93 protein-coding genes, 1 tRNA gene and 1 riboswitch are annotated in these 92,670 nt (G+C 33.6%); of the genes, 10 read left to right on the top strand and 84 right to left on the bottom strand.

Annotated features, from left to right (window positions below; all coding sequences use genetic code 11):
* Positions 1-202 precede the first annotated feature (202 nt).
* From CUL_RS16780 to CUL_RS0106005, 8 genes are all read right to left on the bottom strand, one after another.
* On the bottom strand, positions 203-511 hold the full coding sequence (locus tag CUL_RS16780) for a transposase (RefSeq protein ID WP_236616414.1): 309 nt from the start codon (positions 509-511) through the stop codon (positions 203-205).
* A 60-nt stretch (positions 512-571) separates the two neighbouring features.
* The gene (locus tag CUL_RS0106035; protein WP_025640819.1) at positions 572-1,345 is read right to left on the bottom strand and encodes a DUF2920 family protein; all 774 of its coding nucleotides are present in this window, start codon (positions 1,343-1,345) and stop codon (positions 572-574) included.
* Between the two features lie 210 nt (positions 1,346-1,555).
* Positions 1,556-1,759 (bottom strand): hypothetical protein, encoded by a 204-nt coding sequence (locus CUL_RS0106030; protein ID WP_025640818.1) that lies wholly within the window; start codon positions 1,757-1,759, stop codon positions 1,556-1,558.
* 320 nt (positions 1,760-2,079) lie between these two features.
* Positions 2,080-3,063, bottom strand: a complete 984-nt coding sequence (locus tag CUL_RS0106025) for a PseG/SpsG family protein (protein ID WP_025640817.1) — start codon at positions 3,061-3,063, stop codon at positions 2,080-2,082.
* Entirely contained in the window at positions 3,060-4,088 is a 1,029-nt protein-coding gene (gene pseI / locus CUL_RS0106020; RefSeq protein WP_025640816.1) for a pseudaminic acid synthase, read from the bottom strand. The genes CUL_RS0106025 and pseI overlap by 4 nt, the downstream gene beginning before the upstream one ends.
* A gap of 178 nt (positions 4,089-4,266) precedes the next feature.
* Entirely contained in the window at positions 4,267-4,785 is a 519-nt protein-coding gene (locus CUL_RS0106015; RefSeq protein WP_025640815.1) for a GNAT family N-acetyltransferase, read from the bottom strand.
* 99 nt (positions 4,786-4,884) lie between these two features.
* Positions 4,885-5,634, bottom strand: a complete 750-nt coding sequence (locus tag CUL_RS0106010) for a cytidylyltransferase domain-containing protein (protein ID WP_025640814.1) — start codon at positions 5,632-5,634, stop codon at positions 4,885-4,887.
* An 87-nt stretch (positions 5,635-5,721) separates the two neighbouring features.
* Positions 5,722-6,756 carry a GNAT family N-acetyltransferase gene (locus tag CUL_RS0106005; protein WP_025640813.1) on the bottom strand — a complete coding sequence of 345 codons (1,035 nt, stop codon included), beginning with the start codon at positions 6,754-6,756 and terminating at the stop codon, positions 5,722-5,724.
* 122 nt (positions 6,757-6,878) lie between these two features.
* Here CUL_RS0106005 and CUL_RS0106000 point away from each other — a divergent pair, with 122 nt between their 5' ends.
* Entirely contained in the window at positions 6,879-7,910 is a 1,032-nt protein-coding gene (locus CUL_RS0106000; RefSeq protein ID WP_025640812.1) for an IS6 family transposase, read from the top strand.
* 216 nt (positions 7,911-8,126) lie between these two features.
* On the opposite strand, the gene pseC is transcribed toward CUL_RS0106000, so the two are convergent.
* Genes pseC through CUL_RS0105980 form a run of 4 tightly spaced genes read right to left on the bottom strand, consistent with a single transcriptional unit; the run spans position 8,127 to position 12,868 of the window.
* The gene (pseC, locus tag CUL_RS0105995; RefSeq protein ID WP_025640811.1) at positions 8,127-9,320 is read right to left on the bottom strand and encodes a UDP-4-amino-4,6-dideoxy-N-acetyl-beta-L-altrosamine transaminase; all 1,194 of its coding nucleotides are present in this window, start codon (positions 9,318-9,320) and stop codon (positions 8,127-8,129) included.
* A gap of 14 nt (positions 9,321-9,334) precedes the next feature.
* On the bottom strand, positions 9,335-10,375 hold the full coding sequence (gene pseB, locus CUL_RS0105990; protein ID WP_025640810.1) for a UDP-N-acetylglucosamine 4,6-dehydratase (inverting): 1,041 nt from the start codon (positions 10,373-10,375) through the stop codon (positions 9,335-9,337).
* Complete coding sequence (locus CUL_RS0105985) at positions 10,375-12,255, bottom strand: motility associated factor glycosyltransferase family protein (RefSeq protein WP_025640809.1); 1,881 nt, start codon at positions 12,253-12,255, stop codon at positions 10,375-10,377. The genes pseB and CUL_RS0105985 overlap by 1 nt, the downstream gene beginning before the upstream one ends.
* Complete coding sequence (locus CUL_RS0105980) at positions 12,242-12,868, bottom strand: DUF8042 domain-containing protein (protein WP_025640808.1); 627 nt, start codon at positions 12,866-12,868, stop codon at positions 12,242-12,244. Before CUL_RS0105980 ends, CUL_RS0105985 begins: the two co-directional genes overlap by 14 nt.
* Before the next feature lie 152 nt (positions 12,869-13,020).
* Between CUL_RS0105980 and CUL_RS0105975 the strand changes: the two genes are divergently transcribed.
* Positions 13,021-14,070 (top strand): hypothetical protein, encoded by a 1,050-nt coding sequence (locus CUL_RS0105975; RefSeq protein WP_025640807.1) that lies wholly within the window; start codon positions 13,021-13,023, stop codon positions 14,068-14,070.
* 661 nt (positions 14,071-14,731) lie between these two features.
* On the opposite strand, the gene hag is transcribed toward CUL_RS0105975, so the two are convergent.
* The 19 genes from hag to CUL_RS0105880 all read right to left on the bottom strand — a co-directional run bounded on the left by hag (position 14,732) and on the right by CUL_RS0105880 (position 30,432).
* The gene (hag, locus tag CUL_RS0105970) at positions 14,732-15,598 is read right to left on the bottom strand and encodes a flagellin Hag (RefSeq protein ID WP_025640806.1); all 867 of its coding nucleotides are present in this window, start codon (positions 15,596-15,598) and stop codon (positions 14,732-14,734) included.
* 117 nt (positions 15,599-15,715) lie between these two features.
* Complete coding sequence (locus tag CUL_RS0105965; RefSeq protein ID WP_025640805.1) at positions 15,716-17,293, bottom strand: response regulator; 1,578 nt, start codon at positions 17,291-17,293, stop codon at positions 15,716-15,718.
* Between the two features lie 16 nt (positions 17,294-17,309).
* The gene (gene csrA / locus CUL_RS0105960) at positions 17,310-17,540 is read right to left on the bottom strand and encodes a carbon storage regulator CsrA (RefSeq protein ID WP_025640804.1); all 231 of its coding nucleotides are present in this window, start codon (positions 17,538-17,540) and stop codon (positions 17,310-17,312) included.
* A gap of 2 nt (positions 17,541-17,542) precedes the next feature.
* Positions 17,543-17,992, bottom strand: coding sequence for a flagellar assembly protein FliW (gene fliW / locus CUL_RS0105955; protein ID WP_025640803.1), 450 nt, complete (start codon positions 17,990-17,992; stop codon positions 17,543-17,545).
* Between the two features lie 90 nt (positions 17,993-18,082).
* A complete protein-coding gene (flgL, locus tag CUL_RS0105950) occupies positions 18,083-19,051 on the bottom strand; it encodes a flagellar hook-associated protein FlgL (RefSeq protein ID WP_025640802.1) in 969 nt (322 codons plus the stop codon).
* Positions 19,052-19,109: 58 nt separating this feature from the next.
* The gene (gene flgK, locus CUL_RS0105945) at positions 19,110-20,567 is read right to left on the bottom strand and encodes a flagellar hook-associated protein FlgK (protein ID WP_005584547.1); all 1,458 of its coding nucleotides are present in this window, start codon (positions 20,565-20,567) and stop codon (positions 19,110-19,112) included.
* Between the two features lie 26 nt (positions 20,568-20,593).
* A complete protein-coding gene (flgK, locus tag CUL_RS0105940; RefSeq protein WP_025640801.1) occupies positions 20,594-22,024 on the bottom strand; it encodes a flagellar hook-associated protein FlgK in 1,431 nt (476 codons plus the stop codon).
* Between the two features lie 2 nt (positions 22,025-22,026).
* Positions 22,027-22,497: a flagellar protein FlgN gene (locus CUL_RS0105935; RefSeq protein ID WP_025640800.1), complete on the bottom strand. Its 471-nt coding sequence runs from the start codon at positions 22,495-22,497 to the stop codon at positions 22,027-22,029.
* A 12-nt stretch (positions 22,498-22,509) separates the two neighbouring features.
* Positions 22,510-22,791, bottom strand: a complete 282-nt coding sequence (gene flgM, locus CUL_RS0105930) for a flagellar biosynthesis anti-sigma factor FlgM (RefSeq protein ID WP_025640799.1) — start codon at positions 22,789-22,791, stop codon at positions 22,510-22,512.
* 77 nt (positions 22,792-22,868) lie between these two features.
* Positions 22,869-23,282: a TIGR03826 family flagellar region protein gene (locus CUL_RS0105925; RefSeq protein ID WP_005584551.1), complete on the bottom strand. Its 414-nt coding sequence runs from the start codon at positions 23,280-23,282 to the stop codon at positions 22,869-22,871.
* 9 nt (positions 23,283-23,291) lie between these two features.
* Entirely contained in the window at positions 23,292-23,957 is a 666-nt protein-coding gene (locus CUL_RS17940; RefSeq protein WP_005584552.1) for a ComF family protein, read from the bottom strand.
* 10 nt (positions 23,958-23,967) lie between these two features.
* Positions 23,968-26,181 (bottom strand): SF1B family DNA helicase RecD2, encoded by a 2,214-nt coding sequence (gene recD2, locus CUL_RS0105915; protein ID WP_025640798.1) that lies wholly within the window; start codon positions 26,179-26,181, stop codon positions 23,968-23,970.
* A gap of 88 nt (positions 26,182-26,269) precedes the next feature.
* Entirely contained in the window at positions 26,270-26,905 is a 636-nt protein-coding gene (locus CUL_RS16770; RefSeq protein WP_025640797.1) for a hypothetical protein, read from the bottom strand.
* 62 nt (positions 26,906-26,967) lie between these two features.
* Entirely contained in the window at positions 26,968-27,111 is a 144-nt protein-coding gene (locus tag CUL_RS18345) for a YvrJ family protein (protein WP_005584555.1), read from the bottom strand.
* Positions 27,112-27,246: 135 nt separating this feature from the next.
* Complete coding sequence (locus tag CUL_RS0105900; protein WP_005584556.1) at positions 27,247-27,465, bottom strand: DUF2922 domain-containing protein; 219 nt, start codon at positions 27,463-27,465, stop codon at positions 27,247-27,249.
* A gap of 34 nt (positions 27,466-27,499) precedes the next feature.
* Positions 27,500-27,721, bottom strand: a complete 222-nt coding sequence (locus CUL_RS0105895) for a DUF1659 domain-containing protein (protein WP_005584557.1) — start codon at positions 27,719-27,721, stop codon at positions 27,500-27,502.
* Positions 27,722-27,761: 40 nt separating this feature from the next.
* Entirely contained in the window at positions 27,762-28,316 is a 555-nt protein-coding gene (locus CUL_RS0105890) for a sigma-70 family RNA polymerase sigma factor (protein WP_025640796.1), read from the bottom strand.
* A 194-nt stretch (positions 28,317-28,510) separates the two neighbouring features.
* A complete protein-coding gene (gene metK, locus CUL_RS0105885) occupies positions 28,511-29,704 on the bottom strand; it encodes a methionine adenosyltransferase (RefSeq protein ID WP_025640795.1) in 1,194 nt (397 codons plus the stop codon).
* Between the two features lie 88 nt (positions 29,705-29,792).
* A riboswitch (SAM riboswitch) is annotated at positions 29,793-29,895 on the bottom strand.
* A 69-nt stretch (positions 29,896-29,964) separates the two neighbouring features.
* Positions 29,965-30,432 carry a COG2426 family protein gene (locus CUL_RS0105880; protein ID WP_005584560.1) on the bottom strand — a complete coding sequence of 156 codons (468 nt, stop codon included), beginning with the start codon at positions 30,430-30,432 and terminating at the stop codon, positions 29,965-29,967.
* Between the two features lie 360 nt (positions 30,433-30,792).
* Here CUL_RS0105880 and CUL_RS0105875 point away from each other — a divergent pair, with 360 nt between their 5' ends.
* From CUL_RS0105875 to CUL_RS0105865, 3 genes are all read left to right on the top strand, one after another.
* A complete protein-coding gene (locus CUL_RS0105875) occupies positions 30,793-32,268 on the top strand; it encodes a methyl-accepting chemotaxis protein (RefSeq protein WP_025640793.1) in 1,476 nt (491 codons plus the stop codon).
* Positions 32,269-32,392: 124 nt separating this feature from the next.
* Positions 32,393-32,469, top strand: a tRNA-Pro gene (locus CUL_RS0105870).
* A gap of 240 nt (positions 32,470-32,709) precedes the next feature.
* Positions 32,710-35,550 carry a phosphodiester glycosidase family protein gene (locus CUL_RS0105865; RefSeq protein ID WP_157752623.1) on the top strand — a complete coding sequence of 947 codons (2,841 nt, stop codon included), beginning with the start codon at positions 32,710-32,712 and terminating at the stop codon, positions 35,548-35,550.
* 208 nt (positions 35,551-35,758) lie between these two features.
* Here the strand turns inward: CUL_RS0105865 and CUL_RS0105860 are convergent, their stop codons facing one another.
* From CUL_RS0105860 to CUL_RS0105680, 37 genes are all read right to left on the bottom strand, one after another.
* Positions 35,759-36,628 carry a transglycosylase SLT domain-containing protein gene (locus CUL_RS0105860; protein ID WP_005584566.1) on the bottom strand — a complete coding sequence of 290 codons (870 nt, stop codon included), beginning with the start codon at positions 36,626-36,628 and terminating at the stop codon, positions 35,759-35,761.
* Positions 36,629-36,640: 12 nt separating this feature from the next.
* Positions 36,641-36,949, bottom strand: a complete 309-nt coding sequence (locus CUL_RS0105855) for a rod-binding protein (RefSeq protein WP_035142942.1) — start codon at positions 36,947-36,949, stop codon at positions 36,641-36,643.
* Between the two features lie 19 nt (positions 36,950-36,968).
* Positions 36,969-37,763, bottom strand: a complete 795-nt coding sequence (gene flgG / locus CUL_RS0105850) for a flagellar basal-body rod protein FlgG (protein ID WP_025640790.1) — start codon at positions 37,761-37,763, stop codon at positions 36,969-36,971.
* Between the two features lie 11 nt (positions 37,764-37,774).
* Entirely contained in the window at positions 37,775-38,824 is a 1,050-nt protein-coding gene (locus CUL_RS0105845) for a flagellar hook-basal body protein (RefSeq protein WP_025640789.1), read from the bottom strand.
* A gap of 67 nt (positions 38,825-38,891) precedes the next feature.
* The gene (mreB, locus tag CUL_RS0105840) at positions 38,892-39,920 is read right to left on the bottom strand and encodes a rod shape-determining protein (RefSeq protein ID WP_025640788.1); all 1,029 of its coding nucleotides are present in this window, start codon (positions 39,918-39,920) and stop codon (positions 38,892-38,894) included.
* A gap of 153 nt (positions 39,921-40,073) precedes the next feature.
* Positions 40,074-40,328 carry a sporulation transcriptional regulator SpoIIID gene (spoIIID, locus tag CUL_RS0105835; protein WP_005584568.1) on the bottom strand — a complete coding sequence of 85 codons (255 nt, stop codon included), beginning with the start codon at positions 40,326-40,328 and terminating at the stop codon, positions 40,074-40,076.
* Positions 40,329-40,422: 94 nt separating this feature from the next.
* Positions 40,423-41,208 carry a M23 family metallopeptidase gene (locus CUL_RS17935; protein ID WP_005584569.1) on the bottom strand — a complete coding sequence of 262 codons (786 nt, stop codon included), beginning with the start codon at positions 41,206-41,208 and terminating at the stop codon, positions 40,423-40,425.
* 183 nt (positions 41,209-41,391) lie between these two features.
* Positions 41,392-42,429 (bottom strand): stage II sporulation protein D, encoded by a 1,038-nt coding sequence (gene spoIID / locus CUL_RS0105825; RefSeq protein WP_025640787.1) that lies wholly within the window; start codon positions 42,427-42,429, stop codon positions 41,392-41,394.
* A gap of 280 nt (positions 42,430-42,709) precedes the next feature.
* The gene (murA, locus tag CUL_RS0105820; protein WP_005584571.1) at positions 42,710-43,960 is read right to left on the bottom strand and encodes a UDP-N-acetylglucosamine 1-carboxyvinyltransferase; all 1,251 of its coding nucleotides are present in this window, start codon (positions 43,958-43,960) and stop codon (positions 42,710-42,712) included.
* 18 nt (positions 43,961-43,978) lie between these two features.
* Complete coding sequence (locus tag CUL_RS0105815; RefSeq protein WP_005584574.1) at positions 43,979-44,776, bottom strand: YwmB family TATA-box binding protein; 798 nt, start codon at positions 44,774-44,776, stop codon at positions 43,979-43,981.
* Positions 44,777-44,910: 134 nt separating this feature from the next.
* Positions 44,911-45,336 (bottom strand): F0F1 ATP synthase subunit epsilon, encoded by a 426-nt coding sequence (locus CUL_RS0105810; protein WP_005584575.1) that lies wholly within the window; start codon positions 45,334-45,336, stop codon positions 44,911-44,913.
* Between the two features lie 2 nt (positions 45,337-45,338).
* A complete protein-coding gene (gene atpD, locus CUL_RS0105805; protein ID WP_005584576.1) occupies positions 45,339-46,736 on the bottom strand; it encodes a F0F1 ATP synthase subunit beta in 1,398 nt (465 codons plus the stop codon).
* A 19-nt stretch (positions 46,737-46,755) separates the two neighbouring features.
* Positions 46,756-47,613 (bottom strand): ATP synthase F1 subunit gamma, encoded by an 858-nt coding sequence (atpG, locus tag CUL_RS0105800; protein WP_005584577.1) that lies wholly within the window; start codon positions 47,611-47,613, stop codon positions 46,756-46,758.
* A 30-nt stretch (positions 47,614-47,643) separates the two neighbouring features.
* Complete coding sequence (gene atpA, locus CUL_RS0105795) at positions 47,644-49,146, bottom strand: F0F1 ATP synthase subunit alpha (RefSeq protein ID WP_005584578.1); 1,503 nt, start codon at positions 49,144-49,146, stop codon at positions 47,644-47,646.
* A gap of 18 nt (positions 49,147-49,164) precedes the next feature.
* A complete protein-coding gene (locus CUL_RS0105790) occupies positions 49,165-49,707 on the bottom strand; it encodes a F0F1 ATP synthase subunit delta (RefSeq protein WP_005584579.1) in 543 nt (180 codons plus the stop codon).
* Positions 49,695-50,204 (bottom strand): F0F1 ATP synthase subunit B, encoded by a 510-nt coding sequence (gene atpF, locus CUL_RS0105785; protein ID WP_005584580.1) that lies wholly within the window; start codon positions 50,202-50,204, stop codon positions 49,695-49,697. Before atpF ends, CUL_RS0105790 begins: the two co-directional genes overlap by 13 nt.
* 66 nt (positions 50,205-50,270) lie before the next feature.
* Entirely contained in the window at positions 50,271-50,555 is a 285-nt protein-coding gene (atpE, locus tag CUL_RS0105780; RefSeq protein ID WP_005584581.1) for an ATP synthase F0 subunit C, read from the bottom strand.
* A gap of 33 nt (positions 50,556-50,588) precedes the next feature.
* Positions 50,589-51,260 carry a F0F1 ATP synthase subunit A gene (gene atpB / locus CUL_RS0105775; RefSeq protein ID WP_005584582.1) on the bottom strand — a complete coding sequence of 224 codons (672 nt, stop codon included), beginning with the start codon at positions 51,258-51,260 and terminating at the stop codon, positions 50,589-50,591.
* Between the two features lie 61 nt (positions 51,261-51,321).
* Positions 51,322-51,708, bottom strand: coding sequence for an ATP synthase subunit I (locus tag CUL_RS0105770; RefSeq protein ID WP_025640785.1), 387 nt, complete (start codon positions 51,706-51,708; stop codon positions 51,322-51,324).
* A 4-nt stretch (positions 51,709-51,712) separates the two neighbouring features.
* Entirely contained in the window at positions 51,713-51,949 is a 237-nt protein-coding gene (locus tag CUL_RS0105765) for an AtpZ/AtpI family protein (protein WP_408065616.1), read from the bottom strand.
* Between the two features lie 130 nt (positions 51,950-52,079).
* Positions 52,080-52,739, bottom strand: a complete 660-nt coding sequence (locus CUL_RS0105760; protein WP_005584587.1) for a 3-oxoacid CoA-transferase subunit B — start codon at positions 52,737-52,739, stop codon at positions 52,080-52,082.
* Positions 52,739-53,395: an acetate CoA-transferase subunit alpha gene (atoD, locus tag CUL_RS0105755; protein ID WP_005584589.1), complete on the bottom strand. Its 657-nt coding sequence runs from the start codon at positions 53,393-53,395 to the stop codon at positions 52,739-52,741. The genes CUL_RS0105760 and atoD overlap by 1 nt, the downstream gene beginning before the upstream one ends.
* A gap of 209 nt (positions 53,396-53,604) precedes the next feature.
* The gene (locus CUL_RS0105750; RefSeq protein WP_005584590.1) at positions 53,605-54,786 is read right to left on the bottom strand and encodes an acetyl-CoA C-acetyltransferase; all 1,182 of its coding nucleotides are present in this window, start codon (positions 54,784-54,786) and stop codon (positions 53,605-53,607) included.
* Between the two features lie 342 nt (positions 54,787-55,128).
* Positions 55,129-56,847: a sigma-54-dependent Fis family transcriptional regulator gene (locus CUL_RS0105745; protein WP_025640784.1), complete on the bottom strand. Its 1,719-nt coding sequence runs from the start codon at positions 56,845-56,847 to the stop codon at positions 55,129-55,131.
* A 4-nt stretch (positions 56,848-56,851) separates the two neighbouring features.
* Positions 56,852-57,985, bottom strand: coding sequence for a non-hydrolyzing UDP-N-acetylglucosamine 2-epimerase (gene wecB / locus CUL_RS0105740; protein ID WP_005584592.1), 1,134 nt, complete (start codon positions 57,983-57,985; stop codon positions 56,852-56,854).
* On the bottom strand, positions 57,972-59,018 hold the full coding sequence (locus tag CUL_RS0105735) for a glycosyltransferase family 4 protein (RefSeq protein WP_005584593.1): 1,047 nt from the start codon (positions 59,016-59,018) through the stop codon (positions 57,972-57,974). Before CUL_RS0105735 ends, wecB begins: the two co-directional genes overlap by 14 nt.
* A gap of 203 nt (positions 59,019-59,221) precedes the next feature.
* Positions 59,222-60,379 (bottom strand): M20 family metallopeptidase, encoded by a 1,158-nt coding sequence (locus CUL_RS16760; RefSeq protein ID WP_035142822.1) that lies wholly within the window; start codon positions 60,377-60,379, stop codon positions 59,222-59,224.
* A 12-nt stretch (positions 60,380-60,391) separates the two neighbouring features.
* On the bottom strand, positions 60,392-61,762 hold the full coding sequence (locus tag CUL_RS0105725) for an N-acyl-D-amino-acid deacylase family protein (protein ID WP_025640782.1): 1,371 nt from the start codon (positions 61,760-61,762) through the stop codon (positions 60,392-60,394).
* Positions 61,763-61,781: 19 nt separating this feature from the next.
* A complete protein-coding gene (gene orr / locus CUL_RS0105720; protein WP_005584596.1) occupies positions 61,782-62,852 on the bottom strand; it encodes an ornithine racemase Orr in 1,071 nt (356 codons plus the stop codon).
* A complete protein-coding gene (locus CUL_RS0105715) occupies positions 62,833-64,362 on the bottom strand; it encodes a succinyl-CoA:acetate CoA-transferase ScpC (RefSeq protein WP_025640781.1) in 1,530 nt (509 codons plus the stop codon). Before CUL_RS0105715 ends, orr begins: the two co-directional genes overlap by 20 nt.
* 52 nt (positions 64,363-64,414) lie before the next feature.
* Positions 64,415-65,605 (bottom strand): M20 family metallopeptidase, encoded by a 1,191-nt coding sequence (locus CUL_RS0105710; protein ID WP_005584599.1) that lies wholly within the window; start codon positions 65,603-65,605, stop codon positions 64,415-64,417.
* A gap of 35 nt (positions 65,606-65,640) precedes the next feature.
* Positions 65,641-67,062 (bottom strand): YfcC family protein, encoded by a 1,422-nt coding sequence (locus CUL_RS0105705; protein ID WP_025640780.1) that lies wholly within the window; start codon positions 67,060-67,062, stop codon positions 65,641-65,643.
* A 147-nt stretch (positions 67,063-67,209) separates the two neighbouring features.
* The gene (locus CUL_RS0105700; RefSeq protein WP_005584601.1) at positions 67,210-67,965 is read right to left on the bottom strand and encodes an IclR family transcriptional regulator; all 756 of its coding nucleotides are present in this window, start codon (positions 67,963-67,965) and stop codon (positions 67,210-67,212) included.
* 182 nt (positions 67,966-68,147) lie between these two features.
* A complete protein-coding gene (upp, locus tag CUL_RS0105695) occupies positions 68,148-68,777 on the bottom strand; it encodes a uracil phosphoribosyltransferase (protein ID WP_005584602.1) in 630 nt (209 codons plus the stop codon).
* A gap of 45 nt (positions 68,778-68,822) precedes the next feature.
* Positions 68,823-69,266 (bottom strand): ribose 5-phosphate isomerase B, encoded by a 444-nt coding sequence (gene rpiB / locus CUL_RS0105690; RefSeq protein ID WP_025640779.1) that lies wholly within the window; start codon positions 69,264-69,266, stop codon positions 68,823-68,825.
* A 2-nt stretch (positions 69,267-69,268) separates the two neighbouring features.
* Complete coding sequence (locus CUL_RS0105685) at positions 69,269-69,724, bottom strand: low molecular weight protein arginine phosphatase (RefSeq protein WP_025640778.1); 456 nt, start codon at positions 69,722-69,724, stop codon at positions 69,269-69,271.
* Positions 69,725-69,736: 12 nt separating this feature from the next.
* Positions 69,737-70,795 (bottom strand): L-threonylcarbamoyladenylate synthase, encoded by a 1,059-nt coding sequence (locus CUL_RS0105680; protein WP_005584605.1) that lies wholly within the window; start codon positions 70,793-70,795, stop codon positions 69,737-69,739.
* 206 nt (positions 70,796-71,001) lie between these two features.
* Between CUL_RS0105680 and CUL_RS0105675 the strand changes: the two genes are divergently transcribed.
* Together CUL_RS0105675 and CUL_RS0105670 are read left to right on the top strand one after the other, a co-directional pair.
* Positions 71,002-72,162 carry a double-cubane-cluster-containing anaerobic reductase gene (locus tag CUL_RS0105675; protein WP_005584606.1) on the top strand — a complete coding sequence of 387 codons (1,161 nt, stop codon included), beginning with the start codon at positions 71,002-71,004 and terminating at the stop codon, positions 72,160-72,162.
* A 26-nt stretch (positions 72,163-72,188) separates the two neighbouring features.
* On the top strand, positions 72,189-72,947 hold the full coding sequence (locus CUL_RS0105670) for an acyl-CoA dehydratase activase (RefSeq protein WP_025640776.1): 759 nt from the start codon (positions 72,189-72,191) through the stop codon (positions 72,945-72,947).
* 130 nt (positions 72,948-73,077) lie between these two features.
* Here the strand turns inward: CUL_RS0105670 and CUL_RS0105665 are convergent, their stop codons facing one another.
* The 4 genes from CUL_RS0105665 to CUL_RS0105650 form a co-directional block, all read right to left on the bottom strand.
* The gene (locus tag CUL_RS0105665) at positions 73,078-73,392 is read right to left on the bottom strand and encodes a hypothetical protein (protein WP_005584867.1); all 315 of its coding nucleotides are present in this window, start codon (positions 73,390-73,392) and stop codon (positions 73,078-73,080) included.
* Between the two features lie 182 nt (positions 73,393-73,574).
* Positions 73,575-73,730, bottom strand: coding sequence for a zinc ribbon domain-containing protein (locus tag CUL_RS20140; RefSeq protein ID WP_081722795.1), 156 nt, complete (start codon positions 73,728-73,730; stop codon positions 73,575-73,577).
* A 643-nt stretch (positions 73,731-74,373) separates the two neighbouring features.
* Positions 74,374-75,417 (bottom strand): TdeIII family type II restriction endonuclease, encoded by a 1,044-nt coding sequence (locus CUL_RS0105655; protein WP_025640775.1) that lies wholly within the window; start codon positions 75,415-75,417, stop codon positions 74,374-74,376.
* A 5-nt stretch (positions 75,418-75,422) separates the two neighbouring features.
* Complete coding sequence (locus CUL_RS0105650; protein WP_025640774.1) at positions 75,423-77,012, bottom strand: DNA methyltransferase; 1,590 nt, start codon at positions 77,010-77,012, stop codon at positions 75,423-75,425.
* Positions 77,013-77,165: 153 nt separating this feature from the next.
* Between CUL_RS0105650 and CUL_RS0105645 the strand changes: the two genes are divergently transcribed.
* Entirely contained in the window at positions 77,166-77,876 is a 711-nt protein-coding gene (locus tag CUL_RS0105645) for a ZIP family metal transporter (protein WP_025640773.1), read from the top strand.
* 1 nt (position 77,877) lies between these two features.
* On the opposite strand, the gene CUL_RS0105640 is transcribed toward CUL_RS0105645, so the two are convergent.
* The 7 genes from CUL_RS0105640 to rpmE form a co-directional block, all read right to left on the bottom strand.
* Positions 77,878-79,497 carry a gamma-glutamyltransferase family protein gene (locus CUL_RS0105640; RefSeq protein ID WP_005583131.1) on the bottom strand — a complete coding sequence of 540 codons (1,620 nt, stop codon included), beginning with the start codon at positions 79,495-79,497 and terminating at the stop codon, positions 77,878-77,880.
* Between the two features lie 88 nt (positions 79,498-79,585).
* Complete coding sequence (gene prfA, locus CUL_RS0105635; protein ID WP_005583130.1) at positions 79,586-80,653, bottom strand: peptide chain release factor 1; 1,068 nt, start codon at positions 80,651-80,653, stop codon at positions 79,586-79,588.
* A gap of 146 nt (positions 80,654-80,799) precedes the next feature.
* On the bottom strand, positions 80,800-81,339 hold the full coding sequence (locus tag CUL_RS0105630) for a chromate transporter (RefSeq protein ID WP_005583129.1): 540 nt from the start codon (positions 81,337-81,339) through the stop codon (positions 80,800-80,802).
* Between the two features lie 14 nt (positions 81,340-81,353).
* Positions 81,354-81,875, bottom strand: a complete 522-nt coding sequence (locus tag CUL_RS0105625) for a chromate transporter (protein ID WP_025640772.1) — start codon at positions 81,873-81,875, stop codon at positions 81,354-81,356.
* Positions 81,872-82,747: a peptide chain release factor N(5)-glutamine methyltransferase gene (gene prmC, locus CUL_RS0105620; RefSeq protein WP_025640771.1), complete on the bottom strand. Its 876-nt coding sequence runs from the start codon at positions 82,745-82,747 to the stop codon at positions 81,872-81,874. The genes CUL_RS0105625 and prmC overlap by 4 nt, the downstream gene beginning before the upstream one ends.
* Complete coding sequence (locus CUL_RS0105615; protein WP_005583127.1) at positions 82,738-83,691, bottom strand: DUF1385 domain-containing protein; 954 nt, start codon at positions 83,689-83,691, stop codon at positions 82,738-82,740. The genes prmC and CUL_RS0105615 overlap by 10 nt, the downstream gene beginning before the upstream one ends.
* A 231-nt stretch (positions 83,692-83,922) precedes the next feature.
* On the bottom strand, positions 83,923-84,123 hold the full coding sequence (gene rpmE, locus CUL_RS0105610) for a 50S ribosomal protein L31 (RefSeq protein ID WP_005583126.1): 201 nt from the start codon (positions 84,121-84,123) through the stop codon (positions 83,923-83,925).
* 195 nt (positions 84,124-84,318) lie between these two features.
* Between rpmE and CUL_RS0105605 the strand changes: the two genes are divergently transcribed.
* Entirely contained in the window at positions 84,319-85,641 is a 1,323-nt protein-coding gene (locus CUL_RS0105605; RefSeq protein ID WP_025640770.1) for an ISNCY family transposase, read from the top strand.
* 217 nt (positions 85,642-85,858) lie between these two features.
* Here the strand turns inward: CUL_RS0105605 and rho are convergent, their stop codons facing one another.
* The 5 genes from rho to CUL_RS0105580 all read right to left on the bottom strand — a co-directional run bounded on the left by rho (position 85,859) and on the right by CUL_RS0105580 (position 92,121).
* Positions 85,859-87,214 carry a transcription termination factor Rho gene (gene rho / locus CUL_RS0105600; RefSeq protein ID WP_025640769.1) on the bottom strand — a complete coding sequence of 452 codons (1,356 nt, stop codon included), beginning with the start codon at positions 87,212-87,214 and terminating at the stop codon, positions 85,859-85,861.
* Positions 87,215-87,403: 189 nt separating this feature from the next.
* Positions 87,404-88,375 (bottom strand): class II fructose-bisphosphatase, encoded by a 972-nt coding sequence (glpX, locus tag CUL_RS0105595; RefSeq protein ID WP_025640768.1) that lies wholly within the window; start codon positions 88,373-88,375, stop codon positions 87,404-87,406.
* An 84-nt stretch (positions 88,376-88,459) separates the two neighbouring features.
* Entirely contained in the window at positions 88,460-89,449 is a 990-nt protein-coding gene (gene glpX, locus CUL_RS0105590) for a class II fructose-bisphosphatase (RefSeq protein WP_005583120.1), read from the bottom strand.
* 246 nt (positions 89,450-89,695) lie between these two features.
* The gene (locus CUL_RS0105585) at positions 89,696-91,723 is read right to left on the bottom strand and encodes a methyl-accepting chemotaxis protein (RefSeq protein ID WP_025640767.1); all 2,028 of its coding nucleotides are present in this window, start codon (positions 91,721-91,723) and stop codon (positions 89,696-89,698) included.
* A 32-nt stretch (positions 91,724-91,755) separates the two neighbouring features.
* Complete coding sequence (locus CUL_RS0105580; RefSeq protein WP_025640766.1) at positions 91,756-92,121, bottom strand: hypothetical protein; 366 nt, start codon at positions 92,119-92,121, stop codon at positions 91,756-91,758.
* Positions 92,122-92,315: 194 nt separating this feature from the next.
* On the opposite strand from CUL_RS0105580, the gene CUL_RS16755 reads away from it, so the two are divergent.
* On the top strand, positions 92,316-92,670 hold a 355-nt coding region (locus tag CUL_RS16755), incomplete at its 3' end, for a tyrosine-type recombinase/integrase (protein WP_035142817.1).

Below are 92,670 nucleotides of genomic sequence, written 5' to 3'. Positions count from 1 at the left end.
TGATTGCCATCTTTATCAAAAGAGTAACCAGGAATTGGTCTACCGCCTTTATTTATTTTTGTATCTTCATTCATATCTTCAGTTTTAGTTCTTTTTTTAATATTGTAATAATAGGTAGACCTACTTAATCCAAGAATTTTAAGGACAGTAACTGCAGTATATCCTAAATCAATCCATTTCTTCGCAATATTAACTTTATCTTCTATTGTGGGTTCGTTTTTTTTAAAAGGTCTTTAAGAATGGCAATTTCTAAATCTTTTTCGCCTAATAATTTTTTTAATTGCTCATTTTCTTCTTCTAGGGATTTAGCATTAATATTATTGGAATAATTATAATTTGGAATTAGTCCATTTTCTTTCTTTGACTCCCTAACCCAGCGGGTAACAGTTCCAGGGACTAAATCGTGTCTTCTGGCAACTAATGTAGCATTACCAGTTTCTTCTACTTCCTTAATAATTTGACGTTTAAATTCTTCTGGATATCTTTTACCTTTACCTCTCAATTTAGACAACCTCCCATTAATTTTTATTTTACTAAATTAGTGTGCGATTGTCCAAATAGGTTAGGGGGCTTAATAGTTCTGATATAGAAACTCTAGATTTAATATTTCTTCATCATAATCAATGTCCTTAGCCAAATAACTGTATTTTGTGGTTATTAGAACATTATTATAATATGTATTCACATACCTATCACTTTTTAAATACGCTGGAAAAAGCCAAGCAGAGTTGTCTATGATAAGTGTAAATAAATCCTTAGTAAATGCATTGCACAAATAGGCCAAATATGCTCCATGAGAATGGCCATATGCTATTATTTTACCTTCATCAAACTTGTAATTATTATCTTTTATAATCTCTATAACTGTAATTACAGCAGTAATATTATCGATCGCTTGCATAAGTCCCATATCGTTAAAATTTGATAAATCTTCATTTAACTTTTCATCACAAGTAATCGAAAAACCATACTTCCCGCATATCTCAATTAATCTTTCAAAATAATTATTGTCCTTGAAGATATAATTTACTTCTTTAGCTGTGAAAATTTGTAATAAACTATCTTTTGAGATATTTAGTGTAATATTATTAGGCTTTTGCATAAACTCCCATCCAAAACAATCACATTGCACAACAACTAGATTATGCTTGTCTGCAAAAACGTTTCTCATCTTTTTGTATACGTTTGATTGAGAATTACCGCCAAATCCAGGTATTAATAAAAGGATTCCAGTATTTTCATTGATTCCTCGCTCTGGTTCAGTAAAATAAACATGTAATTTTCTTTCCATGTTTTTATATATGCTTGGATACCCATACATAGAAAAATCATATTCTTTTGCCATAATACTATCCTCCGATAAACTTTCTAGGTCTATAATTAAAGATTAGATAAATGACTTTAATAATTATGGTCCACCAATGGTATAATACTATATTTTTATAAGGCATTATTCATCTCTAAACGAGTTAATTACGAATCAAGTTGCCGTATCAAATTTAACAAAATACAACAAAAATATCAAGTATAACATAAAATTTAGCAACTCTTAATCTTATTTTGATATTATACTCTCTAAAAAAGATATAAATTCATCCTTTAAATCCTCTCTTTTCAATGCAAACTCCACTGTTGCTTCTAAAAAACCTAATTTATTGCCTATATCATACCTTCTACCTTCAAAAATATAGGCATAAATATTCTGCTTAGTAGATAATTCTTGCTCTTTCCTTTCTTCTAATGCTAATTCTAATTCCATTGATCGGTTTGACCCTCTATTTTGGACAAAAGCTTACTATTACTTTCAATATCATAGTATTTCATTTTGCCCTAAGTTTATTATACATTTTGTGTAGAAATGACCCCAAGCTAAATAGTAAAGGAGTTATTTCATATTAAATATCACTTTTTCATTATATGCCTTTTTCAATCCATTAGCTTGATTCTCACTATATATATAATTAACAGTAATATTTCAAACACCTTTACCACTAATTATCTCACAAACCTTCTCAATTTCAACTTTCTTTAGCCCTACTGAGCTAGGTAAATTTAGTCCTTTTTTTGCTAATTCCTCTGTTATTGATAAATCTCCTCTACTATCCTACCAGCAACCAACTTTGCCCCTTTTCCATCTACTAAATCATATATTTTATTGTTTTCATTTACTCCTTTATCCAGTAGCTCTTTAATTATGCCTTCCAATAATAAATAATTAATATCTGGATATTTCCCCAAATATTTAACTCCCATATTGCTTAACTCGTTACAAATTAAGTCTTGATTATCTGCTAGACTAAAGATAATCGGTATGCTTTTTTGTGATAATACTTCATAAATAGTGCTACCTCCTGCAGTTATCACTATTTTTGAAGATAATATATGGTCTTTTAAGCTATTAGGCTTATAAATCAATTTAATATTATCGGTTACAGAGTCCTCAAATTTTTTGATATAATCATCTTTGTACCCAGGCCCTATAATTACTTTTATCTTAGAACCTAGATTTTTAAGCTGCTTTAATATCCTTAGCGAAATCCCGTATTCATCTGTACCACCTGTAGTGATTAAAATACCATTTTTGCTAATATTTCTATTTGTACCTCTATTCCAATATTCTTCTTTCATTATTAAAAATTTTGGCCCTAGTAATTGTAATTGGTTTCCATCACTAGAATAACCTAATTTTTCTGCATGTATATTTCCATTGTAAATAATGTCTGGTATAGATGTATCATATATATCATTGTTATCATCTATTAGCATTAGTTTGGTTTTTTCCTTTACCGTTTTTAGATACCTATCATCACCCAAATATGCATCAAAGATAAATAGATTGACACCAAATCTATTTATCTTCTCACTATCCTCTTTTAAATTATTTGATACTATAAAATTAAAGCCTATATTATCTAACAAACCTTTCAAGTCCTGATTTATTAAAAAAATAATATCTATATCTTTATCTATTAATTTAACCGCTTTAGCTAAAGACAAGCATCTATAAAAATGACCATACCCTATTCCTTTACCACCAAAAGTCCTAATTAATATACTCTTCATTCAATCAAGCTCCAATCCACAGGTGTCCCTTTTTCTACATCCTTCTTTACTTTTTTTCCTAATATCTCATAGTAATGTCTTGGATGTAAACCATATCCTGGTCTAATTGATCTCATATTCCTTTCAGTTATTATACCTCCTACTTTTATATCTTCTGTAAAAAATAAAGATCTTGAAAACACCCTATTTTTCACTGTTTTTTCATCTAGGTCATAATTGACTTTGCCTAATGCCTTTTCTAAATTTCTAATTTCTTTTATCATAGATTTAAATTCATCTATTTCCATTGAAAATTCTGCATCAGGTCCCCCTATACTTCTATCTAATATTATATGTTTTTCTATCATTTTAGCACCTAAGGCTACAGCTCCAAGTGCCACGGTACTCCCTATAGAATGATCTGACAAACCTATATCTACTCCAAATGTATTCTTCATATTTGGTATTGTTAGTAAGTTCATATCTTCATATGGTGCTGGATATGAGCTCGTACATTTTAAAAGAATTATATTATGATTTCCTACTTTCTTACATGTATTTATTGCTTCTTTTATTTCACCTATCGTAGCAATCCCTGTTGATATAATTACTGGTTTTCCTTTTGAGGCTATGTATTCAATTAAAGGTATATCGGTTATCTCAAATGAAGCTATTTTGTATGCAGGTGTGTTAAGATTTTCAAGCAAATCCACTGCCGTTTTATCAAACGGGGATGAGAATATTGTTATTCCTATATCCCTTGCATAATTAAAAAGTTCTTCGTGCCATTCCCAGGGGGTATAGGCTTCTTGATATAACTTATATAGAGTGGTACCGTCCCACAATGTCCCTTGTTTTATCTGAAAATACTCATTATCACAGTCCATAGTAATTGTATCTGCAGTATATGTTTGAATTTTTACTGCATCTGCTCCTGCTTCTTTAGCAGCTTTTATTGTATTTTTAGCTACTCCAATGTCATGTCCATGATTGGCTGAGATTTCGGCCACGATATAGACCTTACTATTATCTTCAAATATATCCATAATTTAAATTCACTCCATCCTATTCAATAAATATTTATTTTGAAAATTTAAGATATAGGGTAAAACTTTCTACTTTTCAAGTATAATACGAATATTTATAGTTTAATGGTGCTAATACTTCTATATAATCCTATTTCTACAACCTTAGAATTAACATTAATTCTTTCCTATATTAATATCATTCATTAAAAAACTTGCATACTGAAATTATGGTGTGGTATTTCCCGCACCTATAAACCTCCTCAATCTTCCTACCCTGTTCCTTATAGCCTAGCGAATTAAACAAATTCAAGCTTGCAACATTCTCTTCAAATATTTCAGCACTTAATTTTCTTATATTATATTCATCCTTTAAATATTTTTCTAATTTTAATATTGCCTTCTGTCCAATTCCTAATCTTCTAAACTTTTTATTACCAATTATAATTGATAGCATGGCCGTTCTGTTCCTTAAATCTAAAGATGAATATGAAATAAGGCCAGCAGGTTGATTTTTGTATTCAATTATGAAAAATCGAGAATTACTATCAGCCATCTTCCTCTGATACCACACTTCCTCTTCCTCATCGTTTCTTTGGACATATGCATAAGGACTTGTATATCTAGTGTTTTCGTAATCATTATACCATGATTTTATATGTGGTAAATCTCTCTTATCCATTACCCTTAATAATATATCTATATCATTAATTATCATTAACATTTATCTCCTTCTTTTGTTTTACTCAATATTTAAGTAAAAATTCCTAATTATATTACACTTTTAACCATCTAAATTTTCGTATTTGCCATACCATTATTCTTCTAGGCTCTTTTGCACAACATTTTCATTAATTTTTACTGCCTGGGGATTTCTATTTACAAATTCAATAATATCATTAATACCGAATACATGGTTGCCCTCATAGAGATTATCATAAATTATTTTTATTAATTGTAAATCTTCTCTAGTGTCTAACGTAAATCTATATTTTGACAAATCTACATTGTTAGAATATCCCAATAAATTAAATTTATCTGGATTATTATATATATATGGCGTAACATGTTCCCTTTCATAGTGTTCTTTTGCCTTTTGATATGTCTTTTCTAATGCATTTGCTTTGATTATTTCAACATCCATTCCTCTTGGAAAGGTATTTTCTATCACATCGAAATTACTCATGTAATCAACGTTATTGTGAATATCTTTCTCTAAAAATTTTTCTATCATATTATCTATAATTGTATAATCTATTAATGGACAATCTGCAGTTATTCTAATTACTAAATCTGCATTGTTTTTTCTAGCTGCATGATAGTATCTTGATAGCACATCTTGTTCACTTCCCCTAAAATGATTAACTCCTATACTAACGCACTCTTTTACTATCAAATCATCATTTTTGTTTAAACTCGTCGCAACTACAATATCGTCTATATTTTTACAATATTTAACTCTTTCAACTACATGGGTCAATACTGTCTTTCCTTTTATTTCAAGCATAACTTTACCAGGTAATCTTGTTGAACCCATTCTAGCCTGTATTATAACTACCTTTTTCATAATTTCGCCTCCAAAACTATCCATATATAAGCTTATAAACATATTAATGTTTTTTCGATTTATTTCTATAACGTTCAAAACATTTTATTATATAAATTCTTCATAAGGCATTACATATACACCGTGATATTCTTTTTTTATTATACTTAAGGGTGTATTTTTTAATTTTTCTATATCTCCAACTATCTTTGTTAAGTAGTAATGATAACCTAATTTAGAGCCCCAGCTCTCCTTATAATTATAGATACTAGAGCCAATTTCATCAGAAGATTGCCAGTTATAATATTTAATTCCTAATTCCATAGCATATTTAATGCTATAATAATCTAAACATGTTCCTGCCTGTGTATAAAAGTACTCAGAATCTATAACTCTCATAAAATTATCTATCGATATCCCTTGATTTAAATATAGTCCTCCACCTATGATCTTGTCTTCTAATACCGCATATATCATTTTTAACCTATCTTCGCTATAATATTTAATAAAAGTTTCAAATACTGAAAAAGGATATATTACACTGTGAGTTTCATTTAATCTTTTTATATAGATATTATCATACCAATATCTTAAATATTCTAATGAATTATTCTCTACTATCTCTACTCCATACTGTTTACACTTTCTTAAATTTCTTCTTAAATTACCCCTAGGCTTAGACTTCATATTTTTGAATACATCCTCATCTAAATCTAAATACTGATAAAAATTTTTCCTTTGAAAATCAGGCTTAAATACCTGCTTATACAATTCATAATAATCATTTTTAAAAGGTGGTGTACATATGGTAATTAGTTTAACACTGTTTTCTTTAGAAAATTGTTCTAGAAATTTTTCAATACATTCAAATACTTCATATTTGTTGTCTTCGGTAGCTGCTATTCCTCCATAACCTATGAAGGGCATAGAGTGAATAATATTACCTAATTCGTTTATATATAAAACAAAGGGCATAACACCTTTGATTGCTTCATTTTCTTTACAAATTACATAGTAATAATTAAAATTATCTATACCTTCATAGATAAATCTATTAAAAAAATTTTGTTGGTTTATTGCATTACTATCCAAAAAAAACTGGACTTCATTATTATATCTAAAATCATACAAAAAACATTTCATCTTAATTACTCCCTTATAAACTATTCGCTCTGTAAACTTAAATGAAAATTGAGGACTTCAATCCTCTGTGGTACAATGTTTTTGCCAGAAAACAAATACCTCCCAGAAAGGATGAAGTCCTCATGCAAAAAATTGTACCAATAAAATGCCCAAAATGCAATAATAAAGATTCTTTTTATCGCTATGGCAAAGATAGAGATGGTTATCAAAAATACCTTTGCCGTAAATGTAATCACCAATTTGCTCCTGATAGACCAACGTCTAAAAAGGTGCCTAAATACCCCCGTTGCCCTGTTTGCGGTAAAGCAACATTTCTTCATCACGATTATGAATACTACTCTAATTACCGTTGTTGTGATAAAAAGTGCAATCATTCTGTGTTTGTTCCTAAACCTAACAATATACTGCCTGCATCTATGTCTAAGCTTGTTGGGAAGAATGATTTTAAGCGTATGCGTTATCCTGTGCATATAATTGTTACTGCTCTTTCTATGTTTTACCTTGGCAAAAATTCTTTTAGAAATATTGCCCTAATACTTAGAGTAGCCCATAATGTTAAGGTTTCTCATACTACCATTAGCAATTGGTGTAAGAAATTTGCTCCATTTTTCAATAATCTCTCTTTGGAACTTATGCCAATGTTAGATTTTAATTCAGATGAATGGCATGCTGACGAAACTGTTGTAAAAATCAATGGTCAAAAATATTATATTTGGTTTATCATAGATTCAGAAACCCGCTTTGTCTTAGGTTTTCATTTATCGCCTTATAGAGATTCTAGCCAAGCTTTTGCTTTGCTTAATTCTGTTAAAGATTTAGGTACTGTTAATGCCATAGTTAGCGATCGATATAGTGCTTATAAAGTACCAGTTAAATCTGTGCTAGGTAGTTCTGTTAAACATATTCGCGTTGAAAGCTTTAAAGATGATGTTTCTAATAATTTAATAGAGTCTTTCCATCATCAATTTAAAGCTTGGTATAAGACTAAGCAAGGTTTTAATTCTTTTGAATCAGCCAACAACCTAATCAGCATGTTCATATTTTTCTATAATTTTGTTAGGCCTCATTCATCTCTTAATGGCTTAACGCCAGCTCAAGTTGCTGGATTAAATCTAACTGAAAGAGAGAAGAAAAAGTATCTTCTTGTAGCATAAATTTTGCTTTAATTTCGCCAAAATATTTTTCAAATGTACGTCCTTGAGATTGTCAAGGGCGCGCGTTAGCGCGTTCATTTTACCCTTGACAATCTCAAGGCGGACTTTTATAATCGTCAAGGCGAAATTGAAAGTAATTTAAAGCAATTCTATAAAACATTGTGCTATTTTTTCATGTTTAGTTTACAAAGCCAAACTATTTACATAAATTCATTACTACCTTCTATAATATTTTATTACCTTATCTATAGCGCCTACAACATCTTCAACATCCTTATCTATCATCCCAGGATATAACGGTATAGTTATAATTCTATCATACAATTTTTCAGCATTAGGACACATTCCCTTTTCATATCCTATTTTTTTATAATATGGATGATAGTAGACTGGAATATAGTGCACATTTACTCCAATATTTTCTGCTTGTAAAGCTTGGTAGATTTGTTTTCTTCCTACTCTTAGCTTTTCTGATTCTAATTGAATTATATACAAATGCCAAGAAGATTTTGTGTATTCTTCTTGATAAGGTAATATAATTCCATCTATATCTTTAAGATATTCATTATATTTATTGGCTACTTCCCGTCTTCTTTCTAAAAACTTATCTATTTTATTAAGTTGGCTAATGCCAAGGGCTGCTTGAATATCTGTCATTCTATAGTTATAACCTAATTCTAATTGTTCATAGTACCATGGCCCTTCATCTTTATTATGTAATATTTCTTCATCCCTTGTTATACCATGGGTTCTAAACAATTTTAGTTTATTATAAAGTTCATCATCATTGGTAGTAATCATACCACCTTCTCCAGTAGTAATATGCTTTACCGGATGGAAACTAAAAGTAGTCATATCTACTAACGAGCCAATTTTCTTATCCTTATACTCTGCCCCAAAAGAATGTGCTGCATCTTCAATCACTATTAAACCATATTTTTTTGCAATATCATTTACTGCATCTATATCGACAGGTTGACCAGTAAAATCTACGGGAATAATTGCCTTTGTTTTCTTAGTAATCTTTCTTTCAACATCTTCAATATCTATATTATAGGTTTTAGGATCAATGTCTGCAAATACAGGTTTTCCACCTTGATATAATATGCAGTTAGCAGAAGCTGCAAAAGTTATAGGAGTGGTTATTACTTCATCTCCTTCTTTTATACCTGCTGCAAAACAAGCAGCATGTAAAGCAGCTGTCCCGTTGGATATTGCTACTGCATATTTAGCTCCTATATAATTTGCAAATTTTTTTTCAAATTCTTCTATTTTAGGACCTGTGGTAAGAAAATCTGACTTTAGAACCTTTACTACTTCCTCAATATCCTCATCATCTATCCATTGTTGTCCATAAGGTAAGTAGGTATCTCTTACAGGCTTTCCACCATTTATTGCTAATGTATTCATATCAATCATCCATTCTAATATTCTCTAGCTATCTCCACTTCTTCAATATTCTCAACAAGAGGCATCATATTTAACTCAATCAGTAATTTTCTCAAACATTCAACGTTTAGCCATTCTCTATTGGTTCCTGAATTGTATTCAAATCCATCTTCTATTAGTCTTCCACCATTGGTAAAATGTCTTTCTGAACTCCACCAGTCAAAATGTGGATATACAATATAGTGTTTATCATATTCATAGGTCATCCTTGAATCATCTTTTGTAATCATTACTTCATGGAGTTTTTCTCCTTCTCTGATACCTACCTCTTCTAATATTGCATTTGGATTCATAGCTTTGGCTAAATCGGTAATTTTAAATGAAGGTATTTTTGAAATATATGTTTCTCCACCTTTTGCTTCATCTAATGCCTTAAATACTAATTCTACACCTTCTTCCAATGTTATCCAAAATCTTGTCATGCGAAAATCTGTTATAGGTAGTTTTCTTTCTCCCGCTTCTATAAGCTGTTTAAAAAAAGGTATTACTGAGCCACGACTTCCTGCTACATTCCCATATCTAACTACTGCAAATCTTGTACCCTTTCCACCAGAATAGGCATTAGCAGATATAAATAGCTTGTCCGATACTAGCTTAGATCCACCGTATAAATTTATAGGATTTACAGCTTTATCAGTTGATAAGGCAATAACCTTCTTAACTCCTCTATCTAACGCTGCATCTATAACATTTTGAGCACCATGTATATTGGTCTTTATAGCCTCAAATGGGTTATACTCACAAGCAGGAACTTGTTTCATCGCAGCTGCATGTATTACATAGTCTACCCCATCAAAAGCTCTATATAATCTGTCTTTATCCCTTACATCTCCTATAAAAAACCTTAAATCTTTACTATGTTCCTTAAATTTCTTTCTCATCATATCCTGTTTAAATTCATCTCTTGAATATATTATTATCTTCTTCGGTTTATATTTTTTTAAAACCATTTCTACAAACTTATGTCCAAAAGAACCTGTACCGCCTGTTACAAGTATTGTTTTACCATTTAGCATTATAATCCCTCGCTATCTGACTCACTTTTTAAAAATTCTTCTATGCTAATTTTAATTTCGCTATAAATCTCATCTATTTTGCCTATATCTTCCTTACATAAATCCATAAATTTTTTAAAACTTTCCACTATCCTCCTACCCTTTTCTATAGGATTCCTTTCTTCATTTAAGCTATCTATACTATTAGCTAAAAGCTCATATTGTACTCTATTCATTGGTAAAATAAAAGTCATAAAATAATCATTTCTCTCTATTTTCCTCAGAGCTTTATCCAATTTTAAATAAGTTTTTTCCGCTTGATTAAAGTTTTGATTCTTAATCAGCCTTTCAATGGTATTTAATATATCGTAATACTCGTCCATAAGTTTTAAAGCTCTTCTATAAGCCCTGTCCATTTTTTCTGATTGGTTCTTTAGATATTCTTTATCGTACTGAGTTTTATTTCCTTCTATCCAATCATCTTCAACAACCTTTTCCTTTAAGAGTTCTTCCATAACTGCTGATAGCTCTTTAAAATCTGCCCCCTCTATATGAGCCCCACCTTTAGTAGTATTTATCACTTCTATATTTGGTAGGGTTTTTATATAATACTCCATCTGCATCCTCATGTTATTATAGCCTTCATTGGTCAAAACTTCATTGCCATATACATCCTTAACCCAAATACCTTTTTCTATTTCTTTATCTGTAACATCCTTACTATAGGATATCCCTTCTGAGTGACGTTTTTTCCCCTTATAAGCTAAATTCTGTCCTACCAATATTATAGGATTAAAACCAAGTTCATACAATAGCTGCACCGTTACCACTGCAATAGATGGAGCATCGTGAACTATGCATATGGAATCTTCGTCCTTATTCTTTAAATAGTAATTAGAAACCGTATCTTGGCTCGTTATCATATGATATTTCTTCCCAGGATAATCAATTAAGGTTTCATATCCAACGCTTGAACCAAATATCATGGGAATATCCTTTATCCCTTTTTCCTTGACTCTTTTAAATACATTATGATTAAATTTACCGGGATCATAAGTAGTGGCTGCATCTGGATATATATTGTTATGGATCAATGTATTAATAGCTGAACCAACACTAAATATATAGGCTAGGCCCTTCTCTTTTATCTGTTTTAAGTTCTCTATCTCTTCATTTAACGAAGGCCCTGCTGCTACCAGTATGGCAGGTTTGCTTTTAAATGCGCCTTTCTTTTCTAATAGGATATTGGGAGTATTTAATACTTCTTTAAAGTTTTTCATACTGTTTAATATCCATCTTTCCTGGAAGGCTAGATTGGTACCGATACTTATTTTTTTATCCTTTATGGTTTCTTTGAATAATTCTAAGAACTCATTGTATTCTTTAGTAAATATATTTCTATGGCTATTTAAAACAATATGTATAAATTTGTCATTTGTTTTGTCAACTAATTGATTAAAAAATTTTTTAATATCTAACTCATTATCAGCTAAAATTATATCTTTCAATTTTAATGAAGGTAATCTCCTTAAAGAATTATTGGATAAATAAATATATAATAGTTCTGGTATTGGTTCATATATATAGTAGTTTACATCTGGATGTTTTTGTAAAAACAGATCTATATGGTATCCTAATCCTGTGCCATAGAAGATTACCGTTGTATCTGGTTCCATTCCCTCATATTCTTCTATAATAGCTTCTGCTTCTCTAATAGGATTATATTTACTATGAAGATAAAGTTTTTTATCACCTTTTTCTATAGATATAGTTTTATCTCCTCTTCTTGTTTCTTCTACTTGGAGTAGGGAATTATTCATAGTATCTTCTAAAGGTTTTAGCCTATTCCATATACTAGGATAGGCGGATTTTAAGATGTTTATATTATCAATCAATATCATTTATTTCCACCTCTTCTGAAATTAGCTTTAATAATTTCTCCTTCATATTATTAAATAAAGGAATTATTTCATATGATAGTATATCTGCAGTGGAAACAAAGTCACTGTTTTCTAGAATTTCTTCAAATTCTATTATTAGTTCATTAAGTTCATATATATCTTTTGCATAGATATTCCATTCTTCATAGCTATTGACGATATTTTTCAATTGCTCATTGGAATCAATGGCTGCAAAAGTATCCATTATCCATTTGATGCCTTCTATTAAATCCATCAATTTCTTCCAAGATTCTCTTGATGGAGTTTTATAGAATTCATTTGATAGTATTTCAATTTCTGGAATTGCTCTTTCTAAATAGTCTACGGTAGATAGTAAAATTTCTTCTGACATTTTCTTTATAGTTTTAGTTACTACTATTACTTCTTCTATATTTTTGATATTGTCCAGGAAATAATCATAGAAATCATCATATACTTCTAAATCATCTATTACCAGATGGCTAAAAATAAGGTTTGTACCACTTACTATGTCATTGATTTCTTTAAACATAGTGTCAAGGATATCTTTTTTGTTTTCATATTCTAAAGTTTTATCTAATATATGTATTATCATTAAACTACCTCCAAAAATAGTCTATATATATTATCGGCAAAGTTCGAGGTTTTTTTATGTTTAAAATTAATTATACGATTATTTTTTATCTTTCACACTAAACTAAAATATGTTATAATGTTATCGAATGTATGTTTTATGGAGGTGGAGTCTTGACTACCTTTTATACTAATAAGATGATTCAAATTATCAAAGATGAATATCCAGATTCTGATAATGATATATTATCTAAAAAATTAGGTATATCCGAACCTGCTCTTAAAACTAAAGCCTCACGGCTTGGTATTAAAAAAAGTGAAGAATATATGGATAAAATTTATAAAAACATGCAAAAACATAGGAAAATACAACAGGCAAATAGCTATAAAGTTTATGAAATGTCAAATATTGAAAGAAATATTATAATTGGCAGTTTGATAGGTGATGGGACACTATCTATTTATGGTAGAAGTAAAAATGCTTCTTATAGAGAAAGTACTGGTCCTAGTCAAAGAGAATATAGGCAATGGAAAGTAAGGATGCTAAAAAACTTAGATTTTAAAATTAAAAGGGATGGGTCTATATATTCCCCTTCACATCCAATATACACAGATTTATATAACTTATTTTATCCAAATGGCAAAAAGATTCTTCCTAAAGAAGGTTTAAATCTTTTAAATCATCCTATAGGATTAGCTTGTTTATATATGGATGACGGAAGTCTTGTTATTAATAATTATAAATATAATAAAAATATCACCTTATTCCCCCAAATAGCTTTATATAGTCAAAGCTTTACAAAAGAGGAAAACCTACTATTAAAAAAACATATACAAAATACCTTTAATATAAAATTTAAATTATCTAAAAGAAAAGATGGTAGCAATTATATTTTAAAAATTAATAAAATTAATGAGGTATATTCCTTCATTAATATAGTAAAACCTTATGTAGAACAAATTCCTTGCATGGGATATAAAATAGATGTAGATAAAAAACTAACGGAAACTAAAAAGAGATATTCAAAAAAATATAAGTATAGGAATATAAAATTGGCTAATAAGATTGCAAAAGATATAAGTTATTCCAGTTATGAAGAAGATAAAATTATTGAATTACATAGGAAAGGATATAACTATACAGAAATTGCTTCTTGTTTGAATAGACCATACTATGGCCTTTATGATAAAGTAAAAAGAATGAAAGAGGAAGGAAAGATTTAATTAACTTATATAAATAAAGAAGTCAGAGGAAAAATCCCCTGACTTTTTTTGTTTCTATTTATCTTCTCAAGACCTAAAGGTAACTCGACTCCCTTTGGTCGTTGAGTAAGCAACTCGCTCAATTTTATAAAAACGCTAAAATTGGTTCACTGCTTATCTTAATAATTGTAATACTGTTTGAGGTACTTGGTTTGATTGCGGACCATCAATTATCTTTCAATAATTGCCAGACTATATCTTCAACCGTTATCAATGATATATTATATTTATATATTATATTGAATCAAAACGGTTGTTGGGCACTTCGGGATACCTCTTCCCTATGGATCTCATCACCATACAATTTTTAATTATAAATTGCTTAGGTGGTACATCCTAGTCGTTGAACCTTCTCCATCCTTTCGGAACAGGAGCTTGGCTGCTGATTGTCCATTGTTCTATCTTTGCTTTTTTTGGCCTTTCACATATACCTTTTCAGGTTCTGTTGTAGGAAGCAAAGCTTTAGGAGTTCCCAGCAATTCACCCAATTTTCTCTCAAAGGTTGCCCTTTGAGGGACCCTTTATAACCTTCCTCTTATCTTCTTAAAACTTAAAGGTAACTCAGCTTCTTTCAGCTGCTGAGTAAGCGACTAGCACAAAATTAAAAATTTTGGCTATCTGCTTATCTTAATAACTGCAATACCGTCTGAGGAACGCTATTTGATTGAGCCAACATTGCAGTAGCTGCTTGTTGTAATATTGTTTGTTTTGTAAACTCCATCATTTCTTTAGCCATGTCTACGTCTCTGATTCTAGACTCTGCAGCTTGTAGATTTTCAGCAGCATTGTCTAAGTTTTTAACTGTATGCTCTAGACGATTTTGGATAGCACCTAATGCTGATCTTTGTGTAGAAACTTGGTTTATAGCATCGTTGATTGTTGTGATTGCTGCATCTGCTGAATTTTGTGATAATAAAGCTCCTTTTCCTGACAATTGGCTACCACTCAAAGTTTCCAAATCTTCTACATACAAACCATTTAATCCTAGACCACTAACAGTCATCTTATCAATCGTAACCGTCATGCTTTGACCACTATTTGCACCTATGTGGAATTTCTTCCCTGTAAAAGTACCATCTAATAGTTTCTGAGTATTAAATTCAGTTCTACCAGCTATACCACTAATTTCTTCTAACAGTTGATTTACTTCGGCTTGCATAGCTTGTCTATCTACTTCAGTCATATTAGTATCATTTGCTGATTGTACTGCTAGTTCTCTCATTCTTTGAAGAATTGAGTGAACTTCGTCTAATGCACCTTCAGCTGTTTGAATTAGTGAAATACCATCTTGAGCATTTTTTGAGGCCATATTTAGTCCTCTGATTTGTGCTCTCATTTTTTCTGAGATGGATAGTCCTGCTGCGTCGTCTCCAGCTCTGTTTACTCTAAATCCTGAGGATAGTTTCTCTAGGGATTTAGCAGTTCCTGAGTTATTGATTCCTAATTGTCTGTTGGCGTTCATAGCCATAATGTTGTTGTTAATTCTCATTATAAATTCCTCCTTGAATTTTTTGTATTTGGCATCCATGCCAGCTGTCAACTTTGTTGACGGAATTGTGAATTAATACCACGTGGTTTTATTTTTAATTCACAAATTTGAGAAGTTTTACTTCTCAATATTATTATCGGATGTTTGTCCAATAACTTTAGCATTTTTATCAGAAAATTTTTCTTTTATTTGAATAAATTCGTCTAAATTGTCGAATAGAATATCTACCAAGTCTGGATCAAAGTGTTTACCTTTTTCTTCTTTAAAATATTTTAGGATATCGTTCATTACCCAAGCTTTTTTGTATACTCTTGGGGAACCTAGGGCGTCGAACACGTCGGCTACTCCTACTATGCGCCCAAATATATGGATTTCATCTTCTTTAAGACCTCTTGGATAGCCTTTGCCATCGTATCGTTCATGGTGTTCGTGGGCTATGATGGCTGCAGATTTTAGTATTTCTCTATTAGAGCCTTTCAGCAAATTATATCCTATGATGGTATGGGTTTTTACTATTTCAAATTCTTCGGAAGTTAGTTTACCTGGTTTCATGAGTATACTATCGGAAATTCCTACCTTTCCTACATCATGGATAGGAGCTGCCATGGTTATAAGCATGATTTCCCTTTTGGATAGGCCATATTTTTCTGCTAGTATTCGGCTATATTTGGAGACTCTTTTTACATGATTGCCTGTTTCTTCTGAACGGGCTTCTGTTAACTCTCCTAGGATATATAATATTTCTCTTTGGGTTTCTTCTATTTCCTTATTTACGCATAGACTTTCAAAGGCAGCAACTATATTTTTATGAAATATATCTAGGACTTCTAAATCTATATAGGCCATATTCCCTTTTGTCTCCATAAATATTATTCCTTCTATGCCATTAGAGCTATCATAATATGAAATATAACTATCCTTAGTTATTAAATGTTCTTTCATACTATAGGTTTTTTTAATCATAGTATAATCTTTTTTAGGCAGGGTTTCCCATAAAGTTCTTCCTATATAGTTCTGGTATTTACCAAAGCCTGATATTATTGTAAATTCTTTTGCACCAAAAGATCTGATAGCTGCCACGCCGTCTACTAGACATTCTCCATCTTCTATACAAGAATTAACTATGGTACTTAAATAGCAAAAAGTTGAGGTTATGAAATTATTTATAGAATCCTTTTCAAATAGTTTGCTAGAAGAAGCAGCTATTTGCTCCATGGCTTTTTTATTATTATTGATATGGATTATGTCCCTATAGGATCGAAGGGAAGAAATTACTATGGTGTACAACTTTTTGGATAATAGGTCGGTTTTTTCTTCATAACCATTGATATCGTAATTTAATACAGCATCTTTTTGCAATCTATTATTTTCTGAGCTAGTCATAAGTACTATTCTTACTGCTGAATTTTCGATTGCTTCTCTTATGTATTTTGTTAGTTTAAGGCCTATAGTCTTTTCTCCAATATATACATCTAGTATTACTAATGCAATATCTTTATTATTCGAAAGAATCTTTAATGCTTCTGAGCTAGAATAGGCATTTAATATAGTTAAAGATTTATTCTCAAATTTAAAATCTTTTAAAATCTCTTTTACCATTACATGAACAAAATTATCATCATCAACTATAAGTATTTTCCAACAATCTTTTCCTTGTCCTTTATATTCTGAGTTGCTGCATCCGTCTCCTGCCAAATCTATTCCTCCTATCCTACTTTTTCTTCTTTAAAAACTGATTTATTTTATTTATATCTAATTTCACATTTGCCGCCTCAATATTCTCTTCTTGTATACATTTATACAATTCTTTCCGAAAAATGTCAATGTTTTTAGGGGCATCGATACCTATTTGCACTTTCCCATCTTCAATGGCTAGAATTTTTACTTCAATATTTCCATCTATAATTATGGATTCATCTTTTTTTCTTGAAAGTATTAGCATAGTTATACACCCCTATCTTCTAAACTTTGCTTGAATATATAATGTCTTGTAGTATATCTATCATCATCAAGGATTACCTGTTTCCCTATTTTTTTATTTGCATTAATTATTATTGGTCCTAAAAGGTTAGCTGTCATTTTTTCCATATCCTCCGGAACCACTACGATGGAATATACTATCACATCTTTCTCATCTTCAATTTTTAATTTTTCCTGAGCTGTTTCAGGGATTATTATATCGTAGTTAGGGTACGCAAAGAAAGGATTTATTATTACAAAGGCCAGATCAGGATTAGATATAGATTGAAACCAGTGAAATGGATTTTCTTCGTCTTCATTATTTATGATTATAAATTGTTTCTCTTCTTCAAATCCCAGTATTCCTTCTGGGAAATGGATTATCTTATCTTCATCTATTTCTATTTCTCCAAAGTTCTTGGTATCTAGTATCATTCAATCTTCCCCTCTTTCTATAAATAAGTTTTGGGCGACCAAAGATCGCCCTAAAGTTTACTTTACCCATTATCAATTGCTCATTATAAATTATCTAAGAAATTCTACTAAAGTGGGTTGTATTATTTTTGCTCCAGTCATTAAGCTAGATACATATACATTCTGGGCAGTATTTATATGCATGAATACTTCTGCCATGTCCACATCTTCGTTATAGGATAGGAGTTCCTTTACACTGTCGACTTGGACTGCCAGTTTCTTTTCAGTTAATTCAAGTCTATTCATCTTAGCTCCCACTTCTGCTCGGACTGCTAGGACTTGTTCATGGCTTTTTTCTATATTACCTATGGCTTCTTGGATGGCATCAGGATCATTGTTTTCTAATGCTTCGGATAAATCTTCGAATACTTTGATTAAAGTAGATTGATTTCCATCATTAGCTGTTAGCTCCCCGTTAAAACTACTTTTAAAATCATCAGGATCAATATCCCCAACACCAAAAATTTTAATTCCTACAGTATTAACTTGAACTTGTTCAGATACTCCTACATTGTAGGTAAATATTTCGTCACTATTTAGTACTAAGTCTCCAGTAAATTCATCATTATATGTTCCATCTTCATTCAATAATGGCATATCCGTCTTATATCCACTAAATATATGTCTACCTGCATAAGTGGTATTGGCGATTTGGACTAAATGTTCTTTTAACTGATCTATTTCTTCTTTTATTTTCTTTAAATCTTCTCCTTCTTTAGTACCATTAGCAGCATCTATTGTTAATTCACTTGCTCTTTTTAGTACTTCTCCTATTTCTCCTAAAGCTGCTTCTGTATCAGTCATCCAGGACATAGCATCCTTGGCATTTCTCTTATATTGTTCTAGTTTAGATATATCCGTATTAAATTTTAAGGATTTACTTGCTCCTATTGGATCATCTGAGGGCACTCTAAATTTCTTTCCTGTTGATTGTTGGTATTGGAGTTTTTCCAAAGTTCTTAGGTTTTGATTTAAATTGTAAACCATATTATTTACTAGCATGTTATTTGTTACACGCATTTTATCACCATCCTAATTAATACTGGTAAAAGTCCTTTGTCAATTATCAATTGACATGCTAACGTCCAACTAATCCTAATCTATTTATAGTCACATCCATAATGGTATCCATGGTGGTTATCATTCTGGCTGAGGCTACATAGGTATGTTGGAATCTTATCATATCAGCCATTTCTTCATCATAGGACACTCCTGATATGGAATCTCTTTTTGATTCTATATTTTTAAGGATTAAATTCTGGGTGTCATACATTCTTTGACCTTGCATACTATCTACTGCTAGATTGGAAATTATAGATTTTAGGAAATCGTCCGGAGTTCCTTTGGGTAAAGGGTTGCCGTCTGTACCTATAATTTCATCACCATTACTATATTTAAAAAATTCTCCATTATCCCTTAGAGATATTAATTTCAATAAATTTCTATTGTCCTCTGCATTGCCAGGAGAATCTTCTGCTGCTGCAATATTTCTTAGGTCAGTCAGTATACTCTCATGTAAAGTTATAGTTGCTGCAGCTTTTGATGGGTCGAAATCAAAGAAATTCTCTCCCCTTTGATCCGAATCTAGTTTATAACCTTCCCTATGCTGCTCATTAAAAGCCTCTGCAAATCCTAAAGCAAAATCGTTTAGCTTCCTCTGATAATAGGGTATTCCCCTATAACTATTATCTTTTCCATCTCCATTATATAAATCTAATAATCCTTTTAGTTCACCAGACCTTAGGTTTACAGTACTACCATTGTTCCATTTTACTCCTATATTATCCTTATCATCTGTATACGATTCTATAACATTTACATCTGTATGGTCTACTAAGGACACGCCGCTTATATTTACTCTAAATTTACCATCCTTGGATTCATCTACTTTTACATTTATTATTTGGGATAATTCATCTACTAACAAATCCCTTCTATCCCTCAGATCATTGGCTTGTCTACCGTCTAATTCGTTGGAGTAGATCTGCCTGTTTAAAGAGGAAATTTGAGATGCTATACTATTTATCTTTCTTATTTTAGTATCTATGGAAACTTCCGTCTCTTTCTTTAATTCTTCCAGTCTCACTGCCGATTCATTTATATGTTTAGTAAAGGCTAGAGCATTTTCCCTTACTGGTTCTCTGTAGGAAAAATCGGAAGGGTTTTTGCTCATATTATCTAATGCAGTATAAAAATCGTCTAAGTACTGTCTAAAGCTACTTTTAGAAGGCTCTCCAAATAGCTTTTCTATTTCAGATAGGGTATCTCTCTTAATTAGCCATTCACCTTTTGGAGCGTTTTCATTCCAATATTTAAAGTCTACATAGGAATCCCTTACTCTAGCTATATCATATATTTCAGTCCCTGTACCTAGATAGCCTATCCCTGGTAAATTGTAAGGGCTTGTAGCTCTTTGAGCCCCTTGTTGTCTTGAATAGCCTTCTGTATTCATATTGCTTATATTATGATTGGTTATATATAAAGACCTTTGGCTTGCTAACAGAGCTTGTACAGCAGTATTAAAACCAAAATGCATATTTACTCAGTCCCTTCGTAAAAATTTTATCTTCCAACTATCCCCAATCTATTAACAATAGTCTCTATCATTTCATCTATAGCATTTATCACCCTGGAGTTAGCTATATAAGAGTGTTGATATTTTAGCATGTTTGCCATTTCTTCGTCTAGAGATACGGAGGATATTTCCTGTCGTCTTCCGTCTATTTGGTTTATTAGCATAACTTGGTTTAAGACCATATCCCTTGCTTGTTCCCTTTCTAGACTTAGGTTTAGAATTAAGTCTCGGTAGAAACTGTCTATAGTCATAGTGCCATCTTCACCTGGTTCTACATATTTTCCAAATTCGTAATTATTAAATAAAAGCTCTTCTCTTAAACCTAATATTTCTTTTGCAATATCCCCATCCCCTTTTGCACCTGTTTTACCAGCTGCAATTTTATTGAAATCCTCCAAATCCTTATTTACTTTTATTGTGGCTGCAGGGTCATCATCTTCAAAATCAAAAAACTTTACACCTATACTGCCATCTAAGCCAGTACCTTGTTGGTGTACATCGTTAATGGCCTTAGCTATAGTTCCCACTAAAATATTCAGCCTTTCTCTATATTCCACTACTACCTTATCCCTGGCATCTATATAGCCTCCTAGTTCACCTAGTCCTTTTAGATCTATAGGCTCTCCTGTATCTGACCAATGAATTTCACCATGGCCTTTTGGGTTTAGTTGCACATCTATAGGATTGAAATAATCCCCATTAATTAAGTCTCTCCCATTTAAGGTTACTGTGACTTCACCATATTTGTTTTCATAATAGTTAATAGGGATTAGCTCTGATAGTCTATCTAAGGCTGCATTACGCTCATCTCTATAATCGTTGGCAGAAATGTGGGGACCATAGCCTTCGGCTAGTTTGATCTTGTTATTTAATCCCGCTATTTCCTTAAGTAAGGAATTTACTTCCTCCGTCTTAATCAACATTTCCTTATTCAAATTGAATTGCAGATTGTCCAATTGGACTGATATATGGTTTACTGTAGTGGTAAAAGCTACTGCCTTTTCATGAAGAAGTCCTCTTATGGTTAAACTATCTGGTTCCTTATATAGTTCTGACCAGCCATCCCAAAAATCATCCATTACCTCCTGTAGGCCACTATTGGTTATTTCATTAAATATTACTTCAATCTCATTGAGTATTTCCGATTTAGTCTTATAGTATCCAAAGGTTGCCATTTCCCTCCGTAGTTTGGCATCTAAAAACTCATCTCGTATCTGTCTAATCTGTTGTACATCCACCCCTGACCCCATTTGATATCTTGTAATGGTATTGGTAGAATAACGGCTTTCTGCATGGATCGCTCCCTGCCGCACATAGTTTGGGTTATTAACATTGGCAATATTATGAGATACTGTGTCTAAAGCCTTTTTATTTGCATTAATTCCCGATATGGAAATATATAGTCCTCCAAAACTCATGTTTACACCTTCCTATCAAATAAGCTGTTTTTGGCTTCTTTTCCCTTTTTCCCCTTACCATAGGTAGTAGGAGTATAAGCGTTGGTAAGTAGATTCATATTGAAATCTAGCCATTGTAAATTTTCGTTAATAAGTTGACTGTTAATATTATTTCTACTTTGAATTTCTTCCAAGGATTTAGATAATTCCTCTCCTATATAAGCGAGATCTTCCCTTCCTTCTGGAATCTTTTGAATTACTTCCGATAATGGGGTGTTTATATCCACTCCCCAAATATCCATAAGGTTAATCCTTTCTTCTTCAGTATTTGCCATTATATTTATCAGTTCCTCTTCCTTTTTAATTATCTCTTCCAGCTCTTCCACCTGGTCATTTATGATTATATCGGTCTTATTAAAGGTTAGCTCCTTTAATCTTAGAAGGATGTCCAATTCCCTTTTCAATATCTCCATTAACTCTTCCGAAAAACTCATCTTTTCACCTCATTATACTTTCCTATCAAAGTTGGCACTTTCATATATTTTTTCCGCAATCTTTTTTCCTTCTACATTATAGGTACCTGATCTTATTTCCTCTTTAATCCTTCCCACCTTATCCATCCTTATATCTGGTACTTCTTTTAATTTATTGATTGCAAACTGATAGTCAATGGCCCTTTCAGAAACTTCTAATTCGTCTTTCCCAAAGGTATTCCTATTTGGTTTTATCTTATTATTCCCCATATCCTTATAGATTTGTAATACCTTATCGGTTTTATTTATTTTCATAAAATACACCCCATTTTCCCTTATTCAATATTATTATCGGTAAAATGGGGTGATACTTTAACTATAATTTTATTTGATTATCTTTCTCTACGCCTATCTGTAATTCTAATCTTTTCTCTTGCTCTTCCATTTTTAATACTCTTGGGGTCCATACCTCCGCCAATAGATTGTCTAAATTCCTTTTGCATCTCTGCAGTACATTTTTCACAGAAACGTCCAGTCTTTATCGATGCTCCACATCTTTCACAGCTAAGGAGTAGATTATGTTCATCTTTAATTTCTAGTCTTCCTTCCCTTAAAAACTCTATTATCTTTTTAGTATCTACCCCTGTTTCTTCTGACACTTCTGATATATTGGCTCCAGGATTTCCATCTATATATTCCTTTATGGTCTTAAAATCCTTTTCATCTTCCCTTCTACAATGGAGACATATTTTAAATCCATCATAGGCATATATCTTACCGCAACGGCTGCAGTTTCTAACATCCATATTCTCACCTCACAGTTTCATACTAGAAGTAAGGGCCAATCCATATATTCTTTTGGCTCCACTTTCTATAAGGGATTTACTACACTCTTCCAATGTAGTCCCTGTAGTAATTATATCGTCAATTAAAAGGATTTCTTTACCTTTAAACTCCATTATATTATTGGTTTTAAAAGAACCCTTTAGGTTTTTTTGCCTTTCAATCCTGCCTAATTTGTTCTGGTCCTTAGTCCATTTAACTTTAAAAAGATGTTTTTTTAAAATAGGGATATTCAATTCTTTAGATACATATTCTCCTAATAATTGAGATTGGTTATAACCTCTAAAGGCCTCTTTTCTTCTATGGATAGGTACGTATATAATGGCATCTATTCTCTTGTCCAATCCTTTATCCATAATGGTGGATAGGAGGATTTCGCCAAAGGGTTTATATAGATAGCTTTTACCCTCAAATTTAAAGGAATGGATTTTTTCCCTAATAAATCTATTGTATAAAACCGAATAATAGACCTTCTCTAAATTGGGTAGATTCAAATCAATCTCCCTATTGGCAAATTCAACTAATCCTCTACAACTTGCACAGATATAATCATTATCAATGGCTATATTGTCTTTACAAAATAGGCAAATATATTTCTGAGGAAATAGAAATTCCTTTATACTTTTGACAAATTCCATAGCTTCCCCCTTAAAAACTAGTTAATATATTCCTAATTTTACAGTCTAGACCGGAATATCTTTTAGCAATCCTATTATTAGCTATCATAGTCCTTAGATACCTTTCCTCCCCTACTAGTACTACTAAGTTTTTAGCCCTAGTTATAGCCGTATATAATAAATTTCTTGTAAGTAGCATAGGTGGTCCCCAGTATATGGGCATTACCACTACTGGAAATTCACTGCCTTGACTTTTGTGGACTGTGGTAGCATAGGATAATTTTAGTTCATCTAATTGGTTGAATTTATATTCTACTTCCTTTTCATCATCAAATAACACTTTTAAAATCCTATCTTCATCATCAATATCCATTATTATTCCAAAATCTCCATTAAAGACCCCTTCTCCTTTTTCTACTACTATCCCTTCTTTTATTATCTCCCATTCTGTAGTATAATTGTTCTTAATCTGCATTACCTTATCTCCTACCCGGAATAATTCATCTCCTAATAATTTTTCCTTCTTTCCATAGGCTTTTGGATTCAATACATTTTGTAAATACTTATTTAATGCATTTATACCCACATCACCTTTCTTCATAGGAGTTAATACCTGAATATCTTTAAGGGGATCTACTCCATAGTAGTTAGGCAGTCTTTCTTCACAAAGGGATAGGATTATATTCACTATATTATTAGGGTCATTTTCCCTTATGAAATAAAAATCCTTATCCTTCTCATTTAACAAAGGCATTTCTCCTTTGTTAATCCTATGGGCATTTACAACTATTAAACTCTCTTCTGCTTGGCGAAATATTTCATCTAGTTTAACTACCTTTACTACACCACTGCCTATTATGTCCTTAAGTACATTTCCTGGTCCTACTGATGGTAGTTGATCTACATCTCCCACTAGTATAAGCCTAGTCCCTGGAATTAAAGCCTTTAATAGGCTATTCATCAATAAAATATCCACCATAGATGCTTCATCTATAATGAGTAAATCCGTATCTAAAGGACTGTCTTCATCAAGACCAAAGGCCATTTCCTCTTCCATATAGGAGTATTCCAATAATCTATGGATAGTTTTAGCTTCTATTCCCGTAGTTTCCGTCATCCTTTTGGCTGCTCTTCCTGTAGGAGCAGCCAAATTTATCGTTAAACCTTGCTCTTCAAATATTTTAATTATAGCATTAATTATGGTAGTCTTTCCCGTACCAGGCCCTCCTGTAATTACTACTATTCCATTCTTTATAGATTCTTTAATTGCTTCTATCTGTTTATCTGCAAAATCTATCCCTTCTTCTCCTTCTATTTCTTTAATTGTTTTATCTATATCCACATTAAAATCCTTTAGCTCTACTCGGGATAGTTCTACTATTTTCCTACTTACATTGTTTTCTGCTATATGGAAAGGAGTATAATAGACCTTCATTTCATCAGCTATATTCAATATATGTATTATGCCCTTTATGGCTAAATCCCTTAGGGTTTCTTCTATTAAATTGTATTCTACCCCTAACAATTCGGAAGTGGCAGGTATTAATTTTTCTTTTGGTACATAGGTATGGCCACTTCCAGCATATCTATTTATTACATACCTAATACCCCCTTCTATTCTATAGGGAGATTCTAGGCTAATACCCATATTATGTGCAATCTTATCCGCTGTTTTAAAACCAATTCCAAATATGTCCTCTGAAAGCTTATAGGGGTTTTGAGAAATTATATTAATGGTATCCTTTCCATATTTCTTATATATTCTAATTCCATAGTTAGCTGTTATACCATATTGCTGGAGAAAGACCATAATCTCCCTTAATTCTCCTTGTTCTTCGAAGGCCTCTACTATACGTTTCAGTTTCTTATCCCCAATTCCTTCTATTTCCTTCAATCTTTCAGGATTATATTGGATAATATCTAAGGCATCCTTTCCAAATTTATCTACAATTCTCTTTGCAGTCTTTGGTCCTATATGGGGAATAAGGCCAGAAGACAAATATTTTTCAATACCATTTATGGTAGAAGGAACTACTATGGAGACGTTAGATATTTCCAGCTGTTCTCCATAGGTTGGGTGGTAGATCCATTCCCCTTCTACCTTTATGGTTTCCCCTATATTTATAAACGGTATATAACCTACAACAGTAGCCTTACCGTCTGTAGTATTAATACTTGCCACTGTATAAGCATTTATTTCATTCCTAAATATTATATCTTCTACAGTACCTTCTAATGTTAGCAATCTAATTCCCCTCTATCCATATTGTTAGATATTATTATATCATATTGAAAACCTAAATAGTCAATTGACAATGGACAATTTTGTAGATCTAGCTTTTGGACCTGGGATTCTCCCTATACAAATCATAATCCGAATTTTTGTCCTGTAAAAAATCATTTTTAATCTTTAATATTTCATTTATCAATAAAGCGATGTCCTTTTTGGTGGCAGGTTTGTCGTAGTCTTCATATAGGTCCCTTTCATTAATGGTAGTAATATTTTGCTTTTCGTTAAATATCCTTCTGACTATATGTCCATTTTTAATATGCTTATTTACCGTGTCTATAGAGGATAGAGATTCTATGGCCTTGCCCCGGGTTAATTGGATTATGGTCTTATCTTCCTTTTTAAAAGTTTTTTTAATATATCTTAGATTTACATATCCAAAGGAACCATCATTTTTATATAAGGGTTTTCTAACCTTTATTGGTATAAAAACATTCTCCCTATTAAAAGGAATTGGAGTCAAATTTCTAATATTTAATATATCCCCATAATATTTTTTTGTAGCTTTTAAATCTATTAAGTAGAATTTGCTTATTTGGTCTAATAGGGTTCTAACCGTTTTTTCAATTTCATATTCTCCTCCACAGCCGGTTAATAATAATGTGCAATTCCCCCTCATAGCTAAATAGACTGGAAGGAAAGCTACTAGTTCTTCAGAGATTATCTTCTCTATATCCATAAAAATCCCCTCCTTGACATATTTTATCAGAACATGTGTTCTGTGTCAAGAAGGGGATTTTCCTATTTAATCCCTGCTATCGCTTTGGAAAGCTCATTTATACTTTCCGTTAGCATATTTAGCTTTCCCTCTATTCGAACCAATAAATAGATGGAAATTACAATAGGGAATCCTAAATTTGCTATATGGGTATAAATTTCTTCCATATTAGCCTCTCCTTTCTTTATAATAAGTTCCTTTTCTGGTGCCTGGCACCATAAATGGTGGCACCATAAATGGAACTTATTTATCGGATATGATAATACCTAGGGGCAGACCAATATGTCTGCCCCTACAATTGACTAAATTGCTAGTTCTTCTATTGTTGTAGTGATAAATCTAGCACCTTCTGCGGCTACTATTTCTCCAGTTGCAGTGAAGAATATATTTCTATTGACTATTTCATCCATTGCAGCCCTTACTTCTACTTCTGTAAGGTCTTCTCTAGGGTCATCTATAGATATGGTGAACTTCTTCCCCGTTTCGTCTTTAAACTCCATTTCTAATTTAGATTTCTCCATCTAATCACCTCCTTATGAATTTTTTGGGTTTAGATTATTCCTCCTTTAGTTCAATTTCCTCTAGCCTCTTAACTTTGAACAAAGGCAAAGTTTGAAGGCTTGCAAGAGATTGGGCTACGGAATATAGGTCTTCGTTTTCTACTGTTGGCTTTACCTTGGAAAGGATTTTAGATTTTATTATCTGTCTATTCCCATCCATACCGCCGTCTAGCTCCAATTTTAGCCTAACATTTTCTTTAATATCAACGACTGCCATCTTCTCACCTCCCTCTAATCCTTATATAGAAGAAGGTGGATTATTTTACTATCCATTTCCTTAATTTATTCAATCCTTGGGTTTTGGTATTGACTACAGTCCTATAGGATATTCCTAATTTATCAGCTATTTCATCTATGGACAGCCTATTTATATAATACTCTACTACCACCTGTCTTTGTCTTTCCGTAAGGCAGTTTAGACTTTTTAGTAATATTTTGATCTCTTCTCTTTTTATTATAATATCTGTTGGTTCCTCTTCATTCCCTTCTAATAGGTCTATAAATTCTCCTTCATCTAATGGTTCATTCAAGGAAAGGAATTGCTTCTCCCTATGTTTTTCAAGGTATCCATACCTTAACATGGCCTTGACATATCCTAAAAACTTGACTCCCCTATTTGGGTCATAATTTTCAATGGCCTGAAGGATTGTTTCATAGCCTTCTTGGATCAAATCGTCGTACTGGTCTATCCTATTGTAATATCTTCTAATAGAGCTAATTATTAAAGGATTAAGTTTCAATAATAGGGTTTCTTTTGCTTCCTTATTGCCTCTTTTACTCAGTAATAGTAGCCTTTCTATCTCATTATACATATTTCTTCCTCCATAGAGGAAGGCGCCTTCCATATTTCCTAGGTAAGTTTATATTAGCTTGAAAATAGAGAATTAGTAAAAGGAAGAGTTTGTATAATACATAGTGTACAATTGAAAAAAGGGCCAAGGAAATAATCCTTGACCCTTTAAATTGTTGAAGAGTTCTTTAAAGTCTTCTTGAGAATAATTTAAAGTCATTGTTTTATTAAAAAGGCTTCTTTTCTTAATATTTCTGCTTTATCTGTTTTCTCCCATGGTAGGTCTAAATCCTTCCTGCCAAAATGTCCATAGGCTGCTAGTTGTCTGTAGATAGGTCTTTTTAGGTCTAAATCCCTTATAATAGCTGCTGGTCTTAAATCAAAATATTTTTCTACTAATTTTTCTATTTCTTTATCGGAAATTTTCCCAGTACCAAAGGTTTCTACATATATGGATAAAGGCCTGGCTACTCCTATGGCATAGGCTAAACCTATTTCACATTTATCTGCCAATCCAGCAGCTACAATATTTTTAGCTACATATCTGGCTGCATAGCTGGCTGAACGGTCTACTTTAGTAGGGTCTTTTCCTGAAAAGGCTCCTCCTCCATGTCTGCCATATCCGCCATAGGTATCTACAATTATCTTTCTACCTGTAAGGCCCGCATCTCCCATAGGTCCACCTACAACAAATCTTCCCGTTGGATTTACATAGTATTTAGTACCACTATCTAGCATATTGTGGGGAACTATTTTCATGATTACATGTTCCATAATATCTTTTTTTATAATATCTAAATCTACATTGGGACTATGTTGGGTCGATACTACAATGCTTTCTAATCTAATAGGCTTACCATCATGGTATTCTACAGTGACTTGAGTTTTCCCATCAGGTCTTAAATATTCCAAGGTGCCATTTTTCCTCACATCTGCCAATCGCCTTGCCAATTCATGGGCTAGAGAAATTGGTAAAGGCATCAATTCTTCCGTTTCATTACAGGCATATCCAAACATCATGCCCTGGTCTCCTGCACCTATCTGATCTAGTTCATCTTCTCCATTTGTCTTATGTTCTAATGCTTTATCTACTCCAAGGGCTATATCTGGAGATTGTTCATTTATAGATGTAAGGACAGCGCAGGTATCTGCATCGAAGCCGTATTTAGCCCTAGTATATCCTATTTCTTCCACAGTATGTCTTACTACTTTTTGTATATCTACATAGCAATTGGTTGTAATTTCTCCCGTTACAAGTACTAACCCTGTTGTCACCGTGGTTTCACAAGCTACTCTCGCCTCTGGATCCTTAGCTAATATCTCATCTAATATAGCATCGGAGATAGCATCACATACTTTATCTGGATGGCCCTCAGTTACGGATTCAGAAGTGAATAACCATTTTTTCATAAAAAAGACCTCCTTAAGTTTGTATAAAAATTTTCTTTAGTTACAAACTAAAAAACCTCTTCCAAAAGGAAAAGGTAATTTAATAGTAACCTCATCTTTCAGAATCCAAATTCTGTGGGATTTAGCACCTTTGTATAATACAGGTTGCCGGGTTTCATAGGGCCCATTCCCTCCACCTCTCTTGATAAGGCATCAAGATTTCTATTAATTTATGAACATATTCTAACATAATAATAAGGTTAAGTCAAACTTTATCCCCATTATCCAAAAACTTGATAACTTATGGTAGAAACTATTATTCCAGCGGTAAATACTCCAGATAGTATTACCATTAATGCATTTTTATAATCTAGTTTGAGTAAAGTTGCAGCTATACATCCAGTCCAAGCCCCTGTAGTAGGCACTGGAATGGCTACCAAAATGAATAGGCCTAATAAGCTATATTTTTTTATAGCAGCCCTAGTTCTTTTCAAAGTTCTTCTTTTAATCCAGCCAATAAATTTAGAAAAGAGAAAAGTTTTTTCTAAATAGTTCATAACTGGATTTAATACCTTTAATAAAATGGGAACTATTGCCATATTACCTATAATGCTGATTATGGTGCTATGAATTGGGCTTAATCCCAAAGATATACCTAGAGGAATAGCTCCTCTAAGTTCAGATATAGGCATAGCAGCCATTAGTACAACCAGTATTTCCCTTTTTAATTCTTCTATTAGTTCAAACATAAGCATGACTCCTTTTAAATTAATATTATATCCAATTTATATTGTATTCTATAAAGATAAGCAAAATCCTTTATTCTTTTTTATTTTTAATAAATATTTGTATGAATATAGTCCTATTTCCCTTTTTATGAAATTGGATGGTTTTTGAATTCTTGTATTTTGCAGTGTTCAATAGACTTACCTTTTCCCCTACTATGACCCCTTACAATAATTGCATTTTTTTGTCAAAATTTTAACTTTTATATGCTATAATGTATAGGGGATACTAGGCAACCACAAAGAGCTTGGGAAGCCATTACCTCAGCCAATGAAATTGGAAGGTTTATCTCGAAATTATTCCAATAAACAGGAGGGTTTTCTATGACACAAAAAGATTTTGTATTTGAAAAGAATAAAATTGTAACTAGATTAATGCTATTTTCCCTGGTTTTAGGGTTAGTCGTTGATTTAATAAATAAGGTACCAATAAAAACGATTCTAACTTTAGCAATTGTCGGTCTAATAGCCCTTATTCCATGCTGGGCACTGACCTATAAAAGGAAATTAGAAAATCTTGTTAAATATATTGTTGTCTTAGGTATGGCTTCATTAAGCTTTCTATTAATTAAGTCTCATCCCCATACAGCCAACTATATTTTATTATATTATTCTATTGCTGTCGTATCTATGTTTCAAGATTTTAAGCCTATACTTATAATGGGAGCCATTAATTTTATATTAACCAATTATTTTTATTTCCAGTATCAGGATATTATGTTCCCAGGATTAGATAGTCAAAAACTTATTTCTTTAAATCTATACTTAGTATTAATAACATCAGTATTGGCATTTCAAAGTAGGATTGGTAAGAAAATGACTGCTGAATTGGAAGAAAAAAATACAGAACTGGCTAAGGATAAGGAAAGGATAGATATCCTATTGTCCCAATTAGGAGAAACTTTAGCAACCATAAACGAGTTTAGCATGAATTTGATGGACAATTTAGAAACCATTAAAAATATTTCCGGAGAAATTACAAACACTTCTCTTGAAATAGCCAATAGTATAGAAGCCCAATCCCATAGTATTACCGATATAAATCAATCCATGATAGAAAGCAATGATGAGATCCAACTAGTTACTAAAGCAGCCGCAAAAATGGCCCAACTATCCCAAAACACCTTTAATATTACAGAAAAGGGAAGTAAACAGGTTGCCGTCTTAACGGAAGAAATTAAACAAGTAAGTGCAAATATGGATGAAACTGCTATTATCCTAGAGGAGTTAAACCAGCAGTCAGAACAAATTAATTCCATACTTAAATCCATTGATGAAATTGCAGAACAAACTAATTTGCTAGCCTTAAATGCAGCCATAGAAGCTGCAAGAGCAGGTGAACATGGCAGAGGCTTTGCCGTAGTAGCTGAAGAGATCAGAAACCTTGCCGAAAATTCTAGTAAATTCACGGAGGAAATATCTCATATATTAGGAGAAGTTCAATTCAAAACAATAGAGGTAACCAATAAAGTTCATAAAGACCAAGAATTATTTAATTCTAGTAGAATTGCTACCGATAATGTTTACAATTTGTTTAAGGAAATAAACCAAAATACAAGTAATGTATTAATTCAAGCTGATGATGTGGAACAAAAAATATCAAATATACTGAAAAATTCTGAATCCATCTTAAATGAAATAATGTCTATAACCGGTGTAACGGAAGAAAATTCTGCAGCTGTAGAAGAAGTAGCTGCTAGTATAACTGAAGAAGATGGAAAAGTAGATGAAATTATTCATAATTTCAAAGAATTAGAGATTTTAATGGCTAAACTGAAGGATTTAATGGAAAATAGTTAAATTTCATGAGAATAATAAAGATATTCTTATCTATTTAATCTTAATAGTGAATAAGGGTTGTTTTTGGTCGGTTTCTATATCTTGCATTTAAGACGCTTATCCCTTATACTATAATAGTGGTCAGCGGGGTGTGGCGCAGTTTGGTAGCGCACGTGGTTTGGGACCATGGGGCCGGGGGTTCGAATCCTCTCACCCCGACCATTATTCAAAAGAAGGATTGGAATTCCAATCCTTCTTTTTTTATATAAAACCACTTGTTAGATCTTTGTAATACTATTGTAACCATATTGATATATTTCCATTATATAATAGTCTTATGAGTCCTAAGGATAAGCTACTATGATGTGGAAAGGAGGTCTTTTGGGGCAGGAGGTAAGTTCTTAAATTAATCAGAAGGGAAATATGTTTACTTATTTGTTTAACCAAGGAGAGGTGATATTTTTGAAGAAATCAATTAGAAAGATATTTATATTATTACTTATTGCAACTGCCATTATTACTTCAACAGCCCCATCCTTAACTGCTAATGCAGTTAATATGCCCTATGTAATCTATGAAACCAAGAGTTCAGACTATCTTGGTTCTGGTATTCTATATGAAAATATAAAGAAGTTTACCTCTAAAGGTTGGTGGCATATCAATGTGGTAAGGGTAGATTTAACTGATGAGTATGCTGAAATAGGTGGGCTATTTAGTAATAAAGGGTTATCCCATAGGGATAGTGTAAGTAATTTGGTAAAGGAGAAGAATGCCGTTGCAGGTATTAACGGAGATTTTTTTGAATACAATCCCTATTCTTATTCTATGGGAACCTTTATTGAAAAAGGTGAAGTACTATCATCTCCTATAGAAAGAGCCTATGCCCTTCCTACATTCTATCTAGATGTGGAAAATAATCCGGATATTACTTTTTTCGATAGAAGTATGACCCTCACCTCATTAAACTCAGGCCAATCTATACGTATTAGTTTAATAAATAAAGCTGCCGACATGAATATGGTAACCTTGCTAAATAAACACTGGGGACCAAAATCTTTCGGTAACAAATTTAATGATGAAGCTAATGGTGAAATGGTGGAATTGGTAGTAGTTGACAATGTAGTCCAAGATATTAGAATTGGTAAAGAAGCAGTATCCATTCCGGAAAATGGCTATGTAATAGCCGTTAGAGGAAGTAGAAAAGAACCCTTATTAACCAATTTTAATGTAGGAGATGAGGTAAAACTATCTGTAGGCACTACCCCAAATTTGGAAAATATCAAGTTTGCCATTGGCGGTGGTAGTATAATTCTTAAAGATGGGAAAATAATTAATTCTAATATTAATATTAAAGGTGACCATCCAAGGACAGGAATTGGCATTACCCAGGACAAGAAGGAATTAATAATAGTAACTATTGATGGTAGAGACAATTCCTATAAAGGTGTTAGTCAGGAAGTATTTGCGGCCATCCTTAAAGATTTAGGTGCCTATAATGCAATAAATCTCGATGGGGGCGGTTCTACTACCATGGCAGTAAAGCCTGTAGATGAACAGGTTGTAAAGGTTGTTAACAAGCCTTCTGATGGAGGACAGCGAAAGGTTGTTAATGGTGTAGGGATCTTTTCCAATGCTCCTAAGGGTGAGCTTTCCTATATAAAGATAGACACAGATGAAACAAATATGTTTCCCAATACCTCTAGAAGGTTTATCGTTAAAGGGTACGACCAATATCATAATCCTGTAGAAATAGATCAAAACCAAGTAAAATATACTTTTGAAGGTGTTGGAGGGGAAATAGAAGGAAATAGATTCAAAGCTAAATCTTCTGGTAATGTTACTGTAAAGGCCGATTACCTAGGTATATCCTCTACTATAGATCTTAGAATATTAGATGAAATTAAAAGTCTTATTTTCCCAGTAGATAGGTTCACTTTACAGCCTAATGAGCAGAAAAATATTGGTACCTTATATGGGATAGATAAAAATGGATTTAAAGCTAAAATATATGCAGAAGATCTAGATTGGACAGTTTCCGGCGATATAGGTTATGTGGAGAATGGAATATTCTATAGTAAAGAAAAGATTGGCGCTGGCGCCATAACTGGGCGTATAGGTGATAGTATAAATAACATTCTAGTATCTGTAGGAAGTGGAAAAGCAATACAGATAGAAGGATTTGAAGATATTAATAACTTTAATATAACTACTTATCCTAATTACGTAAAAGGTGAAATTAATCTAAGTTCAACTGCCAAAGAAGGTAAAAATAGTTTGTCCCTTAAATATGATTTCACCCAAGGTGAAGAAACTAGGGCTTCTTATTTAATGTTTACACCAGATGGAAAAAGTGGACTAGCCTTAAATGGAACACCTAATAAACTATCCCTTTGGATAAAAGGGGATAATAATGGAGCTTGGCTAAGGGGCACTATTAAGGATAAAAATGGCGATAGCCATACTTTAGATTTCACAAAATCCTTAAACTCTACTGATTGGCAATATGTTGAAGCAAATATTCCTTCTAATGTGGTCTATCCTATTACTTTAGATAGGATCTATATAGTAGAAACTGATGGAGCTAAAAAATATTCTGGGGAAATTTTGCTGGATAGTTTAATGGCAGCCTACCCACCATCCTATGATAAGATAGAAGTTCCAACGCCAAGTAGCTTTAAGGATGGAAAAAATATTAAATCGGAAAAAACTGAAAATGGATTTTCCTTTATAGTGACTAGATTGCCAAAGGATTTTCAAGAAGTTAATCAACAAGCTGCAATAGACAAAATAAGGAATAAAGCTAATTCCCATAACTTAAGCTTATTTATAGGAAAAACCAGTGCTGAATTTAATAAAACTATTAAATCCAATAAAATTATAAATGTAGGCAATCCTTACAAAACCCATAGATATAAAAACCTAATGATGGTAGATGCAAGTAGTGCTAAAGGTGGAATTAGATCGACAAACTCACAACAATGGCTATGGTTGAAAAATAGCTTAGCCAATGCTGAAGAAGACCATATCCTTCTATTTTTAAACACTCCAATATTTGGAACTGGAGGTTTTACGGATAAGCTGGAAGCCGAACTACTTCATAATACATTAGTTGAAACCTTTGAAAAAGGTAAAAGCATTTGGGTAGTCTATAATGGAAATACTAATAAATCTGAGTTAAAAGATGGTATCCGGTATATAGAATTAAATAGTAGTAAAATAGAAAAACCAGAAGATGCAAAAAATATATATTCAATTGAATTTATCGTAAATGGTAAAGATATAACTTATCAAATCACCAACTGACAATAGACCTCTAAAAGGAAAAACTGGACAGAAAATCTGTCCAGTTTTTCATCTTTAAAACGTCAATTATACAAAATGATTCCTACTGTAAATATTGTAAGCATAATAGCAAAAAAGGTATAAATTATCCTTTTCCTCATAAAATCCCTCCTTTAGCTAATATTATTACCAGCTAAAGGAGGGATTAATCCCCATTTTTAATTAATTGTCAATTGTCCATTGATAAAACTATCCAATTCCCATAAACCCAGCCTTCCCTTGAATCTTCATTTATTTTAACTTTGTAGAAATAAAAACCTCGTCTTAAAACTGGCCCCTCTAATATGGTCATAGTTTGGTCTTCCTTTACAGTGCCTATTGCTTTGCCTCTTGGCCCCTCATGGAGTACTAAAAAGTCTTTTCCCTTTGCCTTTTCCATGGTATTCGGATTTACAATATCTCCAGGTTTGTATTTTACTATATCACCTTCATGGTATTCTTCAGGTGTTGAAATCCTTTTATCGTTTCTAGGGTATCCACCCCTACTAGGTACAGACCTTCTGCTAATAGGGGTTATCTTTTGTTTATAATCCTTTAGGGCTATTTCATATATCCTATCTTGATATGTTTTGACACTTTTATTTGGATCATTTTTATCCGATAATCCATTATAACCCCATAGGGCAAAATACCAATGTTCCAATATATTTGGATCCATATTCCCTATTTGAGCCATTTTATCATTAGCAGTCTTCCATTTCCCCAATAGATGGTCTGCCCCAGCTTCTATATTATATACAGGGTCGTTTTTGAGCTTTTCTAAATTATAAATATTTCCCTTTCCATCTATCTGCATTATGCCAATATATCTGCCCGCCCCTATTAAAGGCTTACCGTTTTTATCAAACTGTCTGAAAGTGCTCTCTATTTTAGCAATACATTTTAATATGATACTGGGAATACCCCTTTTAGTAGCAACTTCCTCAATAATCTTTTCTACCTCTTCCTTAGAAGGATTTTTATTCTGAGAAAATCCAGTATTGGCTACTACAAACAATATGGTCAAAATCATTAGCATAGCTAATGCTTTCTTCCCCATTATACTTACCTCCTACCAGCTAATATAACCATTTTTAAATTGTTGATATAACATCTCAGCTATACCTAATCCATCATCCCCATTAGCTATCTCTTTGGATAGTTCGTCAATATGCATATCTTCAAATATCTCCCTACCTGTACTCTTCTCTATTAGTCCATCTTCTGGTATGGTCTTTTTCATCTCTTTGAACATCATGGATAAAAATATGGACTCAAATTCTTTACAGACCTGCCTTAGGGCTTCATCGTCCTTATCAGCATCTATTGATTCCATTTGCTTATGTAATATTGTTGGGTCAATATTTAGATCCACATTCATCTCCACTTAATTCACCCCATTATCTTTTTAAATTGTTGGTCAATTGAAGCATTTCATCGGCAGTTTGTATAGTCTTTGAATTGATCTCATAGGCCCTCTGGGCTGTGATCATCTTAACCATTTCGTCTACTACCTGTACATTAGAAGCTTCTAGATAGCCTTGTATCACTCTACCCTTCATCTCATCAGTTTCAACAAGTATCCCTTCCCCTGAGGCTACCGTCTCGCTATATAAGTTTTGGCCTTCCGATAATAAACCCTCTGGGTTGGTAAACCTAAATAATCCAATCCTTCCTAACTCTACTATTTCTCCTTCTTCATCTACCCCTGTAATATATCCTAAATCATCGATGGTAATATCTCTTAGGCCAGACTCTATTAGTATTTCATCCTCATCTTCACTCATCACAATATAACCTTCTGAAGTTACTAGCATCCCTTCGTCAAAATCTACACTCAGTTTAAAACTACCATCCCTGGTATATCTGATTTCATCATTGGGTAATAATACTGCAAAAAAACCATCTCCATCAATGGCCAAATCAAAAGTACCATTGGTTTCCATAAAACTACCATTCCTAAAATCCTTTTTAGTAGCCGTAGGCATGACCCCATGGCCTACTTCAAGATTTACAGGTCTTCCCTCTTCATCTACCATATTGGTTCTTTTTAAGGTAGTATAGAACAAATCTTTAAATTCAGCCCTCTGTGTCTTATAGGATGTTGTATTTACATTGGATAAGTTATTTGCTATAGTGTCTATATTAAACTGTTGTGATTTCATGCCTGTTGCGGCAGTCCATAATGCTCTCATTTTTTAACCTCCTACACTCTTCCTATTTCATTTGAAGCCTTCTCAAGCATCTCATCCTGTACCCTAATTGCCTTTTGTCCTGCTTCATATTCCCTAAGCAATGTTATCATCTCAACCATTTCCTCAATAGCATTTACGTTAGAGTTTTCCAGATACCCCTGTAGTACCTCTCCTTCAAAGGAAATTTCTCCTGCCTCCACTCCTTCTGCCATTTGGTACAGATTGTCCCCAATTTTCCTTAAAAATTCCCTATTTTCTAAGTCTACTACATCTAAAGTACCTACTGTATTGCCATCTACTATTACTGCTCCATTAGTGCCTATTGTCACTTCATTCCCTTCTATATATATAGCTCCGCCTACTCCCTGTACTGTTTCTCCCCTTAGCGTGGAAAGGGCCCCCTCTTCATTTACAACAAAAGAACCATCCCTAGTATAATAAATATTCCCCTCTTGATCAGCTATCTTAAAGAATCCAGGACCATTTAAAGCTAAATCATAGGTTCCACCTGTTTCACTTATATTCCCCTGGGTAAAATCTGTGACAATCTTTTGGAATTTTAATCCTGCGTTCATAGTACCTATTATCCGAGAAGAAGGAGGATGGTATATAATCCCTTGTAAAAGTCCTTCTATATCCCCTGCTTCTCCTTGCAATCTATTGCCCTGTCCATCGGTTATAAAATTTTCATAGTCTGTCTTATAATCTTCTCTACCATCTTGATAAAAAGTTCTAAAATATCCTTCATCATCTACAATAAAACGGATATCCTTCACATAGCTATTGCCCATTGGGGTTTCTATGACAAAAAATCCATTATTAGTACTAGCCCTATGAACCTGTCCATCGGTTTCATAGTCTATTTGGTTTTCCCCTCTTAACCTAGTTCTAGGTTTTTGACCATTTATTTTTGACAATAGCTTTTCAGGAAAGGTCTCCGTTAAAGACATATCCTTCTTAAAACCCGTTGTATTTACATTGGCTAAATTATTAGTTAATACCTCTAGCTTTTTTTGATTAGTGGCTAATGAAGTAGCATTGATATATAATCCTCGGTTCATTTGAATCCCCTTCCTATAATCCAAATATAAATCTCAATAGTTATTATCGGCATCTTTTTATAGGACTTTAATTATTTATCCTAATAGAATCCGAATCTATTAAATCCGACTCCAATAAGTTTACCCATTCTAAGGCTCTTCCTGTCCCTATGGCTACTGAACCGATGGGGTCCTCCACAATATTTGTCTTTATACCGGTTTTTTCCGTAATAAGTCTATCCAATCCATATAATAAAGCTCCACCGCCAGTCATAACTATTCCCTTATCTCCTATATCAGCTGCTAATTCTGGAGGGGTTTTTTCCAAAACGGAATGGACGGTCTCCATTATTTGGGAAATAGGCTCTTCTAAAGCCTCTAACATTTCACTAGAGGATATCTTAACAGTCCTTGGCAATCCAGTTAATAGATTTCTACCCCTCACTTCCATGAATACCTCTTTTTCTCTAGGGTATGCCGTTCCTATTTGGATTTTTAAATCCTCTGCACTCCTTTCCCCTATCATCATATTGTGTTTCTTCCTTATATATCTAACGATGGATTCATTACATTCGTCTCCTGCAATCTTCATAGACCTACTTATAACTATACCTCCTAAGGAAATAACTGCCACATCTGTAGTCCCACCACCTATGTCTACAATCATATTTCCATTGGGTTCCGTTATATCTATTCCTGCTCCTATTGCGGCAGCTATAGGTTCTTCAATAAGGAAAGTCCTTCTAGCACCAGCATGGTTACTAGCCTCTAATACTGCCCTCTTTTCCACTTCCGTAATCCCACTGGGTACACATATTATAACTCTTGGTTTGAAGATGGTTTTTCCCATAGCCTTGGTAAAAAAATATTTCAACATCTTTTCGGTAACCTGATAATTGGAAATTACTCCATCTTTCATAGGGCGTAAAGCAATTATATTTCCCGGGGTTCTTCCTAACATCTTTTTAGCTTCCTCACCTACAGCTAAAAATTTATTGGTATTCTGATCGATCGCCACAACTGAAGGTTCATTTAATACTATTCCTTTACCTTTTGCATATACTAAAATACTCGCCGTTCCCAAGTCGATGCCTAAATCCGTCCTAAAAGCAGCCATATATATTTGCCCCCTTTTAATCATATCTATACACTTATACATTATATCATATATATTCTCCATAATTCCAAAAATTCCTTTTAAATATGCAATATTATCCAAAAAACCCAAAAGGCCATAAGGATAGACTTTTGTCTTTCCTTATGGGCCTATTTAATCGTTGATGGCTTTGTATTTTAATTTAGTTGCTTTCCCCCCTCTAATATGCCTTTCGGCTTTGTTTTGCTCCAGAACCTGTTTTACCATAGTTGCTATAAGAGGGTTTATCTTGGGAAGACGTTCTGTCACATCCTTATGAACTGTACTCTTACTCACTCCAAAAACACCTGCTGCTTGCCTCACAGTAGCTTTTTCACTTATTATGTACTTTGCAATTTCCAATGCCCTTTCTTCTATATAATCTTTCAAATAGGTCTACCCCCTTTGAACTTTGTTTTGGGTTTTTAATCTTTGTAAATACATATGCATTTTAAATTCCTAATAGAACAAATATATACTAGTTTCAATAGATAAAGGCTGGTATATGTTGTTTAGGATCAACGCTCATCCCATCTTTTATGACTTCAAAATGGATATGAGGCTCCATCATCATTTCTATTGAAGCTGTTCTACCGACCTTGCCTATTACTTCCCCCTTGTTCACCTGTACACCTTCTTGTACCATATTTTCCGTAGATAGATTAGCATACTTAGTCATAATCCCATTTCCATGGTCTAGTATAATTACTGTTCCCCATAATTGATCATTATATACTTCTTGTACTTTTCCTGATAGAGCAGCTACTACTTGGCTCCCTTCCTCTGCCAATATATCTATCCCTTTATGTCCTGTCCATTCGTCTAAAGTTTCCGAATAGATTAGATTATCCTTTGTAAAATCAGCTCCTAATATTCCTTCTACCGGTTTTATCATACTTTCAGCCAATTCTTCAATATTCTCTTCCTCAATAAATTCTAAATCTTCATCCATTTCTTCTATTTCTCCCTCTGACATTGTTTCCTTAGCTTCTTCCTCTTCAACTAATTCTTCATCCACAAATTCTCTTATTTCTTCCATTGGTTCCATTACTTTTTCATCTTCTTTATCCTCAGATATTGTAGAAGATTCTAATCCTAATTCTTCATCTATGATGATAAAATCCTCAACCTGGGATAGATTGTCTTTATTGCTTTCAGTTAAATTTCTCCTAGAAGCAAATACTGCTGAAATAGCTACTACACATACACAGATAAATAGAATAATATAAAATCCATCTTTTTCAATTAATTTAGCCAATCTATTTTTCATTCCCCCACCTCCATTAGGTATTATTTCCACTTTTATCTATTTAATACATGGATAAATAAAAATTTCCAGAAAAATATATAGGGGCAGACTCATGGGTCTGCCCGCTTTATGTACCCGTTCTAAAAATAATATAGTAAAATATAAACAGGGCAGATATACAGATCCGCCCCTACCATTAATTGTTCAATTATTTAAATTGTCCATTGTCATTTGATGTAATTCTACGCCCGTATAATAATGTTTCAATATTTCTTCATAATCCCTGCCATTCTTGGCCATGCCGTTAGCTCCCCATTGACTCATGCCTACTCCATGGCCATAACCTATGGTTTCAATATCTACTATATTGGTCTTTGGATTAAAAGTTATCTTAAAATTAGTAGAATTAAGTTCGAATAACTCCCTTATTTCCCTGCCATTTACTACTGAACCATCTATGGCTAATTTTTTTATCCTTCCACTTTGGGTTTTTTCTACTAGCTTAATCTTTTCCCCTAGATTATCCTTAGTAATATTAGAACCTGGATATTTTTTAAGCAATTTCTCAACAAATTCATCCCCTGTCATTGTGATTAAACTCCTGAATTTAGGAGCATCTTCCTCATAGGGACTTTCAACTGCTTTCAAATAAGGTAGATCTACTGCAAATACATTTAAAGCATCCTCTGTCATCCCTCCACTGGTAGAGTGGTATAGAGGTTCTATTATCTCTCCTCCATAATATAAAATTTGCCCTTTAGTTGAAACAACTGCTTCTTCAATTTTAGGCCAATATTTTTCCTCCCAATCTTTGGCATGGATATTGTTTAACTCTTCTAGTGTAAGATAGGCCTGGCAGTGAATGCCTGTACAAAGGGGAGCCTCAATATGATCAGGATGGCCTTCTCTATATTTTAAAGTCCTACTTATGGCATAGGTTCTGCTAGCCACGGCTTGAGCTTTTAAGGCTTCAATATGGAATTCAGCAGGCATTTCAGCTGCTACAACTCCTTTTACATATTCTTCTAAAGCCATATCTATAACCTGCTGATTCCTAGTATCATATACTTTTATGTTCCCATTAAATTCATTTTCAGAAGGACTTTCCTCTACCTGAGACCTAACAATTTTCTTCCCCATTTTGTTTTCCTTAGGAACAAAATTAAAAGTTTTAACTATTATGGATGGTATAAAAATAATAATTACCAAAACCACAACAGTATATATTCCGATTTTTCTCATCTTTTCCCCCTCTTGCCTTAAGTATACAATATAATATGCTAGGGAAGATAAAATTATAACAAGATTAAGCATCTTAGATTGCCAATTTAGAAGTGGAAAGTAGGAATACCCTTCGAAGGTAAGTCTTATACTGCTAGTTCCAGGGTTATACAATAGCATTAAATAAAAATGGGGCGACCTTTGGTCGCCCCATAATTACTAAATATGTATTGGCGAATTCATCCGCCAAGAATTATCAATTGTGAACCATGCATTGTGAACTGTCAAAATTGTCCATTAATTAAACCCTATATATCTTAGCTCCTAATTTGGTTATCTTTTCTTCTATATTATCATATCCTCTATCTATATGATAAATATCTCCTATTTCTGTAACTCCATCAGAAACTAAGCCTGCCAATACTAATGCAGCCCCTGCTCTTAAATCTGTAGCCTTTACTGGAGCTGACATTAAACTGTCTACCCCTTGAATGATTGCAGATCTACCATCTATTTTAATATCTGCACCCATTCTCTTCAATTCATCTACATGCATAAACCTGTTTTCAAAGACCGTTTCAATAATTACACTTGTCCCTTGGGAAACGCTCATAAGGGACATAAATTGTGCCTGCATATCCGTAGGAAATCCTGGATAGGGTAAAGTTTTTATATCTACAGCTTTTATTTCATCAGCTCCTATTACCCTTACTTTATCCCCATTTTCGTATATTTGACATCCGGCCTCTCTTAATTTTGCAATTACAGGCTTAATATGGCTAGTTATAACATTTTCTACAACAATATCTCCTTTAGTAATAGCTGCTGCTACCATAAAGGTTCCTGCTTCAATCCTATCTGGAATAATAGAATGGGTAGCTCCACCTAGTTCTTTGACACCTTTTATTCTAATACTGCTAGTTCCAGCCCCTTTAATATCTGCCCCTAATTTATTAAGAAAATTGGCCAAATCCACTATCTCAGGTTCCATAGCTGCATTATCTATTATGGTTTCTCCTTCCGCCATTACTGCAGCCATCATAATATTTTCAGTGGCCCCAACGCTTGGAAAATCTAAGTAGATTCTATCTCCAACTAATCTATCTGCATAAGCACCAATATTACCATGATCTACATCTATTTCTGCCCCTAAAGCTCTAAAGCCTTTTAAATGTAAATCTATAGGCCTAGTCCCTATTGCACATCCTCCAGGCAAGGATGTTTTAGTTTTCCCAAGCCTGGTCAATAAAGGTCCCATTACAAGAAAAGAAGCTCTCATCTTGCTCATCAATTCATAGGGGGTTTCATAATTGTTTATATCCTTAGAATTAATCTTTATAATTCCTTTATCTAAAAACTCCACTTTTGCCCCTAAAGATGATAAAACCTCACATATAACTTCTACATCCTTAAGCTTTGGTACATCTTCGAGAATAATATCCTCCGTTCCCAATAAAGAAGCTGCCAAAATCGGCAATGCAGAATTTTTTGCTCCACTTATTCTTACATTTCCCCTTAATGGAGGACTCTTCTCCACCATTATCTTATTCAAATAAATCCCCTCCTAATTCTAGTAGCCTACAGTTATTATAGGTGTTCCTATCCAAATATAGGTCCTATCTTCGTATTCATTAAATCGGACCGCAATATTCATATTCATTTTTTTGTTCCCTGTGAATACATATTCCTCAATATAGGGAGTGAAGATTGAAAGGCTTAAAACCCCGTCTTCTTTATATTCTTCAACAATTTTCCCCTTTATTGCTCTAGCCACTCCCAGTATTCTTTTTTCATTCTCTCTTAAATCCATATACCCATCAAAGGTTCCAATAACACAAGTAGTAATATTCACAGGTTTTCCATATTCATCGAAAATTTTTTCCACCTTTACTATTATATCATTAATTTCAACAAATTGCTCCTTATTTATTAAATTTATGAAAAGAGTTGTTTCACCTGGACCTAGGTCTACATCTTCATAGGAGGATAATGTAATAGTTACTATATTATTATAGCTATCCAATCCTTGAATCATAAGTTGAAGAAATCCCTCTTCTTCAACGATTTCTTCCCAATAATAGTCTCCTTCTACCCCTTCATATAGGCTTCCACTTTCTATTAAGTTACCTTTAATTTCCAAATTATTTCTAAGATTATTTCCAATATCTTTAATTTCTTCATACCCTATAAATCTATCAAGAATTGTTCCACCTAAACTTATATCCCCTTCTAAAAAGGTGGCTCCCGTCTCTTCTAAAACACCTATTAATAGATCCCTTTCTTCATATTGATCTACACTAAATCCAAATATAGGTATTAATAAAAATAAAATTATTCCCATCATAAAAAATTTCCCATTTTTTTTCATACCCTTACCTCCAATTATTTTTAAGGAGAAGGGTATTTAAATAAAAATGTAAAGGGGGACAAAACATTTTTATCATTAAAAAATACCCTTTCCTTATGATAAAAGTATTACCAAGAAAGGGTACTTTTTATACCTTATTGGTTAAAATTTTCATCGTTAATTTTTTTAATGTTTGCCACTTCTAACCTATTTAATGCTCTCTTTAGGGCATTTTCAGCTCTTACAATGTCTAATCCTTCAGGTTTTTCCTTTATACGCTTCTCTGCTCTTATCTTTGCTCTTTCTGCCCTCTCTATGTCTATTTCTTCAGGCCATTCGGCAGAATCTGTAATTATTGTAGTTTTATCTTTTTGAACGGAGATATAACCATCTACTATTGCAGCTACTCTTTTCTTTTCATCCTTAGTTATTCTTACCTTCCCTATGGCAAGGGGAGTTAATAGAGGTGCTCGATTTTCTAAAACGGCCAAATCCCCTTCTATTCCTCTCACAATGACCATATCTACTTCATCGGAGAAAAAATTCCTATCTGGGGTAACTATTTCAAGCATAAAACCCATAACTATCCCTCCATATTCTTAGCTCTTTCTAAAACATCATCGATGGTCCCTACCATAAAGAAAGCCTGTTCAGGAATATCATCATGTTTCCCTTCTAATATTTCCTTAAATCCTCTTACCGTTTCCTTTATAGGTACATAAATTCCATTCATCCCTGTAAACTGCTCTGCTACAGTAAAGGGTTGTGACAAGAATCTTTGGATCTTTCTTGCTCGTGCAACAGTCAATTTATCCTCGTCAGAAAGCTCATCTATACCTAGTATAGCTATTATATCCTGTAAATCTTTATATCTTTGCAATACTTCCTGAACACCTCTTGCTACTTCATAATGTTCTTGCCCTACTACTTCAGGGTCCAAAATCCTAGATGTAGAATCCAATGGGTCTACTGCTGGATAGATCCCTAGTTCAGCAATTTGACGAGATAATACAGTAGTTGCATCTAAATGGGCAAAGGTAGTTGCTGGTGCTGGGTCTGTCAAGTCATCGGCAGGCACATATACGGCTTGCACCGATGTAATAGAACCTTTCTTTGTAGAAGTAATCCTTTCTTGAAGTTGACCCATTTCTGTTGCCAAAGTAGGTTGATAACCTACTGCAGAAGGCATCCTTCCAAGTAAAGCGGATACTTCTGAACCAGCTTGAGTAAATCGGAATATATTATCGATAAACAATAATACGTCCTGACCTTCTTCATCCCTAAAATATTCAGCCATAGTCAATCCAGAAAGGGCTACCCTCATCCTAGCTCCTGGTGGCTCATTCATTTGGCCAAATACTAAAGCTGTCTTATCTATTACCCCTGATTCTATCATTTCATAATAAAGGTCATTTCCTTCCCTAGTCCGCTCTCCAACACCGGCAAATACTGAAAGTCCACCGTGTTGGGTAGCAATATTGTTGATTAGCTCTTGAATTAAAACCGTCTTTCCTACTCCTGCCCCACCAAATAATCCTATTTTTCCACCCTTTGAGTAGGGTGCTATAAGGTCAACAACCTTAATTCCCGTTTCAAATATTTCTCTAGAAGTTCCTTGTTCTTCAAAGGAAGGAGCTGGCCTATGTATGGGCGCCATTTTTGCTTGCTTTACTTGCTCCTTACCATCTATAGGTTGACCTAATACATTGAATAATCTCCCTAAGGTTTCCCTACCTACTGGAACTGCTATTGGTTCACCAGTATTTACTGCCTCCATCCCTCTTACAAGACCGTCAGTTGTACTCATAGCTACACATCTAACTGTATCATCTCCAATATGCTGAGCTACTTCTACAACCAATTTTTCTTCACCTGTATCTATTTCAATTGCATTTAACAATTCAGGTAGGTTTTCTTCACTAAATCGGATATCCACAACGGGGCCTATTACCTGAACAATTTTTCCTATGTTCTTTTCCATATCCCCACTCCTTTCTCTATTACTTAAGAGCTTCTGCACCTGAAACAATTTCTGAAATTTCTGCAGTAATGGCTGCTTGACGTGCTCTGTTGTAGCTTAATTGTAATTCATCTATCATCTCTTCTGCATTATCTGTGGCAGATTCCATAGCAGTCCGCCTGGCTCCTTGTTGGCTACATGACGATTCGATTAAAGCGCCATATATTACGGATTGTATATATTTTGGTATTAAATAATCTAACACTTCATCTGGAGAAGGCTCAAACTCTATAATGGCATTTTTCTCAGCCTGGCCTTCCTTTAATTCATCATTGGGAAGTATTCTTATTAACTTAGCCTCTTGAGAAATGGTAGTAATAAATTTGGTATAGGCTATATATACTTTATCTACTTCCCCTTTTTCATAAATATCCATAATCAGGTTTCCAATAGCTTTGGCATGGGAGAAAGAAGGTTCCTCTGTAATATGGAGAAATTCACCTATTACATTATAACCTCTCCTTTTAAAATAATCCCTTCCTTTTAATCCTACTGTTACTAAAGAAACCTTGTCTTTTTTATTCCTTATTTCATCTTCAACTAACCTATTAATATTGGAATTAAACCCTCCAGCTAAACCCCTATCGGCAGATACCACTATATATACAGCTCTATCCCCTTTCCTAGCTTTTAAATAGGGATGGTTTAAGTTCTTGGTGTCCTTAAGTACCTGCTGTATATTTTCGTAAACCGTATTATAATAAGGCCTTGACTTTTCCAGTCTCTCCCTGGCTTTTCTGAGTTTTGCAGAGGCTACCAATTCCATTGCCTTAGTAATTTGCCTTGTACTACTTATCCCTCTTATTCTTCTTTTTATATCTCGCGTTGATTGAGCCAATTATTCCACCCCCAAATTATTAAGGGAATACTAAAAACTCTTCTTGAATTCTTCAATAACTTCATTTATCTTTTCTTCCGTATCTTCGGTTAAATCCTTAGTTTCTCTTATGGACTCAATTATCTCTGGATGATTGTTGTTTACATAATTTAAAAAGTCTTTTTCAAATTGGGCTATTTTCTCTATAGGAATATCTGCTAAATGTCCATTGACTACTGCATAAAGGATTACAACCTGATCTTCCACTTTCATTGGGCTATATTGAGGCTGTTTTAATATTTCCATCATTCGCTCCCCTTGGTCTAGTCTACGTTGGGTATCCCTGTCAAGTTCAGAACCAAATTGAGCAAAGGCAGCTAAATCCCTATATTGGGCTAATTCAAGTTTTAAACTTCCTGCTACCTTTTTCATAGCCTTTATCTGAGCAGCTCCTCCAACCCTGGATACGGATAATCCTGTATTTATAGCAGGTCTTTGTCCTGCAAAAAATAGATCCGTTTCAAGGAATATTTGACCATCGGTTATGGATATAACATTAGTTGGAATATATGCAGAAATATCCCCTGCTAAAGTTTCTATAATAGGTAAGGCAGTAATTGAACCTCCACCATATTTATCATCTAGTTTTGCTGCCCTTTCTAGAAGCCTTGAATGAAGATAAAATACATCTCCAGGGAAAGCTTCTCGTCCTGGTGGACGTCTTAAAAGTAAGGACATAGCCCTATAGGCAATAGCATGTTTTGATAAATCATCATAGACTATCAGTACATCTTTGCCATTATCCATAAACTCTTCTCCCATACTTACACCTGCATAGGGAGCTATATATTGTAACGGTGCTAATTCACTAGCAGTAGCTGATACTATAATAGTGTAATCCATAGCACCTTTTTTCTCCAACACATCTACTATTTGAGCTACAGTAGATCTTTTCTGTCCAATAGCTACATAAATACAGATAACATCTTGGCCTCTTTGATTTATAATAGTGTCTACGGCTAAGGCTGTCTTTCCCGTCTGCCTATCACCAATTATAAGCTCCCTTTGTCCCCTACCAATTGGAAACATAGAATCGATAGATTTAATTCCCGTTTGTAATGGTTGATTTACAGATCTCCTTGTAATGACCCCTGGTGCAATCCTTTCAATAGGTCGAAACTTAGTTGCATTTATAGGCCCTTTTCCATCAATAGGTTGACCTAAAGCATTAACAACCCTGCCTATCATAACATCTCCAACGGGAACTTCTACTATCCTCCCTGTCTTCTTTACAGTGTCTCCTTCTTTTATATTCTTGTCGGATCCTAAAAGTACACAACCAACGTTATCCTCTTCCAAGTTAAGAGCCATCCCATAAACCTCTCCTGGGAATTCTATCAATTCCCCAGCCATACAAGCTTCCAGCCCATGGACTCTTGCGATACCATCTCCTACTTGAATAACTGTTCCTATATCTACCATATCAAGTCTTTTTTCATAATTTTTTATCTGTTCTTTTATTACAGAACTAATTTCTTCTGGTCTTAACTCCATTTTTTCACCCCAGCTTTCCTATAATGTTGCGCCTTTTATCGTTTTTTCTATACTTTGTAACTGTCCTCTTATAGTTCCATCTATAATTTTGTTTTCAACTTTTAAAAGAACTCCTCCTATTATATCTCTATCTACAACATTGTTTAATATTATAGTCTTATTGGTTTTATTGCTAAGTACTTGAGCTAATTTGTTTTTAAGCTTCTTATCCATATCCACTGCTGTTATAGCAGTTACCTCTAAAATATTTTTATGTTCATTAAATAGTTCTTCAAATTCCTTAGATATTTCAATCATAGATCCTTCTCTTCTTTTATCTACAATAATATATAGAAAATTAAGTATCTCTTCTGATACCTTTCCCCTAAATATTGAGGATAATAGATCTTTTTTCTCATCCTTTGAAATCTTCGGATGATTGAGTATCTTTTGAAGGTCTATTTCTGTCCTCAAAACCTTTGAAACATTTTCTATATCCTCTTTAAAATCTTCCAATTTGTTCAATTCTAAACCAGCTTCAAAGAGAGCTTCAGCATACCTTTTACCTACTAATTTTGCCATTCTCTCGTACCTACCTCATCCACAAATTTTTCAATTAAGTCCTGTTGAGAAGCTAAGTCTACATCCTTTTCAATTATCTTAGAAGCAATTAAAACTGCCATCTCGCCTGCCTGCATCTTTACATCCAAAAGGGCCTTTTCCCTTTCAGCTTGGATCTCCCTTTTTGCTTTCTCAACAATATTTTCTGCTTCCTTCTTTGCTTCAGCTATTATATCTTCTTTTATTTCTTCTCCTCGTTTTCTTCCACTTTCAATTATTTCCTGTGTTTCCTTTCTAGCATCTAGAAGCTTGGATTCATATTCAGATTTCAATGTAGCTGCTTCTTCTTTTAATACTTTTGCTCCATCTATATCATTTTGAATCTTTTCTTTTCTTTCGTTAAGAATCTTAGAAACTGGTTTATATAATAATTTTGAAAGACCCCAAAATAATATCAAAACCGCTAATAGGGTTAAGATCATCGATGAGAGTTCTGGTATTACCCTTACATCAAACATAACTAAGCCTCCTTTTTATAAGGGGTATTAGAGATTGGGCTCCTATATATTTGGGAACCCTTCTCCTTATAATCCTAGATTTAAATATGCTGTCAATAGTGGTCTAACGAATAATAGGATTATGGCAATAACTAATCCATAAATACCAGTCGTCTCTGCTACCGCTTGACCTAAAAGCATGGTTCTAGTAATATCTGCCTGGGCTTCTGGTTGTCTTCCAACTGCTTCTGCAGCCCTTGCTGCCGCATTACCTTGACCAATACCAGGTCCTATACCTGCTATCATAGCTAAACCTGCACCTATTGCTGAACATCCTAATATAAAAGCTTCACTTGTTATTCCTTGTAACATATTAATTTCCTCCTCCCAAATTTTAGAAAAATATTAATCTAAATTGCCACCAATAAATATCATGGTTAGCATAGAAAAGATAAATGTTTGTAATACACCTGAAAACAGGTCAAAATAAGCATGTAACGGTGGAGTTATTATTGGTGCTATTAAACCTAAAGCCTGGTATAATAATCCCATTATAATTACCCCACTTAAAATATTTCCAAATAAACGGAAAGATAAAGATATAGGGTTAGCTAATTCACCTATTACATTTAAAGGAGTCAAAAAAGCCATAGGCTCAGTGAACCCCTTTAGGTAACCTAAAATACCATTGTTTTTTAATCCATAGAATTGGGTTAATGTAAAAGTTATTAATGCTAAGGTCAAGGTTACACTATAATCAGAAGTAGGCGGTGTAAATCCTAATAATCCAAATAGATTGGCAAACAATAAAAATGCCATAAGACTAAATATAAAAGGTGCAAACCTTAAATGTTTAGCCCCCATAGTCTGTTTGACTAAATTTTGGACTGCTTCAACAGCTAGTTCAATCACATTAAGGAAATTTGAAGGCTTCTCATCTGCACTTGCTTGTTTGACCTTTTTATTTACTATTGCCGCTAAAACAAGTAATATTATTACTACTAAATATACATTAACAATAGTATCTGGTATAAAGATGGATTTACCAAATATATTTAATGTAAATTCTATTTTCAAGTATCTTCAACCTCCTTTCTTCCTTTCCTATATAATAGTATAGCAAATTTCTTGAATGTGATTAATCTTTATTTTTTTTATAATTAGTATTAATGAACGCAGAAATAACAATTACCATCTTTATCATAAAAAGACCAAGTACAGTTGTGAAAAAATTTAAATAATCGGCAATAGCTGCTATAATTAGGACTATTGCGTAAATAGAATACCTAATGAAATAATGGAATATTGAGTAAGTATAAGCCTTTGATGATTCCATAGTCACTGCTCTTTTAGCAGTCTTTTCAATTAATTTAAACCCTAAAATACCTATAGTTGTTCCAAAGATAAAACCTAAAACATAAGGTTTTGCATCTTTTAGTCCTATAAACATTATTCCTATAATAATCAAGCTATATACAACAGTTTTCCTAATTATATGGAATACTAAATTTTCGTCATTAAACATCATTTCACTTCCTATTGTTTTTATTTTTATCTGCTAGTTTGAATAAATTTAAAAAACCTGCTCCTGCTCCCAATATGATAAATATTAAAGTAAATACCATATCCGTGCCAACTTTCCTATCAATAAATCCACCTAAATATACTCCTACAATTATAGGAGTTATAATAGATAAGCCTACTTGGGTTATTAAACTTAAGTTTTGAAGCATGTTTTTATTATTCTTTCTATTCAAACAAAACACTCCAAACAATAGTTTGTTAAATATATAACTATACTTTAACCTTAAAAATTCATATAATATAAATATACTTTAAATTCAATAAAATTGCAAATATTTATTAGTAAAAAAAACCCCATAGCTGGGGTTCTTTTTATACTTCCATTTCAACTAAATCTTCTGCTATTATCAATTTAGCTTCTGTGGCTTCTTGAACCTGGTCTACGGTAAACTCTGGATTGATTTCCTTTAATACTATACCCTCATCTGTTATTTCCATTACTCCCATTTCAGTTACTATCATATCTACTTCTTTTGCAGCTGTTAAAGGCAAGTTGCATTTTTTAAGTATTTTATGGTTTCCTTTTACCGTATGCTCCATAGCAATAATTACTTTTTTAGCTCCTACTACTAAGTCCATGGCGCCACCCATTCCTGGTACCATCTTTCCTGGTATCATCCAATTGGCTAAATTCCCTTCTTCATCTACTTGTAAGGCACCTAAAACCGTTACGTCCACATGACCTCCGCGGATGATTCCAAAAGATATAGAAGAGTCAAAGAAAGCTCCTCCGGGCAATATGGTCACTTGTTGACCTCCAGCGTTAACTATATATTCATCTTCTTCCCCTTCTGCAGGGGCAGGTCCTAATCCAACGAAACCGTTTTCCGACTGGAATAAAACATTCATATCTTCTGGAACATAGTTAGCCACCATAGTAGGTAGTCCAATACCTAAATTTACTATATCTCCATCCTTTAATTCTTTAGCTACCCTTTTAGCTATTATTTCTTTTATTTTAGCTCTATCCATTATTTGTCACCTCCAACAGCAATATAATCAATAAATAATCCAGGAGTAACAACATGGTTTTGATCTATTTCCCCTACTTCTACCAGGTTTTCAGCTTCAACGATTACCGTGTCCGCAGCAGTAGCCATAAGGGTATTAAAGTTTCTTGTAGCGCCATAATAGACTACATTGCCAGCCTTATCTACAGTATGTCCAAGCAATAGTGCTACATCCGCTTTTAAAGGTAATTCTAATAGATATTCTTTTCCGTCTATTTCTATCTTTTCTTTTCCTTCTTCTACAACCGTTCCTACGCCTGTTGGAGTCAATATGCCTCCAAGACCAGCACCAGCAGCTCTTATTTGTTCTGCTAAAGTTCCTTGAGGTACTAAAACAACCTCCATTTCGCCAGAATTCATTTGATTCCCCGTTTCCTTGTTAGTTCCCACATGGGAAGCTATTAATTTTTTAATCTGCTTATTTACAACTAGCTTTCCCACTCCTGAATCGACGAAGCCTGAATCATTACAAATTAATGTTAAATCTTTAACACCTTTTTTTACTAGCGCATCCACAAGCTTATGGGGGGTACCACAGCTTAAGAATCCGCCAACCATAATGGTCATACCATCTTTAATATGGCTAACAGCTTCATCTATAGTTACTACTTTCTCCATAAAAACACCTCCAATTAATTCAATGTACAATTAGAACTAACCTTACTAGGCGACTTGTTAGTCGCCTAGCAACTGCACATTGTTAAAACCCTTGTTACAATTTTATCAAATAACTTGCATTTTATCAATAACCAATTTAGTTCGCTATAGTGGCTACATAATTATTACCTGTTCATTTTCCGAATAATGCAAGGTATATATTTCACTATTTAGTCTCTTCTAACCACTAAAGCTATTCCTTGTCCGCCGCCTATACATAAGGTCGCCAGCCCGTTTTTAGCTTCTCTTTTGTCCATTTCATGTAATAGAGTAACCAAAATTCTAGCTCCCGAAGCACCAATTGGATGTCCTAAGGCTATGGCTCCTCCATTCACATTTGTCTTTTCTGGGTCCAATCCTAAGTCCTTTACTACAGCTAATGATTGTGCTGCAAAGGCTTCATTTGCCTCCACTAAGTCTAAATCTTCTACACCTATTTTAGCCTTTTCTAATGCCTTTTTTGTTGCTGGTATAGGACCTGTACCCATTATCTTAGGATCTACCCCTGCTGAAGCATAGGATAGAATAGTAGCTAAAGGTTTAATCCCTAGTTCTTCTGCTTTTTCCTTAGACATAAGGACTAAGGCTGCTGCGCCATCATTAATTCCTGATGCATTCCCAGCTGTTACTGTACCATCTTTTTTGAAAGCTGGTCTTAACTTAGCCATTCCTTCAATAGTTGAACCAAATCGTGGATGCTCATCAGTATCTACAATTATTGGATCTCCTCTTCTTTGTGGAACTTCTACTGGAACTATTTCATCTTTAAACCTTCCATCCTTTATAGCCTTTTCTGCTCGCAATTGGCTATTAAGAGCAAATTGATCTTGTTCTTCCCTAGATAAATTCCATTGTTCTGCTATATTTTCCGCGGTAATTCCCATATGGTAATCATTGAATATATCCCAGAGTCCATCCTTAACCATATAGTCTTCGATTACTCCATCTCCCATCCTTTGTCCCCATCTAGCTTTCTTCAATAGGTAAGGAGCTTGAGACATATTCTCAGTACCTCCTGCCAGTATGATATCTGCTTCTCCTGCCATTATAGCTTGTGCCGCTAAAGCTACAGTCTTTAGACCTGAACCACAAACCTTATTTACAGTATAAGAAGGCACCTCCATAGGAATTCCAGAGTGGATAGAAACCTGTCTTGCTACATTTTGGCCTAATCCCGCTTGCAATACGTTTCCAAATATAACTTCATCTACCATATCTGGTGCAATATTGGCCCTCTTCATGGCTTCTTTAACTGCAACAGTACCTAATGCCACTGCAGATACATCTTTAAAGCTGCCACCAAAAGTTCCTATAGCTGTCCTAACTCCAGACACAATAACAACTTCTCTCATATATCTTACCTCCTATTATATTTTTTATATTATTTAACTCATTATCCAGTACTATATAATTGCAAGTTTCGTGCCAACATGTTTTGTGTAAAAATTATTTTTCTAAAGCCCTACAAGTCTGTAAATTACAATGCCCCTAGCTGATACCTAATTCCATTAAAATATCTTAAACTTTAGAAAAATAAAGATGAGTGTAGAAAATGCTCTACACTCATCTTTTGCCTATTTTTTAACAAATCCCTATTTTTCAACATTCCCTCTGGATAATTTTAATCAAAATCCATTTTAATATTGTAGCCATAAGTCTACAATCCATTTTGTTTTGTATACTTTTTGCTACAGTTAAAGGCTTAATCCATATTTATCAATTTTTTTATACAAAGCAGTTCTATGAATTCCTAAATTTTCTGCGGCTAAAGTTTTATTGCCCTTAGCCTTAGTTATAGCGTTGACTATTGCTTCCTTTTCTGCTTCAGCTACCACATCCCTTAAAGGGTATGTTTTTTCTTTACTATCAGTGTACATTTTATTCTTTATTAACCTTTCTGGCAAATGTTTAGGTAATATAATCTGTTGATTAGATAGATTTATAGCTCTCTCCAACACATTTCTAAGTTCTCTTACATTCCCTGGCCAATGGTATTTCTTTAATATGTCTATAGTATCTTTATCTATTATCTTTTCCTCAGTGTTTAATTCTTTTGTTAAATACTCCAATAGATGTTCGACTAATAAAGGAATATCTTCTATCCTCTCCCGAAGAGGAGGAATATCTATATTTATTACATTCAACCTATAGTAGAGGTCCTCTCTAAACCTTCCCTTTTCTACTGCTTCTTCAATTCTTTCATTAGTGGCAGCAATAATCCTAGCATCTAGGAATTTTTTTTCATTTCCTCCTACCCTTTCGAATTCCTTTTCTTCTAATACCCTTAAAAGCTTTACCTGCATTTCAAGAGGCATATCTCCAATTTCATCTAAAAATATTGTACCTCCGTTAGCTAGTTCAAATTTCCCTGGTTTTCCTTCCCGTTTTGCTCCAGTAAAGGCTCCCGATTCATAGCCGAATAATTCAGATTCTAACAGTTCTCTGGGTATAGCAGCGCAGTTGATGGGAATAAAGGGCCCAAATTTTCTATAACTAGCTTTATGAATGGCTTGGGCAAATAATTCCTTTCCTGTACCAGATTCTCCTAGTATTAATACTGTAGAATTAGATTGAGCAGCTGTTCTCCCTATTTTTTTTAAATATTCCATCTTAGGGTTTTGGGTTATTATACTATCGAAAGTATATTTACTACCCTGTAATCTTTCAATCTCACCTTTGTATTCATTAATCTTATTTTCCAACTCTATAAGTTCCTTAGCCATTTCCCTTATATCGCTGGCATCCCTAAACAATACAGCCCCTACCGCTCCTATTATTTTTCCACCTCGAATTATAGGAACCCTATTAGCCACCATATCATGACCTTGTATTCTCTGAATATGTCTTATTTCTTTTTCTCCAGTTTTAACAACTATATCTAATCGAGTATTTTCTATGACTTCACTTACGGGTTTACCTATAGCATCTTCTTCCTTTATACCTAGCAATTCTTCATAATTCCACTTTACTATTTTACCTTCACTATCTACTAAGGCAAAACCTTCATAGGCATATTGGAGAAGGTCCTCTATCATATCTAAACTCATCTTCTCTTCTATTAACTGGCTTTGGGAATCCTTAATATCTGTAATATCTCGAACTATGAAAATATGTTTTTGGAGTTTCCCATTAACTGTATAAGGAATATATTTTAGCAATAGATGATGACTATTTAAGCCTAATTCCTTTTCTCGCATTTCCCCATTTAAACTAAAAAACTCTCTTAACTTTTCATCTTTAATAAAATTTGGAAATGGGAGAGAATTAACCTCTTCTTCCCTTATATCTAACATCCTTAAAATAGCAGTATTTCCATAGGAGACCTTCTCACGCATATCCACAATAAGAATACCATCTAGAAGGGAATCTAATAAATAGCTTGAAAAATCCGGATCATAGACTGAAAATTTCATAAAATCACTCCTGTTTTTTAGAAAATCCATGTTTAAGGATAATATCTACAATCCTTTCAGAAGCCCTACCATCGCCGTAAGGATTTACTGCGTTGGCCATCTTCTCATATTCTTTTTGATTAGATAGTAAAATATCTATTTCCTTCAATATATTATCATAATTGGTTCCTACTAATTTAGCAGTACCTGCCTCTATCCCTTCTGGTCTCTCCGTTTCTTCCCTTACCACCAATACTGGTTTTCCTAAGCTTGGAGCTTCTTCTTGGAGTCCTCCTGAATCGGTAACTACTAGATAGGATCTAGCCATTAGATTGGTAAAAGGCTCATAGTCTAGTGGTTCTATCAAATGGACTCGTCTATTCCCATTAAATATCTTATTAGCTATTTGCCTAACTTTAGGATTTAAATGGATTGGGAATACTACTTCTATATCTTCATATTCTAAAGCTATTTGATTAATGGCAGAAAATATATTCTCCATAGGCTTACCTAAATTTTCCCTTCTATGGGAGGTTAAAAGTATTATTCTTTTATCTTTATAATCAATATTGTCTAACAAAGGTATTTGAAAACTATAATCTTCTTTAACTGAATATTGTAGAGCATCAATGACTGTATTTCCTGTAATAAATATCTTTTCTATAGAATACCCTTCTCTTAGAAGGTTGTCCTTATTAGTCTCAGTTGGCGCAAAGTGAAAATCTGTAAGTATACCGGTTAGCTTTCTATTTGCCTCTTCGGGATAAGGAGAATATAGGTTTCCTGACCTTAGACCTGCCTCTACATGGCCTATCTTCACCTTTTGATAAAAGGCAGCTAAAGCTCCAGCAAATACAGTGCTAGTATCTCCTTGGACTAATAATACATCTGGTTTTACCTCCAATATTACCTTCTCTAAGCCTTCTAAAGCCTTCATAGTAATCTCCGTAAGGCTTTGCCCTGGTTTGAATATATTTAAATCATAATCTGGTTCTATCTGAAAAAGGTTAAGTACCTGATCTAACATTTCTCTATGCTGAGCAGTTATACATATAGTATTATCTATTTCAGAAGCATTTTCCATAACCTTTATAATAGGGGCCATTTTTATCCCTTCTGGCCTTGTTCCAAATACTGTCATAACTTTAATCTTTTTCATTTTCATCCCTCTTCTTCCCACTAATTAATCCCATCTTGCTAGCCAGCAATATGGTAAGCACAAATATTACGATAGCGATAAAAACTGCTCTTTTGCTGTTGATTTTAGCTATAAGGATAGCACATAATCCAAAAATAGCTGATATAGAATATAATATCAATACAGTTTTTTTCTGAGAATACCCCATTTTTAACAATCTATGATGGAGATGTCCCTTATCAGCTTCTGCAATAGATTTACCATTTAATAATCTTCTAAATATGGCAAAGGTCGTATCAAATATAGGAACTCCAAGAATTATTATTGGAACCACAACCGCAATGGTTGCAACGGATTTCATAACTCCCTCTATAGATAGAGCTGCCATTATAAAACCTAAAAACAAGGCTCCTGTATCTCCCATGAATATCTTGGCAGGGTTAAAATTATAAGGCAAAAATCCAATACAGGATCCTGCAACTATGGCAGACATGATCATAACAGGAACATAGTTAAATTTATTGGCAACGAATAAAAAGGATAGGCTAGCAATCATAGTTACCCCAGCAGCTAAACCGTCTAAACCATCAATTAAATTCAAAGTATTGGTAATTCCCACTACCCAAAATATGGTTATAGGAATAGAGAAACCATTTAATAATAGTACAGCACCTGGTTTACCAAAAGGACTAGTTATAGCATCTATTTTCACATCCCCAATAATTAACACAATAGAAGCTATTACTTGGAATACTAATTTGGCCTTTGGACTTAGCCCCTTTATATCATCTATTATACCAGATATACATATTATACTTCCCCCAATGATAATAGATACTAAGGTTTTATCAATTGGAAGAAATACTAAAGAGGATACGAGGATTGCTATATATATGGCTAGACCTCCCATTAACGGCATAGGTTTATTATGTACTCTTCTTTCATCTTTAGGGATATCTACTGCTCCAAGTTTTATTGCTAATTTCCTTGCTACCGGAGTCATAAATAATGATATAGCTACTGATATTATAAATGGTACTATTATGTTTTCCATATGTTTTCGCTCCTTAATATAAGTTCTATTAAATTTTATATTATTATTATGAATAAGTCAATTAAGAAAAGCTTCTATTGAAGCATTATTAAGGAAGCTTTTCTTAAAACTCATATAGGTCAAGTTCTCTTTATTTTACATTTTAAAATGAGAACTTTCCTATTCGTTATAAAAGAAATGAGTCGATAGTTGTAGCTACCGACTCATTTGTTAAACTCATCCTTTATATCCTTTAGAAGCTGTTTATCTCTAATTACATCAATACCAGTTAACACTAAAGCCCCTATTGTTTTGGCCATATTTTTATAGGCTATATCTGTAAGAGTTGCTTCGGCAAATTCCGTTGTATGGGCTGCTATAGTTTTACCTTCTGTTATAGCAAAATAGGGATGAATAGCAGGACAGACATGGCTAACATTCCCCATGTCTAAGGACCCAAAAGTATCTCTAGGTTTCTCACAGTTTTCTACTCCAAATATTTTTAAATTTTGGGTAAATCTACTGGATAGTACTTGATTTGTAACCAAATTATCATAGGAAGCCTCATAATTTGTAATTTCCAACTTAGTACCCGTAGCCAAACTTGCTGCCTTAGCACAATTTTTTACTTTCTCACTTAATTCTATAAGGTATTCCTTTGTAGTAGCCCTTATATAGAATTGAGCTATTGCCAAATCTGGGACTATATTTGCTGCCTTTCCACCTTCTATTATAACTCCATGGATTCTAGCAGTTGGTAATATATGTTCTCTCAATGCATTTACTCCGTTAAAGGTCAGTAAAACTCCGTCTAATGCGTTGATCCCTTTCTCGGGGGCAGAAGCAGCATGGGCGGTTTTCCCTCTAAAGGTAAACTGAATAGGTTCTAATGCTAGGGATTTACCACTTTCACAAAAAGTATCATTCGGATGGGCCATCATAGCCACATCTACGTCATTAAAGGAGCCCTTTTCTGCCATTATAACTTTAGCTCCACTGGTCTCCTCTGCTGGTGTACCAAATACTAATACCCTCCCTCCTAACTCATCTATCAATTTGCTTAATACTATTCCTGCCCCCGTGCTTACAGTTCCAAGCAGATTGTGACCACATCCATGGCCAATCCCTGGTAATGCATCGTATTCTGTAAGATATGCAATAGTAGGGCCTTCTTTTTGGCCTTTATACTCGGCTTTAAAGGCAGTATCTATTCCTATATATTTTTCTTCTACAATAAAATTATATTTTTTTAGTAAATCTATATGAGCCCTTGAAGATTTATACTCTTCATAACCTAATTCAGGATTATTATAGATATATTCACTTAAATTTATAAGTTCATTTTCTACTTCTTCAATCAATCTTTGTATCCTATCTTTCATCCACATCACCTCTTATAATGATAATTGATTTCTTCTTATGGATTTTCCAAGACGGTTATTTACTACATTATTTCTTTCCAAGGCGATTTTTCCATCTATTATAACGTACTCAATTCCTATTGGTGGCTTAGTTGGTTCTGTAAAGGTAGCCTGATCTATAATAGTAGCCGGATTAAATATAACTATATCCCCATCCATACCTACTTGAATATCTCCTTTATTCCTCAGTCCTAATCTCTGGGCAGGTAATAAAGTCATCTTCTTTAAAGCATCTGTTAAATCCAATCGGTTATCATCCCTTACATATTTCCCCAGCACCTTCGGAAAAGTTCCCGCAGCCCTTGGATGGCCTTGTCCTTTATTCAACATACCATCACTAGCTACAAATACAAAAGATGCTTTTAAGGCGTCTATTACCTCCTCTTCATTCATTACAAAGGCAACAGCATACATATCAGGATACTCTTTTCGCACTTTGTAGAATAACTCTTCATCACAGTAAATCCCTTTATAAGGTTCTTCTGTTAAGAGTATGCTATCATAGGATTTGTTCCAAGTTTCAAAACAACCTTCATCAAATACAGCGCTACCAATTCGGGTGCTAAATGCATTATAAGGATAACAATCAGCAGCTATATCTAAACCTTCTCCTATGGCAACTTCAATTAAATCTAAAGATTCGTCCATATAGCCCATGGCAGAACAACTTCCAATATGGGATATTTGCATAGGCTTCTTGGTAACCCTAGATATTTCAATCATCTCTTTTATTGAATCTATGGATTTATCTGCATCTCCCCTATAATGGGCAGATAATAATATATTGTCTTCTATATCATTACATAAACCTACCATTTCTCGAAATGTAATCCCTGGAGAATATTCTATACCGAAGGATATGCCTATTGCATTATCGCTTTCAATATATTCTTTAACCATATCCTTCATCTTCTGTATTTCAATTTCTGTAGCTTTTCTATAGGGGTCTATAGCTAAACTATTTCTTAAAAAATTATGTCCAATAAAGGTTAGATAATTGATAGGTGCTCCATTATGGTCTACGAAATCTAAAAACTCCTTTATGTCTTGTCTATTATTGCCACAGTTCCCACCTACAGCTGTTGTAACTCCCATTCGCAACATGTTATTTCCAATGTCGTAATCATCTCCATCCACACTATTTCCTATCACTTCCTCATGCATATGAATATCAACAAACCCTGGTGATACTATTAACCCCTCTGCATTTATAACTTTTTTAGCATTTCCATTGCATCTTCCCACATCTACAATTTTTCCGCCTTTAATCCCTATATCCCCAACAAATATACTATTGTTTTCGAAGTCAATAATCATTCCTTCTCTAATGGCTAGATCATACATGTTTTCACCTTCTTCCTGTTTATTGGTTTACATATATTTTCCTTACATGAGCTGATGTCATACATCTTAAGATACCTATATAGTCTAGAATAAAAGTCACCTTATCTCCAACTTCATAATCCTTATGGCAGTGGGTAATATCCAATATCAGATGGTCACTACTACAACCCAATATACTAATCCTCTCATCCTCTGGAATCATAAAATCCGGTTCACAATCCTGTCTACCTACGGCACATATAGCTCTTTTCATCTGTCCCTTATCCTCAAAGGTAGGAACATTTCTAAAGGCGTCCATAGCAATTTCTCCTATGGGTTTTGATGGTTTTTCTTTTACTTCAATAATTTCAGCAATCAATTTAAAAGCATCTACATGGGTATTTGGTATCCTTGTCCAAATTACTTCAATTAACCCTAGCAATAAAGATGTTCCCAGCCGTAGTTGGTTTATTCCCTTTGGCATTTCTCCATTCATTATTAGACAAAGGGAACTTGAATTTCCTCCAGATATTACCTCCAAATCTATATTAAACTCCTTGTTTATATTATCTCTAATGGTTACCAATTTGCCTAAGTTCTCCTTAGAAGGAATTATTGCACCAAAACAAGTTAAGTTTGTACCCAAACCGATTAATCTAATGCCTTTTAGTTTCAATATTTCTTTAACAGTTTCCACTATTTCCTCTTCGTCGAATATGCCTTCTCGCAAATCTCCTACATCTACCATTAATATAATTTCATGGATTTTCCCAGCTTTTTGGGCTTCTATTGAAAGAGCCTTTATAGTTTCTATTTCTGAATTAAGTGAAATATGGCATAATCTAACGACTTCCCCTACTTCACTCATCATGGGTAATCTTACAAGCATCTTTTTTACAGATAGATCCTCATAATTTTTTAGGTTACCTAATCTAGAATCTCCAATTATTTTTATTCCTCCCTGGATCATAGCTTGGGCTATTTCAATGGAACCATTTGAAACCTTAGTAACTCCTACTATATCAATTCCATAATCTTTACATAAATTTGTTATCACCTTTGTGTTTTCCCTTATCTTAGACAAGTTTATTTCAATTGCTGGATAACTCATATTCCTTCCCCCCAGTATCATTCTTCATAGTGCCAACGCTTTCAAATCTGCAATGCCAAGAAAAGGCTTCGTTTAGCAAAATAGGTATGTGGCCCCTTCTCCCGCTAGCTCTATTGTAATATTCTCGTAATTGGTCCTTATAGTCGGGATGAGCACAATTTTCTATTATTCTTTTAGCCCTTTCCTTTGGGCTCAATCCCCTTAAGTCTGCTATGCCTCTCTCGGTTATTACTACATCTACATCATGTTCTGTGTGATCATGATGGGATACTAAAGGAACTATTGTGGATATATGGGCATCCTTTCTAATGGATTCTGTAAAGAATATTGAAAGATAAGCATTTCTTGCAAAGTCTCCAGAACCCCCTATTCCATTCATCATATTTCCTCCTAATACATTGGTAGAATTAACATTTCCATATATATCCACCTCAATAGCTGTATTCATAGCTATAACTCCTAACCTTCTAATTATTTCAGGATGATTGCTAATCTCTTGAGGTCTTAATATTATCTTATCCCTATACCTTTTCATGCTGAGTAATATCTCCTTTAGCTTTTCAGGAGAAGGTGTAATAGCTGTTCCTGAAGCACAACATACTCTTCCCGCTTCCACTAGATCCAATATGGAATCTTGGATTACTTCGGTGTAAAACTGTAAATTATCATATTTAGAATTTAAAAACCCCTTTAGTACTGCATTAGCAACTGAACCAACACCTGATTGGAGAGGTAATAATTCTTTGGGAATTCTCCCTTTCCTAATCTCAAAGTCTAAGAATTCCATTAAAATCCCTGCCATTATCTTGTTATTGTCATTAACCGGTGCTAGAGGTCTTACATTATCCTTAATGTCTGTAATAACAATTCCTGATATCTTTTCCTTATTTAAAGGTATATAATTACTGCCTATTCTATCAAAACAGTTAATTATTGGGATAGGTTTTCTAAAAGGCGGATTTTTTATAGTATATATATCGTGTATTCCTTCCAATTCTAAAGGTTGGCTCATGTTCACTTCAATTATTATATTTTTTGCCTTATCTACTATAGTAGGAGATATTCCGATGGAAGTGGAAGGAATTATATTTCCTTCTTCTGTTATTTTAATAGCTTCAATAATTGCCACATCTATTTTATTAATAAAATTATAGTTGATATTTTGAGCTACATGGCTTAAATGCTGATCAATAAACTGTATTTCTCCCCGGTTAATTTTACTCCTAATAGATTCATTGGTTTGATAAGGAATTCTCCTCTTAATAATTCCCTCTCTTGAAAGTTCTCCATCTAATTCGTCTCCAACGGATGCTCCTGCTATCAAAGTGATTTCCATCTTCTCTTGGGTATTCCTCACTCTCTTTGCTAAAGCTAATGGAACAGCTTTTGGATAACCAGAAGGAGTAAAACCACTAGTTGCAACAGTCATCCCATCTATTATTGTTTCAGCAGCCTCTTCAGCCGTTAATATTTTTCCAATTAAACTTTCATCTAGTATTCTTTCCTTCATGTCAGTCTCCCCTTCTAATGAATAGGCAGAGTAAGAACTCTGCCTATTCGTACTATTCAACTCCACAAAACTCCATAGCTATTTTCCCATATACATCTACATAATCTATCAAATGTTTTATTTCAACTCTTTCATCTTTAGTATGTGAATATGCTATATTCCCAGGTCCTGTAACTACCGTTGGAATTTTAGCAAAATTAGATAAAAGGGCAGCATCTGTCCAACCTCTTCTCCTTGTAATCTCTGGTTCCCTTCCAGTGACCTTCCTGATTGCATTTTTAGTAGATAAAACTATGGGGTCTTTTGGGTCGGTCATTAGATACAGATGATCTAATGTTAAAAAATTCTCTTCCATTCTAATCAATTCTGCATCAAAATCTGGGTCTTCCTCTTTAAGGGCGTCAATTACATCCTGATATTCTCTAAAAACAGACTCTACATCTTCACCAGGGATATATCTTCTATCTAATATAATTGAACACCAATCTGCAACAGTACTAGGTTGACTTCCCCCCTCAATTCTTCCAAAGTTCATAACGGAAGGTCCCATATATTCATTAAATCTTTCCTTTAATTTCGGATATATTTCCTCTTCTATTTTCAAAATTAGTTTGGCTGCTTTTGAAATTGCATTTATACCTAGATTAGGTACTCCTCCATGGGCAGCCTTTCCCTTAACTTTGATCTCTATCCATTCCAATCCCCTATGCCCTATGGCATATTCGTAATTAGAAGGTTCCCCTACAATACAACCATCAGCTTTAATGCCGGATTTTACTAACATCTCAGTGCCTTCACTTTGTTCTTCCTCTCCTAGAACTCCTGCAAATATAATATCTCCTTTTAATTTAATCCCAGAACGCTTGATAGCAAGCATGGAAATTAACATAGAGGCTATAGGTCCTTTCATATCTGAAGCTCCTCTACCCCAGATGTAACCATCCTTTACCTCAGCTTTAAAAGGGTCTATAGTCATATTATAAGGTGGTACCGTATCAGTGTGCCCATTAAACATTAAGGTTTTACCATTGCCTGTTCCTCTTAAGTACACTAATACATTTTTTCTTGCCCCATCTACATCTTGTAATTCTACTTCTAGTTCATTTTCCTTACAAAATCTATATATAAAATCTACAACTTCTTTTTCTCTATTTGGTACATCTTTATGGCTAGGTATCTTTATTAAATCCTGAGTAAGTTTTATTAATTCCTTTTGGTCATAATATTTATCAAAATCTATCATTGTAATCCTCCCAGCAACAGATAATATCCATATGTTTAAAATGGTCCTAAGTTGATCGTAGAAGCTATAGCCACCAAAATAGATCCAGCTATTGTCCAATATAGTACCAATTTCCAATTATATTTTAGCCAACGGTCATAAGGAACTTTACCTACTGCCAGAACTCCAAGCAAAGCGCCAGACGTTGGGATTATCTGATTTGAGAATGCATCTCCATAGGTAACAGTTAAAGCTGCAGTTTGGCGAGTGATTCCCAATACATCAGCTAATGGGGTCATTATAGGCATTACAGTTGAGGCTTGTCCACTTCCAGAAGGTATAAAGAAGTTAATAACTGAATTTATTATAAACATACCTACGGCAGTAATTTGTCGTGGTAAAGCTTCCAACATACCTGCCATTGAATATATTATGGAGTCCATTATTTGTCCTTCCTGCATAACTATTAAAATTGTTCTTGCAAGTCCAACTACTAATGCCCCCATAGTAATATCTTTAGCCCCTTTTATGAATGAAATAGCTGCATCATCTGTACCCTTACCACCAACAAAAATGGATACTATACCAATAGCTAAAAATATAGCGGATATTTCATTAATATACCAACCATATTCCATTACTCCATATATCATAATTATTAATCCTATTAAAAATACTACCAATACGCCTTTATGCCTGTTTGTAAGCTTTATTTCCTTTAATTCATCTGACTCTCCTACTTCGTCACCAGTCTTTACACCATGTAACACGCTTTTATTAGGGTCAGCTTTTATTTTAGATGCATATCTCATAACATACCAAACAGCTATTATATAAAATATTACATAGCCAACTGTTCTAAACACAGCTCCTGAATAAAGAGGAAGTTGTGCAATGCCCTGGGCTACACCCGTAGTGAATGGGTTTAACATTCCTCCTGCAAATCCAATAGCTGCTCCTGTAGAAGCTATTGCTACCCCTACGATATTATCAAATCCAAATCCTCTTGCTATCATTATTGTTATTGGCACAAATGCTATCATTTCTTCAGAGGCACCAATGGTAAATCCTAAAACTGAAAACAAGAACATCAACAGTGGAATGACTAGTTTTTCCTTGTTTTTTAGCTTGTTAATAAATTTCACAACTATTGCATCTATTGCACCAGTAGATTGAACCATTTCAAATGCACCACCAAGGATAAATATAAAGAAAATAATACTTGCAGCATCTACCATTCCCTTTGGTATTGCTTTAACCATTCCCCATGGATTCACTGGCGTTCTTTCAACGTACTTAAAGGAATCTACATCTACTATTGTTCTGCCTGTATTTGGATCTTCTACCCTATCATATATACCGGCTGGCACTAAATAAGTTAAAATTGTAGCCAATATTATAATATAGAATATGATCACAAAAGTATGTGGAACTTTAAATCTTTTCTTTTCTTTTATTTGATTATCTTGGTTAGTCAAATAAACCCCTCCTAATCATTTATGACTTGATTTTTCTTTTTTCTAGGTATAACATTATTATGGATTAGTTTTTAAGACCGTCAATTTAACTATGGTTAATTGATGGTCTCTTTTTTATCCGCCTTTTTGTCTCATGATATCCCCTCCTTAAATCGTTAGTTTACCTATTTTATCTGAAGTAAGTTTAAGCTGGTGTATTATAGATTGTTGTTCTTTTTCATCTACATTTCCTTTTATATATTTAGCTGCAACACATGCCACAACTTTATTGTTATAATTCCTAACTGGTACCCCTATACCAACCAGTCCTTTCATGTTTTCCTCATCGGATATTGCATATCCTTGTTCTCTTACCTTTTCGTATTCTTTTAATAATTTTTCTGGATCAGTAGTGGTATTAGGAGCATTTTTCTTTAGATTAGTTGAGTATACAATCTCCTTCAATTTTTCATAGGGTTCGTAGTAGGCCATAATACATTTGCCATAGGCGCCACAATGTATGGGATAATAAGCTCCAACCTTATATCCTATTTGCACAGGCTGGTAACTCTCTACCTCAAAAATACTTAATATCTTATCCTCGATTAGAATTGCATATCCAATGGATTGTCTAGTCTTAGCGGCTAATTTTTCTAATTCACCGGATATATCCCCAATATTAGGTTGTTTGTTCAAAAATGCAGAACCTATTCTATAAGAACCAGGGCCTATAGAATATTTTTTTGTAGTTGGGTTTTGAACCACCATAGTATTATCTATTAAAATATTTAAAATCCTGTGAACTGTACTCCTGTTTAATCCTGTTACCTGTCCCAATTCTAATGCAGACATTTCATAAGGCTTTTTAGCTAATCTTTCTAAGATCATATACGCCTTGTCAATAGATGTATTTCCAACTAACATTTAATCCCTCCATCTATGTTTGTTCATTATACTGACATATGTTTGCTTTATAAACATATTGTATATATTCTATGAATTTTCAAAAAACCCTTCTTTTTTTGAAAAATAATTTATTTTTTCTAAAAGTTCAATAAAAAAAGCGAGTTAAGATAATAAAATCTTAGCTCGCTTTATTCATTATATTATTTTGTACCAAATAACCTATCACCTGCATCTCCAAAGCCTGGGACTATATAAGCATGTTCATTTAACCCTTCATCTATACTTGTCACATATATATCCACATCGGGATATTTGTTATGGACTGCTTCTATACCCTCAGGTGCTGCTATTAAACATACTAATTTAATAGCGTTAGCGCCTTTTTCTTTCAAAAATTGGATAGCAGCCATGGCAGAACCTCCTGTTGCCAACATTGGATCCAATACTATTAGCTCTCTTTCTTCAATGTCCTGTGGTAATTTACAATAGTATTCTACAGGTTTAAAGGTTTCCGGATCCCTATACAGACCAACATGCCCTACCTTAGCAGCAGGAAGTAAATCTAACATGCCCTCTACCATTCCAAGACCTGCCCTTAAAATGGGTACTAAACCTAGCTTTTTACCGGAAATAATTTGGGATTTAGTTTTAGCTAAAGGAGTTTCTATTTCTATTTCCTCTAATGTTAAATCCCTAGTTACTTCATAAGCCATAAGGGTAGAAATCTCTTTAACTAGTTCCCTAAATTCTTTAGGGCCTGTGTTTTTATCCCTAACAAATGTAAGTTTGTGCTTAATTAATGGATGATCTAATACGATAACTTTTCCCATGAAAAAACTCCTTTCCAATAGTTTGAAAACCTCTAAACAATTATATCACAAATTGGATTCTATATCAGAGATTTTATTCACTCTTCTTTCATGTCTTCCACCCAAGAATTGAGATTTTAACCAAGTAGATACAATCTCTATAGCTAAATCTTTCCCTATTACCCTTCCACCTAATGCAATTATATTTGCATTATTATGTTCTACACTCATCCTAGCAGAATAGGTATCGCCACAAAGAGCACATCTAATACCTTTTACCTTATTGCATGCAATAGATATACCTATTCCAGTACCACATATGGCTATACCCTTATCTACTTCTCCAGCTATAACCGCTTCAGAAAGCTTCCGACCATAATCAGGATAATCTACCGACTCTGAAGAATTGGTACCATAGTCCATATATTCGATACCTTCTTTTTCAAGGAACTCCTTTATATACTCCTTTAATTCAAAGCCACCATGATCGCTTCCTATACCAATTTTCAAAATTATCTCCTCCCTTGTTTCCATTGCTTAACCATTTCTTTTAGCGCTTCTTTTATTTCCACCTTCGCCTTATCGTAGGCCTGTATATCTCCGCCAAAGGGATCATCTATGTCTTCTTCTTTCCCATAGGCGTATTCCTTAAGAGTGTAAATCTTTCCTTGGATAAAATCAAATTTGGATAGTAATACCCTCTTATGAGAAATTCCCATGGTCAAAATCAAATCTGCTTCTTCTAACAAATCCCTATAGATAATTCGTGCTCTATGATCTCTTAAATCTATTCCTTCCGATTTTAGAACTTCAATAGCATTTTTAGAGGCCTCCTGACCATCTAGGGCAAATATCCCGGCCGATTTCACCTTTATATCCAATCCCTTTTCTTTAGCCACTTCCTCCAAAAGAGCCTGGGCCATAGGGCTTCTGCAAGTATTACCAGTGCAAACAAAAAGTATATTCATATTTCTCTCCCCTTATACCTTTATAATATTTCCTCCTGAAGCCTTTTTTAATCTATTCATAATAGCTGTGCCAATATAAGATAATTCTACACCTTCAGCTAGAATTATATCTACTTCTTTTTGGTCAAATAATCTAATAGTATTAAATAAATTATGTCCAATGGTTTCCATGTTTTTTCTACTTCCTACAGATATTATAATCCCTTGTCCATATCTATCTTTTGTTTCCTCTGTTGCCATTATTCCAACGGTTTTCTCCTGAGATATGAATTCTTTTGCTTGTACTTTTATTTCCATTACCATATTCTCTACATCCCCGACAAAAACTAACATATCTGCTTTAGGTGCATAATGTCTATATTTTTGGCCTGGAGATTTAGGGACTATATCATTACTATTTTTTATAATACTTAGATCTTCTTCCACATTAGGAATTATGCTTTGCAAATCTTCCAATGTTATTGCACCAGGTCTTAATATCATTGGTATCTCCTCCGTTAAATCCAATACCGTAGACTCAAGACCTACTCCAGTACTACCACCATCTATTATCATATGAACTTTCCCATATAAATCCTCAATAACATGGTCTGCAGATGTAGGGCTAGGTTTACCAGAGGTATTGGCAGAAGGCGCAGCAATAGGCATACCGCTATTTTTAATTAGCCCTAGTGCAATGGGATTATTGGGCATCCTAATAGCTACGGTATCAAGGCCAGCAGTAATAATATTTGGAACCTTTTTGCTTTTTTTAAACAATAATGTTAAGGGTCCTGGCCAAAATTTTTTCATCAGAATTTCTGCTTCTTTAGATACGGACTTTACTAAAGGCCTTATATCTTCTATAGAAGATACATGTAGTATTAAAGGATTGTCCTGGGGCCTACCCTTTGCAACAAATATTTCTTTCACTGCCTCTTCATTAAGACCATTTGCTCCTAAACCATAGACGGTTTCTGTAGGGAAAGCCACTAGCTTTCCTTCTTTAATAAACTTAGCTCCTTCCAATATTAACTCTTCTTCTGGATTTATTTCATTTACTTTAATTATTTTAGTTTCTATTTTCTCCATAATGTCCCTTCTTTTCATCCCTTTCTCCATGTTCTATTATACATCATTATATAAATGAGTAAATAAATATTTCCATTAAATATTATTCTTTATAAATCTTATCTATATAATTCTTCTATCTATTAATATATCCAATTGGTAGACATTAATATTAAATGTTACACTATTATAGATATTCTATTATTATGATAAAAGGAGAGATGAAGATGAGACCTAAGGTTATGGAGGAAGTTGAAGCCCTAAGAGGTGTTAACTCGGTTAAAATTAAAGAAGCCCATGAAGCTGGTAAAAAGGTAGTAGGAATGTATTGTGTATTCTCACCACAGGAAATTGCTTTAGCTGCTGATGCAATTTCAGTTACCCTTTGTGGGACTACCCAAGAACCCATTGAGGAAGCAGAAAAAAAGTTACCACGAAACCTATGTCCCCTCATTAAATCTAGTTATGGATTTGCCATAACTGACAAATGTCCATATTTTTACTTTTCCGATGTACTATTGGCAGAAACTACTTGTGATGGTAAAAAGAAAATGTATGAACTAATGGCGGAACTAAAACCTATGCATGTAATGAATTTACCTCAAACAGCAGAAGGAGAATTAGCCTTAACCATGTGGGAAAATGAAATGGTAAGATTCAAAAACTTTTTAGAAAAGGAATTAGGTGTAGAAATTACTGAGGAAAAACTTAGAAATGCTATTAAACTGATGAATAGAGAAAGGGATGCTATGAAAAGGCTTCACAAACTAAACGCCTACAAACCTGCTCCATTGACAGGAATGGATATGATGTTAGCCCAATGGTTAAAAGGATTCAATGTGGATAAGGAAGCTGGAATAGAATTGATTGAAAGGTTAATAGAAGAAGTTGAAGAACGAATAAAAGAAGGAAAATTCGCTTTCGATGAAAAGGCTCCAAGAATTTTACTAACTGGATGCCCTGTAGGAAGCGGTTCAGAAAAGGTAATAAGAATTTTAGAAGAATCCGGAGCTTCCGTAGTTGCATTAGAAAATTGTACCGGGTATAAAGGTTTAGATATAATGGTAGACGAAGAAAAAGATCCAATTACAGCTTTAGCTGAAAAATACCTTAAAACCCCATGTTCCTGTATGACTCCTAATAATAGTAGAATGGACTTAATTAAAAGATTAGCTGAAGAATATGAGGTAGATGGGGTAGTTGATTTAACTTGGCAAGCTTGCCATACATACAATATAGAATCCTACTTTGTTAGAAATTTCGTTAAAGATGAGCTAAATCTACCCTTCTTACAAATTGAAACGGATTATTCTGACTCAGACTTAGGTCAAATTAAAGTTAGGGTAGAGGCTTTCTTAGAGACTATAAGCTCTACAGTTAATGCATAGATGAAACTCATAAGGAAGTGATATTTTTGATAAGTATTGGCATAGATGTCGGATCTGTAGCAGCAAAAATAGCAGCCTATGATGGAGAAAAGATAATTGCCACTGGACTATTGCCTACGGGATGGAGTCCAAAAGGTGTAGGAGAACAGTTGTTGAAAGAAATTTTACAAAAAACTAATACTCCTAAAAATAAGATAAAATCCATTGTAGGTACTGGTTACGGAAGAGTGTCCTTGCCCTTTGTAGATAAAAAAGTAACGGAGATTACCTGCCATGGAAAAGGCGCTTATTATATCGACCCTAATATTAGAACTGTAATAGACATTGGAGGTCAGGATAGTAAGGTAATTAAACTAAATAATGAAGGTATGGTAGTAGATTTTTTAATGAATGACAAATGTGCTGCAGGGACAGGTAGATTTCTTCAGGTAATGGCAAATGCTTTAGAAGTGGACATTGATGACCTTTCCCCATTGGCTACTGGAGCAGAACCTTCCAATATTAGCTCCATGTGTACCGTATTTGCTGAATCAGAAGTAGTAAGCCTTGTAGCAGAAGGTACTCCAAAGGAAAATATTGCAGCAGGTTTACTTCATTCTGTATGTAATAAAACTTATTCCCTGGTAAGTAGAATAGGCATTGAGGATAAGGTGTTTTTTTCTGGTGGAGTTTCAAGGAATGAAAAATTGAAGGAATTGCTCCAAGAAAAATTAGGAATAAGTATACTTTCCACTGAGGAATCTCAATTTCTTGGGGCTATTGGAGCTGCTATAATTGGCTACTAATTCAATTGACAATTTGAGACAGGAGAAAATCTCCTGTCTTTTTGTACCCGTTCCTTTTTGGTTGCTCTATATAAAGTAGTCCAATAACCGTCATATAGTCATTGGACTACTACTCTAAGATTCTTTTCTTTTAGATTATAAATCCTACTTCCAGTTTCGTATCCACAAGGACAGAAATCTCAATATTTGTCATTGCCTTTTCAATATTACATACTGAAAATTTTTTTACATAGGCCTTCATATCCGTCCACTCTACTTCTTCTTGGGTTCCAATGATTAGTTGGATTTTCTTCTTAAATGGTTTTCCCAAACTCTCAACTGCTTTAAAGGATGGAACTACCCATGCATCAATATCTCCCGAAAGTACCACATCCACATGGGCTAAAATCCCAATAATCTCTTCTCCTTTCCCTATTTCAATTAAACTTACTTGATCATCTAGCACTGCTCTACTTTCAAATCCCCTTTCCGTTGCTAAATCAAATATGTAGTGTAATGCTTTTTTACTTCAACTAAATCTGATGAAATGCTTAGAGTTTTTACAACTATCTTCACAGGAGCTAATTCGGATAGTCCCTACCCTGTATATTTCAATAGGTGTGCAAAGCCTACCTTGCATTTTCATATTTACACCACTGATTCTAAATCTTTTAAACCTTGGTTTAATGTATTTATGCTAGCATTTATATCTCTATTATGGTAAGTTCCACATTCAGGACAAGTCCATTGTCTTATAGATAGATCTTTAGTTTTTTCATTTTTATAATTACAATTACTGCATATTTAACTACAGGCATAGAATCTATTTGCCTTATGGTAAATTCTATTATTCCATTCTGATTTATATTGTAATTGTCTTTGTATTTTTGCTAATTTCTTTTCATATTTATATGCAAGTTTATTGTTTTAAAGGTTTCTCCATTACTTGTAATGAGGATATCGGGTATACCTAGGTCTAGTCCTATAGAATTTTTAGTTTCTGGTAATTTTTTTGTTCCTCTGTTGAATATATTCTATATTTATAGCCTTTAATAACTGTTTTTATAGATAAATTTACCTATTTTCTTATTTCTGTTTTTGACTCTTTATATATTCTCTTATTTGTTCTTCTGTACTTTCCGATACTGTAGCTACAAAGTAACCATGCAACAACCTCCTCAATTTGAATATAATATATGTTGTTGCTTAAATCAAACATATTACAGACTTATATATATATTTATTTATAACATATGGTCTATGCCATTAACTCAGGACTGAAGTCACGAGTGTGCGTAGCATTATATCAATAAAGCTTGATATTTTTTCGCTGTACATCAATTCCTCCTTCCTATTATCATAATCAATATACACTCGCCTATGACACAAAAAGGATGGTATCCAATGAACCATCCTTACAGTATAACACTATTCAATATATAAAATACTATTCCACTAATCCCTCTAAAGCATTATATCTATCCCAATTATATTTCTCTTTCTTAAAGACCTGTTGGTTGTAAATTCTAGTTAATCTATTATTACCTTTGATTTTTTCTTTAATAATATTATCCTTTTTTAATAATTCTAATTCTGAAAATAGATTCCAAGTTTTGAGGTACTCCTTATATTTGTCCGAAGGTCTATTTGATTTGTCATTAATGAAATTATATTTATCTAAAAAATCAGTAGTTGCAATTGTATTTATTATAGTTATTAACTGCTGCATAGTATTACTTGTTCCAGATAGAAAGTCCCATAATTCATCTCCTAGTAAGATTTCTTCATCGTCAAAATATTTGTTACAATTAATAATTGAATCCATAAATCTATCTTTGTTTTTTTCAAAAGGTTTTTCAGCTGTTGGATCAAAGGGAAAGCCCATGTAGAAACTAACCCTTTTTCCTGGGAAATTTTCAAACAATGCAGTCTTTCCTTCTAGTATTTTTCGTTTTTCCCCTGCCATTTCTCCAGAATTAGGTTTTACAGATTTTAATTCAATAGCAATTATTTTATCTATATCTTCTATAAATACATCACAAGAAAAATCATTGGCATTATCTTTTTCTGAAAAATCCTCCATAAAAAGAATTTTATTTTCTTCTATTAAATTAGGTTCCCTAGTAGAATTACTTAACTCAGTCATAATACTGTTAATATTGGCCTTTTGATCTTTTGAAATTTGTAAGTTCCCTAGCTTTTTAGAGGTATACTCTCTTTTTTCTCCATCGGATAATATATGTGCAGCTCCTTCAAAAAAAGTTTGTCCTAATGTGGTATTCAGTCCATGTAACCAACTGCTAAGACTTATAAAAAATGGTATATCGACTACTTTGCCATGAAACTTATCAGAGAAAGCCTTTAAAAAGGCCTCGTGAAAAGGTGCATTTCTATTATCTATTGAATCATCAGGAAAACTCTCAAAACGCTTAAATAAAACATTTATTATTAGATGAGACAACTTTTCTACTTTATCTTTTGACAGTTCCATCTATTCTACCCCCTCTTCATATGGAATATTATCTCAGAATAGGCGCTTTTATCTTTTTCGGTTCGATTTAAAACTGGCCTTTTGAATTGATTAACTATTTTTAAACCAGATCTTTTTGCAATCTCTGGATATAGATTATATCTATCATTGGCTACTATGAAGATATTAAAATCATCAACTAAAAACTTTTTACAATTTATCAATACTTCCGAAATACCTTCCACATAGGATTTTCTGGCTTCTATTCCTCTTCCTCTAAAAAGAGGACCTATTTCCAAATCATCTCGCCTATTAAATCCAAATAAATCATAGGCATATGCATGTTGTTCATGATAGTCTATTAGACCTACATAGGGAGGACTTGTAAAAATACCATTTATTTTATTTTCCTTTACCAACTCATAAAAGTATTCACTTTTTTCTCTTAAATTTTCAAGAATGTTAATATTCCTAGAATCTCCACTTAAACATATTTGATATGAATTAGTTCTTAATTGGTCAAACTCTTTCAATCGTTTTATAGTATCACGACTATATCTATAAAACCAATTAGATATTGTAAATAAAGGTTTGCAAATTTTCCCATGCTTATGGCAATAATAAGTAGCTAATATAGGATCCTTCAATGTTGCTAAATCAGAATGGGTAGTAGCGCGACAGGAGCGCATAGTTCTACTTAGAATTAGAGCTGCTATTTTTTTTGTTTGTATATTTTCAATATTTCTAATTAAATCAAAGGCCATGTCTATTTCTTGCCGAACATTTTTTATATACCATTTATCTAAAAAAGTTTTGTCGCTGTCTTGTTTTAGTTTAATTCCATATTTATCTATTAAACCATAGTATATAGATAAAAATTCTTTCTCTTTTTCTTCCCCATATTTTTTGCCATCTATCTCCTTGTTCCTTACCCTGCGCTTATATTCTGGTGAAGGAAAGTACTTATTATTAAATTCTGATAACAAAGTAGATAATTCATCTTCAAATTTTATTATATTTGAAGACTTAGCCATTTCATTTAACACTTTTAATATTCTATTGGTTTCATATCTAATATCCTGGATATCATATCTTCCAATCTTAGCATTGCTGATAAATGTATTGAATTCTGAAATATCGATTCCTATAGCATGTATACCTAGTTCATTGGCCTGAACAAGTGTAGTTCCACTGCCACAGAAAGGATCAAGAACAATATCACCCCTATCAAAGTAAACTTCACCTTTATAATCGTCAATATGGTCATCCAAAAAATATTCCACTAGCTGGGGAATAAACTTTCCTTTATAAGGATGCAATCTATGTACATGTTTTGTAGTATCTGCTTCCCTTAAATGATCAAAAGACAGTCCCCAGTTTAAATCATTTCCTAATTGTTTTTTCCAACTTATTTCTCTTTTTCCTAAATAGGATTCATAATATTTTATTAAATCCATTTTTGATACTTGAGTGTTTCCATTGTTTTCCATCTTCCTTATTCTTCCATATTGTATTAAGTAGGATATGTTAGATGTGGTTACTTCCCTATCCAAATAAACACTTGCCCATTCACTAGCCTCTTGAATCGTCATTAATTTTTCCCGATTATTATCCATCGATATATCCTCTCCTTATTCCTTAACTTACTTAAATCTCATTATATAGATTATCATATTTTATTGAACATATCAACACATATGTTCTGTTAGTAGATTTCTGTTCTTATTATCTCTCCCTTAGAATATTAATTATATAGAAAGGGTGAGAGTATGAAAGAATTGTGGATAATAACAATCTATGGTTTTGTAGTGGGTGTGGTAGGCACAGGCCTTGGTGGGTTGGCTTCTTTATTCATTAGAAATACGGATAGAACTTTATCTTTCCTATTAGGGTTAACTGGTGGATTTATGTTATTTATTGTCACCTTCCACCTTTTACCTGAGTCCTTTATTCTAGGGGGCTTATATATTTCTATTATAGGCATTATATTAGGAATATTATTAGTTGTATTTGTTGAAAACCATATAGAAAACATAGTAAAAAATCCTCTTATGAAGAGTAGTTTGCTTCTAGGCATTAGTATAGCAGTACATAATTTTCCTGAAGGTTTGGCCTTAGGTTCTAGTTTTTTAATGGGGTCTAATTTAGGACCAGTCCTTTCCTTAGCTATGTTATTACATAATATACCTGAAGGGTTATCCATGGCTATTCCTCTAAAAGTTGGAAAAAAATCTCCTCTAAAAATCATATTCTACACCATATTAACGGGAATTCCTACAGGAATAGGTGCCTTTTTAGGTGCTTATGTAGGTATGATTTCAAATACATTTATTTCCCTATGTCTATCCTTTGCTGGAGGTACTATGCTATATATAATTAGCGATGAAATCATCCCTAGTGCAAAAACCCTCCACAAAGGGAGGGCATCCTCTATAGGCATAATAATGGGATTTGTTATCGGAATTATATTATATTTTTAATCTACCAAACGGCTACGTATCCGTCGGTTCTAGGTTCACAGGCGCCGCATAGAACTCCATTATCATCTCTCCAAATAATTTCTCCCCTACCAAAACCCGTACTATCTGCCTTTACTACTATATCATGACCTGCCCTTTCTAATTGTAAGGCAAGATTATTGTCTAAGGACTGTTCAATTTCTATAGTCCTATCTCCAGTCCATTGCCATCTAGGCCTATCTAGAGCATCCTGAGGATTTAATTTATACTCTATGGTATTTATTAACACTTGTAAATGGCCTTGGGGTTGCATAAATCCTCCCATTACCCCGAAAGGGCCTACAGGCTTTCCATCTCTCATTAAGAATCCTGGTATTATGGTATGGTAGGATTTTTTACCTCCTTCCAAACAGTTAGCTGATTCCGGATCTAAATTAAAATTACAACCTCTATTATGCATCGCTATTCCCGTATTTGGAATAACTATACCTGAGCCAAATCCCATATAGTTGCTTTGAATGAAAGAAACCATATTTCCGTATTGATCTGCAGTGGCTAAATAAACAGTACCACTTTGGGATGGTTTACCAACTTCAGGCATTAGCGCCTTATGATTAATCAATTTAGCTCTATTCTTTGCATACTCCATTGATAAAAGTTCATCCACGGTAACTTTCATAGCCCTAGGATCTGCTACATATTTCTGTACATCTACAAAGGCTAATTTAAGAGCTTCTATTTGGTAATGGGTACTGTTAAAGGAATTCATCTCTCCCAGTTCTAATTGTTTTAATATATTCAATGCCATTAAAACCGTAATCCCATGTCCATTTGGAGGTAATTGATAAATATCATAACCTTTATAATCGATGGAAATTGGTTCTACCCATTCTGGATAGTATTCTTCTAAATCGGATAACTCTAAAAATCCGCCATTTTCTTTAAAGAAATTAGCTATTTTTTCCGCCAATTCCCCTCTATATATGCTTTCAGAAAGGGTATCCCCTATTTCTTCTAATGTATTCCCATGATGCTCTAAACAGAGCAAATCTCCAGCTTTCATTAATTTGCCTTCTGGTGCAAAGGTGTCAAACCATCCTTGAATAGCCTTATCCTTCTTTAATACTTTGGAATATTTATAGAAGGATTTTTCCCATACACTACCGACACCAGGTTGGATAATGAATCCTTCTTTTGCATAGGAAATAGCAGGTTTTAATAGTTCCTTAAATTCCAATGCTGAGCCAAATTTTTTCCATAACTCAGCCCAAGCTGCAGGAGCACCTGGCACATTTACTGGTATTACTCCAGTTGTAGGAATTCCATCTAATCCCCTTTCTTTTAAAGCATCTATACTTATCTTTTTAGGAGAAGGTCCACTAGCATTAAGGCCATGAAGTTTTCCCCTTGACCAAACTAATGCAAAAGCATCTCCACCTATTCCATTGGCAGTAGGTTCCACTACCGTTAAAGCTGCAGCTGTTGCAATAGCAGCATCTATGGCATTGCCACCTTTTTTCAATATTTCCAATCCAGCATTTGCTGCCAATGGATTTCCAGTAGCAACCATTCCCTTTTTACCATAGATTACATTCCTTCTAGATGGATAATGATAGATCAACGGATCAAAATTAAATTTCATATATTGATTTCCCCCTTTAGCCATATTTCATTTTTCATATATTATAACATAGAAAACTCGGATAGAATTTTCTATCCGAGTTCTTATATTAACCTACTTGTTTTAGCTTTTCTGCTTGATCTGAAGTTATTAAACCATCTATCATCTCATCAATATCCCCGTCTAAGAAGTTTTCCAACTTATATAGGGTCATATTGATTCTGTGGTCTGTAATCCTTCCCTGAGGAAAATTATAAGTCCTTATCCTTTCAGATCTATCTCCTGTACCTACTTGAGAACGTCTTTCCTCAGCTATTTCATTATGTTGTTCTCTCATCATTTGGTCATACAGTCTAGTTTTTAATATTTTCATTGCCTTATCCCTGTTTTTATGTTGGGATTTTTCATCCTGACAAGATACAACCATTCCTGTTGGAATATGGGTAATTCTAACGGCAGAATCGGTAGTGTTAACACTTTGACCACCATTTCCAGAAGAACGGAATACATCAATCCTAATATCATTTTGATTTATCTCAATATCTATATCTTCAGCTTCTGGTAATACGGCAACGGTTGCTGTAGAAGTATGGATCCTACCACTGGATTCAGTTGTAGGTACCCTCTGCACCCTATGGACTCCAGACTCATATTTTAGCCTACTATAGGCTCCTTTACCTTTTATCATAAATATGACTTCCTTAAATCCACCAACTCCTTGTTCATTAGAACTCATCAGCTCCGTCTTCCACCCTTGTCTTTCTGCATACATACTATACATTCTAAATAGATCTCCTGCAAATAATCCTGCTTCGTCTCCTCCAGCTCCTGCTCTTATTTCAACGATTACATTTTTATGGTCATTTGGGTCCTTTGGAATAAGGAGTATCCTTAATTCTTCTTCTAGATTTTCAATAAGTTCTTCATACTCAGCAACTTCTTCCTTCAATAATTCTTTCATTTCATCATCTAATTTTTCTTTAAGCATTTCCTTATCTTCTTCTAAAGTCTTTTGAGCCCTAGTATATTCCTTATATTTTATTACAATTGGCTCTATATCTGCATGCTCTTTAACGAGTCTTTGCCATTCTTCAATATTATTTATAATTTCGGGATCTATTATCTTCTGGCTCAACTCTTTATATTTCTTTTCAATAAAGGATAATTTTTCTAACATATTATACCTCCTTTCCAAACTCTTCTTAATTTATAGATATAAATTTTATAATCAAATTAATAGTCCATATATATTATACCATGAAAAATGCTAAAAAATCCAATCCATTAGTTTAGAATAGCATAAATGTACTATATTATAAAGAATTATTTTTCCTCAGTCTCTTTGTTTTTATAATATAGTATGGAACCTATACCACCTATTAATATTAAATAAATAGGACTGATGCTTAAAAAAACTATAAGCAATGCAGTTATTACCGATATGGATATTTTTTTATAGTTAAATTTGGATTTTTTTGCTAACTGATATACAGCAGATACTATTAATGCTACTACTGCTGGTCTTATGCCTAAAAACACTTTTTCAATAATAGGGTTGTTTCTAAATTGGAAAAATACAGTGGCAATTAAAAGTATAATTAAAAAGGAAGGTAAAGTAGTCCCTAAAGTACAAGCTAAAGCTCCTTTAAATCCTTTTAATTTATATCCAACAAATATACTAACATTGACAGCAATAGGCCCAGGAGAACCTTGAGACACGGCAATAATATCTAAAAACTCCTCTTCTTTTATCCAATTTTTATTATCCACTATTTCCTTTTGGATTATGGGTATCATAGCATAGCCTCCCCCAATGGTGAAGGCGCCTACTTTAAAAAAAGTTTTAAACATATCAAAAAGCATAAATTCCACCTACCTTAATATAAGATTGCTCCAGTTATTCCTGCCAATATAATTGCATATATTGGATTTAGCTTTTTAAAGGAAACTAGATAAAATACCCCTATGCTTATAAGTACAGATTTTACATCTATAAAGGCGTCCATAGCCACTGAGATAGAAGCCGAAGCTATTAACCCTAACACTATTGGCCTAATACCTATGAAAAACCAATCCGTATAGGGGGAATCTTTAAATTTATTTAAAAAGTGGAATATAATGCTCATAATGATGAAAGAAGGTAAAACTACTGCTATGGTAGCCACGATAGAACCTAATATACCGCATACCCTATATCCTAGAAAGGTAGCACTATTTATGGCAATAGGCCCAGGAGTCATTTCCGATACTGCTAAAATATCTATAAATTCTGCATTGGTTAGCCAATTATGGACTTCGATTACCTCCTCCTTTATTAATGGAAGCATTGCATATCCTCCACCAAAACTGAAAGCACCTATTTTAAAAAAGGAGATAAACAACTTTATTAAAAGATTCATCTATTCCAACTCCTTTTACCCATTATTCCTAAAACCACCCTATCTAGCCCTTGCAAATCCTTTAATATCCCTACATTTTCAAATCCCTCATCTACCATCATATTCGTTATCTGCTTACTTTGGTCATAACCTATTTCAAAAATCAATAAGCCGTCCTTAATTAGATATTCCTTGCTTTCAGGGATTATTCTCCTATAGAAATCTAGCCCATCCTCTCCCCCATCTAAAGCTTCTTTAGGCTCATAATCCTTAACTTCTTCTTGAAGGGTCTCTATTTCCCTTTTAGGAATATAGGGAGGATTTGAAGTAATAATATGGAATTTTTCTCCTAATCCCTCTACTCCTTGAAACAAATCCCCCTTAAATAAATTTACATTATTTAGTTTAAATCTTTCCTTATTTATTCTTGCTATCTTCAATGGAATATCATGTAGATCCACTCCATATACATTAGCATTCTTTTTATAATAAGCGATGCTCAAAGCTATAGTGCCACTGCCTATGCCTAAATCCAGTATATTTATGGGTTTACCTTTATATTTATTATCAATATATTCTAGAACATACTCCACAAGGATTTCCGTATCAGACCGGGGAATTAAAACCCCTTCATCTACATAGAAATCTAAACCCATGAATTCCTTCTCATTGATAATATATTGGATAGGATATCCTTCAGCTCTTTTCTCCATCAATTCTAGAAATTTATCCATAATAGGTCTGGATACTTTATCCTTTCCATGGGTATAGATATAGGTTTTATCCACATTTAATAATTTGCTTAATAAAAGAGTAGCCTCTAATACAGGGTTTGTATAAGGTCTATCCTTTATCAGATCTACTCCTCTTTGCAATAATTGATTTATGTCCATAGGTCTTCTTCCCTTTTGTCTGTAAGAACTGCCTTTAACGCTTCTATAGCCACTTCTATCTGGGCTTCATCTGGCTCCTTGACTGTAGCCATCCTCTGTATTAATAATCCAGGATAGGATAGAAAATAAGCAACAGCTGAATTGCTTTTACCAATAACCCTATTGATTTCATAAGAAATCCCTGCTATTACAGGAAACATTAAGAGCCTTATCAAAACCCTTTGTAAAGGATTAGGCCAACCAAAGAAGGACAGAACTAAAATACTTACAATCATAACCATGAATAAAAAACTTGTTCCACATCTAGGATGTAATATAGGATATTTTTTCACATTTTCCACAGTTAGGGGATCACCGTTTTCATAACAATGGATGGTCTTATGTTCTGCGCCATGGTATTCAAAGACTCTACCTATGTCCTCCATTTTAGATACTAAAGTTACATATATGAGAAATAGCATAATACGGACTAAACCCTCTATTAAGTTTAATATAAATGGTCTTTCTATCCCTTTTTTGAAAAAGTTAGTGATAAGGCTAGGTAATAATATAAAAAGTAGAACGGTAAATGCTAAAGATATCATTAGAGTAAATACTATTTCCGCCTCTTCCTTTTTATCCTTAAAAACCTTATCTAAGAAGGTCTCCTTATTTTCCTCTTCCATATCTTCTTCATAGAATTCAGCAGAATACATTAAAGCCCTTATTCCAAAGGCCATAGATTCTATTAGTCCCACTACACCTCTTATTAAAGGAAGACTGAAAAATTTATATCTCATACCTAAGGTGTTTAGTTTCTCTTTTTTCAATATTATTTCATCATCTGGCTTTCTTACTGCAATGGCCAAATCCTTTGGCCCTCGCATTAATATGCCTTCGATTAAGGCTTGCCCGCCTATAGTGGTTATATGTTTTGGAACTCTATTAAGATCTTTTATCTTCATTTTTTTAACATCCTTTTTCTTCAATTCACAATGCACAATTATTTAGGGTCTTAGATTCTTCGGCTTCCTTAGCTTAATTCAATGAGTGTGCCTATGGCCTTCGCCTCAGAATGACAGTTATTTAAAATTGTTCATTGTCCCTTGTCAATTCTCCATTGTTTAAATCATCTTAAATAAAAATAAAGGTTAGATGCTGTATAGGCAACTAACCTATTTGGTTTTAAACAATGACTAATCCATACCATATTTTTTCTTGAATTTTTCCACACGGCCACCACGTTCTGTAAATTTTTGACGACCTGTAAAGAATGGATGGCATTCTGAACAAATTTCCACTCTTAAATCTTCCTTTGTTGAACCGGTTTTGAATGTATTTCCACACGCACATTTTACTGTAGCTTCATAATATTCTGGATGTATTCCCTTTTTCATTGCTTTCACCTCTCTTTATTGCCAGTATAAAAAATACATTAATTCACATAAATTGACCAATTAATTATAGCATAATCCTAAAAAAATTTCAACTAAAACCAAATTTTATTTGTTATTATCTTTTGATAATGTCATCTCATAATTATCTTTTGATTATGTCAAAATAATAATATGAAAAAAGAGGTGCATTATCTATTGAATGAAAAACAATTAAACAGATATCGAGTCATCTCAAACGTGATTGAAGGTAACCTTAAACCTTGTGATGCGGCCGAAAGTCTGGGTCTAAGTGAACGACAAATTTATCGCCTAAAAAAAGGAGTGGAAGAAGAAGGTGTGTCGTTCCTTATCCACAAGAATACCAATAGGAAACCTTATCATGCTTTCGATGATGATTTTAAACAAAATATTGTTAAACTTAAAAAATCCGATAAATACAAGGATGCCAATTTTAAGCATTTTCAAGAACTTCTTCTTGAGAATGAGGGTATTTCCATAAGTTACAATGCCCTTTATAATCTACTAACTTCTAATGGTGTTGTAAGCCCTAAGAAGAGGCGTAAACCTAAGAAGCATTACAGACGGAAGAGAAAAGCTAGAAAAGGAATGTTAATACAGATAGATGCCACTCCTTTCGAATGGTTTGGTAATACTGATAAATTTTCTCTTCATGGTGCTATTGATGATGCTTCTGGGGAAATTGTAGGTCTTTATATGACTAAAAATGAGTGCTTACATGGATATTTAGAAATCACTAGACAAATGATTTTAAATCATGGTATTCCTTCTTGTATTTATACAGATAGACATACGATATTCCGTTCGCCTAATGCTAGTAAAGTATCCATAGAAGAACAGCTAGAGGGCAAAATTATCAATGATACCCAATTTGGTAGGGCTATGAAAGAATTAGGTATCGCAATTATTACAGCACGCTCTCCTCAGGCCAAAGGTAGAGTCGAAAGACTTTGGAATACGCTACAAAGTAGGTTACCCGTTGAGTTTAAAATTGCAGGGATTAATACAGTTGAGGAAGCTAATGAATTCTTGCTTAAATATATTCCTAAGTTTAACTCCATGTTTGCTGTAGAACCAGAGGACAGTGAATTAGCTTATCGCAAGCTTACTGATGATTTAATACTAGATCATATTTTATGTGTTAAACAAACAAGAACTATTGATAATGGCAGTGTTTTTTCTATACACAATAGACATTTTCAGGTATTAAAAAGCCCTGGATTGCCTGAAATCCCAAAGAAATCAAAGATCACTGTCATAATCAGTACTTCAGTAGGAATTAAAGCAGAATACCAGGGCAATGTTTATGAAGTAATTAACTTCATAAAGCCTAAAAGAAAACATGAGATCAAGCAGAATAAACCTAAAACTAAGTATATACCTCCAGATGACCACTATTTCAAATATGGCCATGATAAATTTAAAAAAGTCTATTTCGATGAAAGTTATGAAGAAATACTCAGTGTCCTAGAAGAAATATTTTTAAGCAAATACGCTTAATATCAATATTTTAACATCCTTTGGGGCTAGTTGCAAAACAAGCTAGTGAAATTTTAAATGTCAAGGACAAGCTTTGCTTGTTCATTTTATCCTTGACATTTAAAATTGAACAGCTACAATATCAAAGCCCCAAAGATGTTATTATTATATCCTAATACTGACATTTTTAAGCGATAATTAGCTCATTTTTTACTGACATTTTCAAAAGTTATTGACACTAAAACCAAATTTTATTTCTCATCTCTACTATAAATTCTTCATTAGACTTAATGCCCATTAAATTCTCTATTAAAGTCTCTGTTACATCCTGAGTAGGGGCATTTCCTAAAGCCTTTCTAATACTCCAAATAGTTTCTAATTCCTTTTGAGTTAACAATAAATCCTCTCTTCTAGTTCCAGATTTATTAATATCTAAGGCTGGGAATATTCTCTTTTCAGAAAGTTTTCTATCTAGATGTATTTCCATATTACCTGTACCCTTAAACTCTTCAAATATAACATCATCCATCCTGCTACCTGTTTCAACTAAAGCAGTAGCTAATATGGTTAGACTGCCTCCTTCTTCTAAATTTCTAGCAGCCCCAAAAAATCTTTTAGGTTTATGCAAAGCTCCAGGATCTAATCCGCCAGATAGGGTCCTTCCTGTAGCGGGTATAGTTAGATTATAGGCTCTTGCAAGACGGGTAATACTGTCCAATAGGATTATAACATCTTTTCCATGCTCAACTAGCCTTTTAGCCCTTTCCAAGACTATTTCAGCTACTTTAGTATGGTGATTGGGAAGCTCATCAAAGGTAGAATAGACCACATCACCATCTACAGACCTTTGCATATCTGTAACTTCCTCAGGTCTCTCATCTATTAAAAGCACTATGATTTCTATATCAGGGTGATTCTTAGAAATGGCGTTGGCAACGGATTTTAGAAGAGTTGTTTTGCCAGCCTTTGGTGGAGAGACAATCATCCCTCTCTGTCCCTTCCCAATAGGAGCCATTAAATCGATAATTCTAGTGGAAAGATTGTTTGGAACTGTTTCCAATGCAATCCTCTTCCTCGGATAAATTGGAGTTAAACTATCAAAATCTGGTCGATTAAGGCAGGTTTCCGGGTCTAAACCATTTACACTTTTTACATAGAGAAGAGCTTTATACTTTTCTCCCGATTTTGCAGGTCTCGTGATACCAAATACTTTATCTCCCGTTCGAAGTCTAAACCTTCTAATCTGGGATGGGGATACGTATATATCATTATCGCCGGATAAGTAATTGTCTGATCTTAAGAAACCATATCCATCCTGGTGAATTTCCAATATTCCTTCAGCACCATCAATATTCTCCATCTGTTCCAATTCCTCAGTTACCTTCTCAGGTAATTCTTCCATATCGATGTCATTAATATCAATTTCCCCAGAGGTCTTTTCCTGAGGCACTTCCTCTTCTTCCTTTCCTGTGTTCTGCAATATCATATCTATTAACTCATTTTTTCTATATTTAGTAATGCTTTTAATACCCAGGGTTTTAGCTATAACCCGGAGATCTTCCAGTTTTTTCTCACGTAATATGCTTGAATCCAAAATTACACCTCCATAAAATTTAAAAAAAGCTACCGCAGGAAGTCTAAATTTATAATTCCCATGCGGCTTTATACTGATTTTTAAAACCTATTTCTATAAATCAAGTTTTGGAATGACCTCAAGAAATGTCAGATAGATAAGTATTTCTAGGATTATAATATCATTATAATATTTATAAGTCAAATCAAATTATTTTGCATATTCAGGTTTTTTATCTAACCTATGTATGGCTTCAATAAACCTTACGGTACCAGTCTCAGCCCTCATGACTACAGAGTAGGTTTTAGCCATATAGTTTTCATAATAGACAACTCCCTTTAAAAGTTCTCCATTGGAAATGCCTGTAGCTGCAAAGATTATTTCCTTTCCCCTTACTAAATGGTCCATAGTAAGTAGACCATATATATCATCTAATCCCATTGCTTTACATCTTTCTATTTCCTCTTCTTTTATAGGGTGAAGTCGTCCCTGAATTTCTCCACCTAAACATTTTAATGCTGCAGCTGCAAGAACTCCTTCTGGCGCTCCTCCAGTACCCATTAGTATATCTACTCCAGAGTCTTCAAAACAGGTAGCTATAGCAGCAGCCACATCTCCATCTTGGAATAGTTTAATTCTTGCTCCAGCTTCCCTAACCCTTTGGATTAATTCCTTATGTCTTGGTCTATCTAGCATAGTCACCGTTATATCGGAAATATTCTTATTTAATGCCTTAGAAAGACTTTTCAAATTGGTTTCTACAGTTTCATCTAAACTTATCTTTCCAGCTGCTTTTGGTCCTACAGCTATCTTATCCATATACATATCTGGTGCGTGCAATAAGCAACCTCTTGGTGCTACAGCTACCACCGATATGGCATTAGATAACCCTTTGGCAACAGCAGTAGTACCATCTAATGGGTCCACAGCTATATCTAGCTTTATGGAATCTCTAGTAGCCTTGCCTATCTGTTCCCCTATATAGAGCATAGGGGCTTCATCCATTTCTCCTTCGCCAATGACTACCACTCCGTCAATAGCTAGGGTATCAAACATTTTCCTCATGCCATTAACAGCTGCTTCATCTGCCTTGTTTTTATCCCCTCTGCCTAGATAACGAGCAGATTGTAATGCAGCAGCTTCTGTTACTCTGACTAAATTTAAAGCCAAATTCCTATCCATAGAAAAGTCCCCCTATGATTTCATTATTCTCTATATAGTATATTCTATTAGTAGTTTTTATGTCAAATAGTATGTACTATTTGTTTAGCTATGTTTTTTCAATAATTCCTTTAAAATATTATTTTTATCTAATCTATGGCGAGCTTCAACAAATCTTATGGTTCCAGTTTTAGACCTCATTACTACAGAATGGGTCTTAGCTAAATTGTCTCCATAATATACTATTCCCTTTAGGAGATCTCCATCGGAAATGCCAGTAGCGGCAAAAAATATATCATTTCCTTTAGCTAAGTCATCTATTGTGAGAACCTGTCCTAATTTTTCTTCAGTCCAACCTAAACTCTTGCATCTTTCCATTTCCTTGTCACTCATTGGATAAAGTCTTCCTTGAAAATCTCCTCCCATACACTTTAATGCGGAGGCAGCAATCACTCCTTCAGGTGCTCCACCAATGCTTATCATAATATCTACACCTGTATCTTCAAAGGCGGTAGCTATGGCTGCAGCCACATCTCCTTCTCCAAATAGTTTTATCCTAGCGCCTATCTTTCGCACTTCATCTATTATATCCCTATGCCTTTCCCTATCTTGTATGATAACAGTTAAATCTGAAATATCCTTATTTAAAGCCTTAGCCACTGAATATAGGTTTTCTTCAATAGTAGAATCTATATGAATTTTCCCTGCTGCCCTAGGCCCTACTGCTATCTTTTTCATATAGGTGTCTGGAGCATTTAATAGACAACCTTTAGGTGCCATAGCTATTACAGAAATAGCATTTGGCAAACCCTTAGCTACAAGAGTAGTTCCATCAAGTGGGTCTACTGCTATATCTGCTTTTACATCCATACCTGCTCCAATTATTTCACCAATATATAACATAGGTGCCTCATCTAGTTCACCTTCTCCTATAACTACCTGGCCTTTAGTGTTAACAAGGTTAAAGGCAGCTCTCATACCATCTACTGCAGCCTGATCTGCTCCTATCTTATCACCTCTACCCATATATCTGCCAGAAGCTAATGCAGCAATTTCTGTCACTCTTACTAAAGACAAAGCTAAATCTCTATCCATTATCATCTCTCCTTAATAATTAATTATGCTATACTTATTATAAACCAAAATGATAAATAATAAAAATAAGAAAAGCTTTTATTGAAACATTTTTAAGGAAGCTTTTCTTGAAACTCATAACGGAAAGTCCTCTTTTATTAATATTTAACAAGTGAGAACTTTCCTATTCGTTATAAAAAAGACCTCCATTGAAAATTTTAAATCAAGGAAGCCTTTTTTAAATTCTACTAATCTAATTATATAGATTTATTCTTTTTTATTTTCATTTTCTTCAAGAATCTTGAATTTATCTACTTCTTTCATCATACTCTCCGTCATGCCGCTTAATGCTTCAGCTGAAGCAGATACTTCCTCTACAGAAGCATTCATTTCTTCTGCGGAAGCTGCTATCTCCTCCGAAGAAGCTGAAACCTGTTGTGCTTCTGAGGATATTTCTTCTATTCTTGATATTATCATATCCTTTCCACGATTTACATTTTCGGTAGACTGGTTTAGCTCGCCTATTTGGTCTACCATTTTTCTTATAGACTCCATGACAGATTCAAATAGTTCAATAGTGGTTATAGTTACTTTCTCCTGACTGTTCATCTCTTCATTAATATCATTGATTGAATGGTTTATAACATCTACTTCCCCATGGATATCATGGACTATATTATTTATATCTCCTATCGAATTTTTTGTCTGTTCTGCTAATTTTCTTATTTCTTCCGATACTACGGCAAATCCTCTACCAGCTTCCCCTGCCCTTGCCGCCTCAATAGCTGCATTTAATGCTAAAAGATTTGTCTGTTCTGAAATCTCATTTATCAAATCCGTAATTTTATCTATTTCCATAATGCTTTCCCCTAATTTTACTATCTTATCTAAAAACAAGTTTATGGTTTTAGTTGTACTGTCTATTGCAGCCGATAGCTCCTTCATATTCTCATCACTAGATGCTACATCCCCATAAATCCCTTTTGAAGAGCCATCGATTTGGACTATAGATTGCACCATGTTTTCCAATTCTTGATCGAATTCTGCTAATATATCATTTACCTCTATTAGATTGGAAGCCTGAAATTCGGAACCTTTGGCAATCTCTTGAACAGCTGTAGCCACCTCTTCCGTTGAAGCTGCCATCTGCTGTGAAGCTGCAGATAGATCTGCTGAATTAATCTCTACGTTTAATCCTATATGTCTAATACCACCTATCATCTGGTTCATTGAATCCAATAACTTTTTCTCTGAATTGGCTAGTCTACCAAACTCATCCTTCCTCTTTAAATATTTCTCAGAAATTTTCACTGTCAGATCGCCAGAAGCTAATGACCCTAAATTCTCATCCAATAATTTTATTGGTTCTATTATTTTATTAATCACCCTGTACATAATAATCAAACTAATTGCAAGGGCAGCTAAAGTTATTATTATAGATTGATTCCTTATTTTCGAAAGATTCTCTAATACTTCCGACTGAAGCACATTAACCCCAATAGACCAACCTGTACTAGATATTGGAGCGAATCCCATAAGCTTCTCTACCCCATTATAGTCATATTCTCCTGAATCAATCTTACCTTCTACCATTAGTTTTTCTAACTCTACAATCCCCTTTAAACTTGGGTCTTCTTTTACACTTTCAAAATCATTATCCATATTTAATACCAAATCCCTGTTTTTATGAGCTATAGTGGTGCCTTCCTTGTTGATCATAAATGCTTCTCCAGTATCTCCAACGGAAATATCCTCTATAATCGAACTCAATATGTTGCCATCCACAGCTGCTACAAGAAGACTATAAATATTATCATCCTGTTTGATAGGCACTGCAAAAACTAAATTAAGGGAGTTGTTTACTTTACTGATAATGGGATCAGAAATGCCCCTTCCAGATTTTATAGCTTCTTGGAAATAAGATCGATCTTTAATATTTGTAACTTCACCTTCAGTTGTAGTCAAATTGCCTTCTAAATCAGAAATACCCAATGTTATGTATTTATTTCTATCCTTTTCTCCCTGAAGTAGCTTCAATTTCTCATCTAAAGGATAAGTTATGTCCCTAATTCTATCCCTATTAGCTATGGTCTCCACAGTTTTAAACTCTCCGTCTATACGGCTTTCTACAATCTTGACGCTAGATTTAGCGATCTCTAACAATGTATCTTTAGAATCATCAATTAATTCTTTTGATGTAGTCCTATAATACATTACTCCAGAACTGATCAATACTACTAAAAACAGTAAACTGAAGATAGTTATTAAATAGGTTTTAATACTTTTTCTTTTCATATTCTCTAATTCCTCCTCTTACTTTTTTAACTTTATATACTTGATACTTCCTCTAAAATGGCATTAAATAGACATTCTAACAATTCTACTTCAGATATAGGCTTGGATAGAACAGTCATTCCTTTTTGTGTTTTGCTTAAGTGGCCTTCCTTTGTTCCTCCTATGAGTATAATATTGGACCTTCTGTAGGTTTGTTTTAAATTACCAATAATTTTTAATTCATCAGGACCATCTAATGAATCTAAATCAGCAATTACAAAATCATAATAATTACCCTCCCTCTTTAGATCAGTTTGATAGTCCAATTGAAAAAATTTTAAAGAATCTAATGTGCTCTTAATCCTTTCATACTCTGAGATTTCATTACTGATGACTAATACCTTTGTAATGTCTAACATCTTACCCCTTCTTTCTACATTATTATTAATGTAACAGTTTCTATATTTAGTTACATATAGATTGCTATTAATAATTTGTTATTTTAGCCATTATAGCTTTTTATATTTTTGTTTTCTATGGCTTTATGGTATAATATTATATATTTATTAATAGATATTACTCTTATTTTGTTACATTAGAAAGGAGTTTTATTTTGACTGTAGAACCTATTAGAAATAGGAAGAAAATCGATCAAATGTATTACTATCTAAATGGTAAAGATCCAAAGTATGGCCTATTATTTAAATTTGGATTAAATACCGGATTGAGGATAAGCGATATTTTGCCTTTGAGAGTGAAGGATGTTTATAATGAAAATGGTCAATTTAAGGAGTACTTAATTTTAGAAGAACAGAAAACTAGTAAAGAAAAGAAGATAAAATTAAATAATGCAATCCGTAAAAACCTTGACGATTATGTAAGCAACCAGCAATTAGGTCAAAATGATTATTTGTTCCATAGTAGAAAAGGTGGCCATATAGGTAGAGTACAGGCCTATAGGGTTTTGA

This window comes from [Clostridium] ultunense DSM 10521, assembly GCF_000511955.1.
GTDB classification, from domain to species: domain Bacteria; phylum Bacillota; class Clostridia; order Tissierellales; family Tepidimicrobiaceae; genus Schnuerera; species Schnuerera ultunensis.
The sequence above is the reverse complement of the archived record's forward strand: the minus strand, read 5'-3'. Positions and strand labels throughout refer to the sequence as shown.

Coding starts and splice junctions, on each gene's coding strand:
- CUL_RS0106035 (WP_025640819.1), bottom strand. CDS start 1,345: ATGGCAAAAGAATATGATTTTTCTATGTATGGGTATCCAAGCATATAT.
- CUL_RS0106030 (WP_025640818.1), bottom strand. CDS start 1,759: ATGGAATTAGAATTAGCATTAGAAGAAAGGAAAGAGCAAGAATTATCT.
- CUL_RS0106025 (WP_025640817.1), bottom strand. CDS start 3,063: ATGAAGAGTATATTAATTAGGACTTTTGGTGGTAAAGGAATAGGGTAT.
- pseI (WP_025640816.1), bottom strand. CDS start 4,088: ATGGATATATTTGAAGATAATAGTAAGGTCTATATCGTGGCCGAAATC.
- CUL_RS0106015 (WP_025640815.1), bottom strand. CDS start 4,785: ATGATAATTAATGATATAGATATATTATTAAGGGTAATGGATAAGAGA.
- CUL_RS0106010 (WP_025640814.1), bottom strand. CDS start 5,634: ATGAAAAAGGTAGTTATAATACAGGCTAGAATGGGTTCAACAAGATTA.
- CUL_RS0106005 (WP_025640813.1), bottom strand. CDS start 6,756: ATGAAATGTTTTTTGTATGATTTTAGATATAATAATGAAGTCCAGTTT.
- CUL_RS0106000 (WP_025640812.1), top strand. CDS start 6,879: ATGCAAAAAATTGTACCAATAAAATGCCCAAAATGCAATAATAAAGAT.
- pseC (WP_025640811.1), bottom strand. CDS start 9,320: ATGAATACATTAGCAATAAATGGTGGAAAGCCTGTAAGAGATACCTAC.
- pseB (WP_025640810.1), bottom strand. CDS start 10,375: ATGCTAAATGGTAAAACAATACTTGTAACAGGCGGTACAGGTTCTTTT.
- CUL_RS0105985 (WP_025640809.1), bottom strand. CDS start 12,255: ATGATATTGATTGATAATATAAACATCTTAAAATCCGCCTATCCTAGT.
- CUL_RS0105980 (WP_025640808.1), bottom strand. CDS start 12,868: ATGATAATACATATATTAGATAAAACTTTAGAATATGAAAACAAAAAA.
- hag (WP_025640806.1), bottom strand. CDS start 15,598: ATGAGAATTAACAACAACATTATGGCTATGAACGCCAACAGACAATTA.
- csrA (WP_025640804.1), bottom strand. CDS start 17,540: ATGCTAATACTTTCAAGAAAAAAAGATGAATCCATAATTATAGATGGA.
- fliW (WP_025640803.1), bottom strand. CDS start 17,992: ATGATACTAGATACCAAGAACTTTGGAGAAATAGAAATAGATGAAGAT.
- flgL (WP_025640802.1), bottom strand. CDS start 19,051: ATGCGTGTAACAAATAACATGCTAGTAAATAATATGGTTTACAATTTA.
- flgK (WP_005584547.1), bottom strand. CDS start 20,567: ATGCATTTTGGTTTTAATACTGCTGTACAAGCTCTGTTAGCAAGCCAA.
- flgK (WP_025640801.1), bottom strand. CDS start 22,024: ATGAGTTTTGGAGGACTATATATTTCCATATCGGGAATTAATGCAAAT.
- CUL_RS0105935 (WP_025640800.1), bottom strand. CDS start 22,497: ATGAGTTTTTCGGAAGAGTTAATGGAGATATTGAAAAGGGAATTGGAC.
- flgM (WP_025640799.1), bottom strand. CDS start 22,791: ATGAAAATAAATAAAACCGATAAGGTATTACAAATCTATAAGGATATG.
- CUL_RS0105925 (WP_005584551.1), bottom strand. CDS start 23,282: ATGGATGTTAGAAACTGCAGCCGTTGCGGTAAGATATATGCCTATGAT.
- CUL_RS17940 (WP_005584552.1), bottom strand. CDS start 23,957: ATGGAATTTGTCAAAAGTATAAAGGAATTTCTATTTCCTCAGAAATAT.
- CUL_RS16770 (WP_025640797.1), bottom strand. CDS start 26,905: ATGGATATAGAGAAGATAATCTCTGAAGAACTAGTAGCTTTCCTTCCA.
- CUL_RS18345 (WP_005584555.1), bottom strand. CDS start 27,111: ATGGAAGAAATTTATACCCATATAGCAAATTTAGGATTCCCTATTGTA.
- CUL_RS0105900 (WP_005584556.1), bottom strand. CDS start 27,465: ATGGAGAAATCTAAATTAGAAATGGAGTTTAAAGACGAAACGGGGAAG.
- CUL_RS0105895 (WP_005584557.1), bottom strand. CDS start 27,721: ATGGCAGTCGTTGATATTAAAGAAAATGTTAGGCTAAAATTGGAGCTA.
- CUL_RS0105890 (WP_025640796.1), bottom strand. CDS start 28,316: ATGTATAATGAGATAGAAAGGCTACTATTACTGAGTAAAAGAGGCAAT.
- metK (WP_025640795.1), bottom strand. CDS start 29,704: ATGAAAAAATGGTTATTCACTTCTGAATCCGTAACTGAGGGCCATCCA.
- CUL_RS0105880 (WP_005584560.1), bottom strand. CDS start 30,432: ATGTTTGAACTAATAGAAGAATTAAAAAGGGAAATACTGGTTGTACTA.
- CUL_RS0105875 (WP_025640793.1), top strand. CDS start 30,793: ATGACACAAAAAGATTTTGTATTTGAAAAGAATAAAATTGTAACTAGA.
- CUL_RS0105860 (WP_005584566.1), bottom strand. CDS start 36,628: ATGGGGAAGAAAGCATTAGCTATGCTAATGATTTTGACCATATTGTTT.
- CUL_RS0105855 (WP_035142942.1), bottom strand. CDS start 36,949: ATGAATGTGGATCTAAATATTGACCCAACAATATTACATAAGCAAATG.
- flgG (WP_025640790.1), bottom strand. CDS start 37,763: ATGAGAGCATTATGGACTGCCGCAACAGGCATGAAATCACAACAGTTT.
- CUL_RS0105845 (WP_025640789.1), bottom strand. CDS start 38,824: ATGAACCGAGGATTATATATCAATGCTACTTCATTAGCCACTAATCAA.
- mreB (WP_025640788.1), bottom strand. CDS start 39,920: ATGGCTGCTTTTAGGACGGATTTAGGCATCGACTTGGGAACGGCGAGT.
- CUL_RS17935 (WP_005584569.1), bottom strand. CDS start 41,208: ATGAAAAATAGATTGGCTAAATTAATTGAAAAAGATGGATTTTATATT.
- spoIID (WP_025640787.1), bottom strand. CDS start 42,429: ATGAGAAAAATCGGAATATATACTGTTGTGGTTTTGGTAATTATTATT.
- CUL_RS0105815 (WP_005584574.1), bottom strand. CDS start 44,776: ATGAAAAAAAATGGGAAATTTTTTATGATGGGAATAATTTTATTTTTA.
- CUL_RS0105810 (WP_005584575.1), bottom strand. CDS start 45,336: ATGGGTTTTATGCTTGAAATAGTTACCCCAGATAGGAATTTTTTCTCC.
- atpD (WP_005584576.1), bottom strand. CDS start 46,736: ATGGAAAAGAACATAGGAAAAATTGTTCAGGTAATAGGCCCCGTTGTG.
- atpA (WP_005584578.1), bottom strand. CDS start 49,146: ATGGAGTTAAGACCAGAAGAAATTAGTTCTGTAATAAAAGAACAGATA.
- CUL_RS0105790 (WP_005584579.1), bottom strand. CDS start 49,707: ATGGCAAAATTAGTAGGTAAAAGGTATGCTGAAGCTCTCTTTGAAGCT.
- atpF (WP_005584580.1), bottom strand. CDS start 50,204: ATGTTTGATGTAAGGGTAATACCAGAACTCTCATCGATGATCTTAACC.
- atpE (WP_005584581.1), bottom strand. CDS start 50,555: ATGTTACAAGGAATAACAAGTGAAGCTTTTATATTAGGATGTTCAGCA.
- CUL_RS0105770 (WP_025640785.1), bottom strand. CDS start 51,708: ATGTTTAATGACGAAAATTTAGTATTCCATATAATTAGGAAAACTGTT.
- CUL_RS0105760 (WP_005584587.1), bottom strand. CDS start 52,739: ATGGATAGAGCTAAAATAAAAGAAATAATAGCTAAAAGGGTAGCTAAA.
- atoD (WP_005584589.1), bottom strand. CDS start 53,395: ATGGAGAAAGTAGTAACTATAGATGAAGCTGTTAGCCATATTAAAGAT.
- CUL_RS0105750 (WP_005584590.1), bottom strand. CDS start 54,786: ATGAGAGAAGTTGTTATTGTGTCTGGAGTTAGGACAGCTATAGGAACT.
- CUL_RS0105745 (WP_025640784.1), bottom strand. CDS start 56,847: ATGAAATTTTCAGTCTATGATCCGGATTTTTCAAGCTATTTATTAGAT.
- wecB (WP_005584592.1), bottom strand. CDS start 57,985: ATGAAAAAGATTAAAGTTATGACAGTATTTGGAACAAGGCCAGAAGGG.
- CUL_RS0105735 (WP_005584593.1), bottom strand. CDS start 59,018: ATGGAAAACATAATAGTACCATTTATAATATCAGTAGCTATATCATTA.
- CUL_RS16760 (WP_035142822.1), bottom strand. CDS start 60,379: ATGAAAGATAGGATACAAAGATTGATTGAAGAAGTAGAAAATGAACTT.
- CUL_RS0105725 (WP_025640782.1), bottom strand. CDS start 61,762: ATGTATGATCTAGCCATTAGAGAAGGAATGATTATTGACTTCGAAAAC.
- orr (WP_005584596.1), bottom strand. CDS start 62,852: ATGAGTTATCCAGCAATTGAAATAAACTTGTCTAAGATAAGGGAAAAC.
- CUL_RS0105715 (WP_025640781.1), bottom strand. CDS start 64,362: ATGAAGGAAAGAATACTAGATGAAAGTTTAATTGGAAAAATATTAACG.
- CUL_RS0105710 (WP_005584599.1), bottom strand. CDS start 65,605: ATGATAGATTTTGATAAATATTATGACCAAAAGGAATTAATAAAACTT.
- CUL_RS0105700 (WP_005584601.1), bottom strand. CDS start 67,965: ATGTTAGTTGGAAATACATCTATTGACAAGGCGTATATGATCTTAGAA.
- upp (WP_005584602.1), bottom strand. CDS start 68,777: ATGGGAAAAGTTATCGTATTAGATCATCCATTAATTAAGCACAAACTT.
- CUL_RS0105685 (WP_025640778.1), bottom strand. CDS start 69,724: ATGAATATACTTTTTGTTTGCACTGGTAATACTTGCAGAAGCCCTATG.
- CUL_RS0105680 (WP_005584605.1), bottom strand. CDS start 70,795: ATGGAGAAAATAGAAACTAAAATAATTAAAGTAAATGAAATAAATCCA.
- CUL_RS0105675 (WP_005584606.1), top strand. CDS start 71,002: ATGAGACCTAAGGTTATGGAGGAAGTTGAAGCCCTAAGAGGTGTTAAC.
- CUL_RS0105655 (WP_025640775.1), bottom strand. CDS start 75,417: ATGGAACTGTCAAAAGATAAAGTAGAAAAGTTGTCTCATCTAATAATA.
- CUL_RS0105650 (WP_025640774.1), bottom strand. CDS start 77,012: ATGGATAATAATCGGGAAAAATTAATGACGATTCAAGAGGCTAGTGAA.
- CUL_RS0105645 (WP_025640773.1), top strand. CDS start 77,166: ATGAAAGAATTGTGGATAATAACAATCTATGGTTTTGTAGTGGGTGTG.
- CUL_RS0105640 (WP_005583131.1), bottom strand. CDS start 79,497: ATGAAATTTAATTTTGATCCGTTGATCTATCATTATCCATCTAGAAGG.
- prfA (WP_005583130.1), bottom strand. CDS start 80,653: ATGTTAGAAAAATTATCCTTTATTGAAAAGAAATATAAAGAGTTGAGC.
- CUL_RS0105630 (WP_005583129.1), bottom strand. CDS start 81,339: ATGCTTTTTGATATGTTTAAAACTTTTTTTAAAGTAGGCGCCTTCACC.
- CUL_RS0105625 (WP_025640772.1), bottom strand. CDS start 81,875: ATGAATCTTTTAATAAAGTTGTTTATCTCCTTTTTTAAAATAGGTGCT.
- prmC (WP_025640771.1), bottom strand. CDS start 82,747: ATGGACATAAATCAATTATTGCAAAGAGGAGTAGATCTGATAAAGGAT.
- CUL_RS0105615 (WP_005583127.1), bottom strand. CDS start 83,691: ATGAAGATAAAAGATCTTAATAGAGTTCCAAAACATATAACCACTATA.
- rpmE (WP_005583126.1), bottom strand. CDS start 84,123: ATGAAAAAGGGAATACATCCAGAATATTATGAAGCTACAGTAAAATGT.
- glpX (WP_025640768.1), bottom strand. CDS start 88,375: ATGGATAGGAATTTGGCTTTAAATTTAGTCAGAGTAACAGAAGCTGCT.
- glpX (WP_005583120.1), bottom strand. CDS start 89,449: ATGGATAGAGATTTAGCTTTGTCTTTAGTAAGAGTGACAGAAATTGCT.
- CUL_RS0105585 (WP_025640767.1), bottom strand. CDS start 91,723: ATGAAAAGAAAAAGTATTAAAACCTATTTAATAACTATCTTCAGTTTA.
- CUL_RS0105580 (WP_025640766.1), bottom strand. CDS start 92,121: ATGTTAGACATTACAAAGGTATTAGTCATCAGTAATGAAATCTCAGAG.